This window comes from Vibrio sp. TMPB1044 (genome assembly GCF_030442075.1).
GTDB classification, from domain to species: Bacteria; Pseudomonadota; Gammaproteobacteria; order Enterobacterales; family Vibrionaceae; genus Vibrio; species Vibrio satsumensis.
The window spans coordinates 1-115,343 of sequence record NZ_JAUJED010000009.1 but is presented as its reverse complement, the minus strand read 5'-3'; the positions used below and the strand labels follow the sequence as shown (position 1 = coordinate 115,343).

Below are 115,343 nucleotides of genomic sequence, written 5' to 3'. Positions count from 1 at the left end.
GCCGAAGTAAGAAGTTGTTAGAACTTCTTTTAGCTCAGTGATTAGAGGGTAACGTGGGTTAGCACCTGTACACTGGTCATCGAACGCTTCAACAGCTAGCTCGTCTAGTTTAGCGATGAAGTCAGACTCGTTAACACCCGCAGCTTGGATAGATAGTGGGATGTCTAGGTCTTTCTTAAGCTCTTCTAACCAAGTCAGTAGACGTTCAATCTTCTGAGCAGTACGGTCGCCAGCTTGGCTTAGGCCTAGGTGGTCAGCAACTTCAGCGTAACGACGGCGTGCTTGTGGGCGGTCGTACTGAGAGAATGCAGTCTGCTTAGTTGGGTTATCGTTCGCGTTGTAACGTACAACGTTTGAGATAAGTAGTGCGTTAGCAAGACCGTGTGGTAGGTGGAACTCAGCACCAATTTTGTGAGCCATTGAGTGACACACACCTAGGAATGCGTTCGCAAATGCTACACCAGCGATAGTTGCTGCGTTGTGTACTTTCTCACGAGCGATTGGGTCAGCCGCACCATTTTTGTAGCTTGATGGTAGGTATTCTTTAAGCATCTTAAGTGCTTGAAGAGCTTGACCGTCTGAGTATTCGTTCGCTAGAACAGATACGTAAGCTTCAAGAGCGTGAGTTACTGCATCGTAACCACCGAACGCTGTTAGAGACTTAGGCATGTTCATTACAAGGTTCGCATCAACGATAGCCATGTTTGGCGTGATTTCGTAGTCAGCTAGTGGGTATTTAGCACCAGTCTTGTCGTCTGTAACAACAGCGAATGGAGTAACCTCTGAACCCGTACCTGAAGTAGTAGTAATACATACTAGCTCAGCTTTTTGACCCATTTTAGGGAACTTGTAGATACGTTTACGGATATCCATAAAGCGCATTGCTAGTTCTTCAAAGTGAGTTTCTGGGTGCTCGTACATAACCCACATGATCTTAGCAGCATCCATTGGAGAACCGCCACCTAGAGCAAGGATTACGTCAGGTTGGAAGCTCTTCATTGCTTCAGCGCCTTTCTCAACAACAGATAGCGTTGGATCCGCTTCTACGTCGAAGAAAGTTTGAACTTCGATGCCTTGTGCTTTAAGCAGGCTAACTACGTCATCAGCGTAACCGTTGTTGAATAGGAAACGGTCAGTTACTAGGAATGCGCGTTTCTTACCTTCTAGGTCGCTCATTGCGATTGGAAGGCTACCACGACGGAAGTAGATAGACTTAGGTAGTTTGTGCCACAACATGTTTTCAGCTCGCTTCGCTACAGTTTTCTTGTTGATAAGGTGCTTAGGACCTACGTTCTCAGAGATAGAGTTACCACCCCATGAACCACAACCTAGAGTTAGAGAAGGTGCAACGTTGAAGTTGTACAGGTCACCGATACCACCGTGAGTAGTAGGGATGTTGATTAGAATACGAGCAGTCTTCATCTTGTCACCGAAGTAACGGATGCGGTCTGCGTTAGTATCTTGGTTAGTGTAAAGACCAGATGTATGACCAATACCACCGATTTCAACCATAGTTACCGCTTGAGCAACAGCGTCTTCGAAGTCGTCCGCACGGAATAGACCTAGAGTTGGAGATAGTTTCTCGTGAGCGAATTCGTCATCGTAAGAAACTTTACCAAGACCTTCACCTACAAGTACTTTTGTATCAGCAGGAACTTTAACACCAGCCATTTCAGCGATTGCTGGAGCAGGCTGACCTACGATTTTAGCGTTTAGGTTGCCGTCGATAAGCAGTACTTTGCGTACTTTATCAGCGTCAGCTTTAGATAGAACGTGAGCTTTGTGCGAAGCGAAACGCTCTTTAACTTCGTCATAGACTTCGCTAACTACAATAGCTGCTTGCTCAGAAGCACATACAACGCCGTTATCGAATGTTTTAGACATAAGGATAGAAGCTACAGCACGTTTGATGTCAGCAGTTTCGTCGATAACTACTGGAACGTTACCAGCACCAACACCGATAGCAGGCTTACCAGAAGAGTACGCTGCTTTAACCATGCCTGGACCACCAGTAGCAAGGATAAGTGCGATACCGTCGTGCTTCATAAGCGCGTTAGAAAGCTCTACAGATGGTTGGTCGATCCAACCGATGATGTCTTTTGGAGCACCCGCTGCAACAGCTGCGTCTAGAACTAGTTTCGCTGCGTCGTTAGTTGAGTTCTTTGCACGTGGGTGTGGCGAGAAGATGATGCCGTTACGTGTCTTAAGAGAAATTAGAGATTTGAAGATTGCTGTAGAAGTTGGGTTCGTTGTTGGAACGATACCACAAATGATACCTACAGGCTCAGCGATAGTCATTGTGCCTAGGTTGTCATCTTCTTCTAAGATGCCACATGTTTTTTCGTCTTTGTATTTGTTGTAGATAAATTCAGATGCAAAGTGGTTTTTGATAACCTTATCTTCAACAATACCCATTCCAGATTCAGCAACTGCTTGTTGTGCTAGTGGAATACGAGCGTGGTTAGCAGCAAGAGAAGCTGCACGGAAGATTGCGTCTACTTTCTCTTGAGAGAATGTTGCAAACTCTTCTTGTGCTGCTTTAACGCGAGCTACTAGAGCATCAAGTTCCGCTAAGTTAGTTACAGGCATGGTGGATCTCCTAAAATAATAAATATTAAAAACTTTTTATTAATTTCGCTGCTTGCTTTTAACCTCAAACAACAACGTTCTTAGTAAATTGCTTTCAGGACTGAGTATATTATTTCACTGTATGAAAAAAATTGACCCAGATCAGTTACCCAAAAAGAATTAACCAAAAAGTAGTAAGGCAATCGCAAAAATAAACTTAAGATACTGATTTAAATAGATTAAAATCACACTTTCCGTTAGCACAAAAAACAAGCAAACAGTCAACTTTTTTCTACATAGCGTCATAAACTGTAAAAAAGTTTCATTTTTAGTCCGTTAAATTACATGTATACAGCTATATTCGTGCTACTGAGAGTATATCCATACCGTTACACGGGCTAGATTCTGACATAATTTTTATTAATTCCGTGCGGCAGTTAACAGTTACTCAATAAAAAGTTACGAAATGAAACAACACTGACAAGCTTGCAACAAGGAAGATACAAAAGTGAGATTCAATTAGTTTTTCTACAAAAAAACACCCGTTTCAAGTTAGTTTTTTTCATTCGTGTAAATTGAGTTTGTCCCTTACATTACGCGCCTAGACTATTCACAGATCAAACCTTCAACCTTAAGTACGCTAACTGGAGATCGCTCTCATGCAAGGCTTAGAACTCGCAATTTTTATGCAATTCTTCCTTGGGCTTGTTGCTGCCGTAAACCCAATCGGCATCATGCCTGTTTTTGTTTCTCTTACTGCTCATATGCCGCCAGAAGAGAGGAACAGGACAGCCTTACAAGCAAACATTGCTGTTGCCGTGATCCTCATTGTCTCTCTTGTTGCGGGGCAAATGCTACTTGATATGTTTAGTATCTCACTGGACTCATTTCGTGTTGCAGGTGGTTTACTATTACTGAGCATCGCATTTTCGATGATGAGCGGTAAGCTCGGTGAAGATAAGCAGAACAAACAAGAAAAATCTGAATACATCAGCAAAGAGCAGATCGGTGTTGTTCCACTTGCTATGCCGCTAATGGCAGGTCCGGGTGCAATCAGCTCGACCATTGTTTACGGGTCTCGCTACCCTGCTGCTATTGATACGGTAGGAATCGGCATTAGCATCATCGCATTCGCAACATGCTCTTGGCTTTTGTTCCGTTCAGCGCCAGTTATCGTTCGTTTCCTAGGTCAAACGGGTATCAACGTGATCACTCGTATCATGGGTTTAATTCTTGGCGCATTGGGCATCGAGTTCATCGCCAATGGCTTACGTAATTTGTTCCCAGGTTTGGCATAACGTTTAACAGCATTTCGGTTGCTCTATAAAGGGCAACAATATTGAAATATAGATGAGGCGAGTAAAGCAATTGGGCTTTCACTCGCCTCGTTATTATGAAGCTAGTATAATGACTGTTAATGCATTTAACAGAAGATGAATCTCTCCTTATGTCACGCAAGCCACTCAAGCATCATTTGTACGTCATTATCTTTGGTACTCACACGCCTGCCGGACGTGCATTTGATATCTCTCTGATCGTTGCAATCTTGGCTTCGCTGTTAGTTCTAATCTTAGAGTCCATTCCTAATGTAATGAGTGAATGGTCACAACAGCTGCGTTATATCGAATACACCTTTACTGCACTCTTCACTCTTGAGTATTTGTTGAGGCTTTATTGCTCTCCAAAGCCAAAATCTTACGCTACTAGCTTTTATGGTGTCGTTGACCTATTAGCGATTCTTCCAACCTATTTAGCGATCATCTTCCCTGGCGCTTCGTTTATGGGTGTGGTGAGGCTGCTTCGTGTGATGCGTATCTTCCGAATCCTAAAACTGGTTCGCTACCTGCAAGATTCCAATATTCTGTTGCGCTCACTGTTAATGGCAAGACGAAAGATACTGATCTTCTTCAGCACCGTTGGGATTTTAGTCGTTATCTTTGGTGCTCTGATCTTTGTTATTGAAGGACCAGAAAATGGCTTCACTAGTATTCCTCACAGCATCTATTGGGCAATAGTGACCATCACGACAGTGGGATATGGTGACATGGTGCCGCAGACCGCGCTTGGCAAAGCCATAGCATCACTGACCATGCTATTGGGTTACTCAATTTTGGCGGTGCCGACAGGGATTATTACTGCAGAACTCAGTAATGAAATGAACTCACACAAAGAGTTGGTTAAGTGTCCTAACTGCAACCGAGCGGGTCATGATTCTGACGCCATGTATTGCAAACACTGTGCAAGCGAATTGGCAGATCCAGACAAGCGTGTCATCACCGACAAGATCGAATAAAACCAAAAAAGAGCTCCTAAGAGCTCTTTTTGTTTTCTTAACTATCTAACAGCCATCCGTGAAAACTTCCACTTGGTAGTCATCATTTGCTTCCATCGCAGCCGTGTATTTCACATAGCATTGGGTCTTCTCGATAGCGGTATTGAAGTCATTGGGAAGAACGTCCGACAAATATTCCGATCGGGTAATCAGCCACAAATCAGGGTCGCCAACAGACCCATTATTATGTGCAGCCCAAGTCCACTCTTTCGTTAAATCATGGTACCCAGAATCAATCGCCAAAAAGTTTTCCATTCCCCCTTTTTCAACAGCAGGGTAGCCAAACTGTACGCTTCCGTAGTTTGGTACGAGGTAACGTTCTTGGTCTTCCATTCCTGCCACAGCTGCTTTTTCGAATGCTAAATCCACTGCGGTATGGACTGATGCCCCTAACCCTTCCATAACCGAAACCCTAGCATCATGTTGTATGTTTAAAAACCTAGGTGCTGCAACAACCGCTAAAACACCAATAATGACGATAACAACAATCAACTCGATAAGAGTAAAACCTTTAAGGTTTGCTTTCATTTTCTAGCTCCAACTTTAAGACGCACGAAAGGTAAGGTTTTAAAGTCAGGCTTCTGTCATCAGAAACAAAAAAAGCGCCCTAAGGCGCTTCTTCGTTAATTATTCTCAAAAATGAGGCAGTTACGCTTTCTCAGCAAGGATAATGCGCAGAGTACGACGTAGTGGTTCTGCAGCACCCCAAAGCAGTTGGTCACCAACCGTGAATGCGTTTAGGAAGTCGTTGCCCATCGACATCTTGCGCAGACGACCGACTGGCACAGACATAGTGCCTGTTACTTTCGCTGGTGTTAGCTCCTGTGCTGTGATGTCGCGGTCATTAGGAATCACTTTAACCCAATCATTGTGCGTCGCGATGATCTCTTCGATCTCGTCCATTGGCACGTCTTGCTTGAGCTTAATCGTTAGCGCTTGAGCGTGACAACGCATTGCACCGATACGTACACAGGTACCATCGATAGGAATCGGTTGACCGTCTAGACCAAGAATCTTGTTCGCTTCCACACCCGCTTTCCACTCTTCTTTGCTCTGACCGTTTTCACGCTTCACATCGATCCAAGGAATCAGTGAGCCCGCAAGTGGAGCACCAAATTGGTCTGTTGGGAATGAAGATGAACGAATCGTATCAGCCACTTTCTTATCGATATCAAGAATTGAACTTGAAGGGTTCGCTAACTCAGAACTTACGCTGTCGTTGATCACACCCATTTGTGAGATCAGCTCACGCATGTTCTTAGCACCCGCACCAGAAGCTGCTTGGTAAGTCATGGCACTCATCCACTCAACCATGCCTTTCTCGTACAGGCCACCTAGAGCCATAAGCATTAAGCTCACAGTACAGTTACCGCCAACGAAAGTGTTGGTGCCACTGTGAATGCCTTGCTGAATTTGAGCCAAGTTAACAGGATCAAGAGTGATGATTGAATCAGCGTCCATACGCAGAGTAGAAGCTGCATCAATCCAGTAACCTTTCCAACCTGCTTGACGCAGTGCTGGGTATACTTTTGATGTGTAATCGCCGCCTTGACAAGTAATCACAGCATCAAGCTGTTTTAGGCTATCAATATCAAAAGCGTCTTGAAGTAGACCCGCATCTTTACCACCTAGAACAGGGGCAGGAATACCAATCTGAGATGTGCTGTAATAAACAGGCTCAATCAAGTCGAAGTCTTTCTCTTCAACCATACGTTGCATCAGTACAGAACCCACCATACCGCGCCAACCAACTAGACCTACTCTCATCGCTCACTCTCCATGTATAAATTAAAAATTGCTCTCCCCCATCTATAAGTTTTTCAGAAACAGAACTCAAGTGCTTTTTGTCAAAAAGTGTAACTTTTTCGTTTCTTTTAAGTGAACGTAATGAATCGTGCAGTTATCTCTGTATCGACATTCCATCTCCACCTCATTGATTAAGCGTCCATTATCGTCAAATTCAAACATTTACATCGCCAAAATCGATTCAATCGACGCTCATCACAAACAGTAAATCCCTCTTTCAAACCAAGGTTAATCAGAATTTTATTTTACAAAACGAAAACAACGTGCGACAAATCTCAACATGTAACAATCATGAATTTAACAAAATTTTAGATTATGAAACCACAATTGATTGAGTTAACAGTCAAATATCACAACTTGGACGTATTTTTTCGATATAATAAACTAATTACTGTAGTGTCCGTTTTGCACCACACACTATAACGAAGCACTATAAATGCTCGAAATCACAAGAGGCTTTTATGAAGCAGAGTAAAACTCGCCTACCGAACCTATTGCAGGTATTCATCGCGTTAGGACTATTTCTATCCCTTGCTTTTTCCTTTACAGCAAAGCTTGACCTTCCAATTCAACTTGCCTTGTATATTGGCTGGTTCATTATCATGGTTCTTGGTATTCGTCTTGGACACCAATACAAAGACTTAGAAAAAGCAGCACTCAAAGGAATATCCAATGGCTTAGGCGCGGTTTTAATACTTTTAGCCGTTGGCGCTCTTGTTGGTACTTGGATCTCAGGCGGGATCGTACCTACTATCATTTACTATGGTCTGAAAGCTATCCACCCTTCTATCTTCCTTTTAGCGACCATGATCATCTGTTCTCTAACCGCATTGGCAACTGGTACTTCTTGGGGCGCTGCGGGTACAGCAGGTATCGCGATGATGGGTATCGGCCAAGGTCTCGGTGTTCCAGCGCCGATTACTGCAGGTGCAGTGCTGTCAGGCTGTTACTTCGGTGACAAGATGTCTCCGCTTTCTGATTCAGTGATTCTGGCTTCTTCAATGTCTGGTGTTGAAGTGGTTGAACACATCAAGGGCATGTTGCCAGTTGCGTTAATCAGCTACGTGATTACAGGCATCATGTTTACTGCGTTTGGTTTCCACTACGCGGGCAACGTTGACATGAGCCAAGTAGACTCTGTAATCAAAGCGATGGAAGTTCAGTTCTACATCACCCCTTATTCATTCGTTCCAGTACTTATCGTGCTTGGTCTGTTGGCTTTCCGTATGCCTTCATTCCCGGTCATCAGCTTTGGTTCTCTGCTGGGTATTATCTGGGCAGTCATGATCCAAGATATCGACTTCCTAACGGCATTCAACACTGCTTGGGCACCGTTCTCAATCTCATCTGGCGTAGAGTTTATTGATTCGATTCTTAACCGTGGCGGCATGTCTTCCATGCTTGGTTCGGTTGCGGTTATCGTATTTGGTCTAGGTTTCGGTGGCTTACTGGATAAAGTGGGCGTACTAGAGACAATCGCTAAAGTGTTTGAGCGCCGCGTAAACAGCGCAGGCTCACTAGCGACTAGCACCATTGGCACGGCTTTCATGGGTAACGTATTCGGTTCTGCAATGTACGTATCGTTAATCCTTACGCCAAAAATCTGTGCGAAAAACTACGACCGTTTAGGCTACAAACGTAAGAACCTATCGCGTAATGCTGAGTTTGGTGGCACGTTAACGTCGGGTATGGTTCCGTGGAGTGATAACGGCATCTACATGGCGAGTATTCTTGGCGTTGCGACGCTATCTTACGCGCCGTTCATGTGGTTAAGCTTCATCTGTATCATTGTAACTATCGTGACGTCTTATATGGGTTGGTTCGTTGATAAGTGTGAACCAACAGCACCAGCGTTTGAAGCTGAAGAAGCGACAGAGCTAAGCAAGCAACAAGCTTAAGTTCATGGGCTAACACTTTCGAACGTAACTCAAAACGTTAATGGTAGAAATGCAAAAAGAGCGCCATAGAGCGCTCTTTTTTATCGGTTTTTTACTTGTTTGCGGTTCGCTTACCCAACCAGTAACCGATGCCTAACGGTGCGAAGAACACCACCAAGATAAACAGAATAAAGTAAATAATCACACCCTTGATTAGCTCCATCAGCTTATCAATCGCAAGCACAACCACTTCTTGAGAGACACGGTCTAAATCTTGAGTGAACAGCTCTCTTTCTGATGTCACAATACCTGCAATCTCGAGACGCTCTTTCTCAATCATCTGAACTAACGCTTCTCTCTCACGCGTAACCATCTTTTCCAGAGCGACACGTTCATCGCTCAGCATCGCCAATTTTTGGTCTGTTTTATCGCTGAGGTCGTTGAGCAATGGCTGCATTTCTGCCGACATAATAGAGGCTAGTGTTTGCATGTATTCAGGGTTATTTTCAATAAAGTCCTGCATGCTAGCTGAGGTTTGGCGAAGGCTTTCTAGTGTCATCGACAAATCTTCACCCGTGAGTGAGCTATTCATCGCCACCAATTCGGCTTTCCAAGACATCAGTTTTGGCGTTTGGTCCGCCATTAGGCTTAAGCGGTCTGATGCATCGCTCATGGCTTCTGGCATGGTACCTAGGCTCTGAACGATCTGTGATTCATCTTTACCAAGGTAAGCTAGCCATTCTCGATAAGCAGGCGTACTTCTGAAGGTAAGATCTTTAAAAGGATTGTTCGCGGCAAACTCTGCAACGAATGCTTTGCTCTTTTTGAAATCACTTGAGCTCAATACGCCCTTTGCTAGCTTTTCAGCTTCTTGGTCAAGAAAACGAGCTGTTTCTACAGCATCATCGGTCACGAACAAATCAGCACCGTCACCTTGTGCGTAAAACTGATTCATTTGAGCAGTGAACACCCATGAGTCAATTAAAGCTGACATAGGAGAAGTTTGATAAGCCGCTTGCTGTAAGCCTTGCTCTGCGTGGATCTTCCAAAGCAACACATAAGATTGATGTAAGGTGTCATCAGCCGGGTAAGATTGCGCGATTACGTCCGCCGAGTCTTCTACTCTTGTAAAAAACATCTTGGCGTATTCACGCGTCATGAGGCGAGCATTCAGCTCTTGTTGAGTGAGAGGCGTCGTCTGACTATCTAACTTAACTTCTAAGAGAGAACAACCACTTAGCACAATGCTAAGCACCAACACCATCCAACTTCGACTCGAAACTCGTAACATATAAACCTCTGACAAAGACTAAGGGCGCGGATTGTATGAGCACTTCGTCAGAGTATTGTCAAAATTCCCACAAAAGTTAACGTTGATTATCTAAATATGCATGAGCTGAATCTACCGAGGCTTTTATTGCCTGCTCAAGCTCTGTTAAATCATGCTCACTGATGGCTCTTGATTGCTTCATTGTCATTTCAATACTTGCGGCAATAATCGCTAATCGAGACGCTTTAATGCTACCAGCTACGCCTTTTAAACTATGTACAATGCGAGCTGCGGAGGTTTCATCTTTGATCAGCAAAGACTTAAATTTCTTATAGTCACCTGCGTGATCTTGTACAAAGACGCCAAGCAACAATTCGACAGACTCAGCATCACCATCGAGCGTCTCCAACATGTCTTCAATATCAATCGCAGGCTTAGAGTCCGTCACACTGGCTATGTGTTTCTCCGACATTGGCTCGCCTATCGTACCAGGTTGACTTGCAGGGCTCATATTTTGTTGAGGTTGATATTCTGGTTGCTGATTCAATACGGTTTCAGGTACCTCAGGCTCTTTCTCAAACTGGTTAGTTGCCGAGGGAGTCGAATCAACGCTACTTTCTGAAAACAATTCATCTTCCTTATCGGAAAGATTAACAACCTTTTCTTTGCTTAGTTCAGGGGCTATACCCTGTTCTGCTTTGGGCTGCAGAGCCGCTTTTCTCACACTAACACTCCACACAACCAAAGCGCTCATCGCCACTAAGCTCAAGCCTAACATCACAAGTAAAAGGTTAAACTGACGCTCATGAAACTCAGCTTCAAGTTTAATGATCTGCTCATTCACTGAGTTTTTCTTAATCTTATCGACCAAATAATTGAGCTGGGCGTAATCACTCAACAATGCTGAAGCATCAGCCAATAGCTGTTGAAGTGCATCTTGCTCTTTGGTTTTTAATGAATAAGATTTTTCTAGAATAGAATCGAAGGCACGATAAGTGGCAGACGAACTTTGACTGTCAGAATACATCGCTTCAAAGACCACTACGCCGAATTCGTTTAGGAGTGGTTTTAACTTAGGGGAAAGCTCTTTATCCGCACGCAACATCTTAATGTTATCAACGATGTCTTGAACTTGGCTTTCGATCGGGATGAACTCATCGAACTTTTCTAGGAACTGATCGGCTACGTACAACAGTTGGTTCACATCAGGGCGAAACAAAGCGTGTTGAAAATCAGATTCAATCTGCAGTCGGATTGAATAAACCAACTGAGCATCGAGTGCTAGATCATTGATACGAGAGACTCGAAGCGGTTCTGAGAAATAAAGTGATTGCCTCAACTCGTTGACTCGAATACCGAGCTCTTCGATTTGAGCAAGAGAATTGGTGTAGGAACGGCTTAAATTAAGAAGAGCCAATGAAGGAAGTAGCCACAGAGCCAAGAGCACAACCAAGAAGGTGGCTGGTTTTTTAAAGCGTTTGGGCTTTGCTACTGATTGTTCCATCTATATTCCTTGTGCATGTTAACTTGAAGCCATGACAGTAGCTAAAAGATTAAGCACAAAATAAGCGACAACATCCTGCTGCCGCTTTTATCCGTTAACTTCCGACTATGACTTATTGCGAGTCAATTGGTCACGTAAGTTCGGTGGTGTGCCTTTAATCGTTAGCGTGTCTGTCTCCGGATCGTAAAAGATACGTTCGCCTAGAAGCAGACTATCAAAACTAACATTCAAACCGCCACCAGCACCAACAAATTTTGTTAGTTTACGCATAGTTGCACGATCGGCTGGAAAGCTGTCTTCTAACTCGTAACCTTGCTCACTAGTATAGTCAAAGAAACTTGTGCCATCTGTGCTTGCTGGTAACTCTCCAGAAAGTTCACGAACTTGCACTTCATCGCCAGCTTTAAGCTGCTCGTTACAGTAATCCGCAACCTGCTTTTTGTAGCTGATCGCTTCTTCTTTCTCTAATTTAGAGTCAGAAACGAAATCTTCTACCGCTTGCATCAGTACTTGGTTTTGCTGTTTCGCATCCAGACCCACTTCAGCTTGTAAGAAATCTAAGAAGAAATCGGCGACTTTACGGCCAACACGTCCTTTAATGTAAGTTAAATAACGGTTTGACTCTTTATCAGTCTCATAAGTAGAAAGGTCTAGGCGAGCCGCAATATCCATTTTTGAGATATCAAGGTAATCCGTCGCACTAATATCTAGCCCTTCAGTTACCTTTAGGCTTTGGTTTGAAGGCAGCAAACCAATGAATAGATAATCTGTTGCAAGTGACTGATATTCAGCCATTACCAAGATACCTTCGTCAGCAAATGGGTATTTTGAAAGCTCATCTTTTAGACGTTGCGCACTCTTTTGAGAAAAATCGTAAAAATTTGTCTCACCAGCACGAAGTTGGTGCAACCACTGCTGAAATTCGCTGTCAGATTTGAAAGAACCAAACCCTTTGCCTGCTTTTGAGTTAAAAACACGGTGAAGTTCAGCAACCAGACTTTCAGATGAAGCATCGTTTTCTAGAGATTCAGCACGATAGTTAACAATCAGTTCATCCTGATCGTTCTTGCTCAGCTGGTGTAAAATTACGTTGGAAAGGTGAAGGCTCATAGTGAAAATATTACCGTTCAGGTTTCAGTTGTCGTGCATAGTAGGTTATCATAAGCCGCTTTTACTATCATTATTAGAGTCCTTATGCCGATTATATCTAAATACACAGATGATCAAGTTGAAAAAATCCTAGCTGAAGTAGGTGCTGTACTATCTAAGCACAAAGCTTCACCAGAACTTTCACTGATGATCGCTGGAAATATCGCAACCAATGTCTTAAATCAGAATGTTGCTGCTTCACAACGCAAAGGAATTGCTGAAAAATTTGCCGAGGCTTTAATTTCTTCTCTTGAAGATAAAAAGTCTCACTAAATTTGATTGACGGATAAAAGAATTATAAATGGTAGACAGCGCAAACTCATATAGCGATCGTGTATCTCGACTGGTTGGTTGGGGTCACTGGTTTGCATTTTTCAACATCATTGCTGCGATGTTGATTGGTACTCGTTATATTACTCAATCTGCTTGGCCAGAAACCTTGCTAGGTCAATTCTATTTGGCTGCATCGTGGGTTGGTCATTTTGGCTTTTTAGTGTTCGCGCTCTATCTATTAGTGCTGTTCCCGCTCACTTTTATTCTTCCGTCGAGGAAGTTATTACGTTTGGTTGCGGTTTGTTTTGCGACCATAGGTTTAACTGTCCTACTGATTGATACCCAAACGTATCAAAATATAAACCTCCACCTGACGCCTGTTGTGTGGGAGGTTTTATTCAGTGGAGAGGAATCTGCATTCACGTCTGATTTGCAGCACCTCTTCATTGTTATGCCGCTCATCTTCTTGCTACAGCTTGGCTTATCTGAATGGGTTTGGCGTAAGCAGCGTAAACTGTCTCATAAACACATTGGCCGTCCAATTACTGCCGTATTCTTCTTGTGTTTCATCAGCAGCCACCTGACCTACATGTGGGCTGATGCGTATTTCTATAACCCAATTACTAGCCAGAAAGCGAACTTCCCACTGTCTTATCCAATGACAGCGAAAAGCTTTATGGAAAAACATGGTCTATTAGACCGTGAAGAATATCTAGAACGTTTGGAAGCGAACAAAGGCAATGTAAACCTCGTTAGCTACCCACTAGAAGAAATTCAGTACAACCGTCGTAGTGATGATCTGAACATCCTGATGGTGAGTGTGAACAACCTTCGCTCTGACGCACTGAACGAAACATCAATGCCTAGCAGCTATGCATTCGCACAACAGTCGATCAACTTCACCAACCACTACAGTTCTAGTAACGACATGTTTGGTATTTTCGGTTTGTTCTATGGTCTTCCGAGCAGCTACGCGAGCAGCATCGAAGCCCAAGGCTCTAGCGCGGTATTACTCGATGTTTTAGATAATCACAAGTACAAGTTTGCTGCGTTCAGTGGCGACAACTTTAGCGATGCTCTTTACTCGGATATCATCTTCCGAGGCCGTGATGTGATGCCAGAACAGGCAACGTATGATGACCAGAGTGCAATACAAGCTTGGTCTGACTGGATTCAATCACCGCAAGCGAAGCGCCCTTGGTTTAACTTTATTGAACTGACCACACTGGATAACTTCGCCAGCTACGATTCAAGCTCTGAATCAAACTCAACGTTAACCACAGCGGAACGGTTTACTGCAGACTATCAAAAATCAGCTCAAGCCGCCGATGCTCAGCTAGCAACAATCTATGCGGAGCTAGAGCGCTTAGATCTAGCCGACAACACGGTTGTAATCATTACCTCTAACCACGGTACTGAGTTTAACGAAACCAAAACGAATAGCTGGGGTGCAAACTCCAACTACAGTCGTTATCAGTTACAAGTACCACTGTTTATCAGCTGGCCTGGTAAGTCTGCTTCTGAGTACACTCACCGTTCTAGTCATCTAGACGTATCAGTAACTCTGATGCAAGAGCTATTGGGTGTATCTTCAAGCCCGACTGATTTCAGTAGTGGTCGCAGCCTGTTTAATGAGCGTAAGAGAAAGTGGATTCTCGCGGGTGACTCTCGTGAACTTGCTCTGATTACTGACAAGCAAACTACTGTGTTAGATAAATTTGGTAACTACAAACTGTACGATCAGAATTACAAGCGCCTGAAAAACGTAAGCCCTCGCTTACCGGTGTTGATGCAAGGCCTCACTGAGCTACAGCGTTTCTACACAAAAAATGATTAAATGATCACCAAAAATAAAAGGGAAGCCAGTGGCTTCCCTTTTTTATTGCCGTTAATGACTAGAAAACAAGCAACAGAACAAAATTATGAAAATTAGGGGTTTACAAGGTCCTCTGCCCCTTATATTATTCACGCCACTGGAGGGATGGCTGAGTGGTCGAAAGCACCGGTCTTGAAAACCGGCAACCGTTAATAGCGGTTCTAGGGTTCAAATCCCTATCCCTCCACCACATTAAAGAAAGCCGCTGAGAAATCAGCGGCTTTTTTGTATCTGGAGAAAACCCGAGTTTGTCACGTCAAACATTCACTTCTAGTGCCGCTTTCAATAATTGCATGTGAATAGGAACCAGATCTTCATGCTGTGTTCGATAGCCACCACCAACAACACATGCCATCGGGATAGATTCTGATTTCGCTAAGTCGATCATCAAGCAGTCGCGTTCAAATATCCCTTGTGTAGACACATTCAAATAGCCTAGTTCATCGTCTTGATGGATATCGATACCCGCATCATAAATAATGAGATCAGGTTGATGGTGAGCAATCGCCAGCTTGGTGACTTGCTCAAAACAACGCAGAAACTCTTTATCTTCTGTTTCACGACTTAACGGCACATCTAAATCAGATAGCGGTTTTCGTGCAGGGAAGTTTTTATCGCAGTGGAACGACAAAGTAATGATGTCGTCATTCTCTTGGCAAAGAGTCGCAGTGCCATCACCATGATGAACATCGCTGTCGACGATAAGCACTTTATCGATATGTTCAAAGGTCAGCGCATGTTTTGCCGCTAAAACCAGATCGTTCAACAAACAAAATCCGCTACCAAAATCATGGTGTGCGTGATGATAACCACCACTCAAATGAATCGCTAAACCACTCTCTATGGCCATTTCAGCCGCTAAACAAGTTCCTCCACTTGAGTAGAGTGTCCTTTCGATCAGTTGCTCACTCCACGGGAACCCGATGCGTCTCATTTTGGCCGCTGGCAAATTACCAGACACAAGTAAATCGACATAGTCACTATCGTGTACCTGTTTTACTTGCTCAACCGAAACCGGCGTTGGTTGAAACACTTCAAACTTGCTCTTCCATCGAGGTTCGCTATCCATTCGTTTCTCAACAGCACTATATAACAACTGATATTTGTTGATTGGGTAACGGTGACCTTCTGGTAAAGGTAACTGCGAATAGATTGGGTGGTAAATTAAAGGAATCATAATCAGGTTAATTGCGTATCTTTCTCAAAATCATAACAGTCTCAGCCTAGGCGACAACCTTAATTAATGATAATGGTTATCATTATATTAAGTTTCAAAAAGAGACAGCAATGAGAAACCTAATACTCATCTTTGGGGTGTTCTGCGGCTCAGTAACAGCAGTAATGATTTTTGTAGGAATGTTAATGGCCAGTTGGTGGAGCGTTGATTTTCTCGTGTTAAGCCATCAAACTTAACTAATTGAACTGAAAAGGAATCACCATGAGCGTAATTTTTATTACTGGAGCGAACCGCGGCATTGGCTTAAGCCTGACTCAGCAGTACTTGAAAGGTAACCACAAGGTATACGCGACTTATCGTGAAGCCAATTCAGCAAAAGAACTGCTCTCACTCGCAAAGCACAACAGCAACCTAACCTGCATTCAATTAGAGATAACCGATTACCAAGCAGTAGGCCAACTCCCCTCGCAAATGGAACCGATTGATATCTTGCTCAACAACGCTGGCTACTATGGTCCTAAAGGTTATGGGCTGGGTAATACCGATGTCGAAGAGTGGCGTCGTGTTTTTGAAGTCAACACTATTGCTCCGCTGAAACTTGTCGAAACGCTATTGCCTTTATTAGAAGACAGCGATATCAAAAAGGTCGCTTGTTTATCCTCTAGAGTCGGCAGTATGACTGAGAACACCTCAGGCGGCGGTTATATCTATCGCTCCTCTAAAGCCGCTCTAAACTCCGTGGTGAAGAGCCTAAGCAACGACTTAACCGAGAATGGCTTTACAGTGTTAGCACTGCACCCAGGTTGGGTACAGACTAAAATGGGCGGGCCGAATGCTCTGATCGACACCGACACTTCAGCATCCGGCCTTATTAAAGTCATCGAGTCAGCGAATACCGAAGTGAGTGGTCACTTCTTCAATTTCGATGGCAGCGAAATAGACTGGTGATCCACAGATGAATGCAGGGCCTCTCTCAAACCTAGTTAAGCACTCAACACTGTTTTGTCTGACAGTGATGCTAGCTGGCTGTTTCAGTGATGGCCCCGGCGACTTGTTCGACGACTATCAAACTAAGGTCGCCAGAGTACAAGATGCAAAAGAACTCAATGATGACTGGGAGTTTGAAAACCTACCGAGAAAGCGAGAGCTGTTTCTTGACGTGCCCTCACTTTCTATCGGTCTCATCGACAGTTATCAACTTCGACAATGTGGGTTATTCAATCTGATTGCAGAAAGAAATTCCGTACTTGGAAAAGTCGCCGACGAGTTCCGGAATTACGATTATCAAGTCGCTCTACTGGAAGGTGTTGGTAAGTGTTTATCTAATAATGAATTAGATCCAGAGATCATAAAATTACTCAGAGAAATCGAGCAACAGAAACTCGCACAATTTCCACTACACCAATGGAATCTAATCTATGCCAGTGAAGCGATGCAGTCGCAAATGCGTGGTAGTCAGTGGTTACGTGCTGATATCGGCGATCAGGTAAGACAAACCGGTGATGCCTTAGAACATATCAATCAAGCGTTAAACGTTCCGCTCGTTTCAGGCAAGACTACTGAGGTTCAAGAAGTATTAGAGAAGAGCTCTACGCTCGGGGATTTATACTACTCGCTCGCCCGTGCCTCAGCTGAGCTTGATACCATCACCAAGCAACTCACTACTTTTGATGCCAACATCATCTGCGGGAAGCAGCGAGACACCACTAAGTTTCGTTATCTCAACAATGTATTCGAGCAGCAATACATAGGTAAGGTTCAGCCTTACATGGCGCAGCTGGATGGCTTTTACCAGCAGTTAGCCCCGCAACTAGGGATGTTTGACGCGCAACCTGACCTGCACAGTTATTACTTTCCCATCCAAGATGCGCATCAAGCCTTTCGATCATCCACTCGCCGCCATGTTGATTATTGGCAACAGCTGTTTAAGCGCTGCGGACGCAAAGTCGGTCGTTAATTCCAGTATCGCCAATAAACAGCTGTTTGCTCTCAGTTCCTAGCTTTTAGTGCCTTTTTTAGCATAGGTACCTTTCTTGGCATAAGCTTTCTTCGCACCACCGCCTTTACGGCGTTTAAAAGCGGGTCTCTCAACTTTAGGAAGATGGCGCAGAGATTCAGGAACTTCGCCCGTTTTTACCTTGCCCATCAAACCATCAATCTTGCTTTCTAACGCTTGCATGAAAGGTTGATACGCTTGATTTCGTTCTGCCATGCCTTGCAACTGGTGCTCCCAATGTGCCGTCATGTCTGGAAAGGTCGAATCCTCAGGTAAGGCATGGATCAAGCCTCTACCAGCAGGGCTACTATGAATACTCTTACCTTGGCGCGTTAGCAGTTGCCTTTTGAATAGCGTATCCAGAATGCCCGCACGAGTCGCTTCAGTGCCAAGGCCATCAGTCTCTTTCAAAATGGCTTTGAGGTCTTTGTTCGCAACAAAACGCGCGATACCTGTCATAGCTTGTAGCAAGGTCGCTTCAGTAAAATGTTTTGGTGGCTCGGTTTTCTTATCACCAATCACGCCTTCACGACACGTCAACACCGTACCTTTATCCAATGGAGGAACCGTATCCGTGCCATCACCTTTCTCTTCGGTGTCCGTTTTCCCCATCAACACTTTCCAACCTGGGTTGATAAGCTGACGTCCTTTCGCAATGAACACACCACCAGCGATATCAAACACTAACTTAGCATCCGCAAACACAGCCGGTGGGTAGAACTGCATCAGATATTGGCGAGCGATTTGCTGATAGATTTTCATCTCATTGGCAGACAAACCATTCACCGATGATTTCTTCGGTGTTGGGATTATTGCGTGGTGAGCATCGACCTTACTGTCGTTCCATGCTTTTGATTTCAGTGAAAGATCTGCGCCTTGCGCACCACTTTGCAACTCTTTCGCATTGTTAGCGATAGCATCCACTACCGACTCTCTTTGTGAGTAGTGATCTTTAGGTAAATAACGACTATCAGAGCGAGGGTAAGTGATGAGCTTGTGCTTCTCATATAATGACTGGCACGTGTCCAACACCTGCTGAGCACTCATGCCAAAACGCTTAGACGCATCAATCTGCAGTGCTGACAACGAGTAAGGCAGTGGCGCAGCTTGTTTACTTTGCTTTTGCTCTGATTCCGTTACCACCGCGGGTTGATTCGCAATTCGGTTAGCCACGTTCTCAACCAACTTGCGATTAAGCACTCGACCTTCTTCATCTTGCCATGGTTTGCATGCTTCGCTTGGTTTCCAACCCGCGCGAATATCAAAGCTTTGCCCGTTATTTTGATAAGGGATCAAAGCGTGCAGAGTGAAGTAATCTTTAGGAATAAAATTCTCAATTTCTTCATCACGTCTTACAACCAAACCAAGTACTGGAGTCTGCACTCGCCCTACCGACAACACGCCTTGGTAGCCAGCCTTTTGACCAAGCAAGGTATAAGCGCGAGTCATGTTCATGCCATACAGCCAATCGGCTCTAGAGCGTGCTAAAGCGGAAATAGACAGAGGGATAAAGTCGCGGTTGCTACGCATTTGAGAAAGTGCACGCTTTACAGCAGGTAAGTTCAAGTCGCTGATCAGTAGCCTGTCCATCGACTCTTTCTTGGCCTTAGAGACCTTGCAGTAATCGATCACTTCATCAACCAGCAACTGTCCTTCTCTATCCGGGTCTCCGGCGTGAACAATTTGAGTGGCGTCCTTCAATAGCTTTCGGATCACCGTGAGCTGTTTACTTGAAGTCTTGCGCGGTCTTAACTGCCATTGCTCTGGCACTATAGGGAGATCGGCTAGGTTCCACTTCTTATAACGGTCGTCATAAGCGTCTGGCTCAACCTGTTCCAATAAGTGTCCAATACACCAAGTCACTACATCCCCATTACCACATTTGATAAACCCTTGGTCTTTCTTCTGTGGATTAGGCAGTGCAGCAGCGATCGCGCGGCCGAGGCTTGGTTTTTCAGCAATAATAAGGCGAGACATGTTTTTCCAGATGCTACAAACAATTAGGGCCACATTATCTAATGTGACCCCTAGAAATCAAGAAAAACTGGTTGTTTATACAGTTAGCATTCCACTATTCAAGCTTCAACGCTCTTTACAAGAACTCAACAAACTTAGCGAAGTCGCGCTCTGGCACTTTCATTGGTGTACAGCCTGGAGTGCCAAGGTATAGGAAACCAACAATTTCGTCGTCGCCTTCTAGGCCAAATGCTTGGTGTACTTCTGGGTGGAACATCCATTTACCTGAGCGCCAAAAGCCTTGGAAGCCTTGCGCGACAGCAGCCATTTGCATGGCTTGTGCAGCGCAACCCGCAGAAAGGTGTTGTTCGAACGCGGGCACTTTTTCGTGCTCGGTAACTTTTGCAATAACGGTAATCACCATTGGAGCTCGGAACGGCGCTTTTTTTACTTTCTCGATAACCGCTTCTTCGCTTGCATCCGCTTCAGCGGCACGCACCAATATGTCTGAAAGCTTCTGTAGACCTGAACCCTGCGCGATAACAAAGCGCCAAGGTGTTAGTGCGCCGTGATCTGGAGCCCGTAAGCCCGCTTTGATGATATTTTCTAACGCTACACCTTCAGGTGCCGGATCAGAGAGTTTTGCGATTGAGCGCCTGTTGAGCAATAGATCCAAAGCATCCATTTGAAGTCCTTACTATTTCTTTATTATTTGTATACTTGAACTTTAGCACAGAATACAAACGATAATAAATCTCAACGACTAGCCATTTGGCCTAGATTAGAAACAATAAAGGCTCCTAAATCTATGACTTAGGAGCCTTGTTCAAAATCTAGCTCAGCAAACTAAGTAACAATATCTACCGATAAGATTACAGTTTGATAGATGATTCTATAACTTAATAGCTAGCTCAACACCTTGACGGATAGCACGTACTGCATCTAGCTCACCGGCATAATCGGCACCGCCTATCACGTGCAGTTTGCCACCAAACTCTTGCCACATATCTTCGAATGGTCGAACTGACACCTGGCCCGCACATACGATAACGGAATCGGCATCGAGGACCTGTTCTTTCTTGCCAATACTGATATGCAGACCTTGGTCATCAATCTTGTTGTAGCTCACGCCACCCAGTAGGTTCACGCCGCGCTTTTCTAGCGTACGTTTATGAATCCAACCTGTGGTTTTGCCCGGGCCTTTACCAACACGACCCGCTTTACGCTGCATTACCCAGACTGTCTTATCGCTGAATGAATCCGGGTAAGGATACAAACCACCTGGGTGTTCCATATTCTTATCGATGCCCCACTCATGCAGCCAGTCATCTAAACTGTGAGAAGTAGGCTCGGTTAGCATGGTTGCCACATCGACACCAATACCACCAGCACCAACAATCGCGACTTTTTCGCCTACTGGTGTCTTTTCGCGAATCAAGGTTTGGTAATCGACTACGTTTTCTTGGTCGATGCCCTCAATATCGAGCTTTCTCGGTTCAACTCCTGCCGCCATCACCACTTCATCGTACTTCAGCAACATCTCAAACGTTGCTTCGGTATCCAGTTTCAGGTTCACACCTGATGCATCGATTTGGTTAGCAAAGTAACGAATCGTTTCTCTGAACTCTTCTTTGCCCGGAATCTGCATTGCCAGTCTGAATTGTCCACCGATACGGTCATTCTTCTCTATCAAGTCAACCTTGTGTCCACGTTGCGCTAATGTCGTCGCACAAGCCAAGCCTGCGGGGCCTGCACCGACAACCGCAATGGTCTTAGTGGCTTGAGCAGGTTGAACAACAATTTCAGTCTCGTAACAAGCTCGTGGGTTAACCAAACAGCTCGCACGTTTACCTTTAAACACGTTATCTAAACAAGCTTGGTTACAGCCGATACAGGTATTGATGAACTGAGCTTGGTCTTGAGCGGCTTTATTAACAAAGTCAGGGTCAGCCAAAAATGGACGCGCCATTGATACCATGTCGGCCTGTCCTGAACTAAGGATACGCTCGGCCTCTTCTGGTGTGTTGATTCGGTTACAAGTCACCACTGGGATCGACACGTATGGTTTCACTTTTTCCGTCACCCAAGAGAAAGCACCTCGTGGTACTTGTGTCGCGATAGTCGGAACACGAGCTTCATGCCAACCAATGCCAGTATTGATGATAGTCACGCCCGCTTCTTCTAGCTTCTGAGCCAAAAGAACAACATCTTCAAACGTGCTGCCTTGCTCAACCAAATCAAGCATCGACAAACGGAAAATAATAATGAAATCTTTACCCACCGCTTCGCGAATCGATTTAACGATCTCTAAAGGGAAACGCATACGCTTCTCGTAAGAACCGCCCCACTCGTCGTAACGCATGTTGGTACGCTTACAGATGAACTGGTTAATCAAGTAACCTTCCGATCCCATGATCTCAATGCCGTCGTAACCTGCCACTTGAGCGAGCTCGGCACTATTGGCAAAGGCACCAATGGTCTTTTTGATCTGACGAGGGCTCATCTCGCTAGGTGCGAACTTAGCAATTGGCGCTTTAATACCAGAAGCACTTTGCGCGAATGGGTGCATTGCATAGCGGCCAGCATGCAGCAACTGAAGGGCAATTTTACCGCCATGCTTGTGCACGGCTTCAGTAACAACTTGGTGAGCTTTTGCGTGCTTCACTTTACTGAATTCAGCACTAAATGGGGTCAATCTGCCACGTAAATTAGGAGAAAAACCACCGGTAACAATAAGGCCAACGCCTCCTTTTGCTCGCTCTTCATAAAACGCGGCGAGTTTATGCAGGCCTTCTTTATTTTCTTCTAAACCTGTGTGCATTGATCCCATCAATACACGGTTACGTAATTGAGTAAAACCAAGATCGAGTGGTTCAAGTAAATGTGGGTACATGGCAGACATCACTTCTATTATTATATCCTTGTGGTCAGACCACAATATAACTCAATTACCAAAAGTTCAAACAGCCGTTTACATTTTTGTAACACCGATCATAATGCAGGATGTATTAATCGTTCAAAAGTTCTTAATCTAACTACACTTAATGAGAATATATATCGATTAACAATTCTTGGTATAGTTTGAGCTTGGGAATTATCGTAGGATACTAAGCAGTTCATATTATTGAGATTAATGGTACTACGGCTTGTTAAAGCGACGTGATCTCACTGCGGAGACAGAATGAAAAAAATATTCAAATTTATAGGCATGATCTTTAAAGGGATTTGGAAGCTCATCACGTTTGTGCGTCTTGCGCTGGTAAACCTTTTCTTTTTACTCAGTATCGCCATCATCTACTTTGTGTACTTCCATTCAGATACGGCCCAGCCGACTGTTCCACAAGAATCAGCGTTAGTACTTAACCTGTCTGGCCCTATCGTAGAGCAAAGCCGCTATATTAACCCGATGGATTCGGTCACGGGTTCGCTGCTGGGCAAAGACCTTCCAAAAGAAAACATCCTGTTTGATATCGTTGAAACGATTCGCTACGCAAAAGACGACGATAATGTAACGGGTATTGTTTTAGCACTTAAAGAGCTGCCAGAGACCAATCTAACTAAACTGCGTTACATTGCTAAAGCCTTAAATGAGTTTAAAGCGTCGGGTAAGCCGATTTATGCGGTAGGTGACTTCTACAACCAGAGCCAATACTACCTGGCAAGTTACGCCACTAAGGTGTACATGTCCCCTGACGGTGGTGTGCTTCTCAAAGGTTACAGCGCCTATTCGCTTTACTACAAAACCTTATTAGAGAAGCTAGACGTAAATACGCACGTGTTCCGTGTTGGTACCTATAAATCAGCTATCGAGCCCTTCATTCGTGACGACATGTCAGATGCAGCGAAAGAGTCCGCTTCTCGTTGGTTAAGCCAACTGTGGGGTGCGTACGTTGATGACGTCAGCAACAACCGTCAGATCGATGCTAAAACACTGAACCCAAGCATGGAAACGTTCTTGAAAGAACTTGAGTCTGTGGACGGTGACATTGCAAAACTGGCTGAGAAACTTGGCTTAGTGGATGAGCTAGCGACACGCCAACAAGTTCGACTAGAGCTTGCCGATGTTTTCGGCAGTGACGGTCAAGACAGCTACAACGCGTTTGGTTACTACGAATACCGTGCAACCATGCTTCCAGACATGACCAGTGAGTCACACGATGTCGCCGTGATTGTTGCTAGCGGCGCAATTATGGATGGTAAACAGCCGCGTGGTACGGTTGGTGGTGATACTACTGCAGCCCTACTTCGCCAAGCGCGTAATGACGATAAAGTGAAAGCCGTTGTACTTCGTGTAGATAGCCCAGGTGGTAGCGCATTTGCTTCAGAAGTGATCCGCAATGAAATAGAAGCGATCAAGCAAGCAGGTAAACCGGTTGTTGTGTCGATGTCGAGCCTTGCAGCTTCAGGTGGTTACTGGATCTCGATGGGTGCGGATAAGATCCTAGCGCAACCAACCACGCTCACCGGTTCGATTGGTATCTTCAGTGTTATCACGACCTTCGAAAAAGGATTAAACGATATTGGTGTTTACACTGACGGCGTTGGTACGTCACCTTTCTCAGGTATCGGTATTACGACAGGACTTAGCGATGGCGCGAAAGACGCTTTTCAAATGGGCATTGAAAACGGTTACCGCCGATTCATCAGCCTAGTTGGAGAAAATCGCGTCATGGAAGTCGATGCTGTAGACAAGATCGCTCAAGGCCGAGTATGGACAGGTCAAGATGCAATCCAGAAAGGCTTAGTCGATGAGATTGGCGATTTTGATGATGCGGTTGCAGCTGCGGCTTCACTTGCAGAACTTGAAAGCTACAACATCTACTGGGTAGAAGAGCCACTTTCGGCCACTGAACAATTTATTCAAGAATTTATGAATCAAGTTCAGATGTCGATAGGCCTTGATATTAAATCGATGATACCAAGCAGTTTACAGCCTGTTACTCAACAGTTAGCTCAAGATAGCCAGCTGTTAGGCAACTTTAACGACCCACAAGGCCGCTACGCTTTCTGCTTAAATTGCCAAGTTCAATAAGATAAGTTCAACGCTTTATTATCAAGAGGCGCCTCTGTGTTAGGTGCCTCTTTTTATTGCATGATAATTCGCTATAATCGCCCCCCTGTTCCCTATATCACACTAAGTATTATTCGCCATGGAAAGAAAACACATCTATATCGCGTACACCGGCGGCACAATTGGCATGCAGAAGTCTATTGACCACGGCTATGTTCCAGTCGCAGGTTTCATGGATAAGCAGCTAGCTGGCATGCCTGAATTCCATCGCCCAGAGATGCCTGAGTACACCATTCACGAATACTCTCCATTAATGGACTCTTCAGATATGACGCCACTTGATTGGCAGACTATCGCTGATGACATCCGCGCGAACTACGATAAGTACGATGGTTTCGTTATCCTGCATGGTACAGATACTATGGCATACACCGCCTCTGCACTGTCTTTCATGCTTGAAAACCTCGGCAAACCTGTGATTGTAACGGGCTCTCAGATCCCATTAGCAGAGCTTCGTTCAGACGGACAAGCAAACCTACTGAATGCGCTACACATTGCTGCAAACTACCCAATAAACGAAGTGACGCTGTTCTTTAACAACAAGTTGATGCGTGGTAACCGCAGCACAAAATCACACGCTGATGGCTTCAATGCGTTTACTTCTCCAAATCTGAACCCATTGCTAGAAGCGGGTATCAATATCCAAATCAGCAATAACGTAAAGGTAAACGAGCAGCCTGAAGGTGCTTTCAAGGTTCATAATATTACTCCGCAACCTATCGGCGTAATCACTATGTACCCTGGCATATCACATGAAGTGATCCGCAACACACTATTACAGCCTGTTAACGCAATGATTCTGCTTACTTTTGGTGTGGGTAACGCACCACAAAACCCAGAACTACTTCAGCACCTAAAAGACGCATCAGAGCGTGGAGTTATCGTGGTAAACCTAACTCAATGTTTAGCAGGTAAAGTGAACATGGGTGGCTATGCGACGGGCTGTGCTTTAGCAGAAGCTGGGGTTGTCAGTGGTTATGATATGACTCCGGAAGCGGCACTAGCGAAACTTCACTACCTATTAAGCCAAAATCTAAGCTACGAAGAAGTGAAAACTCAAATGCAACAAGTGTTGCGTGGCGAGATGAGCTTATAAGTCTGTTAGCCAATTAACGTGAACTAAATCGTTTTATTGCTTATAAATAAACGGCTTAAAGTAAAAGGGGTGGCACATTGCCACCCCTTTGTTGTAATTTAAGCCTAATGATTAGGGTTAACCCTAACAATATCGTCTTGATCTGATTTAAACTGTTTCTTTAGTTCAGACTTAGATTTAAAGCTAATCTCACCACCAGCTGCAATTGTCATATGTTGAGCTTCAGAGTTATGTTTAGATTGATATAACATAACCGCTTGCATACACGAGTCGCGCTGCTCTTTTGAGAGCGCCGTACCTTCTGGCCATTTACCCGTTTCAACTGCATAAGTTAAACGTTCGTAGACCTCGGGTGTCATTGCGCTAAGAAGTTGTTCTGCATCCATGGTAAAGCCTTAGTTTTAACAATTTTCACCAGAAAATAACCCGTAACAGAATTGAGTCAAGAACCTGACCGATAATAAGTGCATTTGATCACAAGTGAAGGAATATGAAAATTATGAAATGGTTGGCGATTAGCCTATTGCCTTTCACTCTGGTTGGGTGTCTTGAAGGAAACAAAAATACCGATCAACTGTGCCAAAGCAACCCGGGCCTTCAGTGTGAACAATTGAACATGAACGATGGGCAATGTCGTGTCGCACGTACCGATCTTATCTGGCATCGATTTGAAGTTCAGAAACACCCCTCCGAAATCAATAAGATTAAAGAGTTCGAATTAGTCACTGCTTACAAAAAGTGCCTAGAGCTCGCAGCTCAGATCGAAACTATTGACCAATCTAAACTGCAAGAGCGCCGCTTTACCTCTTTAATGCACAGTATTGAAGAGTCTGAGCGCATTGTTGGTGAGCTATCGCAATCTGATACACCGGAAACGCTTTACTTCTTGTGGTCGCAAACTGGAGACACCAACGCAAGACGCAGTTTCCTACAACTGGAAGGCACAGAAGCGTTAAACACGGCAGAGATGCAATATGCCTTAGCAACCTTCTATACCACCAGAGATCATGCTAAAACACTTAAGCTGCTTAATAATGCCTTAACGTTGTCGAGCAACTCTGCCGTCAATACAGAGATCTTTAAGTCAATGGCCAGCATCAATCACAGCTTGGGCCATATGGAAAAGGCGTATGTCTGGGCGATGGTTGCCAAAGAGTTTGATGTACCAATTGCATCAGAAGCGGAACTGGCCGTTCTCTATCGTTTTGAAGATTCAAAATACAAACAGTTAAATAAAGACGCAGACAAAATTGTCGAAGCTATTGAGGATGGGGTCTACAGCCCTTCAATCGTCCCGAGTTACTGATCGCTTCATTTATAGTGTTCTAACTTAAGCTTCTTATTCACCTGCTTTAAAAAAACAGCTACCTTTTTGGTAGCTGTTTTTATTTGTACTAGAGTTAAATCTGAAATCTTGGGCGTTTCAGCATTCCTAAATCGACAAATGCGACCTGTAAGGATTAGACAATAGTTACAAGTTATTTCGTACTTTCGTCATTTTTGTTGAAAATTAACGACACTGAATTAACACAGAACCGTTCACCAGTGGTCTTCGGACCATCAGGAAAAACGTGACCTAAATGGCTATCACAAGCGGTACAACGGATCTCTACACGCTTCATTCCGTGACTTAGATCTTCTATATAGCGTACTGCTTCATCATTTACTGGGGCATCAAAGCTTGGCCAACCACACCCAGAGTCATATTTGTTATCCGACAGAAACAAAGGGCTTTCACAGCATGTACAGCTATAGACGCCAGTCTTATGGTTGTGCAGTAACTTACCGCTATATGGGGCTTCAGTACCACGTTCACGACACACCGCAAATTCGTCGTCCGTTAGGCGTTCACGCCAGTATTCATCAGGCTTTATCATATTTCCTCCCTTTTGAATCACGTTAATATCTCTCCACATTATCAGTTATTATATTTACTTTTTTCTATAAAGGCTTGCATATCAGTCGTTTTGTAGCACATACTTTCTCACCAGGAAACATTGTACATATACACTCATAAGTGAATCATCATTTAGGGGTATTTTACCCAACTGGAAGGGTACAGAGCCACTTGCAATGGTCAATTTTCAACCACTTACACCCAATTGTTAAGAAAAGCGTCGCTTTTTTTTGACATTAAACAAGTTAAGTCGGATTATCTATTGCAGATGTATACTGGATTCTGTAATTTTACTACCAGTTATCTTTAATCAGAAATTAAGTTGTGGAGCAACTACAATGACTATCAAAGTAGGTATTAACGGTTTTGGCCGTATCGGCCGTTTCGTATTCCGCGCAGCTCAAGAGCGTGCAGACATCGAAGTAGTAGGTATTAACGATCTAATCGACGTAGAGTACATGGCATACATGCTTAAGTACGACTCAACTCACGGCCGTTTCAACGGTACTGTTGAAGTTGAAGGCGGTAACCTAATCGTTAACGGTAAAACTGTACGTGTTACAGCTGAACGTAACCCAGAAGACCTTAAGTGGGATGCTATCGACGTAGACGTAGTTGCTGAAGCAACTGGTCTTTTCCTAACTGACGAGACTGCACGTAAGCACATCACTGCTGGCGCTAAGAAAGTAGTTCTTACTGGTCCTTCTAAAGATGCAACTCCAATGTTCGTAATGGGCGTTAACCAAGCATCTTACGCTGGTCAAGACATCGTTTCTAACGCTTCTTGTACTACTAACTGTCTTGCACCTATCGCTAAAGTACTTAACGATAAGTGGGGCATTGAGTCTGGTCTTATGACTACAGTTCACGCTACTACAGCAACTCAAAAAACTGTAGATGGCCCTTCTGCTAAAGACTGGCGCGGTGGCCGTGGTGCTTCTCAAAACATCATCCCATCTTCAACTGGTGCAGCTAAAGCTGTAGGCGTTGTTCTTCCAGAACTAAACGGCCTTCTAACTGGTATGGCTTTCCGTGTACCAACTGCTAACGTATCTGTAGTTGACCTAACTGTTAACCTAAAAGAAGCTGCATCTTACGAAGAAATTTGTGCTGCAATGAAAGAAGCTTCTGAAGGCGAAATGGCTGGCGTTCTTGGTTACACTGAAGACCAAGTAGTATCACAAGATTTCATCGGTGAAGTTCAAACTTCAGTATTCGATGCTAAAGCTGGTGTTGCTCTAACTGACAAATTCGTTAAAGTTGTATCTTGGTACGACAACGAAATCGGTTACTCAAACAAAGTTCTAGACCTAATCGCTCACATCTCTAAGTAATTTCTTTTTAGAAATAGCTTTAGATAAGCATTAGCGAAGACTGTTTTGAGCAGACTTTGAAAAAGGCGACCTTAGTGTCGCCTTTTTAATACCTGCTATCTTTTAGACCGCGTCTATCTCAGTTGATCAAGGTAACGCAAAATTTAATTCCAATACTGACTCTGCTTGTTACTCGTGAAAACACAAGCACCACTCTAGTCTGCATTTGAATTCAATTTCCTTAGAAGGATCATGTAATGGATTTATCTACTCTACCTGCACTGACTGTACTTTCTGATAACGTGACTATCGTTGAGCACGAAGGTGTAAAACTGGTTCGTGTTATCCACGATAAAGCAAACGCAGCTATTTCACTGTTTGGCGGCCATGTCGTGTCATTCCAACCGCAAGGCCAAGAAGACCTAATTTGGATGAGCCAACAAGCTAAATTCGACGGCAAAACAGCTCTGCGTGGCGGCATTCCAGTATGTTGGCCTTGGTTTGGTCGCATTGCAGTACCTGCGCACGGTTTTGCACGTTCAAGTGAATGGCAATTGGTTGAGCACCGTGAAAGCGAAGCTGGCGTGATTGTTAGCTTAGGTCTGAAGCCAAACGAAGAGACGCTAGCGGTATGGCCTCATCAATTCGATGCACGTTTGAATGTTGAGATCGGCGAGCAGCTAAAAGTGACCTTAGATGTGAAGAACACTGATTCTCAGCCATGGACTTTCTCTGGAGCACTGCACACTTACTTAAATATTGGCGATATTCACAGCACAACCACAACAGGTATGGGTGCTGAGTACATTGATAGCCTGCAAGACGGCAAAATCTGCCAAGGTGGTTCTGAACTGGTACTGACCGACACGATTGACCGCGTTTACACGCAACCAGAAGCGCAAATCTTAGTTGCTGACAAAAAGCAGGATCGCACACTAACGGTTGAAAACCACGGTCATAATTCTGCAGTACTGTGGAACCCGTGGGCCGAAGGTGCTGCTGGTATGGGTGATATGCAAAACGACGGTTACCTAACCATGTTATGTGTTGAATCAACGCTGCACGCATCAAGCCTAGAAGCAGGCAAAACATTACAGCCTGGCGAAAGCCACCAGCTTATTACAGTGATCTCTTCACACTAAGCCTATCGCAAATTTAATTTAAGAAAATGCAGCTCATTGAGCTGCATTTTTTATTGGCTTTAGCCTCACTCGCACCATCCAGTGAACAACGACCTAATGCAAACTTGTTCCCTCTCCGTTTAAATCCACGCCACATTTATTCTCATTACCCCAATTTATAAATATAACTGTCAATTCATTAATTATTATCAATTACTGCTGATAAATAAATTCCTATGATAGAACGCTCAATAACAAACTTAATGAAAACTACTTAACAACACCTCAATGAAGACAGGATAGTGAATTCATGCTCGAGAAATACAAAAATCAAAGTGTTGGCTTCCAACTTAAGTTGGTCATTTTGCTGTGCTTGCTTATCGCCTTTAGTTCCATTGCAACACTCGTGTACCGCAATGCCTCACAGGTATTATTAGACAACACGTTAAGGGAACACCAATCAAAAGTCGAAGCGATGGCCAAAACTATCTCTGGTCAGTTCGACGCCTACCTGCACACCGCCAAAGTTTTAGAATCCACTTTTCGTAACGGTTACCTAGCAGGTGTTTATGTTGAAAATTATGACGTTGAATTCAACGGCCATTCAATTCCCAACATGACTCAATATGGTGAGAGCCTAATCAACGACACTAAACTGGTCGATAGCTTTACCCGCGACACTGGCGCCGTAGCGACCCTATTTGCCCCATTTGGCGATGACTTTATTCGTGTGTCAACTTCTCTCAAGAAACCTTCAGGTGAACGAGTTGTTGCGACTACACTAGGGAAAGACCATCCGGGCTATAACAAGCTCAAAAGTGGCCAACCTTATTACTCTCAAGTTAAACTCTTCGGCCAACGTTACATTACCTACTATGCGCCTTTGATCAACACTCAAGGCAAAGTAAACGGTGTTTCTTTCATTGGTTTGCCAGTAGAAGACGCGACTCAAAGTCTGTTTGAATCTTTACGCTCGGTTTCTTGGGGTGATACGGGCTATACCATTATTGTCGATAACGAGAAAGAGCATCAAGGTCAGTACTTACTGCACCCCACGAACGTTGGTGGTGGTAAATCGATTGTTGATGTTGCTGACTACGACGGTAACAAACCTTTCTATCAAATCTTTGAACAGCCATCGGGGCTGATTCTATACCCATATCAGTATCAAGAAACGGTTGGTGAGAAGTACCTGGTATACACCGAAGTTCCGGGTTGGGATTGGAAACTGCTTGGCGGTACATTCATTAAAGAAGTGACCAAAGGCAGTGACGATTTACTGAAGCTCATCGCCATTATTGCTACCCTAATTGCTGCGGCTACCATCATCGCGTTAACCTTCGTGTTAAACCGCACACTGACGCCGCTAACCACGTTAAACGAGTACATGCTGCGTTTAGGAAAAGGCGAAGTAAGCCTACATATTCCAAACAATGGTCAGCAGACTAAGAACGAAATCAGCAACCTAAATACCGGCGTTGCCAACATGGCAGCCCAGTTGAATACACTCGTGGGCGAGATTCGTGCGACCAGTGACCAAGTACAGAACAGCTCGAGCAGTGTGTCACAAGATGCCAGTCACAATCTGAGTCAATCTGACCGCCAGCAAGCACAGGTTGAGCAAGTCGTTACTGCTATAGAAGAGATGGCCACCTCTGCTGAATCAGTGGCACAGCAAGTGAACAGCATTGCTGAAAATGTTCGCCTTGCCAATGAAGACAGCCAGAAAGGTTTAGAAGTCGTTGAAGGTGTGTGTATTGATGTCGCCCAGCTGAATGATCAATTAGACAAATCCGCATCGGCCATCGAGCAAGTAAGCTCTGATAGCGAAAGTATTCAAACTGTTACTAAGATGATTGATGACATCGCAGAGCAAACCAACTTACTTGCGTTGAACGCTGCAATAGAAGCGGCACGTGCGGGTGAACAAGGCCGTGGCTTTGCAGTGGTAGCCGACGAAGTAAGAACATTGGCTCATCGAACTCAAACATCAGTCCAAGACGTGGTAAGCATCATCGAGAAGCTGAAATCGTCGACCCACAATGCCGTAAACCTGATGACGCAAAGCCAATCGAATGCCAACCAAGTACTCGACAAAGCGCAAGAAGCAGGCACTGCGCTAGAGTCGATTGCCTCTCAAGTTGAATCGATCGCTTCTCAAGCTGAAACGATTGCTGCTACATCAGAGGAACAAGCTCAGGTTTCTCAAGAAATTGCGGCAAACGCGCATGCGATAAGCGACCTCAACCAACAGAGCCGTGAAACCAGCGCGCAGACATCTCGAAGTGCTGATGAGCTTCAAAAGCAAGCGGAGTCATTGAAAAATCAAGTGAACTTCTTTAGCTAATTATTAATAGACCTTCTATTAAGCAATTCAGTAAGTATCAATAGAGCCAGCCATCGTTGGCTCTATCTCTTCATGAATTATCACTAGCTAAGACAACTGCGTTTATTCTAGCGCCCCACTATGCTTCCTGTTAAAATTTTGGACTTGAAATTTCTACCTCGAGTTCGCAATGACTTACCAATGCCCTTTGTGTCACCAACCTTTATCTCAACACGATCGTACGTTTAAGTGTGAAAAGAACCATCAGTTCGATTTAGCAAAAGAAGGCTACGTCAACTTGATGCCAGCACACCATAAACGTTCAAAAGATCCAGGTGACAACAAAGAGATGATGCAGGCACGTCGTCGCTTCCTTGAAGGCAACCATTACGATCCAATGCGCCAAGCGGTTGTCGGCTTATGTTCTAGCTACCTGCCAGACACAGATCCTAGCCTATTGGATATTGGCTGTGGCGAAGGGTATTACACCAACGAAATTGCGTTGAATCTTCAAGATAAAAACGGTGCTATTTTTGGTCTAGACATTTCTAAGATTGCTATCAAATACGCCGCTAAACGCTACCCAGCAGTCGACTTCTCTGTTGCCTCTAGCCATCGTCTACCCTTTGCAGAAAACAGCTTAGACGGCATTCTACGCATTTATGCACCATGTAAGGCAGAAGAGCTCCAACGTACAATTAAAGACAATAGTGTCGTGATTACAGTAACACCGGCAAGCCGACACCTATATCAGTTGCGTGACGCCATTTATGATGGTGTGCGTTTACACGATGAAGATCCTGAATTGATCGAAGGTTTTACTCTTGAACACCAAGAGCATCTAAACTATATGATGGAACTATCGGGGTCAGATGCATTCGACCTACTACAGATGACGCCGTTTGCTTGGAAAGCGACTGAAGAGTTTAAACAACAACTCACCAACGCAGAGCAATTCAACTGTGAAGCTGACTTTATGCTAAGAGTGTATCGCAAACAGGTTTAATTGATATTGATTATCGTTTGCATTGAAATCTCATCTTGCCTCCTTTAGTATGCGTGTTCTTCAAGGAGGCATTTCATGCGACGTATTATTCTTACCGGATTAGCCACTCTTCTCACAGCTTGTGCTAATCAACCCTCAGAAAACACTTCTCAAAAAGTGGTTCAACCGGAAACCGTTTCCACCTACTACGATTACCAGTTTGCCTCACCACAAGGCGAAGCACTCTCACTTAACGCTTTACCTCAAGAGTTGCTAGACGCTGACGTCATTCTTATTGGCGAATGGCATACTCACTCCGCCATCCACCGCTTTCAAACTGATTTCTTAAAAGCGCGCCGCAATGCAACATCAAACATTACACTTTCAATGGAACAGTTCACTCGAGAGCACCAAACCACACTCGACCAATACTTAAACGGTGAAATTGGCGAACAAATTCTCATGTCTCAAGCAGCGGCGTGGCCAAATTACGAAAGTGATTACCGCGCGTTAGTTGAGTTCTCAAAAGCCAACGACGTCGATGTTATTGCGGCAAATGCACCAAAGCCATTCGTTCAGTGCATTGGCCGTAAAGGATTGCCTTACCTAGACCAATTATCGACCGAGCAACGCCTATGGATTGCTGCAGAAGTGGATACTGGCGATAGCCCATACAAAGAAAAGTTCATGGCTTCTATGCATCACGGCACGCCAGAGCAAACAGAAAAGCAGTTTGCCGCTCAAGTAACCTGGGATGAAACCATGGCTGAATCAATTGTGGATTACCTAGCGTCGAATCCGAATAAACAAGTGATTCATGTAGCAGGCATGTTCCACACCGAGGGTGGTTTAGGGACGGCGGCATCAATTCTACGCCGTAACCCTGATTTGAAAATCGCCATCATCAGCCCAGTTGAAGAGATCACATCGGATAACAGCGATTATCAGCTTGAAGTTCTCTCGCCACCGGCTCGCTTTGTTAAGAAAGAGAACCGAATGAAGGCATACAAGCACCTGTCAAAACGCAGTGCTAGCCTAGAATGTGACTAAACCATTCTTCTAAGCTAAAGAGTCGATGGGCTAATCCTAGATAATCAGTCCATCGTCAGAACTAGATCACGTTCCCGTCATTCATCCTAACTCTATCTAAAATCAAACATTCTTATCGGCACAGGACTTGCTTAGTAAAAAGACAATTTAACCAAGCAGAAGAAAATGTAATGTGCGAATAAAAAACATCACTATCGATGATTAATTGCACAAGTTTTTCACACCTCTGCCGATACTATATTTAAGGATAAGTAAGGAGGGCGATATGACGCCAGTAGGAACGAGTAATACTCAGCTGTATTCACCTTCGCAAATGAATGCACAAGCTAAAAGCACTGAAGCTGAACAGCCTGCACCTCTTAAGGTTGAACAAAATACCGTCAAGCTTTCTGATGAAGGCAAAGCTCTATTATCTGCACTTAAAGAAATCGATAAAGAAGCCAAAAAAGTCGAAGATGAAAACGCGACCGTTACCGATAAGGTAGAGTCATTTGCTCATGGCGCTTTAGGTATGGATCATCCAGATAAGATTGAAGAAGAGGACGATGGTTCTTATTCAGCAGGGCAATACTTATCCGCAGCGGCAACCGTTGGTGGCATCCTACTCGCTTTAATCTAACTTTACTCTCCTGTTACCGCAGATTTCCCTCTGTATTAAAGCGATTTGTCGTCACGACAACAGACCCGATTTGGTCTAAAAAACGAGTTCATTCCATAATTCCGCTCTCATTTTAATGGAATAATACTCGTGAAAAACACTTTTGAGCTTATTGACAAGCCTACCTTCTTTGGTGCGATTGCACTCCTACTCACGATAGTTTTCCCGCTAATTTTGTTCCCAGCACAGGGCGCAGACTGGATTGCGGTTGCGAAAACATTCATGACTGACCAACTTGGATTTCTATATCTTGCGCTAGGCCTCGCTGCCTGTGCATTTATGGTTTACGTTGTGTTCAGTGATATGGGACAAATTAAACTGGGCGAAGCTGATGAAGAGCCTGAATTCAAAACAGCATCATGGGCTGCAATGTTATTTTGTGGCGGTATCGGTGCAAGTATCTTGTACTGGGGCTGCATTGAGTGGGCTTACTACTACCAATCACCGCCTTTCCAACTAGAACCTGGTAGTGAAGAAGCGGTTCGTTGGGCTGCAACTTACGGTTTGTTCCACTGGGGACCAATCGCTTGGTCTATCTACCTGATCCCGGCGATTCCTATCGCTTACTTCTTCTATGTACGTAAACAGCCAGTTCTAAAGATCTCTAGTGCGTTAATGCCTGTTCTTGGTGAACACCGCAGTAAAGGCGTACCTGGAAAAATCGTCGATATCCTTTTCATTTTCGGTCTATTAGGCGGCGCTGCAACAACGCTAGGTTTAGCTGCACCTCTAATCACTGAAGGTCTGAATCACCTATTTGGTCTACCTAAAAATAACCTAACGCAAGTGATGGTTCTTTTAGTGTGTACTGCGATTTTTGCTTACTCATCTTATGCTGGATTGGAAAAAGGCATCAAGATCCTAAGTAACATCAACTTCTGGGGTGCGATGGGTCTACTGGCTTTCGTTCTGATTGCAGGTCCAACAATCTTCATGCTAGAAACAGGTTTAGACTCAATTGGTCGTCTACTATCTAACTTCTTCGTGATGGCAACTTGGGCTGAACCATTTGGTGGTTACGGTACCTTTGAAAATACTCACTTCCCACAAGACTGGACAATTTTCTACTGGGCATGGTGGCTAGTATTTGCACCAAGTATGGGTCTGTTTGTTGCGCGTATTTCTCGCGGCAGAACCATCAAACAAATGGTGTCAGGTTCGATCTTCTTTGGTTCTCTAGGTTGTTTCTTATTCTTCATGATTTTAGGTAACTACGGCTTATCACTGCAACTTTCTGGTGAGCTAGATGTCGTTGCTATTTTGAATGCTGAAGGCGCAACCAAAGCTATCTTCTCGATGCTTGCCCAACTGCCAATGAGCACACTAGTTATCGCGGTATTTACACTACTGTGTATCATTTTTACTGCGACAACCTTTGACTCAATCTCATACATCCTAGCGTCTGTTGTACAAAACAACGTGACAGAAGAACCAATGCGTTGGAACCGTATGTTCTGGGCATTTACTCTATCGTTCCTACCAACGATTCTAATGTTCTTGGGCGGTCTAAGTACGCTACAAACGGCGGCGATTGTTGGTGGCCTGCCGCTGCTTGCTATCTCTGTCATGTTGATGATTTCAGCGGTTCGTGCGACAAACCTAGACCTGCGCCATCAAGATGCGTACATCGAGCCAACGATCAACATCGAAGAACTGCCAGACATGGACCCTTGGTCTGCAGAAGGTATGGCGCTGGCTCAATTTGAGAAAGAAAAAGATGCTGCGCAAGAAGCCGCAGAACTTGAGCGTATTGCTTACACAGAACTTGCCGCAGTGAAGAAAGAAATTCGCGCTTATGTGTTAGAACAAGGTTCACAAATGGAAACTCACGAGTTACCAGAGAATCTACAACAAGCACTTGAGTTGGCCGAGAGTAATCTTAGTGCCGCACAAGCGAAAAAGATCGAGTTATCTGAGCAAGCTCAGAATGCTCGTATCACGTTCAACCAGGTGGTTGCAGACTTACCGCTTGCTTGACATTAGCCATGACGCAGTCCATTGATTTGGACCCTCCTAAATACGACCAAGGCTCACAGAAATGTGAGCCTTTTTTTATGCTTTTCTAAAAACTTGAGTTATTGCTCAATTTCATATTGATGAAATAAATATGAAACGACTTTGACACAAATCGGTGTTCTAATCATCCCGCTTATATAAAAAGGGATAACTAATGAAGCACTTTATGAAACCAATTGTTACCGCAGTGGTAACCTCTACACTCTCATTCAACGTACTTTCAGCAGAAATCAAAAATGTCATTCTGATGATCGGCGACGGTATGGGACCTCAGCAAGTTGGCTTATTGGAAACCTACGCAAACCAAGCGCCAAATTCAATCTATAAAGGGAACAAAACGGCCATTTATCAACTTGCTCAAGAAGGGGTTATTGGTTCATCCCTAACGCATCCGGAAGACGCAATCGTAGTGGATTCAGCTTGCTCTGCGACCATGCTTGCAACGGGTATCTACAGCGGTTCAGAGGTGATCGGTATCGATTCTCAGGGTAACCATGTTGAGACAGTACTTGAGAAAGCGAAAAAAGCAGGCAAAGCGACCGGCTTAGTTTCCGACACGCGCTTAACTCACGCGACCCCTGCTTCTTTCGCCGCTCACCAACCTCACCGTTCTTTAGAGAATCAAATTGCATCTGATATGCTAGCAACCGGCGCTGATGTGATGCTCTCTGGAGGACTGCGTCATTGGATCCCTAAATCGACCAACGATAAAGGTGAAACCTATAAGCAACTTGAAAAACTAACTCAAGGTGATGTTTATCTCAAATCGAAGCGTAAAGACGACCGTAACCTGCTGACTGAAGCAGAGAAAGACGGCTACCAACTGGCGTTTAATCGCAACATGCTAGACGACGCTAAGGGCGATAAACTACTTGGCCTGTTCGCCTACTCAGGCATGGATGATGGCATCGCTTACAGCAACAAGAAAAAGAGTGGCGAACGAACTCAGCCAAGCCTGAAAGAGATGACACAAAAAGCGCTCAACATCCTATCCAAAGATGAAGATGGCTTTTTCCTAATGGTCGAAGGCGGCCAAATAGATTGGGCGGGACACAGTAACGATGCAGGCACTATGCTGCATGAACTGCTCAAATTTGATGAAGCGATCCACACAGTGTATGAATGGGCAAAAGATCGTGAAGACACGATCGTGATTGTAACTGCAGACCATGAAACAGGATCTTTTGGCTTCAGCTACTCTTCTAACGACCTACCAAAACCACAGAAACGTTCTGGTGAAGCCTTCGCCGACCGCGACTATGCACCTAACTTTAACTTTGGTGCATTCGATATTCTCGATGGTTTATATAATCAGAAGCAAAGCTACTACGGCATGATCAGCGAATTTCAGAAGCTGGATAAAGCGCAGCAAACACCTGAAAAGCTCGCTGAGATCGTCAACAAAAGCAGTGAGTTCCCTATTACAGCTGAACAAGCGAAAAATGTATTAGCAAGTAAGCCGAACCCATACCGATTGGCTCAGCACAAATATTTGTCGGCAGAAGAAGTGCCTGCTATCAACGATTTCGATGCATTCTTCCCATATAACGACCGTGGCAACCTACTTGCTCGAGAACAAGCAACAGGTCAAAACATCGTTTGGGGTACAGGTACACACACTCACACACCAGTGAACGTGTTTGCTTGGGGTCCTGCTGAAAAGATACTGCCAGTTTCGAAAATCATGCACCACTCAGAACTAGGTGAGTACATTAAACAACAAGTAAACTAGCCTGAATCTTTTTTGCTCGTTTAACTTTAGCGCCCTTCGGGGCGTTTTTTGTTTTAAACCTTTAAGCCTTTAAGCCTTTAAACTAAGTAAGTTTCAAATTTAGGTGACGCCAAATAGCAAAACAGCCGCTATTGAGCGACTGTTTTTCTTTAATCATTAACGATTTGGGTGGTTCAAGATGTGGTCTTCCCAATCAACAACATCAATTTCGTAAACCACTTTATTACGAACACTTTCACCAGCTGCATGCATCTCTGATTTAGAACCCGTGATCAATGGGTGCCATTCAGGGATCGGCTTAGATTCAGATAGAAGACGATAGGCACAAGTATCTGGCAACCAATGGAATTCATCGATCTTGTCACGAGTCAGCTTCAAACACTCTTCACCTGAAGTGAAGCGGTTCGGGTAATCTTTACATGAACATGTTTTGTCGTTTAACCAGCTACACGCTACATTGGTGTAGTACACTTCATCGCTATCTTCATCCATTAGCTTATGTAGACAACACTTACCACAACCGTCACACAGTGATTCCCACTCATTCTCGGTCATTTGTTCTAGTGTCTTTTCTTGCCAAAATGGATTCGTCATAGGATTACTTCTTACTCTTTTACTGGGGTGCGTGTTATACCGCTAGCCCATAAAAAGTTCAAGGATAATAATTGTTCATTCTTTGATTCAATCAACAGCTGTCACTCTCATCATTTTTTGCTACTATCGCGCACCCTGTTATTTAGTGAGTTTAATTTGATGGAATGTCGCCTAGGTTGTGGAGCTACCCTTTTCAATTAAACTTAGAACTACTACCTTTATCTAATAATTTAGAAAAGGTGCCAATAACATGGTGGTGGAAATCCTAGTAAATGTTCCGGTCAGACTTGGAACTGTATCCCCTCTAAAATCCCCTCGCGACAAAATATGTATGGCCGGGCACTTCAAAGAAGTGACCATGCCAGTGCTAATTGGAAGCAAAAACCAAATCGTTTACTTGTCTAACTTATTTCTCATTAATGAAGTCTCGGAAGGCAAAGTAGATTCGCTACCAGCAGCTAAGGCGCTAAGAACTTGGCTCAACTGGCTACTCCTAAACAAAATAGATGCATTGCTCACTACAAAAATTAAACTCAACAGTCCCACTCATGGATTTCGATACTATCTACTGGATCGTGTTCAAGGAAAGGAAGACTTAAGTCGGAGTACCGCCAATGCATACATCCAAGTAATCAAAAGATTGTATGACTGGCTAGACATAGAAGGCCTAATCGACAAACGTAATTTTTATAATCACAAGCTCAGTATTATTGATGGGTTTAGGAAAATACAATCTTCCGATCTGGCAATTCAAGTCCAAAAGTCACCTGAACAATCATTATCTCCACTGACAGAACAAGTTCAAAACCAGTTCCTACAATTAATCGAGCTTGAAACTATAGAGTTTCAATTAGTTATAAAACTAATGATGTTTTGTGGACTCAGAAAGCAAGAGGCGTTGAGCTTTCCTAAAGGCCTGATCAAAGAAGAGCATATAACAGAAGAAGATAGCCAAATTATAAAAGGTATTTATATTGGCCCCCATAATGGAGTTAAGACAAAGTTCTCATCTTATCGTGAGCTTTTCATAACCAGAACTCTAGTCGAAGACATACTAGATTATTCGATTTCTCCCCGATACAGAAAGCGCCAGAAGAAAAGTAAAGGACAATATAAGAAGTACCCTCCACTACTCAATTACTCTGAAGATGCATTTTACAGCGCATGGTATAGACTTAAAAAAAAGTATCGTGGGGTTTATAACTCTACGTTCAATCATAAACCTCATGATCTCAGGGCTACATTCGCAACAAACCTTATGAAGTCGGCACTTAAGGTTACGAATAAAAATACCCAAATAGCACTCGATATTACTCGTTACTACATGGGACATAAACGGGAAGAAACAACATTAATGTACTTAAAGTTCATTAGCAGAAATGATGTTTCTAACCAGGTAGCTACGATCATGGATCAATTCGTATCTGACGCTATTGCAGGACGTTAATATGAACAATGCCGACTATGATGTAGATCTAGTTATTAATGTAAGCCGTATAAGTGATGGCCGTCAGTTTATTGATCTTAATATGGTGTCACTTAAAGGTTTTTTCGGAACCCCTTCAAGCCTTGGCAGAAGTGCTAACGGTATCAATAAAGAATTTTTCAAAGAACATAAAGCCAGCTACTCACAAAATCTGCATGATGAGGCAGTACTAATTGCAAAATGTATCCGAGGGTATGCTCCAGCAGGTAGGAAAACAATATTCTTCGCTTTAAAAGCATTTTTTGATTTTCAAACGAACCACAAACGTCGATTGAGAGATTCATCTGGCCTTCGCGACTACTGTATCTACCTCCAATCTAAAGTGATGTCACGAGAAATAACCAAACAGCATGCGACCTCTAGATTTAACCAAGCTAACTTTTATCTCGTGATGACCGGTGAGATAAACGCTTACTACAAGTACCGTTTCACAGGGCAAAAATATAGAGGCTCGAACACCCCTTACACTAATAGCGAGCTCAAATTAATCATAATCCCTATCGTCCAAGTCTATAAAACTTGCTCTGAGATGATTAAGAATCATATAGAGAAACAGAATGTAAACAAAAGAGACTTTCAGCTTCGTGACTGTATAGAAATATTCGAAATTAAGTTCAAAAAACACGATGTCGTTTTCGAATACATGCAAAGAAACCCTTTGCAGTGGTTTATGCAGAGTGCATACATACTGTTTGTACTCTACACATGGAGCAATGAAAAACAGCTTTGTGAGCTCGATGCTAACGACATAACAAAAAGCGTGGATGGCGTGGAAAGCAACTACCTTTATAAAGGACGAGCAAAAAAATTCATTAGACTGAATATCGGTGTTTCTGGGCTAGAAGCGGATATCAACGGAATTAAATTTTTTGAGGACTATATATCAACACGACAACTGATTCTTAAGTATCTGTCCGATTCAGGTTTCGTAAGCAGCCACAACGCCCTGTTATTCTCACCTCAAAGACAAACAAGCGAAATCACACGTTTCACCCCCCATACCACAATGTTCTCAGCTCACCCTATTGTCATATCGGCTTCACATAGAGATATTGAAATCCCGTGTATTTCGAGTCGTCGCATAAGAAAAACAGTAGAACAAATGACCGATAATGAGATAAACGATCCATTTGTCATTCTGGAAAAAGCTCAACATAACTGGGGTACTTACCGAAAATACTATGCGCATGGGAATATTCTTGAAGCAAGAAGCGCCATAAGTACCGCCTTGAAGCAATTAACTGATTTATGCATTCAACAAGAAGAGTTTGAATCAAGGCAGGAAATTGCAAAGCAATATGATATTAATTTGATTGAGAAACAAGCAAATGATTATCAACTGAATGGGCTTGTTTGCTTAGACAAGCCAAACACTGGAGAGAATGCCAAAGGTTTCATTCGTAAGCAAAATCACCTTGGTAGAAACCCTAAAGTGTGTGCTGACTTTGCGAACTGCGTAAACTGCCCTAAGTGTGCTGTAGTAGATGATGAACAAGCCGTTTACCACCTACTGAGTTTCCAACATATGATTGAGTTTAATAAATCCACATTTATCGGTTCAAATACTGCCAAAAATAAATACATGCATTTGGTAGATAAGATAAACCTAATGTTGCGATTCATCAGCCCTAAAACTCTTGCTAGAGCTAAGAATCAACTTCAAAACAATGGAGTAGCTGACATATGGAGAACTTAAGATCTACTCAGGAAAATATTTCATTTGTTGACAGTCATGTTGAATCCAATCTCAACAAAAGCCTCCCCTCAGTAAGCGAGATCAGCGACGCTTTAACCACAAAGGATTATCGCAAACTTTCTAGCATGACGGTCATCCCTGGAAAGAAGAAACTTCCAGGTATCAAATTTTCTGATGACAGCTGGACAAACCAACATCTTATAAATGAAGACGAAACTTACAGGAAAGCCAATTTCAATGGCATTACCGAAAAACTCAAGGTTGAAGTAAAGATAGTGGGCATATACCTCTTATGGTTTAGCCCCAAAAAGGCAAAACTATCATCAGTAATCAGAATTATAGAGAACTTGATATTGGTGGCAAAAGTACTCATGAAATCGAATATCTCTTCACTCTTCAGCCTTGATAGAGCCCCTATAAGACAACAATTTATGAGTGATATTAACAAGGGGAGATCGAGTGGAACGATCGATAACTACTATAAATCACTCTCTAGAATTGCGGAAATGAAGCATTCGGTATTTGGCAAACATAACTTCTACCTCAAAACAAATTTTCTCTTCCTTTCCCCAGGCCGCACAAATAATCAAACCTATTGTATGCCAATGAATATACTCAACGCATATTGGTCCTCATACATAAACCACTTCAACAACTTTTCTGTCAATAACGACAATTGGAGTTATTTGTGCAATTTACTCCCCCGATACAGTGACTATCTGACAAAAAACAACCTTAAAAAACATAATAATAACTGGTTGTACTTTATCGACGAATTCTGCCAGGAAGAGTTGCAACAGATAGCGAATGACAATCGATGCGCTACCCAAAAGGTTGTAATAGTCCGTTCAGACGAATCCATCGATGACTACAACAACAAGTGTTATACGTATAAGTCATTGAGTGACGGGGAATTAGTTGATATTCAGCTAAAAACGTACAACCGAAGATACCCCAAATACCTAGTTGATATAGAGGATATCTATAACTTTTTCAACCAATTAGCCTTACTAGCAACAGAGGCAATTCAAGCAATGACTGGCATCAGAAAATCAGAAATGGTTTCACTGAAATTTGGCTCTCTCATCGAAGAACAAGACTGGGTTGGAATAAATACGACATTGCACAAGCATGCTGATGAAGGTGGAGTCGAGCAGATTTGGGCAGGAGCACCTTTCATCAAAACTATTTTCGATAAGATTAGGCCAATTGCCCAAGTTATCTTCAAAGTAAGCAACCAAGAGTTAAACTCTTTATACATAAAAACTGATGCAAGGCACTTCTATTCGACCAATCAGTTTCGGCTAATGAAGACTCAAAGAAACTCGGAAAATTTACTAGACTGGACATCAAAACACGAAATAGCCTTAACAAGAGAGGATATAGAGGAGTTTTGGAGCCTAAACCCTAACTTATCTGATCGCCTTAAAGTAGAGAAAGAAATCTACATCGGTGGTAAGTGGCCAATCACATCTCACCAATACCGAAGAAGTATCGCCGTCCACGTTAGAAGGTTAGAACTAGTTACATCAAACCAATTGCTCGTTCAGCTAAAGCATATCGCCAAATCTGTTACTGAGTGGTATTCAGATGGGTTTATATCGAACTCTAAGACAATAGCCAAGCTTGCAGATAGTTTTGCGAAAGAGCTCGAAAATGCCGACCTTGAAAGGTCTGCAACTATTGCAATGCAGTTCCAAAATGGGAGCAATTTATTTGGTAAAGGTGGAAGAAATATAGAAAACCAGAAAAATAAACCCATTAAATCAAAAACATACAAATCATTCGAGCACGCTAAATCACTTGCTAAACGGAAAAAATCGAAAGTTATGTCGTTAGGTAATGGCATGTACTGTATGAACGGATTAGATTGCGAATACAAAAGCATAACCCAAGCAGCAAACTGCAACCCTGATTGTGAAAACATGATAGCAGATAAAAATTCTATCCCCATATGGCTAAAACGATATGAAAAATATAGAGCTTTATTAAAACAAGCAAAGGACAGCAACCAACCAACCAACCGCAAGTATCGAGTTTTTGCGTTTGGAATTAGAAACATATAAGCAAGCATTAGACTTTTATGAGGTAGATTATGAGTAAGGTATCTCAATCGGCTGAGGCGGCACAATTAGCTTTAACCCAGCTAATAGCGAGTGGAAAAAAAGTTAACCAATATGCTGTTGAAAAAAAAGCGGGCTTAGCGAATGGAGCACTGAATTATAAGCACCCAAAGTATGAAGAAATCAAACAACGAATACACGACGCAAAATGCTCATTGAATCAAGAAAGCACAGTATCGAATGACAACTTAAGACAAGTTTGTAACCATGAAAGACACTTGAAAAAAGTGTATTGGGAAAAGCTGAAATTAGCTAACAACAGATTAAAAGCACTGGAAGGAGAAAAGTTAGAGCTACAATATCAATTGTTTCATATGCAAAAGTACTTAGCTGAACTAGAAAAGCTTGGCGTTGCCGATAGCAATATACTAGAATTCCGCCTCCCCGATTTGGACTAACGTTCTAGCATATACAGGTGAACCAATGACAACTTATTCTATCGATGTATCTGACTGGTCACCTTGCATTTCGGATTCCCTAAAGAAGGGTTGTGGTGCTTGCTGTATTGCACCTTCGATTACCTCCCCTATTCCAGGTATGCCTAAAGGCAAACCGGCTGGTACACGATGCATCCAACTGAATGAACACAATCTGTGTAGCCTATTTGGCCAGCCAGAAAGGCCGAAAGTCTGTCACGACTTTACCAGCGATGACTGGATCTGTAGTAAAGGTCCTGAATACGCTCTGCAAACCTTATCAGAACTAGAAACCCTCACTTAAGAAAGTCTAGATTAACTCGATATAACTCAATCAATGTTGGGTAACAAATCGCACACATCACACTCAAGTGCCAAAGCGAGCTCATAAACTTTCTCAAGAGTAATATTTACTTCTCCTCTCTCGATACGACCAACATAACTTCGATCAATATCAGCAATTAGTGCAAGTCTGTCTTGTGATATCTGTTTATTTTTACGTATTACCCTTAGTTGTTTACCAAAAGCTGCAGCTAAGTCTTTCATTTGTCTTCACCTAAAGACTAAGACTATCCTCAGTTGCTGCATACATATCCACGGACTATAATCCTCATTTAAGTGTTATTTAATCGCGGTGCTGCTCCAAAATGACTACCTTACCTGTAAAGTTAAATACTTCTCTTCATAAAATTTTAGTCATAACTCAGCTAGACAACTTTTCAGTTATCGAGCTTAGAGATCAATTTTTATCAATGAGTACATTAAGTCGAAGCAAGGATGATGCAAGACGATATGTGTACAGAAATATACTTAGATTAGAGAAACTTAAACTATTAAGACGCACATACCTTCCTACTTCAAAAAAAGCCATCTACAAAAAAGAACGCGCATTTTTCGAAGTAACGTGGAAAGTCACTAATGAACAAAAAGGGGATAAAAACAGATTAACTAACCACCCAAAAACCCATGACAGGATTTGTAGCCTTTTAGAAGAACGGTTAGACGACTGTCAAAGCAGATACCTGTCATATCAAAATGAGTATGAGACTTACAAAAGCTTAACTAATGACTTCCCGATACTAGCTATGACCCTTTCCGAACCACAAAAAGATACTGCTATCAAAACACTCAAACTAGATGGTGAGATTAGAGCAATTGAAATAGCACTGACACTTTCGCGATCGTAACCCCGAACTCTCCTCAGCTCTGCGTAACATATGTACACTTATAACCCCTCCTCATCGTCGATTTGTAGAGTTATCCATTTTTTAGCACTAATAGCTGAATTACCCCGTGTTCTACCACGGGTTAATTGTTCACATTATCAATAATCACTTGCATAATTTTATTTATGTTACGAACTTCAGAATCACTTCTTTGCCAATCAGACTAATAGCGGTATGATTTTAAAACTAATAATAATCAATAAGTCATCACATGATCACCGACGTCAAAGGTAAGGTTAAGAACCTCAAGTTGTCACCCGCAGAGAGATTAATCCCTGTGCTCGAGGCTGTTGTAAACTCTATTCAAGCTTGTTCGGGAAATAAGGCTCGATTAGAGCTCGAAATTCTTAGACAAACAACTCAAACGACACTAGATGCAGATTCAGATAAATATCAAGAAATTGAATCTTTTCGTGTCATAGATCAGGGCGTTGGATTTACTGATGAAAACCTTACGTCATTCAGAACTGCAGACTCCACTTATAAGGCGCAACTAGGGTGTAAAGGTGTTGGACGTTTTACTTGGTTGAAAGTGTTCGAGTCAGTTTCTGTTGATAGCGTCTATAAAAAAGATAATGAGTTCTATGATATCAAATTCGATTTTTCCATCGACAATTCCGATATTGACACTGTTAAAGCAAACCCAAGTGATAGAAATAAGATACAAACAGTTGTCACTCTAACCAACATAAAGTCTCCATATCAAAAAAAACTTCCTACTGATATTAGTGAAATTGCTGATGAAATACTTGAACACTGTTTAATGTATTTTTTAGAAGATAAAATCGAATCTTTTATCTTGAAGTCAAATACAAATGAATCTATTAATTTAATTGATTACTTCAATGCAAACTTTGACTCTGATGTAAAAAAAACCAAATTCAAGTCTGGTTCTCAAAACTTTAAAGCATACTATTTCCGTAATTATGGACGCCAACGCATTCATAAAATTAATTTTTGTGCTAACTCACGTACAGTCTCAACTTATAAGCCTACTGACTTTTTACCGAATATCCCCGCTTACTTTCAAGACGACCAAGGCAAGCGATTTAGGTACTCTATTTTCGTATCTTCTCCTTATTTTGATGAAAATGTCACACAAGAAAGAACTAATCTTGCGATCGCTAAAGCAGATGAATTATTGGATGATGAACATCCATCTATTGATGCAATCATAGGTGAGTTGATCATAGATTGTGATGGCGTCTTCAATGAATATTTTCAGCCAATGCTAGTTCAACACAGAGAACGAGTGCAAGAATTTGTTGATACTAAAGGATATGAGTATCGTCATGTTTTAAAGCATAGACCTGAGTGGATCGATCTAATAAAAATAGGCTTAGCCGAAGAGCAACTCGATATTGAACTACATAAATTATCTCGTGATTTTGAGACTGATCTTAAAACAGAAGCGATTCAAATAAAAAAATCATTAAAAGAAAGTAAGTCAATCTCATCAGAAGAGTACAAAGAGGCATACAAAAGATATACATCCGAAATTAATGATATTGGAAAATCCAATTTAGCTAAGTACATTGTCCATCGTAAAAGCATTATTGATATTTTTGAACTTAATCTTGAGTTACAAAATACAGAAAAGAAAAAGTATCACTTAGAAAACACAATACATGATGTGATTTTACCACTATCGAGCACAAGTGATGATATAACCAACCTCTCACAAAATCTTTGGTTAATTGACGAAAGAATGTCTTATCATGCCCTTCTATCGTCTGACAAATCTTTTGAATCAGTTACGGATATCGATTCAAGGGAGCGTCCAGATGTTATGTTGTTTAACAATCCTATTGCTTTTTGCGATGATAAAGACGAGCCAAGAACAGCAACCATCATAGAGTTTAAACGCCCAATGAGAGATGACTATGATGATAACGAAAATCCTGTAAAACAAACTTTAGGCTATGCAAAAAAACTACGTGATCGAGATTATGTGAATGCCAAAGGTCGTAACCTATACCTCGCTAAAGGTGTCCCTATCTACTGCTACATAATTTGTGATCTAACTAAGAGCATTCGTGAGTATTGTGCTGATAACAATTACACTCCAACTACCGATAACAACGGCTATATTTGGTACCATCGCGACTACAATATCTATTTTGAGATACTATCTTTCAAGAAAGTACTGTTAGATGCCAAAAAGCGAAACACTTCATTATTCAGAATGCTAAATTTACAGTAACAGATTTTCTCCTTAACCAAAAAGCCGAACTCAATGAGTCCGGCTTTTTGGTTTCTAAAACTATACATTACCTACAGATTACTTTCAAAATGATCTATTGCCTTAGTCATACGTTCAAATAAAGGGTGAAATCCATCGAAATTAATAGTGTCTTTATTTGGCTTAACAACTTCAGTAGCAAAAATATTTTTTCCATAAAAGTTAGACTTTGGTGTTCTCTTTTCCGTCGGATCAAAAGTACGACCATGTACCTGTTGGTTCCATAATGACGTCTCAAAGAGGTTTTCTATCATTGTGTCATTTGTACCATCCAAAGGCGTAACAATTATGTACAAATTATGCAGAACATGAACAAAGTCAGCCTTTTTGATATCAATTTTAATATCACCTGTTGAGCTTGCTTCTGGAAAGGATACGCAAGTTTTAATCTTTGCTAAAGCTTTTGTAACATCGCCCAAGCCGCTATCGTTATCAAGAACAATAATCACTGGTTGTTCAGGTTTAGGGGCAGTGTACTTTGAGTAATGTTGGGAATAGCTACCTATAAATCCAGCAAGGTATGAAGTCCCACCAAATAACTCTAATAAAAATCGAGTTCTTTTACTGTAATTAAAATAGTTTACAAGGCTTTCATAAGGCGTTGTGATAGCTAATTTAGGATATGTTGCCGACAAGCGTTTGATAGCAGACGCTAAGTATATGTTATCTGTTTTGCCTTCACACAAGATCGTTGGTTTCTTAGGTGCATAGAACCATTTATAGAACAAGAACTGGCTAAATGTTTTCTCTCTTCCCGAGAGAAGATTTCTAGTTTTAAAACCGTAGTTACGATGAGTATAGTGTATGCTTAATTTCTCTGGGTAAGTAATACGGTTATACAAGTCGATTGAATCGATAAAGTTCAAGCGCCCTTCTAGCTCATTGATTGTCCCTGGTACCTCTTGATCGTTGCTCAATTTAGTATAACTACCATGATGGAATAAACGGTTACACATCGACTTAGTTATTCGACGATACTCCTTTTTCACACCAATTTTTTTGTTAACAACCAGCCCAGTAACGTCTTGTCGAGAGTCCTTATATTGAATGCGCGTCTTTTTGTGATTGATTTGGAATCCCGACCTTGTAATCTCATGCAGTAGCCTCTTACTAGGTGTATAAGCACCATTACTTTCTTCCATAATTTCAACTGGAAATACCAACTTTCTTGTTGAGAACGTTATATCATCTGCATATCGAGAGTAAGTGCAGGAATTCCTATTAGCTAATTTTAGCAACTGAATATCTAGGGAATGTGTTATTAGATTAGTGATTACAGGCGAACATGGACTACCTTGAGGCAGTTCGTCATTAAAACACGCTATTTGAGCGATTGTTGTGGCAACCTCGTCACTGAGCATAAAATTACGATTCTTTTGAAAAAAACCTCGGACACGCCCAAAGTTGAAAGAACCAAAAAAGTTGTCAAGGTCAATATTGAGTACATTTTTAGTGTTCTTATGCATTTCAGCATTAGTAATTATTGAGCGTTCTCGAACAAAGCCATGGGCTAATCCACCTTTTACATTCTTAGCTTTATTAATATCGTCAACACAGTCTAAGAGTAACTCTGACAAATTCTTTTGAAGACTTTTTAGCTTAGCCGAAGGTGCATTTATAGTCCTCACTCCACCGCTTTTTTTGGGTGTTGTAAATGAGGTATAATTCGACGCAGGTGGTGTTTTGTATAAGATATATGTCAAAATTGACGGTTTGAATTTTAGCAGCAGCGCTAAGTCCACTCGTGAATTACACGCCTTAAGTTTGGTAATCGCATTCATAAGTATCAGCTTTATTTGAGGGATAATAGCTTACGGGCACTCCTTTGCTCTGTCAGGGATATTAAGAGAAACTGTAACATCACGCAAAAGGCAAGTCTCTAGGACATTTTTTCCACTGATTGCAGATACGCAACCCAAAAATCTGCCCGTAAGCTGTACATAATCTATCACACATTATTCCGTATGGCCTACTACTAGTTAGAATAATAAAAACATAATGTTACGAGCATCACATAAAAGCTCTAACGCAATAAGTCCGGCTTTTTCTCATTATACCCTAAAGTGACACTCTGAAATTTTACCTATTTTAATAGCTTTCCCCAACGATTTGATAACATTTCCATTTCACATGTTTAATTTGCGTAGAGAAACAATTGAAAATGAATAAATTCACATTAAAAATAATTGGCATATTAAATGACCTTAAAGAACCATATCAAACTCTCGAGCCACGTTTCTCTGAGAGATCCATCGCTTACACCATTGGAGATATCGGTAAAATAATAAAAGCTCCCACAGTTTTTTCTTTAACAGCGAGCTTACTATCTCTCATTACACCCGACTCTATCGATGTCATTTTGTTTGCTGGGATCGGTGAAAACTTTCAAAATATAGGCGGGACTCTGGCTTTATATTTTACTATATTTCTGTACGGTATAATTTTATTGACCCACAACCTAACGAAATCTCTTTACGGATTGCTCCTCGTTTGTATTGATTGCACTTCAAAATTAGGGTACCTCATCGTAAGCGTCACGATAGGTATTGGATTAGGCTTACTACCACTTATAATTGTTGAGACAGCAGATATGGCTTTAATCAAAGACATGATATTCGACATACTTGCCCTCCTGATATTAGCTGTAGTATTTCAACGCGCTAGCTACCTCTCGAGAAAGAAGAGTCTTAATTCGATTTATAGCCAATTAGTTGAAAACCAAAACCATGCTTGGCCTATCGTACAAGCTACAAACATGCTGATACTAGAGAATCAAGCTTTGCTAAAGTACCTACTATCAATTAGCTTAATTGTGGTTGCCTTAGTGTCAGGCTTTACATACAACTTTGATCTAAAAGATAGTTAACGTAATTTAAAAACTATTAGAAAATAACAGTCTTCATCAGGCCGTACTTTTGCGCGCACGCTATCATATTTAGAAAAGTCTAATAGCTTAATTTCAATAAGATAGGGCTTTTCTAAACTCCTTTAACAAAGGTACGGTTTATGCTGTGTCGCTCCAAGTATTACATCTGCTATTCCTGGAATGCCAAATGGCAAGCCTGCTGGCGTGCGTTGCATTCAATTAAATGAGCAAAATCTCTGTAAGCTATTTGGTCAGTCTTCACGCCCCAAGGTGTGTCACCAATTTAAAGCTTGTCCTATCATCTGTGGAAAAACAGATCAAGAAGCACTTGATAACCTTATTGAGCTCGAAGCAATAACCTAACAATACTTTTCTTTTTATATATGCCCAAGATTTCACAACTTTGATAAATTTAAACTATCTTATTGATACTGGTAAAGATTAATAAGGATAGTTATGAATAGGTATATCGCAGAAATGTTCGGTACATTTTGGTTGGTATTAGGTGGTTGTGGTAGCGCCGTGTTGGCCGCTGCTTTTCCCGATGTAGGTATCGGCTTACTCGGGGTCTCCCTCGCCTTTGGTTTAACCGTACTCACCATGGCCTTTGCTATTGGGCATATATCAGGTTGTCACCTCAACCCAGCTGTCACCATCGGTCTATGGAGTGGTGGTCGCTTTGATGGCAAAGATGTTGCGCCTTATATTATTGCCCAAGTGATTGGCGGTATTATCGCGGGTGGCGTGCTATTTGTTATAGCTTCCGGCCAAGCTGGCTTTGATGCCGCGGCGTCTGGCTTTGCTTCCAATGGTTATGGTGAACACTCACCGGGCGGCTACTCGCTTACAGCAGCACTAGTCTGTGAAGTAGTTATGACCATGGTGTTCCTATTCGTGATTATGGGCGCGACGGATTCAAAAGCACCGGCTGGATTCGCACCTATCGCTATCGGTCTATGTTTAACCCTAATTCACCTTATCAGCATTCCTGTAACCAACACCTCAGTGAACCCCGCTCGAAGTACTGGCGTAGCTGTGTTTGTCGGTGATTGGGCTGTGTCGCAATTATGGATATTCTGGGTTGCACCGATTATTGGTGCCGTGATTGGCGCAATGATCTACAAAGCAGTGAGAGGTTTTTATTAAGTCCTATAACTCAATAAAAACCTACGTTAAATAAATGCAAGGCCGTTAAATTAGCGGCTTTGTGTTTTATGTCGTTTAGTTACTTATAAAGCTCTACCTGTATCTTCCTATCACATCGGTCACCTCTAGCTTGATAACTTTTGGTTAACAGGGCTATTCCATTGAATCATTAGCCGCAGTTGTCAGTGCTGCGCATAATGCACCCCATTCCCTATACCGATGGACATAACAATGAAAAAAACACTACTTGTACTAGCTCTTTCTTCTTTAACGGCAACAACAGCTTTCGCTAACGAATCGGCACCAACCCCTGAATTAATGCCAGAACCAATTAAAACCGAGTTTTTTGTTGGTGGTGGTTTGGGTTACCACTCAGCTAAAGCTCAAATCTCTGGACCTGGCTTTAAAGAAAGTAAAACAGCCAAAGGCGCTGCTTTCCATATTCGTGGCGGTGCTTACATTCAAGAAAACCACAGAATTACTGGTACGATTAACTTTACTGGTGACAATGAACTATGGCATAGCCGTGGGGATCAGGACGAAATTAATCTAGATTTAGCTCAGACAGAGTTCCTTTTATCTTATGACTATATTCACGCCATTAACTCTCAGTTCTCCGTATTTGGTGGCGCGACGGTTGGTATGACACAAAACACTTTTAAAGGCGAGTATATTGATCTAATTGACTCTTCAGAGAATGGTTCAGCTAAATCTAAAGAAACTGACTTTGTGTACGGTTTACAAGCCGGTGTTCAATACAAGATCATGAAAAACGTTTCTGCCGATTTCCAATACCGTCATATGTTCGAATCATATTCTGAAGGCAATTTAATTGAACTATCTGTACCAAACAACAGCGAGTTTACTGTGTCTGTCGATTACCGCTTCTAATTAGATAGTGATATTCAGCTAAAGTGAATATAGGGAAGATATTCAGACTGCCTTAATAAAGAAAAAGCCGCTCAGTGATAATTCACCAAGCGGCTTTTTTAGATCTTATGACGACCGAGTAAGGAGTGCGAAAGCGTGGTGCCATCCACCAGCTCTAGCTCACCACCAACGGGAACACCATGAGCGATACGGCTTGCGTTCACTTCATGGGCATTACATAGCTCAGCAATGTAGTGCGCTGTCGCTTCCCCTTCAACTGTCGGGTTGGTCGCTAGGATTACTTCAGAGATATCACCACGTCGTAAGCGGTAGTCCAGCACATCGAGACCGATATCACTTGGACCAATACCATCAAGTGGTGAAAGGTGACCCATAAGAACAAAGTAACGACCAGAGTATTGGCCAGTTGCTTCGATAGCTGCAATGTCTGCAGGGCTCTCTACTACACAGATTTGACCATTTTCCTGACGTTTAGGATTGGTACAAATGTGGCAAGTATCTTCTTCAGTAAAAGTACGGCACTCATTACAGTGACCAATTTCGGTCATTGCTTGGCTAAGAGCTTCAGCCAACTGTAGGCCGCCTTTTCTATCGCGCTGTAACAAATGAAAGGCCATACGCTGCGCCGACTTGGGGCCAACCCCAGGTAGACAACGTAAGGCCTCCATCAAATGCTCCAGCATATGACTGGTACGCATAGTTAACCGTTCTAATTTTCAAGTAACGGTTTACTCAAGATAAACCGCAGCTTGAATAAACCTTTAGAAATAGTTTCTTAGAAAGGCATCTTCATACCTGGTGGAAGTTGCATTCCGCCAGTTACGCTAGCCATTTTCTCTTTTTGAGTTTCTTCAACGCGACGAGCCGCATCGTTGAAAGCAGCAGCGATAAGATCTTCAAGCATCTCTTTATCGTCTTCCATTAGGCTTTCATCGATATCAACACGGCGAACGCTGTGGCTACCAGTGATCGTTACTTTTACAAGGCCAGCACCTGACTCACCTGTAACTTCCATATTTGCGATTTCTTCTTGAAGCTTTTGCATGCGCTCTTGCATTTGCTGGGCTTGCTTCATCATGTTGCCCATACCGCCTTTACCAAACATGTTAATACTCTCTGGTCTAATTGGTTTATTAAAATTAATTAAGCTATACGTGCTTAAATGGGGGTTAAGCCAGTGTGATTCAACCCCTCGATGTTCAGTTCTCAGATTTGCTTATCTGGGATGATATGCCGGTCACTAAACGAGAAAGTGTTCTAGATAGGACGAACGCTGTCTCTGTCGAGTTCTGCAGCAAAACGTCTTTCGATAAACTGTACGTTGGCATCGTTTTCCAAACTGGTAAACGCGTCTTTCAACTTGCCTTGGTACAACCTTTCTCGTAATTCTAGTGGCGTTTCTCCACCATCACCGATTTCAACACTCAAATGACACTCTTCTCCGAGCACAGTATTGAGCGACTGTAATAGTTCGCTCTGCGCGCGGTCCGTATTCAAGTGAGCTTGGCTCGCTCTTAACGTTAAAGTGATTGATGTGTCGTTTTTAGCAAACACTGAGTTCAATGCTAACTGTTCAACAAGCTTGGCTGTCTCTAGCTTTTGAATCGTGGCGGACCATTCATCTTGAGCAATCGACTCTTGAAGCAATTTATCGACCATTTCTGGTGTCTTAATATGCTCTAACGCACGCTTGATCTGAGTAGGTGTAAGCTCTTTGCTCACCTCTTTCACTACAGGTTTAGACGGTTTCCAGCGATAAGGTTCATTATCATTGGTTACCTTTTCTGCAGAGGAGGCAGATAAAGAAGCTGGCGACACCCGCTCAGAGCCACCGTGTTGCTGAGCAACTCGGTCAAGAACTGAAGTTTTAGCTGGTGTCGCTTTAGCCTTTTTTGGCGCTGAACCTTTGTTGTCCGGTGTTGTACTACCCCTGCGTTGAGAACGCAATTGGTGGCGTAAACCACTGACAGGTGAAGCCGGACGTTCTGATTGTCCTTGCGGAGCAGCAGAAGCAGGTGGCGCTGAAGGTGCAGCGTTTTGCGGCTGAGCTGGCGCTTGATTCTGATAATTCGATTGTTGAGGCTGCTCTGCACCGTAGCTAGGACGTTCGTCATAAGCCGGTGGCGCATCGTACTGACTATGCGGGTAACCCTGTTCTGGATAACATTGGTTGCCTGCGTGATCAGCGTAACCTTGCGAATCTGAATACTGTGCCGGATTCTGCTGTGGAGCCTGTTGTACCGATTGTTGCTGCATAGCTTGCTGTTGAGGCGCCTGTTGTTGCATCTGAGGCTGTCTCGGAGCTGCCATTGGCGCAGGTTGGCTCACAGATTGAGCAATGCTCTGAGCTTGAGCTGCTGGTGCAGTGCTTGTCGACTGAGTCGAGATTGCTGTTGCAACCGTTTGTTCAGCAGGTCTAAAGGCCAACATGCGTAAAACTACCATCTCAATACCAACACGAGCGGTTGGCGACAACGGTAAGTCTTCACGACCTTTCAACACGATCTGGTAGTAAAGCTGAATGTCTTGAGGGCTTAGTGCCTTACTCAACAGTTCTAGCTTCTCAGCATCCGGTTGGACTTTGTCTAATGTTGACGGCAAAGCTTGGAACATCGCCAAACGATGGAGTTGAGTCGCAAGCTGATTCAGCAAACCATCCCACTCTACGCCGTTCTCAGCAAGGTTTTGGATACAAGCCATCGCCTCTTGAGGCTGCTTACTGCTGATCGCTTCAAGCAGGTGAATTGCTTGGTCGGTGTCTAGCGTACCGAGCATGTGAGCCACGGTGTCTGTCACGACATTACCGTTGCCTAATGCGATAGCTTGATCCGTTAAACTCAGAGCATCACGCATACTGCCGTCAGCAGCATGAGCAATCATCCCTAGCGCACGAGGTTCAGACGTCACACTCTCTTGTTCAAGAATGTGGTCAAGCTGTTCGTGAATATTATCAACGCTGATCGGCTTAAGATGAAACTGCAGACAACGCGACAAAATCGTCACAGGAAGCTTTTGCGGATCAGTCGTTGCGAGCAAGAATTTCACATACTCAGGCGGCTCTTCTAACGTCTTTAGAAGCGCGTTAAAACTGTGCCTAGAAAGCATGTGTACTTCATCGATAAGGTAAACCTTAAAGCGACCACGCGCTGGCTTGTACTGAACATTGTCCAGAAGCTCACGGGTATCTTCTACCTTGGTACGTGATGCCGCATCGATCTCTAGCAGGTCAACAAAGCGACCTTCATCGATCTCTTTACAAGTTGCACATTCACCACAAGGGGTTGAAGTAATGCCTGTTTCACAGTTAAGTCCCTTAGCAAACAAGCGGCCGATGGTCGTTTTACCGACACCGCGTGTTCCGCTAAATAGGTACGCGTGGTGCAACCTATTTTGGCTAAGGGCATTCTCTAATGCTGTTAAAACATGGGCTTGACCAACCACTTCTTTGAATCTGGTTGGTCGCCATTTTCGCGCTAACGCAAGATAGCTCATGAATAATTCCGAAAAGGATTAGTGGCCGTCGAATTCGCAGATGCTAAACACTTCTAGACCTAAGCCCTGTAAGCGCTTGTCACCACCGATTTCTGGAAGGTTAATAACAAATGCAGCGTGTTCTACCACACCACCTAGCTGACGAATCAACTTTGTTGTTGCTTCAATCGTACCGCCCGTTGCTAGCAAATCATCAACCATCAACACTTTATCGCCTTCAACGATAGCGTCAGTATGGATTTCTAGCGTATCTGTGCCGTACTCAAGCTCATAAGATTGTGCCACAGTTTCACGAGGCAGTTTGCCCGGTTTACGAACAGGAATGAAGCCAACACCTAGCTCTAGTGCCAAAGGCGCACCAAATAAGAAACCACGAGCTTCAGTACCAACGATCTTAGTAAAGCCCATGTCCTTGTATGTTTCCGCTAGCAGGTCGATTGTCGCTTTGTAAGCCGCTGGGTCTTCCATCAAGCTTGTTACGTCACGGAATAAAATACCCGCTTTAGGGTAATCAGGAATGCTTTTGATGCTTGCTTTGATCAGAGAGATTTTTTCTGTGTTCATAATCTTATGCACTTCATTAGGCCGCTTTCCAAACTCTCGTCAACGAATCAAACATCAACGCTTGGAATTAAGGAAAGGTACGATTGGTATTCATTGCAACGAGAGTCATAACTCTGATTGCTGAAATAATAAACGCCCGCTATACAAGCAGGCACACTGGCTTAATGGTAGTGATTTTCTTTGCTGTCAGCAACCAACTCATGAGTTGGAAGTCGCATAAACCATGTGAGAAGAATAACAAGTACACAAATTAGGAAGGCCTTGACCCACATGATAGGGGCAAAGTAGATGGATAACGCAAAACTCAACAAGATAAAGAATACGCCGCGCGTTTTAACTTGTTTGGTTACGGCACCGTGTTGGTACCAATTGTTCAGTAAAGGACCCAGCGTTTTGTGCTCGTGCATCCATTTATGAACTTTCGGATTACTTCGCATGAAGCATGCGCTAGCAAGAAGGAGAAAAGGTGTGGTTGGCAGAACAGGTAAAACTATCCCTAGAACTGCGAGAAATATGCAAAGGCCACCAGCAATATTGAGACTTAAAACTCGAACGCTAATTGTGGCCTCCTTGAGTTAGCTATCGTTAATCAGCGACGACAGCTTAACTAGAATGTTGCGTAACCATTGAATACACGGATCAACGTAAGTGTTGCAGGTAGCAATGGGATCATTAAAAATGCGGCTAGAAAGCCTAAAAAATAGAATACATTAAACGGGTCTTGAAAGTCTTTGTTATCTGCCATGATTGCTTCTTGTTTTTGTTAGTAAAGGTAAGTATCTGGCGAACCAAACCCGCTTTGCTAAATCGACATTTAACAAAAAAGGCATAGCCGCACCATTTGCGCAACTATACCTTAATCAATTATTCACAAAAACCGAGGAAATATAGGGTTAATCGGTAGACCCTTGGTGTATGTCTAAACTAAAACTTGCCGCTCCAAGTAGGCTTAACGAAAGTTGGCAGCCCTGTTCGATCGGAAGGTCCCGCGTTATAAAGTTCTTCTTGCAGTTCTCGCCCAAGCGCTCACCTGCTGCAATATGTTGATTCAATTCACCATTCGACCATTGCCCATCTAAGCCCGCAGGTAAAATGGAGATGGTTCCCTCGGCAAGGTCGGCAACACCAAACAAGGCATTCACTGGGGTAGAACATTTAGAGCAACGAATCCCCTTCTCTAAGATCTCAGCAATATCTTTGAGATCAACATTAAAATCTTTTCTGTTTCTTATGTAATCGTGGAACAGCGCTCTCACCAACAATGTTGTTGCTGAGCCGCCATTATCAGAAGACGATGAATCGACGAGGTAAAAAGCAAATTGCCCGTTCATCATCCACGCATAATCAAACACAAGTGGCATCATCTCTGTTGATTGCAGTAAACGGTAACTGCAACGCCATGAGCCTTGTCGCGTATCTTTCTCTGGAAGCAGCGCATGCAGTAAATCTTTTGCTGCGCTTGGATTATCTTGAAGGTAATTCAGGTGCCAATGCAGTTCTTGGTCTTCAGGGATCTCTCCCCCGTCATCCACACAGAACCACTGGCTCGAAAAATCTCGTTGGTCTGAAATGTTATCGAACGAATCTGTCAATGTATTCGCAATCGCACTTCCTAGATGACCGTGATCCTCTAACGGTTTCGCTAAAAAGTCTTTAATACCAAATCGCAAGGCTTTCGCCACATCAGACATATCATCAGTGCCGGACACCACGATCATAGGCAGTGACGGGTACTCTAAACTGAGCTCTTCCACAAGCTCTATGCCATCAAGTATTGGCATTGATAAGTCACACACAATTAAATCTGGCGCTGAGTCTCTAAGCTTTTGCAGAGCGTCCAGTCCATTTTCAGCCTCAACCACTTTATAACCGACCTTGTCTAGGTACGCGCTGGTTATACGGCGAAAAATAGGATCATCATCAACCAACATCACGCATTTTTGGTTAATTACTTCCTGAGCCGAGGTCATTACTGGCTGACTGTGAGTTTTGTACATAATCTATAACCTCACAAAACTAAGTCGAATTATTATTGTTATCTGTTCTAAGAACTAATATAAAACTTAGTAATAAAATGCTAAATACACAAATTTGCACTCTTTGCTGGTAATTCGTGACCAGGGTTGGAATACTTGTAAATAGTGCAACGAGTTGACGTAACGCAAACATTGATCTCACTGTTACGTATAAATTAGATGAGATTGTAAACAAATGTGTCTGGATTTATGAAATTAGATGATTTAAACCTCTTTCGACTCGTCGTTGAAAATGGGAGCTACACCGCAACATCGCGCAAGACTATGATTCCGGTTGCGACCATCACACGACGCATCCAAGCCTTGGAAGATTCTTTGAACCTTAGGCTTCTCAATAGACACGCGCGTAAACTTTCTTTAACAGAGGCAGGCGAACGTTTCTTCAATGAATGCTCTCCGCTGTTGCAACGTCTCTCTTCTACCGCAGAAGAGTTAGCTGACGTGTGCAAAGGCGCTTCCGGTAAGATTCGTATTACGGCCCCCTCAAATCTGACCAAGCGCATGATGATGCCAATGTTCAGTGAATTCATGACTCAATACCCTGATATCAATATTGAGCTGATGATGAACAACCAAGCAGATCAGCTGGATCCAACTGAGTGGGACGTAATTTTCCGTGTCGGCCCGCAGCGTGATTCAAGCCTAATCGCTCGCAAAATCAGTGAAGTCAAAGATATTCTTATCGCGAGCCCTGAGTACTTAGCGAAGAACCCAGCTCCAAGCCATGCTGAAGAGCTAGCGAACCATTCGCTACTCAAAGGCTACCCGCTGATTAAGTGGCAGCTGAGTAATTCGAATGAAGAGACGGTGGTAAATAGCGAGAAAGGCCGTTTCAACGCCAATGCGCTTAATGTCGTGAGACAAGCTTGCTCAGAAGGCCTAGGTATTACCCTGATGCCTGACGTGATGATTCGTGAATACATTGAAGATGGCAGCTTAGTACAAGTCTTAGAAGACTGGAGCGCTAACCCTCGTGATATTTATATGCTTTACAACCACAAAGACCATCTACCAGAGAAAGTTAGATTGTTTATTGATTTTGTGATCGCGTACCACATTCATTAAGATCAATCCCCTTCTCCACAAACAAAAAAACCAGAGCCGATGCTCTGGTTTTTTATTTTCTGTATCGCTAGCAATATTGAATCATTGCTAGCAAAAACTCTTTATTACTGACGAAACGCTAATTAAGCACCTTCATTGTGTAACTCTAAGTTCGCAAGATCTTGTTGAATCTCACGTTGAACCTTTGAGTCGTCATTACGCAAAGAGTCTAGGAAATCTAGGTACGCTTGGTCGATATCGCCCGTTACATACTCACCGTTGAATACTGATGTATCGAAGCGTGCGATGTCTTGATTGCCCATGCCTACTGCAGAAATCAAATCTGGTAGTGTTTGGAAAATCAGAGCATCTGCGCCAATCTGCTTACAAATCGTTTCGTTATCACGACCATGAGCAATCAGCTCTGTCGCGCTCGGCATATCAATGCCGTAAACGTTAGGGAAGCGAACCTCTGGAGCCGCTGATACCATGAAAACCTTGTTTGCGCCAGAATCACGAGCCATCTCGATGATTTGCTCTGATGTCGTACCACGAACGATAGAATCGTCAACTAGAAGAACGTTCTTACCTTTAAACTCAGAGCGGATTGCGTTGAGCTTACGGCGAACCGACTTCTTACGTTGTTGCTGACCAGGCATAATGAACGTGCGGCCAACATAGCGGTTTTTCACGAAACCTTGACGGTATGGCTTATTGATCGCTTGAGCAATTCGTAGCGCGATATCATTTGATGTTTCAGGAATTGGGATAACCACATCAATATCTAAGTCTGCATACTCTTCTTTAATACGCTTACCAAGCATCTCACCCATCTCAACGCGTGCGCTGTAAACCGAAATTTTGTCGATAAATGAATCTGGGCGTGCAAAGTATACAAACTCAAAGATACATGGGTTTAGTTGTGGGTTGTCTGCGCATTGCTTAGTGAAAAGCTCACCGTCAAACGTTGCGTAGATAGCTTCACCTGGTGCTACGTCGCGCATGAAGTCAAAACCAACAGCATCGAGTGCTACCGATTCAGACGCTACCATGTACTCTGTTTTACCTTGAACTTCACGCTTACCAAGGCACAGTGGACGAATACCATGTGGGTCACGGAATGCAATCATACCGTGGCCGATGATCATCGCAGTTACAGCATAAGCACCACGAATTGTACGGTGCACATTTGCAACAGCGCGGAAAACGTCATCTGAAGTCACGTTACCTTTAACGGTATCGATCTCATGAGCTAATACGTTCAGTAGGACTTCAGAGTCAGAGGTTGTATTTACATGACGACGGTCTTTTTCGAACAACTTTTCACGCACTTCATTTGCGTTCGTCAGGTTACCGTTGTGTGCCAACGTAATGCCAAAAGGAGAGTTTACGTAAAAAGGCTGAGCTTCAGACGCACTTGAACTACCCGCTGTAGGATAACGAACATGGCCAATACCAACTTCACCTTGTAGGCGCTGCATGTGTTTTGCTTCAAAAACATCTTTTACTAAACCGTTCGCCTTACGCAGACGGAAACGATTGCTTTCTATGGTACAAATACCAGCGGCATCTTGGCCACGATGCTGCAATACCGTTAAAGCGTCATAAATAGACTGGTTTACAGGTGTTGAACCCACGATTCCAACAATACCACACATGTCCTAATCCTCGATTTTTCGACATTAACTGGCGCTAGAGCGCGCCAGATAAGAAACTAGATGTTGCTTGTAAATGCTCGAAGAACGGCGCAATGATTCGACTAAATTCCGGAACCAATTGCGAATTCTTCCACCACTCAGAACTTGGGAATGCAGTAAACGCATCCATGAAAAACAACACTGCAGAAACAATCAAAACACCACGTAAGCCACCAAAGACGACACCGAGGATTCTATCTGTACCTGACAGGCCTGTTTTCTGAACTAGCTGACCGATGACATAGTTAACTAAGGCACCCACAACTAACGTTGCAACAAACAATGCTGCTATCGCAGTTCCGTTTCGAAACATCTCATCTTCGATATTGGTGAAGTACATCGCTAATTTAGCGTAGTACTGGCTAGCAATAAAAAATGCTCCAAACCAAATTACGAGTGACAAGGCTTCTTTAGCGAAACCACGAACTAAACTGATCACGGCAGAGAAGCCGATCACGCCTAAAATGACAAAATCTAACCAATTCATGAATTCTTCATCTTAAGTTGGCGCGCATTTTAACAGAAAAAATGCTGACGCAAACGTTTTCTTATGGATTTAACGGTTTAAATTTGAGCAACTGGCCTTTTGAACCCGTAATTTTTTCTAATTCCTTAATTTGTCGCTCAAGTTTGGATTTAGAGACATCCGGGCCAATAATTACTCGCGTAAAAGTTTTTTCTTGCTTGGTGTGAGCCTGATAACCGCGCTTTTGCAGATCCTTAACAACATTTTTTGCGTTGTCAGCATTCTTCAAAGCCATCAATTGAATAATCCAAGCACTGTCTTGGTATTCATTTTTTTCCGGTACTGGCTTAACCACGACCGCCACTTTGTCTGCTTCTTTATTATTGGAAGAAGACGCGGTTTGCGTGTTTGAATTGTCAGTACGACCACTTTCAACCACTTGCTCAACCGGAGAATCCGGTAGCGCTATCTGATCTTCAACGGGATCGAGTACTTCAAACACTTCAACATTACTATCAAGCTCAGGCTTAATCGGAATGCTTGCAAACTCTTCTTTATAGTGGAGCTTCTTACCATCTAGCACATCGGGCAATACAATCACGCCAATGGCCACTAAAATGATGGTGCCGACTAATCGGCTTTGGAATTTACTTGCCATTTAGTTTCCTTTTTTCTGCCAATGCTCCAACACTTCACCCACGGTATGGAAAGAACCGACAACCAACACAACATCGTCACCTTTAGCAGCAGCTAAAGCCGCTTCAAACGCTGCGACAGGGTTTGAATGCTGCTCTACGCTGTCAGGTAGGCTTTGACACAATTCAGCGGCTGTCGCTGCGCGTGGCCCTTGTAATGAAGCTGGATACCAATGAGTTGCGATTGGCGCTAATACTTCCAATGTCGCTGGGATATCTTTGTCATGAAGCATGGCGACTACAACGTGTAAATTTTTACCTGCATACTTCTTCGTAACTTGCTGCGCAAAATATTCAGCAGAATGAGGGTTGTGCGCCACATCAAGCACAATCACGGGTTGTTCGCTAATTTGCTGCATACGCCCTGGAAGCTGCGCATTCTTCATACCGTTAACAACGTTCACGTCACTAATACTAAGCTCTGATGTGCCCAATGCCATCAACGCAGTTGCAGCATTAGGTAACGGTAGGCTTGGAATAGGTAGCGATTCCAGTTGAAATGCGCCACTGCGCCAGTTCCACGTATCACCGTCAACATCATAGGTGTATTGGATACCAACTTGGTAGAACTCAGCCTTAATGTCATCAGCGTGTGCCGCAACCGTTGCCGGTGGTTTAGGTTGACCACAAATAGCTGGTTTACCGCTACGATAAATGCCCGCTTTCTCAAAGCCAATTACATTGATGTCATCACCAAGCCAGTCAACATGGTCGACAGCCAAACTAGTAATCACAGAAACATCATGCTCAACGATATTGGTAGCGTCTAAACGTCCGCCTAAACCAACTTCTAATAGCACAACATCAACCGCTTCAGTTTGAAACGCACGTAACGCAGCTAAAGTGCCATATTCGAAAAAGCTCAGGCTAATTTCGCCACGCTCTTTTTCAATGAAATCGAAAGACTGAACCATCTTTTCATCAGATAGATCTTGGCCGTTGATACGAACACGCTCGTTATAGCGAATTAAGTGGGGAGAGCTATAGACACCAACTGAGTAACCAGCGTCCAATAGAATCGCTTCCATCAGTGCACATGTAGAGCCTTTGCCATTGGTTCCGGCAACAGTAATAACATGTTGAGCAGGTTTGGTAAGGTTTGCCTTAGAGGCGACGGCCTGAACTCGGTCTAATCCAAGATCAATAGCGGTTGTGTGGATGTTTGATAAATAATCAAGCCACATCTCCAAAGAGGATGTGGCTTGAGGAATAGGTTGTTGACTCATCTAACTCATAACCATAATTAAGTTGGTTTGTTAGAAGGTACTTTACCCTTTTTCTGGCGCTTCTGGTACTTCATAAGTAGCTTCATTCGGTGAATCGTTCACAGAAACTACTAATGGTGAAGGCTGGTTGGTCATTTTAGCAACAAGGCTTGCAACGCGCTGACGCATCTCACGACGGTCAACGATCATGTCGATAGCACCGTGGTCTAGAAGAAACTCACTACGTTGGAAACCTTCAGGAAGGTCTTCACGTACCGTTTGTTCGATTACACGACGTCCAGCAAAACCAATCAGTGCTTTTGGTTCACCAATGTTGATATCGCCAAGCATTGCCAAACTTGCAGAAACACCGCCCATTGTTGGATCAGTCATTACTGAAACAAACGGTAGGCCTTTCGCAGATAAGCGCTCTAGAGCTGCACTGGTTTTCGCCATTTGCATTAGAGACATCAATGCCTCTTGCATACGAGCACCACCACTTGCAGAGAAACAAACTAAACCACAGTTGTTCTCAATAGCAGCATCTACCGCTTTCACAAAGCGAGCACCAACAACAGAACCCATTGAGCCGCCCATGAATGAGAATTCAAAAGCACACGCTACAATAGGTAAACCAAGCAGTTCGCCTTTCATTGCAACTAATGCGTCTGTCTCACCACTGTTCTTTTGAGCAGCAGAGATACGTTCTTTGTAACGCTTTGAGTCTTTAAACTTCAGCTTGTCTTGTGGCTCAAGATCAGCACCGAGTTCAACACGCTCACCTTTGTCTAGGAAGGTATCCAGACGACGACGTGCTTTCATGCGCATGTGATGGTCACATTTTGGACATACTTCTAGGTTACGCTCTAGTTCTGCATGGTACAGAACCTGCTCACAAGAAGTACATTTAGTCCAAACACCCTCAGGGATAGACGCTTTACGAGATGTTACGATGTTGCTTTTTTCTAAAATCTTTTCAAGCCAACTCATGGAAGACCTTTTTGTTTCGATTCTTCCGCTTGATTGCGAAAGAAATAAATTTGGGAATTATGCGTGGGAATTAAAGCACATAAAACAGCGACTGTAGATAAAAAACTGGTTGTACCTATTTTCTGGCACTATCTTACGCACTAAACCGTAATATTTTTTGAACCTAAGTCTCACATTTAGTTCAAATTGTCCGGCAAAAATAGAGGACCAATTGGCTCTCGTGGTAGCTCAAAATGTTCAGGATAATCAACATCCACAAGATACAAACCTTCCGCTTTTGCAGTTGCGCCGGCTACTTTTCGATCTTTAGCTTCTAAAAGCCACTGGATCCACTCTGGTTTCTGCTCACCTTTACCTACGGCAATAAGGCTACCAGTAATATTCCTCACCATGTGGTGAACAAACGCATTCGCTTTAATATCAATCACAATGTAGTGTCCATGACGAGTCACGTTCAAGTGAATCATGTTTCTCCATGGGCTACGGGATTGACAATGTGTTGCCCTGAACGAAGTGAAATCATTCTCACCAAGTAAGTACTGACCCGCTTCGTGCATTTTTTTCTCATCAAGATGGCCATGATAATGGCTCACGCCTGAATTCAAAATGCCAGGGCGAAGTGCATGGTTAAAGATAATGTAGCGATAACGGCGGGCAGTTGCTGAGAAGCGAGCATGAAAATCCTCATTCACTTCTGTCGCCCAACGAACCGCAATATCTTTTGGCATGTTGGCATTCGCGCCCATTGTCCATGCCACCATTTTACGATCGACATTAGTTTCAAAGTGAACGACTTGTCCCGTACCGTGAACACCGGCATCTGTACGACCTGCGCACATAACTTCTACAGGGTGATTCGCGACAACTGAAAGAGCCTTTTCCAATTCTTCTTGGACACTTTTCACGTCTCGTTGGCGCTGCCAACCAAAGTAGTGGGTACCGTTATATTCAATACCTAAAGCAATTTTCATGTTCTTGTTCTCTTTGAAAATGGGCGAGAAGTATATACGGAAATCAGTGCTAGCCCAAATAGGATGGGGCTAAAACTTCAATAAACAATCAGCATCGACCTAGGCGGTGCTTTTGGGAAAGCAAATCAAACAATAGAGCTCTGTATCATCTAAAAATAAAGGGTAGCCAACGCTACCCTTTATGATTTGTTAATTTATCGACCGTTTAACGAATCGATAAGATTTTTTGCCTCTCGACGAATATCATCGCTGCCGTCAACGATTGCCTCTTCTAGAAGCTTAATTGCCCCATGCGAGTCACTCATCTCGATGTAGATTTTAGCCAAATCAAGCTTACCCGCAGCTTCTGCATTACTGTCGACATCATAATTGCCAATATCACCGATAACATCAGGGAATTCGTTGAGACCAACATCCAGTTTAAGCTCTTCATCGTCTGGATTAGTGACTTCTTCACCTTCTCGCTCGACTTGAGCCATCAGTTCATCAATCGTCATGTATTGCTTATCACGACTGCTGCCTGATTCGGTTAGGTTGTCTTGTTGAGCCCAATTCTCTTCTTTGATCTTCGGTTCAGCTTGCTGTTCAGCCGACGCCCAAATCTCTTGTTGGTCGTCAGGCACATCATGATGCATGCTCGATTGTTGCTCTGGCGCTAGGTTAAAGCCTTTCCAGTCTTCGCCACCAACTTCAAGCATGGCATCAATATCTAGCCCTGCACTGTCAATCGATGTTGCATCCAATGGCTTATTAAACATGTTGTCGACAGAGTCTTGAACATCTTCAGAAAGCAGCTCAGCTAATGCTGTCTCATCAAAGTCATCAAAGCCTTCTAGTGGTTCGTCTTGAACCGCTGTAGGCGTTGAGTTTAGCTCAGAAGCTGTGCTCAGTGATTCTTCTGGCTGTGTAAAACCAGCCAACTCAGAGTCTTGTGGATTCGAGAAATCTTCAGCCTGACTGAAGCTTTGTGGGTTCGCGAACAAATCATGCAACGCATCTTGCTCTTCGCCTTGTGGGCTGAAAGAAGTCAGTGGTGTTGGTTTCTCTGCAAACGCGTCTGAGATGGCTTCATCTTCACCGTATTCTGGTAAATCAAGCTCATCGAACTCTACGTCTTCATCTTCTGCTACTGGCTCAGCACTGCTTTGCTCAATATCATCTAAAACAGAGTCCGCTTTTGCGCTTTCTTCATCGTACTCTGGAAGATCAAGGTCATTGAACTCGAACTTCTCTGTACCATCAGATAGGTCTTGTTCTAATTGAGCTTCATCCGGCTCACTCACCACTTCAGCTAATGCATCTTCTTCACCGAATTCTGGCAACTCAAAATCATCAAACGAGAACTCTTCTTCACTTTCTGGTTTAGCAGTTTCAGCCTTTGGTGCAGCATCTAGTTGAGGCTCAGCGGTTGGTTGTGATTCAACACTTGGTTGAGAATCAATAGCAGGCGTTATTGGTTCTGGTGTTGATTCAGCATCAGCTTCTGCTAGTGCGTCTTCTTCACCGAACTCTGGTAGCTCAAAGTCATCAAACGAGAACTCTTCGTCGTCTTGACCCTGAGCGTCAGTTCGAGGTTCAACATCTAATTGAGGCTCAACAGCAGGCATTACTGGTTCTGGTGTTGATTCAGCATCAGCTTCCGCTAGTGCGTCTTCTTCACTAAACTCTGGCAACTCAAAGTCATCGAACGAGAACTCATCTACGCTTTCTTGTTTCGCTATTTCTGATTGTGGCGCAGCATCAGCTTCCGCCAGTGCGTCTTCTTCACCAAACTCTGGAAGTTCGAAGTCATCAAACGAGAATTCTTCTTCGCTTTCTTGTTCTGCCACTTCCGCTTGTGGTGTAGCTTCAACTTGCGGTTCAGCGTCTAACTGAGGTTCAACAACAGGTGTTACATCAGTTTCTGCTAATACTGCTGGTGCAGACGTATCGTCTTCAATCAGCCAATCATCGTCTTGCGGCACACCAAATTCATTCGGAATGATCTCTGGCATATTTGCAGCACGAGCTGGCTCTGGCTCTGGCTCTGGCTCTGGCTCTGGCTCTGGCTCTGGCTCTGGCTCTGGCAAGGATTCAACAACATCTTCAAATTGTTCACTACCTTGGATTTTCGGTTCAAAGTCAAAATCAGAAGCTACGTCCGCAGGCGACTCTACATCGTCGATCGCTTCAGCTAACCAGTCTTCAACCGTCTCTTCTTCATATTCAGAGATATCATTTAAAGATGATGGTGAAGCTTGCTCTTCAAAACTAGCAGCAATGTCTTCGCGCTGCTCTTGTACGTCGGCTTCTTTCGGTTCTGATTCTAGTGACGCAGTTTCTTCTTGAACTCGCTCTTCAAAAGCTGGTTTGTCAAAATCAGAATTCTCAGATAACAGCGAGTCGATATCCAGTTCGTCATCTTCAACCGATGATGCAATTTCGTCCGCTGATGCTTGGTTGCTATCTGAAAGAGACGCTTGCTCTAGTTCAACCGTATTTTCAATTGAGGGCTCAACAGGCTCTTCTGTCGCTTGCAGCGAATCATTGTCATCAGAAGTCATTAACTCATCAATCAACGCTTCGTCTGTTGTTTCTAGCGAGTCATCAAGCAAAGCATCCGTTGCCGGTGCGACACCGAACAAGTCATCGATAAAGTCATCACGATTGAAGTTTTCATCATTTTCTGGCTTAACGTCAGCACTTTCTTGGATCAGTTCCGAATCTAGCGATTCATCACGAACGATTTCAGGTTGTGTTATTTCACTAATGTCCGACGCTTGCTCAGGCTCAACGTCAGATGTTTCTGAGGTTAACGGAGTAAGAGCAACGTCTGAGTCCTTTTCCGGCTCCTCGTTGACGTTGTTACAACCAAAGGCTGCATCAAGCTCTTTATCAAACGCCTTCTCTTCAGACTCAAGCTCATCTTCAATGCCACTTGTCAGTAAGTCATCAAACGGGTCTAAAGATTCTGATTCTTGTACATCCGCTGAAAGCTCATCACCTGACAATTCACTATCAAGAAAATCATCCAGTAAGTCGGTACTTTCGGCATCAAGTTCGAAATCATCATCGTCAGAATCGCCTATCAATTCATCCAAGGTTTCCGTGCTGTCTTCTGCGATGTTTAGATCATCATCCGTCGATAAACCAGAAAGCTCTTCAAGTTCAGATAGGGAGTCAAAACCTAAAGGCTCACTTTCAGACTCTACACCCGATTCGTCTTCCAACATTTCATCAAGGAGGTCTGTCGAGTTACTTAGATCAACGTCATCCCCTGCCAATTGCTCATCAAGCAGGTCAACGCTATCTTGAGGTTCTTCATCTACGATTGGCTTATCGAACTGAGATAGAATGTTCTCGATATCATCATCAGACGCCAAACCACTGTTTAAGTTAGTGGCAATCTCATCGTCGCTATCGAGGTTAAAAGGATCATTCGCTTGATCGTTCTGAGCGGCAACCTGAGCAAAGATATCGTCAATATCATCTTCTACGCTAGAAGCCGAAGGTTGAGGGGATTGCTGTTCCGAGATAAGAGCTTCGATATCAAATTCGTCGTTGCTTACATTCTCAGGAGCAGTATCAGTCTGTTGCTCTGAGATAAGCGCATCAATGTCAAAATCATCACTTGCTGGTGTTTCAGTGTTAGACGGCGAATCACTTTGCTCTTCAGAAATCAACGCATCAATGTCGAAGCTGTCGTCATCTTCATCATCAAGAGCAAACAGATCATCTAACAGAGACTGGTCTAGCTCGTTGGAACCTAGATCTTCAGTTTCACCCTCTTGAGATAACAAGGCTTCAATGTCATCAGCAGACATTGCGTTATCATCAGAAAGGTCAAAGTCAACATCATCACTATCGAGTGCGCTTTCCGCTGTTTTGTCTAGCGCGCGCTCCATCTCTTCAAGACCAAGCGCTTTGTCTTCGCTATTAACACTGATACCGTTGCTGCTGTCTAAATCTAGATCGTCGAAGTTAGTATCTAAATCACCATTTTCACCAATGCTGGCAAACGGGTCATCGTCTTCACCATCCAGATTGAAATCAAGATCAGATTCATCTAAACCAGCAAATACATCGTCTTCTTCAACCAGTGCTTGGTCGTCAAACAACTTGTTGGCATCATCTTCTGAGCCAAACAAGTCATCGTCTAAAGAGAGTTCGTTCAGGTCGTCCATTTCATCGCCCAATGCAATAGGCGCAACGCTGCTTGGTTGTGGCTGAATAGGTTGATCTTGAGTGATTTGCTGTTGCTCAGCATTTTTAGAGCGACGGCCTAACAGCATCACAATGATCAAACCAAGTAGCAACCCTGGAATAATCGCAAGAGCCGCCACTAACCAACCATTCGATAACAGTTCGTCCAGTGCACTTGGTGCCATTTTTTCAATTTCGGCGTTCTTTCTGCGCTCTTCATCAAGCAGCTTTTCCACTTCGCTACGAATGCGGTCTTCATCACTGAGCTCTGTTTTTAACTCATCGACTTCCGATTGAACATTCGACAACATCAAACGAAGCTGATGGTTCTTCTCTTCAAGTGACAGTAGTTCAGTTTCTGAAAGCTCTAGCTGCTTCTCAAGCTTATTCATCTCTTTCGCTGGAGATGATGGAACAAGCGAGGCAGGTTTCTTAACGTCTTCAGTTGAGCTGGCTTGTTTTGTAGGCGTGGTAATTTTTGAGCCAGTATTCGATTGATTTGAGGTTTGAACTGCTTTTGGCTTTGAAGCTGCAGGCTTGGTCACTGGCGCATCAAGCTTAGCAAGATGTGAGTTCATGATGTTGATAGCTTGCTGCGTCGAACTTGCACGAGTTTGATCTAAAGAAGGCACACGTAAATTACTGGCAGGCAGCAGGCTATGGATATTCTGGTTTTCAAACGCTTGTGGGTTTAAGCGATAAATAGCCAACAGGGTTTGTTGGACTGACACGGAGTTATCAGGGCGTAACTTTGAAGCAATAGACCACAATGTTTCTGAGCCGCGAGTTGGACCATAGAAACGTGAAGGCTCAGCGCTATTCGATTGCGCTCTTTGAAGAGGTTCTGAAAACGTAGGCGCTGATTGTATCTGACCATTAGGTCCTACAACTCGAATGGAATCTGCACGAACAACGGAAATCTGAGTCGCAATGATAAAGGCAAAAGGCATTAACCACGGCTTGAAAATTTGAAACATAAAAGGCTCAGCTAGGTGCTTAAATTCGGAAAAGTGATGATCTATTAAATATATCGGATAAATGACGTAAAACTATAGAGATGAAAACAAAAAATGTGTTGCAGCAACAATATTCGCAGCAATTTCACACAATTTGACTAACAATATTTTTAATCGATTAAAAAAGCCCCACTAAAGAGTGAGGCTTGTTTATCAAAGCAATAAAGCTTAGAAGTAATCGCGAATCAGAACTTCAGCGATTTGAACTGCGTTTGTTGCTGCGCCTTTACGAACGTTATCAGCTACAACCCACATGTTCACGCCGCTGTGATGGCTGATGTCGTTACGAATACGACCAACCATTACGTGGTCTTTACCACCTGCATCACGAACTTGAGTTGGGAAGTCTAGCGCTTGGAATACTTCAACACCTTCTGTGTTCTCTAGAAGCTGAACCACTTGTTCTGCACCGATTGGCGCGCGAGTTTCAATGTGCAGAGATTCTGCGTGACCATAGAATACTGGTACGCGAACACAAGTCGGGTTCACTGTGATTGAAGAGTCAGCAAAGATTTTTTGAGTTTCCCAAACCATCTTCATCTCTTCACGCGTGTAGCCGTTCTCTGTAAATTCATCGATTTGAGGAATACAGTTAAACGCGATCTGCTGTGAGAACGCTGAATTTTCAGCTGGCATACCATTAAGAAGCTTAGCCGTTTGACCCGCTAGCTCATCGATACCAGGCTTACCTGCACCAGACACAGATTGGTAAGTTGAAACGTTAATACGCTCAAGGCCCACTTCATCGTGAATTGGTTTCAGAGCGACTACCATTTGAATAGTCGAGCAGTTAGGGTTCGCGATGATGTTACGGTTACGGAACTCAGCAATTGCTTCAGGGTTCACCTCAGGCACAACCAGAGGAACATCGTATTCGTAACGGAAACGTGATGTATTATCGATAACAACAACACCTTCATCAGCTGCAATTGGAGCCCAGCGCTCCGAAAGCTCGCTACCTGCAGAGAAAAACGCAATATGTACTTGAGACCAATCGAACTCTTCTACGTTTTGTACTTGTATTGTTTTGCCGTTAAAACGGGAAGTTTTGCCTTCACTACGTTCACTTGCTAGTAAGTGCATTTCACCGACAGGGAATTTACGCTCTTTAAGTACTTCAAGAATGGTTTCACCAACCGCACCAGTCGCACCTAAAATAGCAATATTAAATTCTTGGCTCATTGTTTCTCTCTTTTATAAAGTTGGCTTTACCATAAAACCGAGTTTAGATAACGGCGTTAAATTACAAGATTCGTCGCCCGTTAACTCGACTGCACTGTACTCTCTACGGTCCCAATATTCTTTACGCATCTTGTCAAAAGAACCCGGCGTAGCGATATTGCGACGGAATAAGGCGTCGTCTTTGCGCACATCATAGATCAACTGAGTCAAATTGTGCAGTGTTGCTTCATCCCAAGCTCTATCTAATTTCATTTGAGGCACGGGTGCCGTCGGCAGAAGATCGCTTGCATAAGCACGCTGTTCCTTACCTAAAAACTCACAATAGCTGTTGAAGATCATCGTCGTACCGCGCGCTTTGCCCTCTAAACCGTAGCCCGCTACGTGAGGCGTTGCAAAAGCGAGTAGCGGAAGCAACTCAAAATCGACTTCAGGTTCAAATTCAAATACATCAAGAACCGCAGTAAAACCGTCGGCTTTTAGCAAGCGAGCTTTTAGCGCCTGGTTATCAACCACAGGACCACGAGCTGCATTAACCAAGATTTGATCAGCACGTAAGTTGCTTAGCACTTGCTCATTGATCAAATGATGGGTTGGGAACTCACCCGTCTTAGTGATTGGTGTATGCAGCGTGATAACGTCAGATTGCTCAAGTAGAATCTCAAGTTCCGTAAATTCGCGAGTATCACCTTCTTGCTGTTTTAGAGGATCGTTCAGCAGAACTTTAATACCGATACCTTCTAGGCATTTCGCTAGGTAGCTGCCCACTTGACCACAACCGATAATACCGACCGTTTTGTCAAAAACCGAGAAGCCTTGTTGCTGCGCAAGCACCATCATTGAACTGAACACATACTCAGCTACACCTACCTTGTTACAGCCTGGTGCCGCGGTAAAGAAAACCCCACGCTCTTTCATCAACTCTTGGTCGACGTGATCCATACCAGCCGTCGCAGTACCAACAAACTTCAGTTTATTAGCTTTGCTGATCAACGACTCGTTCACCTTGGTGACTGAGCGAATCATTAATGCGTCTACGTCAACTAGGTCGTCAGCAGTGAGTGTGCGACCAGACTTCATTGTCACTTCCCCTAGCTGGCTAAAAAGCGCTTCAGCATAAGGCATATTTTCGTCGATTAAGATTTTCATTTGGCGAGTACTTTTGTTGGGGTCTATCGACCTAAATGTGAATTGAAATGATTGTGCAAAATTCCACACACGGTGTCGAGTAGCAAATGGAATACATTATGAATAAAGGGCTGAATCGCCGAGTCTGCGCAAACAACAGACATAAGAGTCCACGCAAAAAAATCAAAAGGCTAAAACGAAAAATGCCCGATTGAATAAACAATCGGGCAAACATCCAGAACAAAAGGATCCTATCTCGCTCTCCAGGAGACAGAGTCTTGCGTCTGTTCAACCAGTACTAACCAAGGTCAGCACTGGTCAAGCTCTGGAAACCTTTCAATTTCTAAAACCAGATTTAAAAACTATGTTTAAAAAACACGTTTACAAACCTACGTCTAAAAACTTTGTTCTGATGGTCATTATTACTGGGTGACCTGTGCGTGTTGAATTGGCACTAGCGCAACCCTTTAACGATTAACCTTGTCTCTCTAACTCAAGCCTAAGTTAAGCTTGGTATTTTTTGATTACTAGCGTTGCGTTCGTACCGCCAAAACCAAAGCTGTTAGACATAACCGTTGTTAGCTCTTGCTCACGAGCTTCAGTTACGATGTCTAAGCCAGCAGCAGCTTCGTCTAGGTTAGAAACGTTAATGCTTGGAGCAATAAAGCCATTGTCTAGCATTAGCGTTGAGTAAATTGCTTCGTGTACACCAGCAGCACCTAGAGCGTGACCTGTCATCGCTTTCGTTGCGGAAATTGCTGGGCTGTTACCACCAAAAACTTCTTGGATTGCGCCAAGTTCTTTAACGTCGCCAACTGGAGTTGAAGTACCGTGAGTGTTCACGTAGTCAACACCATCAACGTTTTGCATTGCCATCTTCATACAACGAACCGCACCTTCACCAGAAGGAGCAACCATGTCGTAGCCATCTGAAGTTGCTCCGTAACCTACGATCTCGCCGTAAATTTTCGCGCCACGAGCAACAGCGTGCTCAAGCTCTTCGATAACTAGCATGCCGCCGCCACCAGAGATAACGAAACCATCACGGTCTGCATCGTAGGTACGAGAAGCCAGTTCTGGTGTGTCGTTGTACTTAGTAGAAAGTGCGCCCATTGCGTCGAACATCATAGTCAGAGACCAATCCAGTTCTTCACCGCCACCAGCGAATACAACGTCTTGCTTACCAAGTTGGATAAGCTCCATTGCGTGACCAATACAGTGTGCAGATGTCGCACATGCAGAGCTCATAGAGTAGTTCACACCACGGATTTTGAAAGGAGTTGCTAGACAAGCAGAAACAGTAGAAGCCATTGTACGTGGCACCATATATGGACCAACGCGCTTCACGCCTTTCTCACGAATGATGTCTACCGCGTTTACTTGGTTTAGAGATGAAGCACCACCAGAACCCGCAACGATACCCGTGCGGTCATTAGATACTTGATCTTCAGTTAAACCAGAATCAGCAATTGCTTGCTCCATTGAAAGATAAGCGAATGCCGCTGCATCACCCATAAAGCGCATTTTTTTGCGGTCGATATGGTCAGCAGGGTTCATTTTTAGGTTACCCCATACTTGAGAGCGCAAGCCATTTTCCTTGAACTGCTCTGAAGCGGTAATACCAGATTTACCCTCTTTCAGTGATGCTAAAACTTCTTCGACGTTGTTACCGATACTTGAAACAATACCCATACCGGTGATTACGACTCGTTTCATGTGACATTCCTATAATTCTAAATTCAGCTAGATGATAACTAAGAAGCCTAACAAAAGTGGTCAGCTTTCCTAGAAATTCGTACAATCCCTACCAACATATCGCTTCAAATCACAAAATGATAGATTTTATGACTTCAATTACTAATGCAGAACTGGAATGGAATGAGTCTGGTACACCAGTTTCAGACCAATTTGACGACGTTTACTTCTCTAATGTTAACGGTTTAGAAGAAACTCGCTACGTTTTTTTAAAGCAAAACCACCTTCCAGAGCGTTGGCTTGAACATGAACAACGCCGTTTTGTGATTGCCGAAACCGGCTTTGGCACAGGTTTGAACTTTCTTGCAGTTTGGCAATGGTTCGATGCTTTTATTAAAGATAACCCACAAGCGATGACCAAAGAGTTACATTTCATCAGTTTTGAAAAATATCCTTTAAATAAAGAGGATCTCATCAAAGCACATCAATCATGGCCAGAATTGGCAGAGTATGCGACGCAACTCCAAGAACACTACCCTATAGCCCTACCTGAATGTCACCGTATTGTGCTGGGTGATGGCGCGATCACGCTTGATTTATGGTTTGGTGATATTAAATATTGTATGCCAAATGTGCCTACCCCACGTGAAGGTTTAGTTGATGCTTGGTTCTTAGACGGTTTTGCTCCAAGCAAGAACCCAGAGATGTGGAATCAAAACCTATTCAACGGCATGGCCAAGCTGGCTAAACAAGATTGTAGTTGCGCCACTTTCACCGCCGCGGGCTTTGTGCGTCGCGGTTTGATTGAAGCTGGCTTTGAGATGAAGAAGGTTAAAGGCTTTGGTACTAAGCGCGAAATGATTGCAGGCCGACTTGGCGAGAAGCACCCTCATACCAACATCAAACCTTGGTATGGCCTCGCTCAACACAGAGAATCACAGGACATTGCGATTATTGGTGGTGGCGTAGCCAGTGCTGCATTAGCCAAAACGCTAAGCCGTCGTGGTAAAAACATCACCCTTTATTGTGAACACCCACAAGCTGCGGGCAATGCCTCAGGTAACAACCAAGGTGCGATTTACCCGTTGTTAAGTGAAGCAACCTCGAACGTATCTCGCATATTTGGCCCAGGGTTACTGTTTGCTCGTCAATTTATTAATCAAGCGGCGCAGTCTGTCCAATTTGATCACAGCTGGTGCGGCGTAAACATTTTGATGTGGGACGAAGGCTCCACTAAAAAGCTCAACCGCATGTTGGAAGGCAACTTTCACACAGACCTGATTCAGCGTTTAACGCCAGACCAAGCCAACGAAGAGATTGGCTTACCGGTCGATAAAGAGAGTGTTTACTTTCCACTGGGGGGCTGGTTGAGCCCTCTTCAACTTACTCAAGGTTTGATTGGCAAGTTAGAAGAGAGCAACCAAGTGAGCGCACACTATCAACATCAAGTGACTCAACTTGAGTGGCTCGAAGCTGAACAACAATGGTTGTTGACGATTGAAGCACCACAAGGTGAGATTCAAACCAAGCACGACCAAGTAATTGTCGCGAACGGACACAAGTTCACTCAGTTTGAACAAACTCAGCCAGTTCCACTGACTCCGGTTAAAGGCCAAGTAAGCCATATTCCGACCACGGAAAATCTCAGTAAACTCAAAACAGTGTTGTGCTTTGATGGCTACTTAACGCCACAAAACCCAAACAATGGACACCACTGTATTGGCGCCAACTATGACAAAACCAACATCGACCAAGAGTTTGATATTGAGGTTCAGCAGCACAATGGCGAGCGCCTGCATGGGTCGCTACCAGACCAAGCATGGACAAAAGATGTCGACACCAGTGACAACCTAGCGCGCCAAGGGATTCGAAGCGTAAGCCGTGACCACTTACCCTTTGTCGGCAATGTCGGCAATTTCGAATCAATCAAAGAGCAATACCAAGACCTGCACAACTTCAACCCTCAGCGTGACTCGGTTGAGGATGTTGAAACGGTAACAAGCTTCCCTAACCTATACTGTTTTATCGGTTTAGGTTCGCGAGGGCTCAGCTCAGCTCCATTACTGGCAGAGGTTTTAGCGTCACAAATTTGTGGCGATCCACTGCCTTTACCTGTCGATGTACTAGAAGCCATCCACCCAAGCAGAATGTGGGTGCGTAGACTGCGTAAAGGCAAGGCACTAACGGCTGGATGGGTTGCTGACAAGCATTCTAAATCGAATCCGTAGTTTCTAGTTCAGCCATCCTGAACATCTGAAATATCTAAAACTAAAAGCTAAAAAGCCCGAGCGACATTATGTCACTCGGGCTTTTTGTTGTTCGTGTTGCTCTAAACTGATGTTCTAAACGAAGCAGTATTTACAGCTTAGCAACAGCGTCTTTAATCTGTTGGGCGATCTCTTTGTTGCTGATAGACCCAGATTCGAAATCGAAGTTATCGTAGAAACTTGGTACTGAAACTGACGCTTTTACGTTACCGCCAAAGTATGGTGCTGAACCTGTTGCTGCGCCTAGTACAGTTTGTGCGCCGCCTGGCCCAGGTGAAGTCGCTAGGTAAACCGCAGGCTTCTCGCCAAACACAGAGCGATCAATGCGTGTCGCCCAATCAAATAGGTTTTTGTACGCGGCTGGGTAGTGGCCGTTGTGCTCAGCAAAAGAGATAACAAACGCATCCGCTTCGGCTAGATCACGCAAGAATGCTTGCGCACCTTCTGCTTGGCCGATCTCTTTTTCAGTGTCTTCACTGAACATAGGAACGTTGTAATCGTTGATGTTTAGAACTTTAACTTCAGCACCTTCAATCAAGTTAGCTGCGTAAGTTGCTAGAGTTTTGTTGATAGAGGTAGAGCTTGTGCTTGCGCCAAATGCGATAACTTTCATGATGTGACCTTTTCTGTAATTCCGTTAAGTGGGATTAGAATAACGTAGTCAGAGAATGGAACCATCACAAGGATTGAACGGACTCATTCAAAAATTTCGAATGAGTCTCAAACTATTCACGGCTCAGCAAAATGAAAAGGAAGGGACTGAGCGGATAATGATAAACAACCAGCGATTAAGCTTGGTTTTGCAGTTCAACCCAAAGGTCATTCACGATGGTACGGTCTGCAGGCGTGAGTTCAGAGCGAGCGTCGTCTAGGCTCTTTTCAATGCGAGCTTTTACTTCAGCCACATCTTCAATGCCTTCTTCTTCACATGAAGCCACAGAAAGAGAAATATGACCACGTAAGTAACCACCAGCAAACAGTTCATCGTCTGATGCGTTTTCAATGCGAGCATCAATTACTTCAAGTAGTTTTTCTTCAAATTCGATAATCATAATATTCTCTTATTTCACAATAAATTGGCTAGTGCATAAAGGTTCTACATCGTAGAAGCTGCGTAATGCTTCAGAGAGCATTTTCACGCGAGGCGGAAGACCAGCTTCAAAGATACCCATGACTTCGCTGTGTACTTTATTCATAAAGGCCAAACGATCTGGCTCAAAATCGCCGTGTAGATTGTCACAGCTGACATTAAAAGGAAAGCCCGCACTCATCGCAATGATCCATTCATACGCTTGTGGGCGAATTTCTACTTTTTCAAACTCAGCTTGAACCGCTTCTGTTCGACCATCAGGCTCATACCAATAGCCAAAATCTTCCAACAAACGACGTTCTGGGCCAGCGACACACCAGTGTGCGATTTCGTGAAGTGCAGACGCATAAAAACCGCGAGCAAATACGATACGGTGGTGAGAAACCTGTTCATCGGCTGGCAGGTAAATAGGCTCGTCTGCACCCAGTTCGATCTTGGTATTGTAGCTCTCGAAAAAGGTTTGATTGAAAATATCGATGATGTCTGAGTATTGGTGCGTCATAAAATCAAATTTAAGTAAAAAGAACTGGGGCATTTTGCGTTTTTTTAAGCGTTCGGTAAAGCCCTATAACGGGCAATGGCATTAGGTTGACCCCAATATTTTACCGTGACAATCGATTGCTGATCCCAGATTACACTACTTTGAGGTGAATGATTAGTTTAGCTAATCTGAAATGCCGATTCACGGTACAAATATTCATTCGTCAATCAGTGTTTTTACTACTACACTCGCGCTTCATTTTTATATCCCTAAGGCCTATAAGACTCCAATTTATAGACCTATATTATAGAGCTACAGCAATGCTACTAAGTGTTTTGTATATCATTGGCATCACGGCAGAAGCCATGACCGGCGCTCTCAGTGCTGGCAAACAAAAAATGGATTGGTTTGGTGTAATGTTGGTTGCGAGTGCAACGGCAATTGGCGGTGGCACAGTACGCGATATCTTACTCGGCCATTACCCTTTAGGTTGGGTTGAAAACCCGCAGTATCTGGCAATCACCTGTATCGCGGGTGTTATTACAACGGGGCTGGCTAAGTGGGTAATCAAGCTAAAAGGCTTATTCATTCGTTTAGATGCTCTAGGGCTTATCGTGTTCAGTATCATTGGTACTAAAGTCGCGATGACCATGGGTCTACACCCAATGATCTGCATGGTGTCTGCGCTAGTCACCGGGGTCTTTGGTGGTTTGCTGCGCGACCTTATCTGTCGTCAAACACCATTGGTATTGCATGAAGAGCTGTATGCGTCTGTCGCACTAGTCGCCTCAGGTTTATACCTAGGTTTGCTTGAACTTGGCATTAACGACGTAACCGCGACGATTGTTACGCTTGTGGTTGGTTACTTGCTGCGCATGGCGGCCGTGCGATTCAAGTGGCGTTTACCTTCGTTCCAGCTTGATCCTGAAAGCTCGGTACACTAAGCGCTTACTCTTACGAAAACACGTAATGCACTAACTATAAAAAGGGGCTGTCTCATAACGAGACAGCCCCTTTTAGTATCTATAACTTCAGTATTGAAGAACATATACGTACTAAATAAAGATACACAGAATTAGATTTTTGGCGTTTCAGTTGTCACACCAAAGTTTTGACCACGGTGACGTAGCAAGTGATCAAGCAATACAATCGCCAGCATCGCTTCTGCAATTGGCACCGCACGAATACCAACACATGGATCGTGACGACCTTTCGTGATTAGCTGCGTTGCTTCACCGTCTTTAGTGATCGTGTCACCCGGAACGGTAATGCTTGATGTTGGCTTAAGCGCGATACTTGCCACAATATCTTGGCCCGTAGAAATACCGCCTAAGATACCGCCAGCGTGGTTGCTGCTGAAACCTTCTGGAGTTAATGGGTCACGGTGTTCACTACCGCGTTGATTAACCACATCAAAGCCATCACCAATCTCAACACCTTTCACCGCATTGATGCTCATTAGAGCGTGCGCGATGTCTGCATCTAAACGATCAAAGATTGGCTCACCAAGGCCTACAGGCACTTTAGTCGCAACCACTTGAATCTTCGCACCGATCGAGTTGCCTTCTTTTAGCAAGTCACGGATCAGTTGGTCAAACTCAGGTACTTTGTCGGCATCTGGGCAGAAGAAAGCGTTGTTTTCGATCTCGCTCCAATCCACTTTATCAATTGAGATATCACCCATTTGAGAAAGATAAGCTTGGATTTCAACACCAAATTCTTGCTTAAGGTATTTCTTTGCAATCGCACCTGCCGCAACACGCATTGCAGTTTCACGAGCTGAAGAACGACCACCACCACGGTAATCACGCACACCGTACTTTTGATGATACGTATAGTCAGCGTGGCCTGGGCGGAACTTGTCTTTAATTTCGGAATAGTCTTTAGAGCGTTGGTCTGTATTTTCAATCAATAGACCAATAGAAGTGCCCGTAGTTTGGCCTTCAAATACACCTGATAAGATTTTCACTTCATCCGCTTCACGGCGAGCCGTTGTATAGCGAGAAGTACCAGGGCGACGACGATCCAAATCTCTTTGAAGGTCTGCTTCGGTAATTTCTAATCCTGGTGGGCACCCATCTACGATACATCCTAGTGCGATACCGTGACTTTCTCCGAACGTGGTCACGCGGAAATGTTGTCCGATACTGTTTCCTGCCATTACTTCCTCTAAATCAGCTATTGAGCAGAAGGTTTGATTCTTAAACCAACTGGCTAATAGCTTTACTTGTCTATTCTTCGTGAATTCATAGTGGCTTTATTACCAAATGATGTAAACCCCAAAAAACGAACAATTTTAACTTTCTATTACATGAGCCGAATGAAATGAATAACGTAGGAAAATGAGTGGCGCTTTAAGAAGAGTATTTTTATTATGTTAGGAAAGCAAAAAACCCGACAACTCGGAGAGTTATCGGGTTCCTTTAAATAATGGCACGCCCTGAAGGATTCGAACCTTCGACCACCTCCTTAGAAGGGAGGTGCTCTATCCAGCTGAGCTAAGGGCGCGCTACAGGAACGAATTATACGAATTCGAATCAGTAAAGCAACGGCTTTATGTAACATTCTGATCTAAGTGAGTAAAAAAAGGGCAACAAACATATAAGTGTTGGAAAATAGAACAAAGCAAACGTTTGCTTGATGGTAATCAAAAAGATTTTCTGGAATAATGCGCCAAAAACATCAGCCACTAACTTGAATATCAATACTAAGGAAATTCATGACTGCTCAAAATATTGATGGAAAGCTAATTTCTCAAACGGTTCGCTCTGAAGTTGCTGCACGTGTAAAAGCTCGTACTGAAGCTGGATTACGCGCTCCGGGCCTAGCGGTTGTTTTAGTGGGTGAAGACCCTGCTTCTCAAGTTTACGTTGGAAGTAAGCGTAAAGCGTGTGAAGAAGTTGGCTTCGTATCTAAATCTTACGACTTGCCAGCCACTGCGACAGAAGACGAATTGTTAACACTGGTAGACCAACTGAACGACGATCCAGAGATCGACGGTATTCTTGTTCAACTGCCTCTACCAGCAGGCATTGATAGCACTCACGTTCTTGAGCGTATCACGCCAGAGAAAGACGTTGATGGCTTCCACCCATACAATGTCGGCCGTTTGGCTCAGCGTATGCCTAAGCTTCGCTCTTGCACGCCAAAAGGTATCATCACGCTGCTTGACCGTTACAACATCGACTTACGTGGTAAGCACGCGGTTGTGGTTGGCGCTTCAAACATCGTAGGTCGCCCAATGACCCTAGAACTTCTTCTAGCGGGTTGTACAACGACGACATGTCACCGTTTCACCAAAGACCTTGAAGGCCACGTGCGTCAAGCAGACGTTGTTGTGGTTGCCGTGGGTAAGCCTAACTTCATTCCTGGTGCTTGGATTAAGAAAGGGGCTGTTGTGGTTGATGTTGGCATCAACCGTTTAGAATCTGGCAAGCTAGTGGGTGACGTTGAATACGATGTCGCGAAAGAAAGCGCAAGCTTCATCACTCCTGTACCGGGCGGTGTTGGCCCAATGACAGTGGCAAGCCTAATCGAAAACACGATGATCGCTTGTGAGCAATTTCACTCGAAGTAATCTTTAAGCGCAGTATAAATAAAATTAGAAAGCCGCAGCGTGAAAAGGTTGCGGCTTTTTTGATACTTAGAGATTCGCTTTGAAACAGCCCGGCTCGCTTTTGATGCAGTGCTCGTTGCTACTTATCTGGAGTCTCAACTTTTTCCGTCTGTTCAGAAGGCGGTAATAAACTAATTAGCTCACACTCCGTTGATATGAGTTTTTCCAACTCAGACCCTTGTGTAATTAAACGGAAATCACCGCCAATAATAATCCCAAGAGGAATGGCTTTAGGGTACAGAGCGTTAAACTCTTTTAAATCAAATGCCTCAGTCAAACCTGTACTCTTAATTTGGCTACCCTGAGCCATCAGCGAGTTAAGCTTGGAATAGGTAATCCCTTCAGAAAACAAGCTTCTGTTACCATCGCGGCTCACCTGATGCCTTTCATGTTTATTCTCTGATGACTCAAGTTCAAACACCTTATTCTCACCAAACTCGTCTTGATAGTGCATGCTAACTAACGGGTTGGTTTGACGATAAGGCGACACGATCATGGCACGCCCTATTCCATCCAATTCCAGATTATTTTCCGCGTGGCTTGAGGCTGGATTACCAAAATAAACATTCAAGTTTTCCATGCGAGCTAAACGAATGCTCTCCCAGTTGGTATCGGCAAGCACACTGTTGATATTATGTGTCGCTAGCACTTTGGCAAACTGGCGTGAAAACTGAGTCGCGCCAAAGAAGATAACGCCTTGTGCCTTCTCTTGAGTCACACCTAGCCTTCTCGCCCACCAACTCGCGGTAAGGCTTTGAATCACAACCGTACCAATGATGACCAAGAACACCATTGGCACCAGTAAATCCGCGCCTTCGATTAATTGCTTCTCTTGAAGCTTGATTGCAAACAGAGAAGAAACCGCGGCTGCAACGATCCCGCGCGGTGCCATCCAGCTCAAAAACCATTTATCCGCCGAAGTAAGATCCGTGCCGATCCCGCTGATCCATACACTTAAAGGACGCGCTACCAGCATCACTACCGCTAATAGGCCAACACCACCCCAACCTATCGAGAGAAAAGTACCTGAATCGAGCCTGCTCGCTAACAGAATAAACAACGCAGAAATAAGCAACACGGTTAGGGTTTCTTTAAATTCGATGATGTCTTCGATATCCAAGCCCTTCACGTTGGCAAGCCAGATCCCCATGATGGTCACGGTTAATAAACCGGACTCTTCACTCAGATCATTGGAAAACGAGAACGCCGCCAACATTAACGTCAGCACGGCCACATTACGCAAATAGTGCGGAACCCAATGCCCTTGCAGCATCTTGGCAATCAAATGGCCACCGATGACCCCTAAGCCTAAACCAATGGCTAAGGTTAATCCCAGAGCTGAAAGTACATGTCCTGTAGGGTCGGCTGAAGAGACAATGTATTCGTAAACCAGAACCGCAAACAGAGCCCCTATTGGGTCGATAACGATTCCCTCCCATCGCAAGATACTGCCTAAGGAGGATTTAGGCTGAATACTGCGTAGCATGGGCACAATTACAGTAGGGCCAGTTACCACGACTAATGCACCAAACAGTGCGGCTAACGGCCAACTGAAGTCCACAAAGTAGTATGCCCCCACCACGATACACACCCATGTAATCAACATGCCGAAACTCACGAGGTGAGTCACCATCCGGCCATGGCCTCTGATTTCTTTGAAATTTAGGGTCAATGCCCCTTCAAACAGGATGATGGCAACACCTAACGAAATCATAGGAAACAGCACATCACCGAAAATGGCATCGGGATTTAGAATATTCAGGCCAGGGCCTAACAACAAGCCAACGATAAGGAGAGGAAGAATAGCGGGAAGACGTAAACGCCAGCCGAGCAGCTGACAAGCTAAAGACAAGAGTCCAATTAACGCCAAAGAAGAAGTAATCGACAAATCCATTTGTGCCCCTAAAAGGTTTGCACCACACCCTGTGGTACAAACTATTCAATGAAATAAGAAAGCCTACGTTCTTACACTATAGGCTCTCTTTTTCACGCTAACCGAATATTATTGTGATTAATCAGTTACTTTACTATAGGGGGAGTAAAGTCATGATCAGTTAGCTATAGAGAAAGTACAACGCCAGCAATAGCGGCACTCATTAAGTTAGCAAACACACCTGCACAAATTGCTTTGAAGCCATATTGTGAGATGAAAGAGCGACGCTCTGGAACTAAGCTGCCCAAACCACCGATCAGAATCGCCATGGTAGAGATGTTAGCAAAGCCACATAGAGCGAAAGTTACGATCGCTTGTGAGTGCTCACTTAGTGCCTCTTTAGCGTCCATCAGTTGGATGAAAGCCACGAACTCGTTCACGACAATCTTGTTACCGATCAGCGAGCCTGCAACCACAGCCTCAGACCATGGCACACCGATCAGCCATGCAACGGGTGCAAACACATAACCTAGGATAAGTTCGAAGCTTAGGTTTACGCCAAACCAGCCGCCAACGATACCTAGCAAGCCATTCAGCATTGCAATCACACTGATAAAGGCCAGAAGTGTCGCACCCACTGCAACGGCAATACGCAGTCCAGACATAGCCCCATCTGCCATTGCCTCAACTACGTTTGTTGCTCGTGGAATTTCAACGTCAGACTCAATATTTTCTTGAGCCTCATCTGCATTACCTGGTACCAAAATCTTGGCCATCAATAGACCAGCAGGAGCAGACATGAATGCCGCAGCGATCAGGAAGTTTAGGTCAACGCCAAGCGAGGCATAACCCACTAGCGTGCCACCAGCTACAGAAGCCAAACCACACACCATTACAGCAAACAGTTGTGAATCCGTCATGTGCTTTAGGTAAGGTTTAACAACCAATGGCGCTTCAATCATGCCCACAAAGATGTTTGCAGTCGCAGACAGTGATTCCGCGCGGCCTGTACCCAAGAATTTCTGTAGCGCACCACCAATAAGGTTGATCACCTTTGGCATAAAGCCAATGTGGTACAAACCAGAGATCAATGCAGAGAAAAAGATAATGATGCCAAGAACATTAATCGCGAAAACAAATCCGTTATTCGTTAGGCCACCAAATAGGAAGTTAATCCCCTCTTGACCGTAGTTAATCAAGCTAGATACCGCACCCGTGGCTGCATTCAACGCTTCTTTACCCATTGGTACATACAGAACCAATAGCGCGAATGAGATTTGTAATAAGAAAGCCAAAGAGACTGTTCTTAGTGGAATATTTTTTCTGTCCGTAGATAGTAACCAAGCGGCAACTAAAATAGTGATAATTCCAAGTAGGGAAGCCATGTGCGTCAACCTAAAAGTTGTAGATAGGAAAGGCGACGCATTGTATAGAGGAAATCGTTTGCGGCAAGGTGCGGTTGTTAATGTGATGTTGGGATTATCACTGTCTCATCTATGATTATATTAAAGCATTGAATTTTAATGATTTAACTTGCTCGAAAAGTATACTTTTTCCATATGGAAATTATATTTATAGATTAGGAAACAGTTAACGGTGCAGCTCAACGCAGGTTTTGAGGTTTTCATCCCAATACGTCGGAGACCCGATATGGTTTTTAATGAACTCAATCACTGCTGAAAGCTTCTTCGGCATGTTCTTTCGGCTCGGGTAAACGGCATAAAATGGCATCAGCTGACTGGCTCGCCACTCTGGCAATACTTGAATCAACTTGCCCGTTCTAAACTCTTCTTTCACCAAGTAAGTCGCCAGATAAGCAACGCCCCATCCTGATACTGCCGCGTCTCGTACTGCCTCAGCCAAATCGACCGAGTAATCGCCCGCTACTTTGACACTGAGGTTTTCTTGCCCGTTATCAAACGCCCACGATGTGTAGTCTCGTTCACGGCTGCGATAAATAAGACAGTTATGGTCAATTAGATCGGAAGGCACATGAGGAGTACCCGCTTTAATCAGGTAGTCGGGCGATGCTGCCACCACAAACTGGCTGTCTGCTAATCGCTGTGCAATGTAACCTTCAGGTAAGTCTTCATTATTGGTGATCCAAAGATCCAAGCGTTCTTCAATCATGTCCACCTTATAGTCGAACAAGTGGACCTCGATTCTCAACTGAGGATAAAGCTGTCTGAGTTGATCAATCGCTGGAATGATATGCAGTGTGCCAAATGACTGTGACAATCCAACGCGCAAGATTCCAGAGATATCATCACGTTGGCTGTCCATATCCATTTGAGCCGCTTTTACTGTATTGAACAGCTGCTCACAGTGTTGGTAGAACACGTCTCCTGCTTCGGTTAGCGTTAGGCTACGTGTGGTTCGTTGTACTAGCTTGATGCCAATGGAGTCTTCAAGCAAAGCAACCTGCTTACTGATGTGGGACACCGAAACGTTCAAGCTTTTTGCAGCACTGGTAAAACCTTCGTGTTTGATCAACGCATGGAATATCACCATCTGTGCAGCTCTATCTGTTAGCACAAGACCACCTTCTTAAGTCTCTGAAATATAAAATCAAAAAGGACTCCGAAGAGTCCTTTAGTTCGTTTTGCCTATGGTAGGCCAAATGCTATTCAAAGCGACCTAAATCAATTAACCAAATTAAGTCTACTAATCAAATCAGGCCGATTAATCAAACTTAATTCTGTCGGCTAGATGGCTTACTGCCAAAGCAAAGTAGTAAGAACGATTCCACTTCATTAACACATTGTAGTTGTTGTAAATGAGGTACGAACGTCCGGTTTCATCATCCGGCATTATCAACCACGCTTGGATGTCTTCATCAAGCGTTGGTAGTGGGCGGTCGTCATAACGCTTAATACCGAGTTCAGACCACTCTTTTAGATATTTCGCTTTGTCTTCGTCTCGGCCTTGCATATCAATAGACACAGTTGATGGAACGTGTACCTGACGACCCCAAGTATATTTGTCCTCCCAGCCTGATTGGCTGAGATAGTTAGCCGCCGAAGCAAATACGTCTTCTTCTGTGCCCCAAATGTCTTTCTTACCGTCGCCGTTACCATCAGCGGCATACGCTAAGAATGAGCTCGGCATAAACTGAGGTTGACCCATCGCACCAGCCCAAGAGCCTTTCATCTCTTTTGGCGCAATATGGCCTTGATCAAGAATCTTCAATGCCGCCATCGCTTCGCTACGGAAAAAGGCTTCTCTACGCCCTTCGTAAGCCATGGTTGTTAGAGCATCAATAACACTGTAATTGCCCGTGAACTTACCAAAGTTACTCTCAACGCCCCATAACGCGACAATAAACCTTGGTTGAACACCATACTCATCACCAATTCGCTTTAACGCTGTGTAGTGTTTTTCATAGAGCGACTTAGCCTGCTTCACCTTCCAATCAGGCACTGCTCGTGGAATGTATTCATCCAGAGTCAGTTTCTTTTCAGGCTGGTTTTTGTCGGCTTTGACTGCTCTTGGCTTAAACGTCACACCATCAAAGGCTTGATCAATGATCGCTTCAGAAATGCCTTCTTCTCGGCCTTGTTGCTTTAGTTTTTCCACATATTGTTCGAAGCTCAGCTCTTCAGCTTGTACTGAGCTTATGGTCAGACTATTACCCAATAGTAATGCCGACATAGCCAACATGGTTTTCGAAAATTTACTCAACGATCACTCCTCCCTGAATTGAGGTGACTATCACTCTTCGTCTTGAGATTTTTGTTGGGCTTTACGCTCTTTGTGTAGCTCAAGTTCGTTAACTGGTGGAGGCGGTACCTGCAAAAAGAAACCATCGGTGTTCAGTGATTCTCTCACTTTATCGATGTTCACTTGCGCCAGTTTTCGACCATCCATTTTAATTACCATTACAAAACTAGGTTTACCAAACATTTGCATCAATGCGTCAGGAACTTGTGAAAAATCATCCTTCTTAGGGATATAAAGGTATGTTCCTTCTTTCTTCGAGCTTTTATATATAGAACACAGCATGACAAACCTTTTTTAAATGTTTATGACTACAAAACTCTCACTTGCGAGATCAATAGTTTATGTTAGAGAAATATTGGGAACAAAACGTCCATTTGACAACAAGATTACTTGCTGTGCTTGGTTTGGGAATATAACATGATAAACCTAGTTTCAGGCAATGCCCTTTATTTTATTGATAAAGAAATTGTACCAATCCGCTATTGAGGTCCTGTAGTTTTTCGATGTCTAGTAACCCAGATCTAAAAGGTAGCAGCTTTACGCTATCTGTTTTGCACTTATCCGATGATCAAGTCGAAAATGCAGTGTCTTTTCTTCAAGAGAAAGTAGACCAAGCACCTACGTTTTTCGCTGCCGCGCCTGTTGTTATCAACATCAGTAAAGTCGCGGGCGATATCGATTTTGCGCAACTGAAAAATGGTATATCTCAAGCGGGCATGATCCCGGTTGGTGTGGCTGGCTGTTCTGATAAGCGTATACAAAATCTCGCCAAAGAAGCTGGTTTTGCGGTGATGACAGCAAGTAAGTCGCCATCGCAAGCTCCGGCAAAGATAGCACCGATTAAAGTGGTTCGAACCCCGATTCGTTCTGGTCAGCAAGTTTATGCCAAAGATGGTGATTTGCTGATTCTTAGTCATGTAAGTGCCGGTGCAGAAGTGATTGCCGATGGCAGCATCCATATTCGTGGCACTTTACGTGGCCGTGCTATTGCAGGTGCAAGTGGTCAAACTGAAGCAAAAATAATTTGTAATGATTTACAAGCCGAGCTGGTTTCCATTGCTGGAAATTACTGGCTCAGCGATCAAATTGAAAGCGAGTACTGGCAGAAGAAAACCATGTTCAGTATGGCAAACGATGTATTACACGTTGATGTCCTCGCAATATAAGAGAAATAAAAGGAAAACAGAATGGCACGCATTATCGTTGTAACGTCAGGTAAAGGCGGGGTAGGCAAAACGACCTCCAGTGCAGCTATTGCCTCGGGTCTAGCTTTAAAAGGGAAGAAAACCGCAGTTATCGACTTTGATATCGGTCTGCGTAACCTAGATTTAATCATGGGGTGTGAGCGTCGCGTTGTGTACGACTTCGTTAACGTTATCAATGGCGAAGCGACGCTGAACCAAGCGATGATCAAAGACAAGCGCACAGAGAACCTATTTATCCTTCCTGCTTCTCAAACTCGTGATAAAGACGCACTAACAAAAGATGGTGTTCGTCGTGTATTTGATGAATTGGATGAAATGGGCTTTGATTTCATCATCTGTGATTCTCCTGCAGGTATTGAGCAAGGTGCTCTGATGGCGCTGTACTTCGCTGATGAAGCGATTGTAACCACAAACCCAGAAGTATCTTCAGTACGCGATTCAGACCGCATTCTAGGTATTCTTGACTCTAAATCTCGTCGTTCAGAAGACGGCTTAGAGCCAGTGAAAACACACCTTCTACTGACTCGCTACAACCCGGCTCGCGTAAACCAAGGTGAAATGCTAAGTGTTGAAGACGTTGAAGAAATCCTGCATATCTCTCTACTGGGTGTGATTCCAGAGAGCCAAGCGGTACTCAACGCATCAAACAAGGGTGTGCCAGTTATCTTTGATGAAGCAACCGACGCAGGTATGGCTTACAATGATACTGTAGAGCGACTACTGGGTAGCCAAGTTGACTTCCGCTTCTTAACGGAACAGAAGAAAGGCATCTTCAAACGACTGTTCGGGGGCTAATACGCGATGTCATTATTAGAGTTTTTTAGACCACAGAAAAAGACCACTGCAAACCTAGCCAAAGAGCGTTTGCAGATCATTGTTGCTGAGCGACGCAGCCATGACGACCCTGCACCGTCATACTTGCCGCAACTCAAAGAAGACATCTTGAAGTGTATTGCAAAGTATGTCGAGGTCGATCCATCAATGGTTGATCTGACTTTCGAACACAAAGATGACGACATCTCCGTATTAGAGCTGAACGTTAAGCTTCCAGAAGAAGACAAGTAACACCGACCTCACCAACTACTAGTTATTGATTCACGGCTACTCAACTATCGAATAGCCGTGAGCTTTACTTCCTACCGCTTACAGCTCCCTCTTTGCTGAATTGATAACTCTCGGTTATCGGGCATATAAACAACAATCATTTCTCTCATCAATGTTTCATTTGTATTCTCTTCCTGTACTCACAGTCCAGATAGGAATTAATTTATGTCACTCCTTAACAATAAACTCAAAGCCATGCTCATCTCAGTGGCGCTTTTTATCACAGGATGTAGCTCACCTGCACTGGACACTGAAAATGAGAATGCTGCTAGAAACAGAGGTGCTGTTGGTGGCGCATTGGTAGGAGCAACACTTGGCGCGCTAACTGGCGATGCAAAGCTTGCTGCACAAGGCGCAGCTATAGGCGGAGTAACCGGTGGTGTAGCTGGTTCAATGAAAGACTTGGATGACTCCCGCCAAAGTGAGAATAATCAAGTACTGGCTGATGGAATGTCTCAAGACAATCGCAGCGACGCAGAAAAAAGAGTGGCGGAGTTAGAAGCTGAAATCCGAATTCGCGAATTAGAAAAGCAATTGGCAGACACCCAAGAGCAAGACAAGCAGACCACAGACCAAGACAGCTAATCAATGAAAAAATAGGGTAAGCCAGAATGAGCTTACCCTATTTGATATGTAATCATGGAGTAGAGTAATTCTACTTATCTTTTATCGCTTTACTCAGCTTTTCGCCAATCACATCTAAACGCCAACCTTGCATAACATCAGGCAGCTTCTCAGGGTTACGATCGTGCTTCCACACCCAGCTTAACACTTGGTTAAGTTGCTTCTTAGATGCCAAAAATTCTGTCGCTAAGCCACTGTGTTGTGACGCAGTTTTCACTTCATCTTTCAACACTTTGAACAGTTGCTTGTAACCAGGGAAGTCCATTAGACGTTCTACTGGTGCTGGGTACTCTTCTTCTGGTGTATGTTCAGCCAACTTAACGATTGAGCTGATCTTGGCACCATGGCGACGCACAGAGCGGTAATCAAAACCTTCTTGCTCCATATGCTTAGGATCTTTCATTGCAAATCGCGCCACAGCCCATAAGTCTTGCTCTTTGAAGACAAAGTTCAGCGCTAAATCGCGCTTGATTGCTTCTTTTAGACGCCAAGTTGCTAGAGGTCGTAAGATCGCTAGCTGCTTAGGTTTAAGCTGCCATGCCCCTTTAATATCAAGGTAAGCAGTATCTGGATTTACTTTACGGATGCGCTTGGCAACTTGTAAATCAGACTCTTGTTGAGCCGCTTCCCACCAGCCAGCTTCCATCACTTTTTCTAGAAGCTTGTTGTACATTGGCATAAGGTAATGCACATCTGCCGCAGCGTAGTCCAATTGCTTTTGAGAAAGCGGACGCGCTAGCCAGTCAGTGCGAGATTCACTCTTATCGAGATCAACACCAACAAACTCTGAAACCAGAGCAGCAAAGCCCGTTGATAAACCATGACCTAAGAAAGCCGCCATGATTTGCGTATCCACCATTGGTGTTGGTGTGCAGCCAAATGCGTTCTGGAACACTTCCAAATCTTCACCGCACGCGTGCAGCACTTTCAATACTGATGCGTCTTTCAACAAGGTAACGAACGGTGTCATGTCATCAAGAGCAATAGGGTCAATCAGTGACAGCGTTTCACCATCAAATAACTGAATCAAGCCTAATTGAGGGTAATAGGTTCTAGTACGAACGAACTCCGTATCAAGCATAACGACATCGGCTTCACGTGCTTGTTGGCAAACTCGCTCAAGGTCTTTCAATTGGGTAATGATTTGATAATCCACAAAAACTCTCACTGGTTTCTATTTGATCGCCGGATACAAAAATGCCGACATTAACTGTCGGCATTCTAACACCATTTTTCAGCGCTCGCTTAGATTAAGCGCCTCAATGGTTTTTCGTACTATGGTTTCTCGAGTAGTGGTTACCCATAAACTAGCTGATTATTCGCTCGCGCGTTTAGCCAATTCTGCATCGTTCTCTTCACGAAGCACACGACGTAAGATCTTACCTACGTTGGTCTTTGGAAGATCTTCTCTGAATTCAACCAGTTTAGGGATCTTGTAACCCGTTAGGTGTTCACGACAGTGCGCGATGATGTCTTCTTTGGTTAGGCTAGGGTCGCGCTTCACAACGTAGATCTTAACCAATTCACCTGACATTTCATGAGGTTGACCGATAGCCGCGACTTCAAGCACTTTGCCGTGTAGTGCCACTACATCTTCAATCTCATTCGGGTAAACGTTAAAGCCAGACACAAGAATCATGTCTTTCTTACGGTCAACAATGTGCAGCAGGCCTTCATCATCAAACTTAACGATGTCACCCGTAGATAGCCAACCGTCTTGGTCGATCACTTCTTTGGTCGCTTCTGGACGTTGCCAGTAGCCTTGCATCACTTGAGGGCCACGAACTTGCAGCTCGCCCACTTGGTCATTGGCAACCACTTTGCCTTCATCATCAACAATACGAACTTCTGTTGATGGTACTGGTAGGCCAATAGCGCCTGTGTAATCTTTAAGATCGTATGGGTTACCCGTTACCAGTGGTGAACACTCGGTTAAGCCATAGCCTTCTAACAAGTGAATGCCTGTCGCTTTTTTCCATTGCTCAGCAACAGAGCGTTGAACCGCCATGCCACCGCCAACAGATAGGCGTAGGTTACTGAAATCCAACTCGTGGAAATCTTCATTATTCACAAGTGCATTGAATAGAGTGTTTACGCCAGTAATCGCGGTAAACGGCACCTTTTGCAGCTCTTTAATGAAACCAGGAATATCACGAGGATTAGTGATAAGAAGGTTGCGACCACCCATTTCCACAAACAGCAAGCAGTTCACTGTCAGCGCAAACACGTGATAAAGTGGCAGTGCTGTTACCACCAACTCTCGGCCTTCTTGCAGAACAGGACCATACGCTCCTTTCGCTTGAAGTACGTTCGCAATCATATTGCGGTGCGTTAGGATTGCGCCCTTCGCTACACCCGTTGTGCCACCCGTGTACTGTAGGAACGCGATGTCATCACCCGCCATGAACGGCTTCACATATTGAAGACGACGACCTTTGTGCAGCGCTTTTCTGAATGAGATAGCACCCGGTAGATCATACTTAGGCACCATTCCTTTTACGTATTTCACTACGAAGTCGACAATTGTCCCTTTAGCGCGTGGCAACATTTGCCCAAGGCTAGTTAGAACAACGTGTTTAACCGGAGTGTTATCCACCACTTTCTCTAGCGTGCTCGCAAAGTTAGATACGATAACGATCGCCTTTGCACCAGAATCGTTCAGTTGATGTTCAAGCTCACGAGGTGTGTACAGTGGGTTGACGTTCACTGCAATCATACCGGCACGCAATACACCAAATAGTGCAATTGGGTATTGCAGTAGGTTTGGCATCATTAGCGCGACGCGATCGCCCTTCTTCAGTTTCAAATCATTCTGTAGGTAAGCGGCAAAAGCACGGCTGCGCTCTTCAAGCTTACGGAATGTCATAATCGAGCCCATGTTCTCAAATGCAGGTTGATCCGCGTACTTCTGTACCGACTGTTCAAACATTTCTACAAGAGATGGGTACTGATCTGGGTTGATCGTTTCTGGTACGTCACTTGGATAACGTGAAAGCCAAGGTTTATCCACGATGTTACTCCTCGTTTATCAGCTGACGACTGCTTCGCCGCTTTTTATCATTGCGGTATTACAGCACAGCTTTAGTGCATGAGCACTAAAAGGCTCAAACACTTGTTTAAATTTTGTTAACTACACCAAGAATTAGCTCTGAAACTAGCTCTGGGCTCTCTAAATGACAATGATGTCCGCCAGGAACAGTCTCTATATTCAGAGGACTATGCACTGATTTGTAGCGATTATGCTGCAAATGTCGAAATCCATCATTCCCTAAAATTATTAATTGAGGGCATTCAATAGCCGCCATAATCGCTTCAGCGTGCGCCTGTGACATTCGATATAACGAGTCACATTTTAAGTTAGGGTCGCATCGCCATTGCCAAGAGTTATCGAGCTCGACAATACCTCGCTCTACAATAGGAGCGATTAATTCAGCATTAATTTGGTTGGCGTGAGCTCTCAGCTTAATAGCATCCTCAAGGCTTGCTAGAGGACGTGAAGGCTTTCTTCGCTGTCGAAGACGACTGAGTACCCCATCTCTCAAGCGAGAAACCGTTTCTTGGGGAGCTTCAGAAAGAGGTCCGTGACCTTCAATTTGAATTAACCCTGACACCTTTTCAGGAAAGGCGGCACTATAGCAACTTGCTATCAATGCACCAAGTGAATGTCCTACCAGTACCAGTCTGTTTGGCGATAATTTGGTCACCAACTGATGCAAGTCATCAATATAATCATGAAATGGGTAATAACTTCCCGATTTGTGCGACGAGAAACCATGTCCGAAGAGATCGATAGCAACAAGGTGAGCGCTAGAAGAACACTTGGCTACTTGCTGCATAACCTGATTAAAACTGGCTGAATTATCTAACCACCCATGAATAAAAACGACCGTCGTAACGGTCGTTTCTAGATTGCCCATCTGTTGTGTCGCAAGCGTCCCGCTCGCAAGGGAATATGACTTTTCAATCATCAAACATCTAATTCCATCTGATTGCGAAACCAACGTCTAATAAAGTTAATTACTCTACGTCCTGTATCACTCGGCCTTGTCTTGGCATTGTTTCAAAACTACGACAATGTAAACTTCTGCACGAGTAGTAGGTTGGTGCGAAATCGTTAACAACAACGCGCTCAGTAATGTTCCACAGTCGTTGGTTGTCCACTTTCATCACAGGGAAGGTATAAGGGTATTCCCCTATTTTTCCATCTTCACTCCCGCTTGACTGGCCAACCAAAGTAATCAGACGACCTTCTGCAAAGCTTAGAGGCTCAACATATCCTTCGATATAACCAACAAAACGTCCGCTCGGCTCTGCGTCTAGATCTGGTTTGCCGTTACTAGAGATCGGCATATTAGCGACTTCAATTCGAGTCTTATCTTTCAAGTTGGTCACTTTCGATATTACGCCGCCTAGTCGAACACTTTTCGCATCCGGTAGTTGATCGACCCATTGTTGGTAATCGCTAATAACAGGCTCTGATTTTGCTTCGAGTTCGCTAGGTAATGATGAACACCCTGCAAGCATCAAAATACCAAGAGAAAAGGCAATTAAGCGTATTTTAGAGAGATAATTTGACATGGTTCTGATCCTTAAGCAGGCTTTAATAAGAAGCTCTAGATGTAGATATCGACACCGATAAGCTTTGCAAGTTCTTCTTTCTTCGCCTGGTTCATTACATCCATATACTCTTCCATAGCCCTACGTCCTCGGCCTTCTGGAAGATCATACTGGATTTGAGCCTTGTGTAGTTCAGACTCTTTAACTTGACGAATAGAGTGAGAAACAGCATTAGCCACCTTAGTTGGTTGTCCAACCGCAGTGCTAGCATCAGATTTTTTTGCCTGCTCCTTCTTTTTGATTCGATTAGGCTTAGACGTGCTGCCTATCGAAGAAGGAGGTAAGTTGTTAATTGATACCATGACTAATTATCTGCCCTCTCAAATCTAAATAATACGCATTTAGACCTAATTTGCATCAGAACCTTGTAAGAATTATTCGCGACCTGGCAATTTCTTCCAAGTCACTTTATCACGAAGATAAACAGGCTCAGACTCTTCTGTTGCAACCGCCTTGCCTTCTGCATAAGCGTATTGAGCAAGGAAAGCCATATCTTGAGCTTCTGGGAATAGCACTTCACATGCTTTGGTGTTGATCGCTAGCGTATCCATGTGTTCTGCGTACGCTTCCCAACCTGTACCTACTTTTGCCCATGTTTCAGAGTCCGCTTCAAGCTGCGTAGCCAATTCACTTGGTGGTGTAACACACTCTGCATCAACAGCAGTCCAGCGGCCATCTTGTTCGCGGCTGTAGCGAGCCCAGTACACTTCACTCATACGCGCATCAATCGCTGTCGCAACATGAGTTTCACCAAATTTACGGTAGCTGCCTTGCGCCATCGCAGCCAGTGTAGAGACACCGATCATCGGTAAATCTGCACCAAAAGCCAAGCCTTGAGCAATACCAATACCAATACGTACACCCGTGAAACTGCCTGGGCCTTGGCCAAACGCGATAGCATCAATATCGGTTAAAGCGACATTCGCTTCTTTCAGTACTTCATCAACCATAGGTAGAATTTTTTTCGTATGGTCTCGAGGAGCCTCTTCGCTACGTGCGAACACCTGGTCACCAATTACTAGTGCAACTGAACAGTTTTCAGTTGCGGTATCTACTGCAAGAATTTTTGCGCTCATTTGTGTCTCAAATATCTGTTATCTAATCTAAAAATAATGGCTAAGCTCAACAATGCCAATTACTCAGCAGAGATTGAATGGTCTTTAGCTAAGAATTCTTTAATGACCCCTAAGTCGCGGGTACGTGGGATAGGCGGTAAACTCGCCAAAAATATGCCACCGTAATCACGAGTCACCAATCGGTTATCGCAAATAATCAAAGCGCCATTATCGCGCTTGTCACGTATCAATCGGCCGACGCCTTGTTTCAAGGTAATCACGGCGTCTGGCAACTGTACCTGTGCAAAAGGATCACCCCCTTTTAACTTACAGTCCTCGATTCGAGCCTTAAGTAAAGGGTCATCAGGAGCGGTAAAGGGCAATTTATCGATGATAACACAGCTTAATGCGTCGCCCCTAACATCTATCCCCTCCCAGAAAGCGCCAGTAGCCACCAGCAATGCGTTACCTAATTCCATGAATTCGGCTAAAGTTTTTTGCTTACTTGTCTCACCTTGCAGCAGCACTGGAACCGAGAGTGTTTCACGGAATCGCTCCCCCAACTCTTTCATCATGCTGTGTGAAGTACACAAAAAGAAACAGCGGCCTTGGTTTTGCTCAATCACGGGAGTCAGCATTCTTACTAGCTTATCCGCGAGGCCTGGGCTATTCGGTTCAGGAAGATAACGAGGTACACACAAGCGCGCCTGATTTGGGTAATCAAACGGGCTTGGCAATGAAAACTGTGCCGACGGTTTTAACCCGAGTCGAGAGGTAAAGTGATCGAAATCGTCCGACACCGCTAAGGTTGCTGAGGTAAATACCCAAGCGCCCGGCTTCAGCTCAATCTGCTCGTGAAATTTATCCGCAACCGACAGTGGTGTGATGTGCAAAGCGAATTGCCTTGGTGTTGTGTCATACCAGTAAGAGTATCCCGTAATCGACACATCGCACACACGTTCAATGCGCGACTTAATCATGTTTGCACGTTCGAAAGCGGTATCTAACAGCTGACTTCGTCCGAGTGCTAATTTCAATACATCAACGGCCAATTGCAATGCATCTTGCAAACGAACTAACTCTCTTGCAATCGATTCAGATTTTAAGGCCTCACGCCAGTTACCACGAAAGCCTGTATCACCCAATACAATACGTAAATCGGCTGAAGATTGAACGAGCCTGTCCCCTACCTTTTGTAACTGACGCATATCTTTTGCTTCAGTTCGGTAGGCGATTTCGATGTCTTTAGCGAGCTCATTTATCTGTCGGCTCGAAACAGATTGACCAAAGTATTGGCTAGCAATATCGGGAAGCTGATGCGCTTCATCGAAGATAAACACATCTGCTTCAGGAATCAGTTCACCAAATCCGGTTTCTTTAATCGCTAGATCCGCTAAGAACAAGTGATGGTTCACTACAACAACATCAGAGTCCATCGCTTTTTTACGTGCTTTAAGTACGAAACAATCGGTGTAGCTTGGGCACTCTTTGCCCAAGCAGTTGTCATTGGTCGAGGTAATAGTTGGGATAACCGGGCTGTCTTCAGCGATATCATCACAATCGCCCAAATCACCTGTTTGTGTTGATGATGACCAACTACGAACTTTCACTAACTGAGCCAGCAGTGTTGGATCGGTATGAGCGCCATGACTCTCGATCATTTGACGGCTCAGTCTGTCCAAACACAAATAGTTTGAACGCCCTTTGAGTAACGCAACCTGACCATAAAAGCCAAGCGCATCGACCATCAAGGGTAAATCTCGATGAAACAGCTGTTCTTGAAGGTTTTTAGACCCCGTACTAATGATGGTTTTCTTGCCACTAAGCAGCGCTGGCACTAAGTAAGCAAAGGTCTTACCGGTACCCGTTCCCGCTTCAACAACTAATTGACTCTGTTGCTCAATAGCTTGTGAAACCGCTTCAGCCATGTCTAGCTGAGCTTGTCGTGGTTGAAACCCTGGGATAGCTTTACCCAGAGCACCATCAGCAGAAAACGTTTTAGATATCATAGAGTACGAAGTTTAGAAAAATAGAAGACGAATTATGGCAGGTTTAGTGAGCCGGCGCGAATCAAGAATGACTGCGCACTGGAGGTGTTTGGTTTGGTTTGACGTGACTTGAGTTACCTTAAAGGTAAGAACTGAAGAAGTAAGAATCAGAGAATCGTTTTTATTTTCGACTTAGATAACGTGACAACCAAGAGGCACCTTCAAAATGGTTATCACAAGGTTGCATGGCCTTCACAGCATCGGTTGGCGAGGTCTTGCTTTCCCACATTTCATCTAGAACATTACCATCTAACTCAGTGCCACCCGCCAATGAATTCACTCGCTTGCAGTACAGTTTTTTGGCTAATAACTCTTTATCCATAAGTATCACCTCTATTTTTGGCCAAGGCGTAAATGCCTCGGTTGAAGTTCAAATGCGTACTACGGTCAAAACTTTAAAAAATGAAGCTTCTGCCTGTTTTTCTATCTAAAAACTGATATTTCTATATCAAACAATTTATCAAAGCGATAAATCAGCAGCAGAATTTGTTGAAACCAAATTGATAATAGATTAATTATAACGGTGATATTGCGGCTCAGTTCACCGTTCGACAGCCTGCATTAAATTTGAAGAATCCCGATTTCATATAACAAGTGCAACATTTCATGGAAGTAAGATGCAGATGGAAAGAAAAACTTTATTAACACATTGTACTGACGCCCCAGGCCTCATCTCAAAGATCACCAACATTTGTTACAAGCACCAACTCAATATTATTCACAACAATGAGTTCGTTGATAACACTAGTGGCCACTTCTTTATGCGTACCGAGCTAGAGGGTTACTTCAATGACGAAACCTTGCTTGCCGATTTAGATCAAGCGCTGCCAGAGAATGCAAAACGTAAGCTCATTGGTTCTTCTCGCAAACGTGTAGTGATTTTAGTCACCAAAGAAGCGCACTGCCTTGGCGATATTCTGATGAAGAACTTCGATGGCAGTTTGGATGTAGAAATTGCGGCTGTTGTTGGCAACTACGATACTTTGCAAAGCTTAACCGAGCGTTTTGATATTCCTTATCATCATGTTTCTCACGAAGGACTAAACCGTGAAGAACATGAGAAGAAGATGCTTGAAGTGATCGATCAGTATGAGGCGGACTATCTGGTGCTTGCTAAATACATGCGAGTGCTGACTCCAGGGTTTGTTGAAAAGTACAACCACAAGATCATCAATATCCACCACAGCTTTTTGCCAGCTTTCATTGGCGCGAAGCCATATCAACAAGCGTATGAGCGCGGCGTAAAGATCATTGGTGCTACAGCGCACTTTGTGACTAATGATTTGGATGAAGGCCCAATCATCAAACAAGATGTTATCCCAGTGGATCACAACTTCAGCGCGAAAGACATGGCGCAAGCGGGTCGTGACGTTGAGAAGAATGTACTCAGCAAAGCACTAAACAAAGTGATTAACGATCACGTATTTGTTTATGGTAACAAGACTGTGATTCTGTAAGTCGGATATTCGATTTCCGGTAAGACCTCCAGTTAGAACCCAATAAAAAACGCGCAATAGGGTTTACCCATCGCGCGTTTTTTGTATCTGATGATCAGACCAGCTTTAAGAGATTCCCGTCATTCCGACGAGCCTAAGCGAGCTCAGGAATCTCATCTAAGAACTTACCCAAGTCAAATTAAGCTTGTTCAGATTCAACAACCTTCTTCAAAGAGTGTGGATGTAGCTTAATACAAATACCTTGATGTTTAAAAGCCACCGTTGGGTTATTCAAACGTTCACCCTCGCCTTTCGGGCTAGAGAGTTTTATCTTAATACCTTGCTCTGCCAAAGTTTCAAACTTAGCAGCGAACTGCGGGTAAGTCTCTTTAAGATCCGCTAGATACTGATCGGCTGTTTGCGCGTGAGAAGGAATCACAAACTCGACATGTTCCCAATCTTGGCTTGGATAAATTTTACCTTCTGCTGGATATGGCAACTCTAAGCACTCAATCTTCCAACCAAGGCTTTGCAATGGCTCATCGAAAGCCAACACCACAATTGGACGACCGTTAACCATCGCTTCTGAAATCGTAGAGCCGTACTCAGACCATGCTTGATGCGCAGATTTCGCTAGTTCAGTTTCATTGATTCGCAGCGCAATATGATCCGCTTGAGCAAAGCTTAAATCCAAACCTAATGTATTTCCTAGGTTCTCGATTTTTGCCATAAATGTGTCAAGGCGCGCGATCATTTGTTGTGGTTCTAGTTCAGCTTGCTTCAGGCTCATCGTCATTGTCTGTGTTCTCCAAATAATGGCTGCATGGTATCAGTTTTACTTTCAGCAACAAGTGTTACTTTTATAAAAAAACGTTCAAAAAGTACGGTGTCTTACTTTCCTAAATAGACAAACTTGGCTTGGTCAAAGTCGATTGTCAAAAACCCCTCAGGAAATGTTAATTTTCTATCAATTCGACCTATAAGAAACCCCACAAAATTGGTATGATTAACGCCATTTTTGTGAACTTAAACAGAGTCTGTTGTTCATTTCGGCATTAAATCGTTAACTCGAAGCATAATTAACCAAATTTAATACCCACGAAATAACGGCCACTCTTATTCATCCTTGAATTGAAGGAAACGCGTGTGAATATCCAAGCACTGATTAATGACAAAGTATCTCAGGCTCTAGAAGCCGCTGGCGCACCTGCAGGCTCTCCTGCGGCTGTTCGCCAATCTGCAAAACCACAATTTGGTGACTACCAAGCAAACGGCGTTATGGGTGTTGCTAAACGACTAGGCACTAACCCACGAGAATTTGCTCAAAAAGTATTGGACGTTCTAAACCTAGACGGTATCGCTTCTAAAGTTGAAATCGCAGGTCCAGGTTTCCTAAACATCTTCCTAGATGAAGCATTCCTAGCACAACAAGCAGACGCAGCACTGGCTGACTCTCGTCTTGGTGTTGCAGCAGCTGAAGCACAAACAATTGTTGCTGACTACTCTGCACCAAACGTTGCAAAAGAAATGCACGTTGGTCACCTACGTTCAACGATCATCGGTGATGCTGTTGTTCGTACACTTGAGTTCTTAGGTCACAAAGTTATCCGTGCTAACCACATTGGTGACTGGGGTACTCAATTCGGTATGCTTATCGCAAACCTTGAGCGCGTTCAAGCTGAGTCTGGCGAAGTTTCAATGGAACTTGCTGATCTTGAGGGCTTCTACCGTGAATCAAAAAAGCTTTACGACGAAGACGAAGAGTTTGCACTTAAAGCACGTGGCTACGTTGTTAAACTACAAAGCGGCGACGAGTTCTGCGCAGAGATGTGGAAGAAACTTGTTGACGTAACAATGATTCAGAACCAACGCAACTACGATCGTCTAAACGTATCTCTAACACGTGATGACGTAATGGGCGAAAGCATGTACAACCACATGCTTCCAACTATCGTTGCTGACCTAAAAGAGCAAGGTCTTGCTAAAGAAGATGACGGCGCACAGGTTGTATTCCTAGACGAATACAAAAACAAAGATGGCGACCCAATGGGCGTTATCATTCAGAAACGTGACGGCGGCTTCCTTTACACAACCACTGATATCGCTTGTGCAAAATACCGTTTTGAAGAACTAGGCGCAGACCGCGTACTTTACTTCATCGACTCACGTCAGCACCAACACCTAATGCAAGCTTGGACTATCGTTCGTAAAGCAGGTTACATCCCAGAATCTGTTTCTCTTGAGCACCACGCGTTCGGCATGATGCTTGGTAAAGATGGTAAACCATTCAAGACTCGTGCAGGCGGTACTGTTCGTCTTGCTGATCTTCTTGATGAAGCAGAAGTTCGTGCAGCGCAGCTAATCGAATCTAAGAACCCAGAACTAGCAGAAGACGAGAAGAAAGCGATCGCTAATACAGTTGCTATGGCAGCGGTTAAGTACGCAGACCTTTCTAAGCACCGTACAACTGACTACGTGTTCGATTGGGACAACATGCTTGCATTCGAAGGTAACACTGCACCGTACATGCAGTACGCATACACTCGTGTTGCTTCTGTATTTGCTAAAGCTGGTATTTCTATGGACTCTCTTGCAGGTGAAATCAAAATCACGGAAGAGAAAGAGAAAGCGCTTATCGCGAAACTTCTACAGTTTGAAGAAGCGGTACAGTCTGTTGCTCGTGAAGGTCAACCACACATCATGTGTAGCTACCTGTTCGAACTTGCTGGTCAATTCTCTAGCTTCTACGAAGCATGCCCAATCCTAGTTGCTGAAGACGAAGCTGTTAAGCAGAGCCGCCTGAAGCTTGCTGCACTCACAGCGAAGACTATCAAGCAAGGTCTATCGCTTCTAGGTATCGACACTCTAGAACGCATGTAAGCGATTCGAGATTCGAGATTCGAGATTCGAGATTCGAGATAATTAGAAAGGTTGGCGTGAAAGCGTCAACCTTTTGTTTTATTTGGAGGTTATATTTACTTAGCTATCGAGCTGCCCACAGACTTCCGTCGCAGAGATCTCCTACTCCGCTCCTTCGTCGCTATAGGAGATGACGAAACCTATTTCCCCACCCGTCATCCTCTACAATGAGGAACGAACGTGATATGGAATCTGCTTATTGAGATCGTAAGCGCTAGCCACATTCCTATTCCAACCTTATACTCAACTAAAACAATTAATTGGAAAGATCATGGGCTTCGAACTTCACCCGCAACTTGCAAAAGACACTACCGTTATTGGCGAATTCCCGCTTAGCCTTGCACTACTACACAAAGACAACGCTGTACCTTGGGTTATCTTGGTACCAAAACGTGCCAACCTGAAAGAGTTGCACCACTTACCAATGAAAGAACAACAGCAGTTCTTACACGAATCTCAAGCAGTAAGCCAAGCATTAGAAGCGACGTTCCAGCCAGATAAGCTCAACCTAGGCGCACTAGGTAACATGGTTCCACAACTGCATATCCACCACATAGCACGCTTCAAAGATGATATTGCGTGGCCTGGCCCGGTGTGGGGAAACACTAAAGGTGAACAACGCAGTGAAGAAGATCAAACAGCTATCCTGACTCGTATTCAGAATGTGCTGTCACTAAGCTCTATCTTTAAAAAAGCTTAATGTTGTGAGTAAGGTAATGCCTAACCTCTAGGCATTACCATTATTACCAATATGTAATAATAATTCACAAAAACACACCATTATCACAACAAAGACTCCCGAGTATACTCTCTTGCACACAACATAGAGAGAGCATCATGAAACAAACCTTCAACTTATTTCGTCATATCAGCTGGATCGCCATCATCTGTTCTATGCTTGCTTCACTGCTTTTGTTTTTTATGGGAGCAACCAAAACCTACTCTGCTTTTGCGATCTTTATGCTCAACCAGGTACCGCCAGAATCACTGGCACATCTGGACACCACAGACATCGCGATCTCATACTTAATTAAGTCCCTAGATACGTTTCTGATTGCTTTTGTACTCTTCATCTTTTCTCACGGTGTGTTCACTTTATTCATCTCAGACAAAAGTGACGCGGCAAAAAATGATGAACAGATCAAAAAGAACAAAGTGCTTAACTGGATAAAAACACCCAACATTGGCCATCTGAAAAACATTTTGGCTGAAGTGATTATCATCATTCTATTCGTGAAGTTTTTGGAGCTCGTACTCGTCAACTTCGACAGTATCGGATGGGACATACTTGTCCTGCCTGTATCAATACTGTTACTTAGTATCGGTCTTAAAGTTCTCGGCCTAGGCGGAACCAAAGAGTCCTAAGTAGATAAGCACAAACAAAAAACCGCAGCTAAAGAGCTGCGGTTTTTTATTCAAGCTATCTGAACTACATCATCACATTCAGCGATAAACCATCTTGTTTACTAATGGTGTAGCGAACACGCGTCGTATGACCATGTTTATTGGTGTCGACCAAACGGGATATTTTCCCTTTCTTGACCCACACACTCAGCATCGCATCCACACCATCTTCACTCATACCAAACTTCGTGGCGATCTCTTTACGAGCCGCTACACCTTGATTGTCAATGTACTGATGGAGTTCAGTTAAAATCATGCGACTTGCACCTCTAATGCTTTTTGCTTACTGCCGACTTTCTTGAACACGCGATAGGTGATCACAAAGCCACCTGCAATCGCTACCATCCATACTGCACTAGTCACAGGATGGGCTGCAAAGTTTGCAGCTTGATAGTAGAAGGTCGCGCCAAAGTAGCCAAGCGCCATCGTCCAAACCGCAATGAATCGCGCAAACATTTGACCAAATTCACGAACGTAAGCACCCATCGCAGCCACGCAAGGCGTGTAAAGCAGGATAAGGATTAAGTAAGCAAATGCAGCATGACCAGAAACGAATTTGTCTTTTAGGTTACCAAAGATAGATGAGTCAACCTCTTGCTCTTCGGCAACAGCACCTGAATCGCTTAAGTCACCAACCTCAATACCTAGAGGATCCGAGTAGCTTAGACCGGCTAGATTCTCAGGGATCGTCATCACCGCTTCTTCTAAGCTCGCCGCTAAATCAAACTCAGCAGCTTCTTCATCAGAAGGCGTTGTGTATAGGCTGTTCAGCGTACCGACTACCGCTTCTTTCGCGAAGATACCAGTAATGATACCTACCGTTGCTGGCCAGTTTTCTTCTGTAATACCAATAGGTTGGAATACAGGAGTCACAACTTGCGCTGCCTTAGAAAGTACTGAGTTTTCACTGTCTTCGTTACCGAAACTGCCGTCCATACCCAGAGAATTCAAGAAGCTTAAGATTGCTACCACAACCACAATCGTTTTACCTGCACCAAGCACGAAACGCTTCAGTTTTTGCCACGTTTTCAGCATCACGTTTTGTACAGTTGGCAGCTCGTAGTCTGGCATTTCCATTACTAAGCTGTCGCTGCTCCCTGGGTAGATAGTGTTTTTAAGGAACAAACCGGTAAATACAGAAGCAAGGATACCCATGATGTACAAAGCAAATACCACGTTTTGACCAGCACCAGGGAAGAACGCCGCAGCAAACAGTGCGTATACAGGTAGACGAGCACCACATGACATAAATGGCGCCATAGATGCAGCTAGCTTACGCTCACGCTCTTGGTCAAGTGTACGAGTTGCCATAATTGACGGTACGTTACAGCCAAAGCCAAGAACTAACGGTACAAACGCCTTACCCGGCAGACCAATCTTTTGCATCACTTTATCAAGTACAAACGCAGCACGCGCCATGTAGCCCGAGCTTTCCAGCACCGCTAAGAACAAGTAAAGCGCCGCGATAACTGGAATAAAGGTGGCAACAGTTTGAATACCGCCACCGATACCATCTGCAAGAATAGTAACCAGCCAAACTGGTAGGTGCCCGTCTAATAAATGGTGCCCACCATCAACCAATATTGCACCAACACCAATATCAAAGAAGTCGATAAACGCACTACCGATATTGATAGAGAACATGAACATTAGGTACATGATGACAAAGAAGAAAGGGATACCGACCCATTTGTTCAGAATGAATTGGTCAGCTTTCTCTGTGAAATTACGGCTGAGTTTGCCTTCACTACGGCGAACACGTTTACACAGGTCGTGTAAGAAGGTGTATTTGGCGTCTGCTACCGCAAGGTCGATATCAAACTCTGCACCAAGACGCACATTGTCAATTTGAGTACGTGTTTGCGGAGCTAAACCGTTTAACACCAAGTAATCATTTTCTAGAGCACGAATCGCAAGCGCGCGGTGAGAAACATCAGCATCATCAAAGTGTGATTCAACAGAAGGAATAAGTGCTTCTAATGCTTCGTCATAGTTAATAGAGATAGGATCAAGGCTAACACCTTGAACAAGAAGCTTATGCAGGCGCTCTTTGAAACGAGCCACTTGACCTTTATCGTTCGCAGACAAGCTAAGAACCGGGCAACCTAGCTCTTTCTCTAGCGCTTTCAGGTTAATCACCTGACGCTCACGCTTTAATACATCCATTTTGTTCAATACAACGATCATTGGACGACCCAACTCTCGCAATTGCAATGTCATGTATAAGCTTCGCTCTAAGCAACTTGCATCAACAACATTAATGATCACGTCAGCAGGGTGAGTCAGAACAGCTCGCGACGCGATAGACTCATCAATACTATTTGCATCATTACCACTATCTAGTGCGTAGATACCAGGCAAGTCAGTTAGCTGAAATTGGTCACCTGCGTGTGAGTACAAACCCGTTTTCTTTTCTACGGTTACACCAACCCAGTTACCAACATGCTGCTTGGCACCAGTCAGTGCATTGAACAGTGTTGTTTTGCCACTATTCGGGTTACCAACGGTAAGAACTTGATAATCCATTTAGATAACCTCGATTTGTTCTGCAATGCTTTCACGAATGGCGATAGAAACACCTCTCACTTCAACTTGAAGCGGATCACCCATCGGCGCACGGCGGATAAGCGTCACCTCAGTTTTTGGCAACATACCCATGACCATAAGTTTTTTTCTTACGTCAGGTGTTAAACCTGTTAGTGCAACAATAGAAGCCTGCTTTCCTTGCTCTAGTTGTGAGAGTTTCATAAGTACCCAATTCGTGATTGATAATGAGAAAGATTGTTATTAACGCTATGATACACATACATGCCCACAATTCTATTGTGTGAAATCAATGTTTTCGAAAATACACACTCGTAAATTTCGTTAAAAACGTTTACGTCAAAAACGTTACTTTCAACAACCTACGAGAACTACCTCACTAGTACAAAACCACCCAGCCAACAACAAATTATTATTTATCAATCACTTAAGATAATGTCGGTTTTCTCATAGGCATCTGTCGTTAATTTTATAAGTAAAATAAGTACCTAGACGTATAGTTACTCCATCGAAGAGAAATTCCTTCTCTTTAATTTTATTCCAGAGGTGATGTGGCTCGCCATATCACTCCGGCAGCAAGCGAAGGTGTCATTGGCACCCGTGGTATAGTCCCCCCGGCTATGCCACGATATTTTTTTTCTTCCTTTTGTTTTACCCTACAAACTTTTTTAAACTCCTCCTACTATCTCGTAGAAGCATAAAAAAGCCCCGACACGAATGTCGAGGCTAAAGTATATTTATCTATGTTCTAGCAGAATATCTGCTGCGCGCTACTCTTCGTTGTTTTCAGCAAACTTGGATGGAGACATGCCAAAGTGGTGTTTAAACCTTTGACTGAAGTAAGACGGGTCATTGAAGCCCGAGTCAAACGCGACATCTGAGATCTTCTCCCCAGCAAGTAATCGTTCGCAAGCATGCTCTAGGCGCACTTCATTCAAATGCTCTTTAAAGGTCTTGTTATAAGCCAATTTAAAGCGCCTCTGAAGACTTCTCTCCGACATGAACAAGCACTTAGCAACTGATGCAGTACTAAACTCTGCATCAGCGTAGTGTTCACTCACAAGCTGCGACACCTTATTTTTCCACTCTTGTTCAGCACTAAGCCTTTGTTGCTCTTGCGTCGAGCTAGCAAGCTTAATGGTTTCAATCTGCTCGATTGTGCAGGCTTCAAGATTATCGAACACTTGATATTCAATTGGCCACGAAAGCTGAACCTTATTTTGAGAGTCAGAAACAAAGGCGTTCAACTCCCCACCGCTCTGATTCATCAATAGAGGTAATTTCTCGATGTTTAGATCAGTCGATTTACCAGTGTTGTCGCTCATACTTGAAACTAATTTAGGAAAAGGCATCCCATGATCTCGAATCGTAACTACAAGGTGTTCTTTCACTTCTTCAACCAGAACCACCATACTTTGTGACTTAAAGTTTCTCTTGATGATGCTCGCGATTAAACTGTTAAAAATAATATCGAGATTAAAATACGGCAAGCTTACATATCGTTGTTTTGTTTCGACTTTAATATCCAGTTCAATGCCAGCTTTGGCTAAATCATCCTGCCAAGCTTTGAGTACCGCTTCTAAGATTAAAATTATATCGTAATAAACCGGCCCCTCTCCTTGAGGGCTATTACTCAATTGAGCCAAACCATTTTTCAACGTTAAGATTGGAGACTTCCCTTGTTCATCATTCCAATTGGGGAGCATCGCAGCAATATGATTAACTTCAGAAGAAAGTTCATTTGCAGTGTGAGACACAAGTGCATTCTTAACCGATAGCTGCTTTTTAAGCTGTTGATTGGTCGCAAGTAGTATCCGGCTTTGGTGCCTCAACTGGTCCGTCTTCAATGCAACTTGCGCTTTTAAGTGCCTGTTGGCAAAAGTGACATAACGCGAACGCCAAAAGACCAAGATAGTCACGACACCAATCAGTAGTATCAGAGAACTTGCTGCAGCCCAGTTAGTGAGATACCAAGGCTCCGCAATCGAAAAGCTTTGGCTCGTTGACACGAAGCGATAATGGGAGTCTTTAACCGGCTTAACCTCAAGCGTGTAATCCCCTGGAAGCAAGTGATCGAGTGTTAATAGACCCCCTTCAAACTCACTCCAATGCTCATTGTCGTTCAGCCGGTACTCCATCGCAGGCGCGAACGTCGCTGGTAAGATGCCCAGCTTAAATCCTATCGATGAACCATAAGGAATCTCACTCAAATCTGCCGTTTTCCCACCAAGTGATACAGTATGTTGATCGACACTTATCTTACTCAGCAAAGCACGACTATGAGGTGTTGTTGATACCAGTAACTCGTTAGACAACGCACTGACTACACCATACTTTGAGCCGAAAATAAGCCTCGAAGATTGGCTCTCTTCATTGTAAAACAGAGCACATGCACCTGCCGCAAGTTCATTGGTAATCAAGCCAAATGGTGAACCTATATGTTTATGCAGCTGCCCATCCAATCCGTAATAACTGATACCTTTTGAGGAACCTAACCACACACCATTGTCATCACTTACCAGGCAGTTCGGGCTGATATTGTCTTCAACAAGCGGGATCTCTTGAATCGCGGAGCCGTCAAAAGGGATTCGATACACACCATAACTACTCGCAAACCATTGAGATCCATCTTTCGCTTTTTCAATATCGACGACTTTACCAAAACGTTCGCTTGAGCGACTAAAACTAATTCGCTTATCAATAAACGAATAGAAACCGTGGTCTGTTCCTATGTAAATACGACCTTGTAAGCCTATATTGAGAGCCGTGATTTTTGCTGGCAAAAACTTATCAACTAACCAGTCAGTACCGTACCCCGTCAGCTTCATGGTTTCGATAGATAACGAATAGAGGCTCTGCCCTGAGGTCATCCAAAGAACGTTATCAGCCTGAAGCGCAAAATTCTCAACATGCACCCCCTCAATCGGTCTAGGTAAGTCGAGAATTTCAGGTTCTAACGTATTAGTATTAAAACTAATAATGCCTTCTTCAGTAGCCAACCAAATTGAAGTGCCAAAGATCTCAAAATCCTTAACAGGGTTGGAGTAAACGCGGATTGGGTTATCTTCACTTTGAGAGTCAACTAAATAGAGACCCATTGAGGATGCAACCCAAGATAACTGTTCATTGACAGGCTGTACTTTGTTGATCACCACACTACTCGAATGCATGCCCATCCCCGTTAATGGCGTTCTCGAGAAAGTCTTGCTGAACAGTGAGAAATATCGGATACCGTTGTTTGTCGCGATCCACATCCCACCAGCATGGTCGTTGATCAACGAGTATATTTTCTCTCCCGGTAACGAGAAGTCTTGATTAGAGGCTTGTTCAAATCGAGTAATTTGGCCCGTAATAAAGTTGTAGCTAATAAGACCATGCTCTGTGCCGATCCAATACTGATCCGAAGTTTCGGTAAGCGAAAGAACATGTGACCCTCTGACGATAGTCTCTTTATCTGGATTCGCGAGATCGACAATCACAGCGCCATTTAAAGTGCCAATAACTAACTCACGTCGAGCCTTCGAAAAATAAACGGTCTCTATATGATTTTTGTCTGATGCACTGACATGAGTAAATTCTTGATTATCTGAAAGATAAACGCCTGAACTGGTCGCCAATACCCACTTTGACAAAACCCACTCAGCGTCATTTATCGCAATGTCACTGCTATTGTTGTAACGGTACAGTTTGAGTAAAGAGTAGGTGTTGAACTCTAAAGATTGAGTATTATAGGTATAAAAATTACTGCCATCGGTCACCCAAATATAATCACCGGATGCGCCAATATTCGCAATCTCAGCACCGGGACTTAAACTAAACGCCAATTCGTTGCCAATACCAGGGTTATGTCGGTACACCTCATTATCGAAAAAGGTCCAAAACTCATCGTTAAGAAATGCGACGCTTTCAGAAGAAAATTGCAGCAAGCTACCCTTGCGAGGGAATAGAGTTCGGCCATCGTAAAAGAGTATTTTTCCATGGACATCATGAACCCATAACCCTCCTCCTGCACCTAGGTACAAATTTTTAGCCGCAAGAAAACTCCCTTGCGCTTGAACGGGCAAAGGATAGAAAACGGAAGGTGATGTATTTACCGCGATAGCGCTAAATGAAATGCTCATTAACATGAACATTCGGAAGACAATTCGATACAACTTCTGATCCTGAACAGCAACAACGAATGAAGTTTTGGTAGTCACAACATTTTATCATTGCTCAACCATAAACTGAGTTTTTTTGTGCTTATTATTATCTTTCCATTTTAGCGGAAATTAACCAAGGAGAAAGAAGGTTTGCCATTTGTTGAAAGGTTTTATCTTAGCGGTCACGAAAATGCCGCAAAAAGCGGCACTATTCATACAATATCGAGAGCAAAGTGCAGTAAAAAATACTTTCTACGAATTACTTTGCGTTTAAGCAGCTTGTGTAACTATCGGTAAGTTGCTGAAGAAAATCGAAATAACTTCCGGTCTTCACTTCAACATCAGAACCAACAGGGTCTAGCTGACCTTGCTTAGCGTTGCTTCCACGAGTCACAGATTCAATCACTGCAGGCGTAAACTGAGGCTCAGAAAACACACACTGAACATTTTCTTGTACGATCGTTTTCTTAATCGCAATCAGGCTTTTTGCTCCCGGTTTACGGTCTGGACTTACTGTGAAATGACCCAAATTATTCAGACCAAATTCTTCTTCGTAATAACCATATGCATCATGGAAAACGTAGTAACCTTTGTCTTTTATTGGCGCCAGTTGTTCGCGAATAGACTGCTTCTTCTCATCCAATGCAATCAAGAATGAATCTAGGTTCTCTTGATAAGCCATTGCGTTGCCTGGGTCAGTTTCAATTAACTTATCTGAAATGTATTTCGCAGCAACTTCGACCTGATCGATACCCAACCAAAAATGTGGATCGTGGCTGCCATGGTGGTGACCTTCATGCGCGTCATGGTCATGCTCTTCGTGTCCATAAGCGCGTAAGTTGATACCCGGAATAGAGCTGATCTCAATAACATTTTCATTCGAGCTCACGACCTTAGTTAAAAAGGCTTCTAAGTCGGGGCCAAACCAAACGACCATATCTGCACTATGAACTTTTTTGACATCTGATGGTTTGAGCGCATAATCGTGCGGCGAAGCATTACTGTTCATCAACACATCCGGTTCACTAACACCTTGCGTTAGCTCTGTCACAATCATTTGAATTGGTTTGAAACTTGTTAGAATAGTATTAGCACTTGCAACACTTGGCGCTAAAAGCAAAGTAGCAAGTATAAAAGATGAACGTGACATAATTCCTCGATAATAGAAAAGTAGCTTAGGCTTGAGGTAAATGTTACATTATAACATTAGCGAATTGCAAATGAGTTCTATTCATGGATAACTTAATCCAACTAGATTCTGTGAGCGTCGAATTTGACGGTCGAAAAGTTCTAGACAACATCTCTCTAAATTTAGAGCGCGGCAGGATCACCACCCTGATTGGGCCAAACGGTGCAGGAAAGTCGACATTAGTAAAAGTAGTACTGGGTTTACAAACCAAATTTTCAGGCACAATAACAAAAGCTAAAAAACTGAAAATTGGCTATGTTCCACAAAAATTAAAGCTCAACGATTCACTACCGCTCAATGTAGATCGTTTTCTAAAGCTCACTGGCAAGTTCAGTCAGCAAGAGATCCTTGAAGCATTGAAGCTCGTGGGTGCTGAACATCTGCAAAAGAGCAACATGCACCAGCTGTCTGGTGGTGAAAACCAACGCGTACTAATTGCCCGTTCATTACTAAGAAGACCAGACCTACTGGTTCTTGATGAACCGGCTCAAGGCGTTGACGTGCAAGGGCAAATAGACCTTTATGATCTCATTGACACCATTCGTCACCGCTTTGGTTGTGCGGTGTTTATGGTTTCACATGATCTGCATCTGGTGATGGCCAAAACAGACGATGTTATCTGTTTACATCATCATATCTGTTGCTCAGGTGCACCTGCAGACATCAAACATCATCCCTCGTATATTGCACTCTTCGGTACCGCGACTCAAGAGACACTAGCGTTTTATCATCACCAACATGAACATCACCATCATGATCTTGCAGGCCAACCAGTAAAAGGTGGTGCTCATGAGTGTTCAAATCATAAACACGGACATCACTAATGCTTGAGTTTCTTCTTCCCTCTATTTTAGCTGGCTTGGGCATTGCTCTTATCGCGGGGCCATTAGGCTCTTTTGTAGTTTGGCGCAAGATGGCCTACTTTGGCGATACGCTTGCTCATGCCTCTTTGATGGGCTTAGCGCTTGGCTTTCTGTTTAACATCAACTTGTATTTCGCACTGCTGATTTGTTGTTTGATGCTGGCCGTGTTACTCGTGACATTGCAAAAACAAAAGCTAGTCGCGACCGATACCCTACTCGGTATTTTGGCACACAGTGCACTGTCTTTGGGTCTTGTAGCCGTTAGCTTCTTGGACAATGTTCGTGTCGACCTAATGAGCTATTTATTTGGCGACTTACTTGCAGTATCACCGACTGATTTGGTATTCATCTATGCGGGTGCGGCTGTGATTGGATTAGTGCTTGCTATCTTTTGGCGACCGCTACTTTCAACGACGGTTAATGAAGATCTAGCAGCGGTTGACGGCATCAACATTGATTTAATGCGTCTGATTTTGATGCTGCTTGTCGGTATCGTGATTGCTGTCGGTATGAAATTTGTGGGTGCGTTAATCATGACATCGCTACTGATTATTCCTGCAGCAACGGCAAGGAAGTTCTCGAGCACACCTGAGCAGATGGCCTTCCTTGCATCAGTTATTGGCTCTATTGCAGTATTCGGTGGATTAAGCTTATCTTGGTTCTATGACACACCTGCTGGCCCTTCTGTGGTTATCAGTGCCGCTGCGATGTTTATGCTATCTCAAATGCTGAAGACCCGAGCGTGATGTGACCCCATAAAAGTAGACACTTAATACAGAGCATTGAGTGTAATGAAAGTAAAATCACAAAGACAATATACAGACGAATTTAAACGAGAAGCTGTTCAGCGATCTCTCGATTCTTCTGACACCGTTAAGTCAGTAGCACTATCCTTAGGAATATCGCCGGTGCTACTTTCTAAATGGAGATGCCAAATGACGTCGAAGAAGACTAACTCCCTCCCAATACCTAACCACGGTCCCGAAACATCCGTTACACAACTGGAGAAAGAGATCCGTCAATTGAAAAAGAAGCTTGAGATGGCAGAGCT

At 43.7% G+C, this 115,343-nt stretch carries 98 protein-coding genes, 2 tRNA genes and 1 pseudogene (1 of these 101 running past the window's edge); 45 read left to right on the top strand and 56 right to left on the bottom strand.

Going from position 1 to position 115,343, the window contains the following annotated elements:
* Nucleotides 1-2,589, bottom strand: partial view of a bifunctional acetaldehyde-CoA/alcohol dehydrogenase gene (gene adhE / locus QQ041_RS04315; RefSeq protein WP_123304746.1) — the 5' portion only. 117 nt of this gene lie to the left of the window's left edge; 2,589 of the gene's 2,706 nt are visible here — the first part of the coding sequence; it begins with the start codon at nt 2,587-2,589; the stop codon falls past the left edge of the window.
* Nucleotides 2,590-3,227: 638 nt separating this feature from the next.
* Here adhE and QQ041_RS04310 point away from each other — a divergent pair.
* Nucleotides 3,228-3,866 (top strand): YchE family NAAT transporter, encoded by a 639-nt coding sequence (locus tag QQ041_RS04310; protein ID WP_004734056.1) that lies wholly within the window; start codon nt 3,228-3,230, stop codon nt 3,864-3,866.
* A gap of 149 nt (nt 3,867-4,015) precedes the next feature.
* The gene (locus tag QQ041_RS04305) at nt 4,016-4,861 is read left to right on the top strand and encodes an ion transporter (RefSeq protein ID WP_285953274.1); all 846 of its coding nucleotides are present in this window, start codon (nt 4,016-4,018) and stop codon (nt 4,859-4,861) included.
* A gap of 45 nt (nt 4,862-4,906) precedes the next feature.
* Here QQ041_RS04305 and QQ041_RS04300 read toward each other — a convergent pair whose 3' ends face one another.
* On the bottom strand, nt 4,907-5,428 hold the full coding sequence (locus QQ041_RS04300) for a prepilin-type N-terminal cleavage/methylation domain-containing protein (protein WP_285953192.1): 522 nt from the start codon (nt 5,426-5,428) through the stop codon (nt 4,907-4,909).
* A 120-nt stretch (nt 5,429-5,548) separates the two neighbouring features.
* Entirely contained in the window at nt 5,549-6,667 is a 1,119-nt protein-coding gene (gene asd / locus QQ041_RS04295) for an aspartate-semialdehyde dehydrogenase (protein WP_017629874.1), read from the bottom strand.
* 500 nt (nt 6,668-7,167) lie between these two features.
* Between asd and nhaC the strand changes: the two genes are divergently transcribed.
* Nucleotides 7,168-8,604: a Na+/H+ antiporter NhaC gene (gene nhaC / locus QQ041_RS04290; RefSeq protein ID WP_017063453.1), complete on the top strand. Its 1,437-nt coding sequence runs from the start codon at nt 7,168-7,170 to the stop codon at nt 8,602-8,604.
* A 91-nt stretch (nt 8,605-8,695) separates the two neighbouring features.
* Here nhaC and QQ041_RS04285 read toward each other — a convergent pair whose 3' ends face one another.
* The 3 genes from QQ041_RS04285 to yejK all read right to left on the bottom strand — a co-directional run bounded on the left by QQ041_RS04285 (nt 8,696) and on the right by yejK (nt 12,467).
* A complete protein-coding gene (locus tag QQ041_RS04285) occupies nt 8,696-9,874 on the bottom strand; it encodes a chemotaxis protein (RefSeq protein ID WP_146492458.1) in 1,179 nt (392 codons plus the stop codon).
* Nucleotides 9,875-9,950: 76 nt separating this feature from the next.
* The gene (locus QQ041_RS04280) at nt 9,951-11,357 is read right to left on the bottom strand and encodes an Hpt domain-containing protein (RefSeq protein WP_285953191.1); all 1,407 of its coding nucleotides are present in this window, start codon (nt 11,355-11,357) and stop codon (nt 9,951-9,953) included.
* A gap of 105 nt (nt 11,358-11,462) precedes the next feature.
* Complete coding sequence (yejK, locus tag QQ041_RS04275) at nt 11,463-12,467, bottom strand: nucleoid-associated protein YejK (RefSeq protein ID WP_017061190.1); 1,005 nt, start codon at nt 12,465-12,467, stop codon at nt 11,463-11,465.
* An 84-nt stretch (nt 12,468-12,551) separates the two neighbouring features.
* On the opposite strand from yejK, the gene QQ041_RS04270 reads away from it, so the two are divergent.
* The 3 genes from QQ041_RS04270 (at nt 12,552) to QQ041_RS04260 (ending at nt 14,845) form a co-directional block, all read left to right on the top strand.
* On the top strand, nt 12,552-12,779 hold the full coding sequence (locus QQ041_RS04270; protein WP_017068253.1) for a YejL family protein: 228 nt from the start codon (nt 12,552-12,554) through the stop codon (nt 12,777-12,779).
* Between the two features lie 28 nt (nt 12,780-12,807).
* Nucleotides 12,808-14,616: a DUF3413 domain-containing protein gene (locus tag QQ041_RS04265; protein WP_285953190.1), complete on the top strand. Its 1,809-nt coding sequence runs from the start codon at nt 12,808-12,810 to the stop codon at nt 14,614-14,616.
* 138 nt (nt 14,617-14,754) lie between these two features.
* Nucleotides 14,755-14,845: transfer RNA gene (locus QQ041_RS04260), tRNA-Ser, on the top strand.
* Between the two features lie 66 nt (nt 14,846-14,911).
* Here QQ041_RS04260 and QQ041_RS04255 read toward each other — a convergent pair.
* Nucleotides 14,912-15,832: a histone deacetylase gene (locus QQ041_RS04255; RefSeq protein ID WP_146492265.1), complete on the bottom strand. Its 921-nt coding sequence runs from the start codon at nt 15,830-15,832 to the stop codon at nt 14,912-14,914.
* A 261-nt stretch (nt 15,833-16,093) separates the two neighbouring features.
* Between QQ041_RS04255 and QQ041_RS04250 the strand changes: the two genes are divergently transcribed.
* Both QQ041_RS04250 and QQ041_RS04245 read left to right on the top strand, forming a co-directional pair.
* Nucleotides 16,094-16,780, top strand: coding sequence for an SDR family oxidoreductase (locus QQ041_RS04250; RefSeq protein ID WP_285953189.1), 687 nt, complete (start codon nt 16,094-16,096; stop codon nt 16,778-16,780).
* Between the two features lie 7 nt (nt 16,781-16,787).
* A complete protein-coding gene (locus tag QQ041_RS04245) occupies nt 16,788-17,789 on the top strand; it encodes a DUF3080 domain-containing protein (protein ID WP_285953188.1) in 1,002 nt (333 codons plus the stop codon).
* Nucleotides 17,790-17,828: 39 nt separating this feature from the next.
* Here the strand turns inward: QQ041_RS04245 and QQ041_RS04240 are convergent, their stop codons facing one another.
* The 3 genes from QQ041_RS04240 to QQ041_RS04230 form a co-directional block, all read right to left on the bottom strand.
* Nucleotides 17,829-19,805: a DNA topoisomerase III gene (locus QQ041_RS04240; RefSeq protein ID WP_285953187.1), complete on the bottom strand. Its 1,977-nt coding sequence runs from the start codon at nt 19,803-19,805 to the stop codon at nt 17,829-17,831.
* 115 nt (nt 19,806-19,920) lie between these two features.
* The gene (locus QQ041_RS04235) at nt 19,921-20,469 is read right to left on the bottom strand and encodes an NAD(P)H nitroreductase (protein ID WP_146492270.1); all 549 of its coding nucleotides are present in this window, start codon (nt 20,467-20,469) and stop codon (nt 19,921-19,923) included.
* Between the two features lie 207 nt (nt 20,470-20,676).
* Nucleotides 20,677-22,686 (bottom strand): NADPH-dependent 2,4-dienoyl-CoA reductase, encoded by a 2,010-nt coding sequence (locus QQ041_RS04230; protein WP_048660802.1) that lies wholly within the window; start codon nt 22,684-22,686, stop codon nt 20,677-20,679.
* Between the two features lie 279 nt (nt 22,687-22,965).
* Here QQ041_RS04230 and sppA point away from each other — a divergent pair, with 279 nt between their 5' ends.
* Nucleotides 22,966-24,816 carry a signal peptide peptidase SppA gene (gene sppA, locus QQ041_RS04225; protein WP_285953186.1) on the top strand — a complete coding sequence of 617 codons (1,851 nt, stop codon included), beginning with the start codon at nt 22,966-22,968 and terminating at the stop codon, nt 24,814-24,816.
* 118 nt (nt 24,817-24,934) lie between these two features.
* Entirely contained in the window at nt 24,935-25,951 is a 1,017-nt protein-coding gene (gene ansA, locus QQ041_RS04220) for an asparaginase (RefSeq protein ID WP_060982262.1), read from the top strand.
* 104 nt (nt 25,952-26,055) lie between these two features.
* Here the strand turns inward: ansA and QQ041_RS04215 are convergent, their stop codons facing one another.
* A complete protein-coding gene (locus QQ041_RS04215) occupies nt 26,056-26,337 on the bottom strand; it encodes a YeaC family protein (RefSeq protein ID WP_146492272.1) in 282 nt (93 codons plus the stop codon).
* Nucleotides 26,338-26,450: 113 nt separating this feature from the next.
* Here QQ041_RS04215 and QQ041_RS04210 point away from each other — a divergent pair, with 113 nt between their 5' ends.
* Nucleotides 26,451-27,257, top strand: coding sequence for a DUF2989 domain-containing protein (locus QQ041_RS04210; RefSeq protein WP_146492304.1), 807 nt, complete (start codon nt 26,451-26,453; stop codon nt 27,255-27,257).
* Between the two features lie 172 nt (nt 27,258-27,429).
* Here the strand turns inward: QQ041_RS04210 and msrB are convergent, their stop codons facing one another.
* Nucleotides 27,430-27,867, bottom strand: a complete 438-nt coding sequence (msrB, locus tag QQ041_RS04205) for a peptide-methionine (R)-S-oxide reductase MsrB (protein WP_019823761.1) — start codon at nt 27,865-27,867, stop codon at nt 27,430-27,432.
* A 319-nt stretch (nt 27,868-28,186) separates the two neighbouring features.
* Between msrB and gap the strand changes: the two genes are divergently transcribed.
* The 8 genes from gap to QQ041_RS04165 all read left to right on the top strand — a co-directional run bounded on the left by gap (nt 28,187) and on the right by QQ041_RS04165 (nt 39,049).
* Complete coding sequence (gap, locus tag QQ041_RS04200; protein ID WP_017059382.1) at nt 28,187-29,182, top strand: type I glyceraldehyde-3-phosphate dehydrogenase; 996 nt, start codon at nt 28,187-28,189, stop codon at nt 29,180-29,182.
* Nucleotides 29,183-29,418: 236 nt separating this feature from the next.
* Nucleotides 29,419-30,303: a D-hexose-6-phosphate mutarotase gene (locus QQ041_RS04195; protein ID WP_285953185.1), complete on the top strand. Its 885-nt coding sequence runs from the start codon at nt 29,419-29,421 to the stop codon at nt 30,301-30,303.
* A 289-nt stretch (nt 30,304-30,592) separates the two neighbouring features.
* On the top strand, nt 30,593-32,629 hold the full coding sequence (locus QQ041_RS04190; RefSeq protein ID WP_285953184.1) for a methyl-accepting chemotaxis protein: 2,037 nt from the start codon (nt 30,593-30,595) through the stop codon (nt 32,627-32,629).
* 169 nt (nt 32,630-32,798) lie between these two features.
* Nucleotides 32,799-33,614, top strand: coding sequence for a 23S rRNA (guanine(745)-N(1))-methyltransferase (gene rlmA, locus QQ041_RS04185; protein ID WP_285953183.1), 816 nt, complete (start codon nt 32,799-32,801; stop codon nt 33,612-33,614).
* 75 nt (nt 33,615-33,689) lie between these two features.
* On the top strand, nt 33,690-34,643 hold the full coding sequence (locus tag QQ041_RS04180) for a ChaN family lipoprotein (protein ID WP_285953182.1): 954 nt from the start codon (nt 33,690-33,692) through the stop codon (nt 34,641-34,643).
* Nucleotides 34,644-34,908: 265 nt separating this feature from the next.
* Complete coding sequence (locus tag QQ041_RS04175) at nt 34,909-35,262, top strand: hypothetical protein (RefSeq protein ID WP_285953181.1); 354 nt, start codon at nt 34,909-34,911, stop codon at nt 35,260-35,262.
* Between the two features lie 129 nt (nt 35,263-35,391).
* Entirely contained in the window at nt 35,392-37,278 is a 1,887-nt protein-coding gene (locus QQ041_RS04170; RefSeq protein WP_285953180.1) for a BCCT family transporter, read from the top strand.
* A 193-nt stretch (nt 37,279-37,471) separates the two neighbouring features.
* The gene (locus tag QQ041_RS04165; protein WP_146492278.1) at nt 37,472-39,049 is read left to right on the top strand and encodes an alkaline phosphatase; all 1,578 of its coding nucleotides are present in this window, start codon (nt 37,472-37,474) and stop codon (nt 39,047-39,049) included.
* A 156-nt stretch (nt 39,050-39,205) separates the two neighbouring features.
* Here the strand turns inward: QQ041_RS04165 and QQ041_RS04160 are convergent, their stop codons facing one another.
* Complete coding sequence (locus tag QQ041_RS04160; RefSeq protein WP_285953179.1) at nt 39,206-39,643, bottom strand: YcgN family cysteine cluster protein; 438 nt, start codon at nt 39,641-39,643, stop codon at nt 39,206-39,208.
* Between the two features lie 250 nt (nt 39,644-39,893).
* Between QQ041_RS04160 and QQ041_RS04155 the strand changes: the two genes are divergently transcribed.
* From QQ041_RS04155 to QQ041_RS04135, 5 genes are read left to right on the top strand one after another with little or no spacing between them, the layout of a single operon-like run.
* A complete protein-coding gene (locus QQ041_RS04155) occupies nt 39,894-41,090 on the top strand; it encodes a site-specific integrase (protein ID WP_285953178.1) in 1,197 nt (398 codons plus the stop codon).
* Between the two features lies 1 nt (nt 41,091).
* Nucleotides 41,092-42,825 carry a hypothetical protein gene (locus QQ041_RS04150; RefSeq protein ID WP_210454643.1) on the top strand — a complete coding sequence of 578 codons (1,734 nt, stop codon included), beginning with the start codon at nt 41,092-41,094 and terminating at the stop codon, nt 42,823-42,825.
* Nucleotides 42,813-44,891 carry a hypothetical protein gene (locus tag QQ041_RS04145; protein WP_285953177.1) on the top strand — a complete coding sequence of 693 codons (2,079 nt, stop codon included), beginning with the start codon at nt 42,813-42,815 and terminating at the stop codon, nt 44,889-44,891. The genes QQ041_RS04150 and QQ041_RS04145 overlap by 13 nt, the downstream gene beginning before the upstream one ends.
* Before the next feature lie 29 nt (nt 44,892-44,920).
* The gene (locus QQ041_RS04140) at nt 44,921-45,346 is read left to right on the top strand and encodes a hypothetical protein (protein ID WP_285953176.1); all 426 of its coding nucleotides are present in this window, start codon (nt 44,921-44,923) and stop codon (nt 45,344-45,346) included.
* 25 nt (nt 45,347-45,371) lie between these two features.
* Nucleotides 45,372-45,668 (top strand): YkgJ family cysteine cluster protein, encoded by a 297-nt coding sequence (locus QQ041_RS04135; protein WP_285953175.1) that lies wholly within the window; start codon nt 45,372-45,374, stop codon nt 45,666-45,668.
* Nucleotides 45,669-45,694: 26 nt separating this feature from the next.
* On the opposite strand, the gene QQ041_RS04130 is transcribed toward QQ041_RS04135, so the two are convergent.
* Entirely contained in the window at nt 45,695-45,910 is a 216-nt protein-coding gene (locus QQ041_RS04130) for a helix-turn-helix domain-containing protein (RefSeq protein WP_285953174.1), read from the bottom strand.
* Nucleotides 45,911-46,011: 101 nt separating this feature from the next.
* Here QQ041_RS04130 and QQ041_RS04125 point away from each other — a divergent pair, with 101 nt between their 5' ends.
* Together QQ041_RS04125 and QQ041_RS04120 are read left to right on the top strand one after the other, a co-directional pair.
* Nucleotides 46,012-46,551, top strand: a complete 540-nt coding sequence (locus QQ041_RS04125) for a hypothetical protein (RefSeq protein ID WP_285953173.1) — start codon at nt 46,012-46,014, stop codon at nt 46,549-46,551.
* Between the two features lie 250 nt (nt 46,552-46,801).
* On the top strand, nt 46,802-48,793 hold the full coding sequence (locus QQ041_RS04120) for a hypothetical protein (RefSeq protein WP_285953172.1): 1,992 nt from the start codon (nt 46,802-46,804) through the stop codon (nt 48,791-48,793).
* Between the two features lie 71 nt (nt 48,794-48,864).
* Here the strand turns inward: QQ041_RS04120 and QQ041_RS04115 are convergent, their stop codons facing one another.
* A complete protein-coding gene (locus QQ041_RS04115) occupies nt 48,865-50,613 on the bottom strand; it encodes a retron Ec67 family RNA-directed DNA polymerase/endonuclease (protein ID WP_285953171.1) in 1,749 nt (582 codons plus the stop codon).
* 380 nt (nt 50,614-50,993) lie between these two features.
* Here QQ041_RS04115 and QQ041_RS04110 point away from each other — a divergent pair, with 380 nt between their 5' ends.
* The 4 genes and pseudogenes from QQ041_RS04110 to QQ041_RS04095 all read left to right on the top strand — a co-directional run bounded on the left by QQ041_RS04110 (nt 50,994) and on the right by QQ041_RS04095 (nt 53,735).
* Nucleotides 50,994-51,698 carry a hypothetical protein gene (locus QQ041_RS04110; RefSeq protein ID WP_285953170.1) on the top strand — a complete coding sequence of 235 codons (705 nt, stop codon included), beginning with the start codon at nt 50,994-50,996 and terminating at the stop codon, nt 51,696-51,698.
* Nucleotides 51,699-51,839: 141 nt separating this feature from the next.
* A pseudogene (locus tag QQ041_RS04105) lies at nt 51,840-52,061 on the top strand (YkgJ family cysteine cluster protein); the annotation flags it as partial.
* Nucleotides 52,062-52,154: 93 nt separating this feature from the next.
* Nucleotides 52,155-52,844, top strand: coding sequence for an aquaporin Z (gene aqpZ, locus QQ041_RS04100; protein ID WP_285953169.1), 690 nt, complete (start codon nt 52,155-52,157; stop codon nt 52,842-52,844).
* A 231-nt stretch (nt 52,845-53,075) separates the two neighbouring features.
* Complete coding sequence (locus QQ041_RS04095) at nt 53,076-53,735, top strand: porin family protein (RefSeq protein ID WP_048662027.1); 660 nt, start codon at nt 53,076-53,078, stop codon at nt 53,733-53,735.
* A 98-nt stretch (nt 53,736-53,833) separates the two neighbouring features.
* On the opposite strand, the gene recR is transcribed toward QQ041_RS04095, so the two are convergent.
* The 7 genes from recR to QQ041_RS04060 form a co-directional block, all read right to left on the bottom strand.
* Entirely contained in the window at nt 53,834-54,433 is a 600-nt protein-coding gene (gene recR / locus QQ041_RS04090) for a recombination mediator RecR (RefSeq protein ID WP_019823189.1), read from the bottom strand.
* Nucleotides 54,434-54,510: 77 nt separating this feature from the next.
* Nucleotides 54,511-54,840, bottom strand: coding sequence for a YbaB/EbfC family nucleoid-associated protein (locus tag QQ041_RS04085; RefSeq protein WP_017062338.1), 330 nt, complete (start codon nt 54,838-54,840; stop codon nt 54,511-54,513).
* Nucleotides 54,841-54,992: 152 nt separating this feature from the next.
* Nucleotides 54,993-57,227: a DNA polymerase III subunit gamma/tau gene (dnaX, locus tag QQ041_RS04080; protein WP_285953168.1), complete on the bottom strand. Its 2,235-nt coding sequence runs from the start codon at nt 57,225-57,227 to the stop codon at nt 54,993-54,995.
* Between the two features lie 18 nt (nt 57,228-57,245).
* Complete coding sequence (gene apt / locus QQ041_RS04075; RefSeq protein WP_019823185.1) at nt 57,246-57,791, bottom strand: adenine phosphoribosyltransferase; 546 nt, start codon at nt 57,789-57,791, stop codon at nt 57,246-57,248.
* A gap of 161 nt (nt 57,792-57,952) precedes the next feature.
* A complete protein-coding gene (locus QQ041_RS04070) occupies nt 57,953-58,324 on the bottom strand; it encodes a YbaN family protein (protein WP_146492282.1) in 372 nt (123 codons plus the stop codon).
* 74 nt (nt 58,325-58,398) lie between these two features.
* Entirely contained in the window at nt 58,399-58,536 is a 138-nt protein-coding gene (locus QQ041_RS04065; protein WP_017067606.1) for a hypothetical protein, read from the bottom strand.
* Nucleotides 58,537-58,684: 148 nt separating this feature from the next.
* A complete protein-coding gene (locus QQ041_RS04060; protein ID WP_048669227.1) occupies nt 58,685-59,788 on the bottom strand; it encodes a response regulator in 1,104 nt (367 codons plus the stop codon).
* 228 nt (nt 59,789-60,016) lie between these two features.
* Between QQ041_RS04060 and QQ041_RS04055 the strand changes: the two genes are divergently transcribed.
* Nucleotides 60,017-60,892, top strand: coding sequence for a LysR family transcriptional regulator (locus QQ041_RS04055; RefSeq protein ID WP_285953167.1), 876 nt, complete (start codon nt 60,017-60,019; stop codon nt 60,890-60,892).
* A gap of 122 nt (nt 60,893-61,014) precedes the next feature.
* Here the strand turns inward: QQ041_RS04055 and purF are convergent, their stop codons facing one another.
* The 10 genes from purF to fabB all read right to left on the bottom strand — a co-directional run bounded on the left by purF (nt 61,015) and on the right by fabB (nt 76,116).
* Nucleotides 61,015-62,529, bottom strand: coding sequence for an amidophosphoribosyltransferase (purF, locus tag QQ041_RS04050; RefSeq protein ID WP_060982247.1), 1,515 nt, complete (start codon nt 62,527-62,529; stop codon nt 61,015-61,017).
* 34 nt (nt 62,530-62,563) lie between these two features.
* Entirely contained in the window at nt 62,564-63,055 is a 492-nt protein-coding gene (locus tag QQ041_RS04045) for a CvpA family protein (protein WP_009848678.1), read from the bottom strand.
* A gap of 61 nt (nt 63,056-63,116) precedes the next feature.
* Entirely contained in the window at nt 63,117-63,692 is a 576-nt protein-coding gene (locus tag QQ041_RS04040) for an SPOR domain-containing protein (RefSeq protein ID WP_052878957.1), read from the bottom strand.
* On the bottom strand, nt 63,693-64,955 hold the full coding sequence (gene folC, locus QQ041_RS04035) for a bifunctional tetrahydrofolate synthase/dihydrofolate synthase (RefSeq protein ID WP_146492283.1): 1,263 nt from the start codon (nt 64,953-64,955) through the stop codon (nt 63,693-63,695). It lies immediately after the preceding gene.
* A 42-nt stretch (nt 64,956-64,997) separates the two neighbouring features.
* Nucleotides 64,998-65,924 (bottom strand): acetyl-CoA carboxylase, carboxyltransferase subunit beta, encoded by a 927-nt coding sequence (gene accD, locus QQ041_RS04030; RefSeq protein ID WP_017062348.1) that lies wholly within the window; start codon nt 65,922-65,924, stop codon nt 64,998-65,000.
* Nucleotides 65,925-66,100: 176 nt separating this feature from the next.
* Nucleotides 66,101-66,895 (bottom strand): tRNA pseudouridine(38-40) synthase TruA, encoded by a 795-nt coding sequence (truA, locus tag QQ041_RS04025; protein WP_004734161.1) that lies wholly within the window; start codon nt 66,893-66,895, stop codon nt 66,101-66,103.
* A 194-nt stretch (nt 66,896-67,089) separates the two neighbouring features.
* Nucleotides 67,090-72,054, bottom strand: a complete 4,965-nt coding sequence (locus QQ041_RS04020) for a FimV/HubP family polar landmark protein (RefSeq protein WP_285953166.1) — start codon at nt 72,052-72,054, stop codon at nt 67,090-67,092.
* A gap of 207 nt (nt 72,055-72,261) precedes the next feature.
* Entirely contained in the window at nt 72,262-73,275 is a 1,014-nt protein-coding gene (locus QQ041_RS04015; protein ID WP_285953165.1) for an aspartate-semialdehyde dehydrogenase, read from the bottom strand.
* Between the two features lie 12 nt (nt 73,276-73,287).
* Nucleotides 73,288-74,421, bottom strand: coding sequence for a 4-phosphoerythronate dehydrogenase (locus tag QQ041_RS04010; protein ID WP_146537727.1), 1,134 nt, complete (start codon nt 74,419-74,421; stop codon nt 73,288-73,290).
* A gap of 483 nt (nt 74,422-74,904) precedes the next feature.
* Nucleotides 74,905-76,116, bottom strand: a complete 1,212-nt coding sequence (fabB, locus tag QQ041_RS04005; RefSeq protein WP_048660829.1) for a beta-ketoacyl-ACP synthase I — start codon at nt 76,114-76,116, stop codon at nt 74,905-74,907.
* A gap of 128 nt (nt 76,117-76,244) precedes the next feature.
* Here fabB and mnmC point away from each other — a divergent pair, with 128 nt between their 5' ends.
* A complete protein-coding gene (gene mnmC, locus QQ041_RS04000; protein WP_285953164.1) occupies nt 76,245-78,323 on the top strand; it encodes a bifunctional tRNA (5-methylaminomethyl-2-thiouridine)(34)-methyltransferase MnmD/FAD-dependent 5-carboxymethylaminomethyl-2-thiouridine(34) oxidoreductase MnmC in 2,079 nt (692 codons plus the stop codon).
* A gap of 130 nt (nt 78,324-78,453) precedes the next feature.
* Here the strand turns inward: mnmC and QQ041_RS03995 are convergent, their stop codons facing one another.
* From QQ041_RS03995 to QQ041_RS03985, 3 genes are all read right to left on the bottom strand, one after another.
* Complete coding sequence (locus tag QQ041_RS03995) at nt 78,454-78,975, bottom strand: NADPH-dependent FMN reductase (RefSeq protein ID WP_285953163.1); 522 nt, start codon at nt 78,973-78,975, stop codon at nt 78,454-78,456.
* A 175-nt stretch (nt 78,976-79,150) separates the two neighbouring features.
* Nucleotides 79,151-79,414, bottom strand: a complete 264-nt coding sequence (locus QQ041_RS03990; protein WP_017632537.1) for a YfcL family protein — start codon at nt 79,412-79,414, stop codon at nt 79,151-79,153.
* A gap of 9 nt (nt 79,415-79,423) precedes the next feature.
* Entirely contained in the window at nt 79,424-79,954 is a 531-nt protein-coding gene (locus QQ041_RS03985) for an elongation factor P hydroxylase (RefSeq protein ID WP_146492289.1), read from the bottom strand.
* A gap of 299 nt (nt 79,955-80,253) precedes the next feature.
* On the opposite strand from QQ041_RS03985, the gene QQ041_RS03980 reads away from it, so the two are divergent.
* Nucleotides 80,254-80,877, top strand: coding sequence for a trimeric intracellular cation channel family protein (locus tag QQ041_RS03980; protein ID WP_004734183.1), 624 nt, complete (start codon nt 80,254-80,256; stop codon nt 80,875-80,877).
* Nucleotides 80,878-81,008: 131 nt separating this feature from the next.
* Here QQ041_RS03980 and aroC read toward each other — a convergent pair whose 3' ends face one another.
* Both aroC and QQ041_RS03970 read right to left on the bottom strand, forming a co-directional pair.
* Nucleotides 81,009-82,094 carry a chorismate synthase gene (gene aroC / locus QQ041_RS03975; protein ID WP_060982239.1) on the bottom strand — a complete coding sequence of 362 codons (1,086 nt, stop codon included), beginning with the start codon at nt 82,092-82,094 and terminating at the stop codon, nt 81,009-81,011.
* 270 nt (nt 82,095-82,364) lie between these two features.
* A tRNA-Arg gene (locus tag QQ041_RS03970) sits at nt 82,365-82,441 on the bottom strand.
* 211 nt (nt 82,442-82,652) lie between these two features.
* On the opposite strand from QQ041_RS03970, the gene folD reads away from it, so the two are divergent.
* Complete coding sequence (folD, locus tag QQ041_RS03965; RefSeq protein WP_017062367.1) at nt 82,653-83,510, top strand: bifunctional methylenetetrahydrofolate dehydrogenase/methenyltetrahydrofolate cyclohydrolase FolD; 858 nt, start codon at nt 82,653-82,655, stop codon at nt 83,508-83,510.
* 118 nt (nt 83,511-83,628) lie between these two features.
* Here the strand turns inward: folD and QQ041_RS03960 are convergent, their stop codons facing one another.
* The 5 genes from QQ041_RS03960 to QQ041_RS03940 form a co-directional block, all read right to left on the bottom strand.
* Nucleotides 83,629-85,443, bottom strand: a complete 1,815-nt coding sequence (locus QQ041_RS03960) for a sodium:proton antiporter (protein WP_285953162.1) — start codon at nt 85,441-85,443, stop codon at nt 83,629-83,631.
* A 164-nt stretch (nt 85,444-85,607) separates the two neighbouring features.
* A complete protein-coding gene (locus QQ041_RS03955) occupies nt 85,608-86,807 on the bottom strand; it encodes a NupC/NupG family nucleoside CNT transporter (protein WP_285953161.1) in 1,200 nt (399 codons plus the stop codon).
* Nucleotides 86,808-87,012: 205 nt separating this feature from the next.
* Nucleotides 87,013-87,933: a LysR family transcriptional regulator gene (locus QQ041_RS03950; RefSeq protein ID WP_285953272.1), complete on the bottom strand. Its 921-nt coding sequence runs from the start codon at nt 87,931-87,933 to the stop codon at nt 87,013-87,015.
* Between the two features lie 171 nt (nt 87,934-88,104).
* Nucleotides 88,105-89,103 (bottom strand): lytic transglycosylase domain-containing protein, encoded by a 999-nt coding sequence (locus tag QQ041_RS03945; protein WP_285953160.1) that lies wholly within the window; start codon nt 89,101-89,103, stop codon nt 88,105-88,107.
* 30 nt (nt 89,104-89,133) lie between these two features.
* A complete protein-coding gene (locus tag QQ041_RS03940; RefSeq protein WP_060982235.1) occupies nt 89,134-89,424 on the bottom strand; it encodes a YcgL domain-containing protein in 291 nt (96 codons plus the stop codon).
* 221 nt (nt 89,425-89,645) lie between these two features.
* Between QQ041_RS03940 and minC the strand changes: the two genes are divergently transcribed.
* The 4 genes from minC (at nt 89,646) to QQ041_RS03920 (ending at nt 92,036) form a co-directional block, all read left to right on the top strand.
* On the top strand, nt 89,646-90,308 hold the full coding sequence (gene minC, locus QQ041_RS03935; protein WP_285953159.1) for a septum site-determining protein MinC: 663 nt from the start codon (nt 89,646-89,648) through the stop codon (nt 90,306-90,308).
* Between the two features lie 21 nt (nt 90,309-90,329).
* The gene (minD, locus tag QQ041_RS03930) at nt 90,330-91,142 is read left to right on the top strand and encodes a septum site-determining protein MinD (protein ID WP_008221225.1); all 813 of its coding nucleotides are present in this window, start codon (nt 90,330-90,332) and stop codon (nt 91,140-91,142) included.
* 6 nt (nt 91,143-91,148) lie between these two features.
* Complete coding sequence (minE, locus tag QQ041_RS03925) at nt 91,149-91,412, top strand: cell division topological specificity factor MinE (RefSeq protein ID WP_060982233.1); 264 nt, start codon at nt 91,149-91,151, stop codon at nt 91,410-91,412.
* Between the two features lie 204 nt (nt 91,413-91,616).
* The gene (locus QQ041_RS03920; protein WP_285953158.1) at nt 91,617-92,036 is read left to right on the top strand and encodes a glycine zipper domain-containing protein; all 420 of its coding nucleotides are present in this window, start codon (nt 91,617-91,619) and stop codon (nt 92,034-92,036) included.
* 70 nt (nt 92,037-92,106) lie between these two features.
* Here QQ041_RS03920 and rnd read toward each other — a convergent pair whose 3' ends face one another.
* The 8 genes from rnd to QQ041_RS03880 form a co-directional block, all read right to left on the bottom strand.
* A complete protein-coding gene (rnd, locus tag QQ041_RS03915) occupies nt 92,107-93,231 on the bottom strand; it encodes a ribonuclease D (RefSeq protein ID WP_285953157.1) in 1,125 nt (374 codons plus the stop codon).
* A gap of 159 nt (nt 93,232-93,390) precedes the next feature.
* On the bottom strand, nt 93,391-95,085 hold the full coding sequence (gene fadD / locus QQ041_RS03910) for a long-chain-fatty-acid--CoA ligase FadD (protein ID WP_285953156.1): 1,695 nt from the start codon (nt 95,083-95,085) through the stop codon (nt 93,391-93,393).
* A gap of 106 nt (nt 95,086-95,191) precedes the next feature.
* The gene (locus QQ041_RS03905; protein WP_285953155.1) at nt 95,192-96,043 is read right to left on the bottom strand and encodes an alpha/beta hydrolase; all 852 of its coding nucleotides are present in this window, start codon (nt 96,041-96,043) and stop codon (nt 95,192-95,194) included.
* 49 nt (nt 96,044-96,092) lie between these two features.
* Entirely contained in the window at nt 96,093-96,653 is a 561-nt protein-coding gene (locus QQ041_RS03900; RefSeq protein ID WP_285953154.1) for a Slp family lipoprotein, read from the bottom strand.
* Nucleotides 96,654-96,688: 35 nt separating this feature from the next.
* Entirely contained in the window at nt 96,689-96,994 is a 306-nt protein-coding gene (locus QQ041_RS03895) for a chromosome partitioning protein ParA (RefSeq protein WP_086715388.1), read from the bottom strand.
* Nucleotides 96,995-97,066: 72 nt separating this feature from the next.
* The gene (gene tsaB / locus QQ041_RS03890; RefSeq protein WP_285953153.1) at nt 97,067-97,768 is read right to left on the bottom strand and encodes a tRNA (adenosine(37)-N6)-threonylcarbamoyltransferase complex dimerization subunit type 1 TsaB; all 702 of its coding nucleotides are present in this window, start codon (nt 97,766-97,768) and stop codon (nt 97,067-97,069) included.
* A 59-nt stretch (nt 97,769-97,827) separates the two neighbouring features.
* Nucleotides 97,828-99,756, bottom strand: a complete 1,929-nt coding sequence (locus QQ041_RS03885) for an ATP-dependent DNA helicase (RefSeq protein WP_285953152.1) — start codon at nt 99,754-99,756, stop codon at nt 97,828-97,830.
* Nucleotides 99,757-99,916: 160 nt separating this feature from the next.
* A complete protein-coding gene (locus tag QQ041_RS03880) occupies nt 99,917-100,117 on the bottom strand; it encodes a hypothetical protein (RefSeq protein ID WP_146492298.1) in 201 nt (66 codons plus the stop codon).
* Between the two features lie 301 nt (nt 100,118-100,418).
* Between QQ041_RS03880 and purU the strand changes: the two genes are divergently transcribed.
* The gene (gene purU, locus QQ041_RS03875) at nt 100,419-101,252 is read left to right on the top strand and encodes a formyltetrahydrofolate deformylase (protein WP_065205162.1); all 834 of its coding nucleotides are present in this window, start codon (nt 100,419-100,421) and stop codon (nt 101,250-101,252) included.
* Nucleotides 101,253-101,430: 178 nt separating this feature from the next.
* Here the strand turns inward: purU and QQ041_RS03870 are convergent, their stop codons facing one another.
* On the bottom strand, nt 101,431-102,027 hold the full coding sequence (locus tag QQ041_RS03870; RefSeq protein WP_285953151.1) for a VOC family protein: 597 nt from the start codon (nt 102,025-102,027) through the stop codon (nt 101,431-101,433).
* Nucleotides 102,028-102,377: 350 nt separating this feature from the next.
* Between QQ041_RS03870 and argS the strand changes: the two genes are divergently transcribed.
* The 3 genes from argS to QQ041_RS03855 all read left to right on the top strand — a co-directional run bounded on the left by argS (nt 102,378) and on the right by QQ041_RS03855 (nt 105,515).
* On the top strand, nt 102,378-104,111 hold the full coding sequence (gene argS, locus QQ041_RS03865; protein ID WP_146492300.1) for an arginine--tRNA ligase: 1,734 nt from the start codon (nt 102,378-102,380) through the stop codon (nt 104,109-104,111).
* Between the two features lie 310 nt (nt 104,112-104,421).
* Complete coding sequence (locus tag QQ041_RS03860) at nt 104,422-104,850, top strand: HIT domain-containing protein (RefSeq protein WP_285953150.1); 429 nt, start codon at nt 104,422-104,424, stop codon at nt 104,848-104,850.
* A 137-nt stretch (nt 104,851-104,987) separates the two neighbouring features.
* The gene (locus QQ041_RS03855) at nt 104,988-105,515 is read left to right on the top strand and encodes a YqhA family protein (protein ID WP_146492302.1); all 528 of its coding nucleotides are present in this window, start codon (nt 104,988-104,990) and stop codon (nt 105,513-105,515) included.
* A gap of 64 nt (nt 105,516-105,579) precedes the next feature.
* On the opposite strand, the gene QQ041_RS03850 is transcribed toward QQ041_RS03855, so the two are convergent.
* The 5 genes from QQ041_RS03850 to znuA all read right to left on the bottom strand — a co-directional run bounded on the left by QQ041_RS03850 (nt 105,580) and on the right by znuA (nt 113,390).
* Nucleotides 105,580-105,810 carry a FeoC-like transcriptional regulator gene (locus QQ041_RS03850; protein WP_146492303.1) on the bottom strand — a complete coding sequence of 77 codons (231 nt, stop codon included), beginning with the start codon at nt 105,808-105,810 and terminating at the stop codon, nt 105,580-105,582.
* Nucleotides 105,807-108,080, bottom strand: a complete 2,274-nt coding sequence (gene feoB, locus QQ041_RS03845; RefSeq protein WP_285953149.1) for a Fe(2+) transporter permease subunit FeoB — start codon at nt 108,078-108,080, stop codon at nt 105,807-105,809. Before feoB ends, QQ041_RS03850 begins: the two co-directional genes overlap by 4 nt.
* The gene (locus QQ041_RS03840; protein WP_060982221.1) at nt 108,081-108,302 is read right to left on the bottom strand and encodes a FeoA family protein; all 222 of its coding nucleotides are present in this window, start codon (nt 108,300-108,302) and stop codon (nt 108,081-108,083) included.
* 566 nt (nt 108,303-108,868) lie between these two features.
* Complete coding sequence (locus tag QQ041_RS03835; RefSeq protein WP_285953271.1) at nt 108,869-112,231, bottom strand: helix-turn-helix domain-containing protein; 3,363 nt, start codon at nt 112,229-112,231, stop codon at nt 108,869-108,871.
* Between the two features lie 268 nt (nt 112,232-112,499).
* Entirely contained in the window at nt 112,500-113,390 is an 891-nt protein-coding gene (gene znuA / locus QQ041_RS03830; RefSeq protein WP_146490005.1) for a zinc ABC transporter substrate-binding protein ZnuA, read from the bottom strand.
* Nucleotides 113,391-113,473: 83 nt separating this feature from the next.
* On the opposite strand from znuA, the gene znuC reads away from it, so the two are divergent.
* The 3 genes from znuC to QQ041_RS03815 form a co-directional block, all read left to right on the top strand.
* A complete protein-coding gene (gene znuC, locus QQ041_RS03825) occupies nt 113,474-114,253 on the top strand; it encodes a zinc ABC transporter ATP-binding protein ZnuC (RefSeq protein WP_146490004.1) in 780 nt (259 codons plus the stop codon).
* Entirely contained in the window at nt 114,253-115,038 is a 786-nt protein-coding gene (znuB, locus tag QQ041_RS03820) for a zinc ABC transporter permease subunit ZnuB (RefSeq protein WP_146490003.1), read from the top strand. The genes znuC and znuB overlap by 1 nt, the downstream gene beginning before the upstream one ends.
* Before the next feature lie 45 nt (nt 115,039-115,083).
* Nucleotides 115,084-115,343 (top strand): transposase (locus QQ041_RS03815; protein ID WP_285953148.1); only part of this gene is annotated, 260 nt, incomplete at its 3' end.

Bases quoted from the DNA above. Each gene is read 5' to 3' on its own strand.
- QQ041_RS04310 (WP_004734056.1), top strand. From the start codon at position 3,228: ATGCAAGGCTTAGAACTCGCAATTTTTATGCAATTCTTCCTTGGGCTT.
- QQ041_RS04305 (WP_285953274.1), top strand. From the start codon at position 4,016: ATGTCACGCAAGCCACTCAAGCATCATTTGTACGTCATTATCTTTGGT.
- QQ041_RS04300 (WP_285953192.1), bottom strand. From the start codon at position 5,428: ATGAAAGCAAACCTTAAAGGTTTTACTCTTATCGAGTTGATTGTTGTT.
- asd (WP_017629874.1), bottom strand. From the start codon at position 6,667: ATGAGAGTAGGTCTAGTTGGTTGGCGCGGTATGGTGGGTTCTGTACTG.
- nhaC (WP_017063453.1), top strand. From the start codon at position 7,168: ATGAAGCAGAGTAAAACTCGCCTACCGAACCTATTGCAGGTATTCATC.
- QQ041_RS04285 (WP_146492458.1), bottom strand. From the start codon at position 9,874: ATGTTACGAGTTTCGAGTCGAAGTTGGATGGTGTTGGTGCTTAGCATT.
- QQ041_RS04280 (WP_285953191.1), bottom strand. From the start codon at position 11,357: ATGGAACAATCAGTAGCAAAGCCCAAACGCTTTAAAAAACCAGCCACC.
- yejK (WP_017061190.1), bottom strand. From the start codon at position 12,467: ATGAGCCTTCACCTTTCCAACGTAATTTTACACCAGCTGAGCAAGAAC.
- QQ041_RS04270 (WP_017068253.1), top strand. From the start codon at position 12,552: ATGCCGATTATATCTAAATACACAGATGATCAAGTTGAAAAAATCCTA.
- QQ041_RS04265 (WP_285953190.1), top strand. From the start codon at position 12,808: ATGGTAGACAGCGCAAACTCATATAGCGATCGTGTATCTCGACTGGTT.
- QQ041_RS04255 (WP_146492265.1), bottom strand. From the start codon at position 15,832: ATGATTCCTTTAATTTACCACCCAATCTATTCGCAGTTACCTTTACCA.
- QQ041_RS04250 (WP_285953189.1), top strand. From the start codon at position 16,094: ATGAGCGTAATTTTTATTACTGGAGCGAACCGCGGCATTGGCTTAAGC.
- QQ041_RS04245 (WP_285953188.1), top strand. From the start codon at position 16,788: ATGAATGCAGGGCCTCTCTCAAACCTAGTTAAGCACTCAACACTGTTT.
- QQ041_RS04240 (WP_285953187.1), bottom strand. From the start codon at position 19,805: ATGTCTCGCCTTATTATTGCTGAAAAACCAAGCCTCGGCCGCGCGATC.
- QQ041_RS04235 (WP_146492270.1), bottom strand. From the start codon at position 20,469: ATGGATGCTTTGGATCTATTGCTCAACAGGCGCTCAATCGCAAAACTC.
- QQ041_RS04230 (WP_048660802.1), bottom strand. From the start codon at position 22,686: ATGTCTGCCATGTACCCACATTTACTTGAACCACTCGATCTTGGTTTT.
- sppA (WP_285953186.1), top strand. From the start codon at position 22,966: ATGAAAAAAATATTCAAATTTATAGGCATGATCTTTAAAGGGATTTGG.
- ansA (WP_060982262.1), top strand. From the start codon at position 24,935: ATGGAAAGAAAACACATCTATATCGCGTACACCGGCGGCACAATTGGC.
- QQ041_RS04215 (WP_146492272.1), bottom strand. From the start codon at position 26,337: ATGGATGCAGAACAACTTCTTAGCGCAATGACACCCGAGGTCTACGAA.
- QQ041_RS04210 (WP_146492304.1), top strand. From the start codon at position 26,451: ATGAAATGGTTGGCGATTAGCCTATTGCCTTTCACTCTGGTTGGGTGT.
- msrB (WP_019823761.1), bottom strand. From the start codon at position 27,867: ATGTGGAGAGATATTAACGTGATTCAAAAGGGAGGAAATATGATAAAG.
- gap (WP_017059382.1), top strand. From the start codon at position 28,187: ATGACTATCAAAGTAGGTATTAACGGTTTTGGCCGTATCGGCCGTTTC.
- QQ041_RS04195 (WP_285953185.1), top strand. From the start codon at position 29,419: ATGGATTTATCTACTCTACCTGCACTGACTGTACTTTCTGATAACGTG.
- QQ041_RS04190 (WP_285953184.1), top strand. From the start codon at position 30,593: ATGCTCGAGAAATACAAAAATCAAAGTGTTGGCTTCCAACTTAAGTTG.
- rlmA (WP_285953183.1), top strand. From the start codon at position 32,799: ATGACTTACCAATGCCCTTTGTGTCACCAACCTTTATCTCAACACGAT.
- QQ041_RS04180 (WP_285953182.1), top strand. From the start codon at position 33,690: ATGCGACGTATTATTCTTACCGGATTAGCCACTCTTCTCACAGCTTGT.
- QQ041_RS04175 (WP_285953181.1), top strand. From the start codon at position 34,909: ATGACGCCAGTAGGAACGAGTAATACTCAGCTGTATTCACCTTCGCAA.
- QQ041_RS04165 (WP_146492278.1), top strand. From the start codon at position 37,472: ATGAAGCACTTTATGAAACCAATTGTTACCGCAGTGGTAACCTCTACA.
- QQ041_RS04160 (WP_285953179.1), bottom strand. From the start codon at position 39,643: ATGACGAATCCATTTTGGCAAGAAAAGACACTAGAACAAATGACCGAG.
- QQ041_RS04155 (WP_285953178.1), top strand. From the start codon at position 39,894: ATGGTGGTGGAAATCCTAGTAAATGTTCCGGTCAGACTTGGAACTGTA.
- QQ041_RS04150 (WP_210454643.1), top strand. From the start codon at position 41,092: ATGAACAATGCCGACTATGATGTAGATCTAGTTATTAATGTAAGCCGT.
- QQ041_RS04145 (WP_285953177.1), top strand. From the start codon at position 42,813: ATGGAGAACTTAAGATCTACTCAGGAAAATATTTCATTTGTTGACAGT.
- QQ041_RS04140 (WP_285953176.1), top strand. From the start codon at position 44,921: ATGAGTAAGGTATCTCAATCGGCTGAGGCGGCACAATTAGCTTTAACC.
- QQ041_RS04135 (WP_285953175.1), top strand. From the start codon at position 45,372: ATGACAACTTATTCTATCGATGTATCTGACTGGTCACCTTGCATTTCG.
- QQ041_RS04130 (WP_285953174.1), bottom strand. From the start codon at position 45,910: ATGAAAGACTTAGCTGCAGCTTTTGGTAAACAACTAAGGGTAATACGT.
- QQ041_RS04125 (WP_285953173.1), top strand. From the start codon at position 46,012: ATGACTACCTTACCTGTAAAGTTAAATACTTCTCTTCATAAAATTTTA.
- QQ041_RS04120 (WP_285953172.1), top strand. From the start codon at position 46,802: ATGATCACCGACGTCAAAGGTAAGGTTAAGAACCTCAAGTTGTCACCC.
- QQ041_RS04115 (WP_285953171.1), bottom strand. From the start codon at position 50,613: ATGAATGCGATTACCAAACTTAAGGCGTGTAATTCACGAGTGGACTTA.
- QQ041_RS04110 (WP_285953170.1), top strand. From the start codon at position 50,994: ATGAATAAATTCACATTAAAAATAATTGGCATATTAAATGACCTTAAA.
- aqpZ (WP_285953169.1), top strand. From the start codon at position 52,155: ATGAATAGGTATATCGCAGAAATGTTCGGTACATTTTGGTTGGTATTA.
- QQ041_RS04095 (WP_048662027.1), top strand. From the start codon at position 53,076: ATGAAAAAAACACTACTTGTACTAGCTCTTTCTTCTTTAACGGCAACA.
- recR (WP_019823189.1), bottom strand. From the start codon at position 54,433: ATGCGTACCAGTCATATGCTGGAGCATTTGATGGAGGCCTTACGTTGT.
- QQ041_RS04085 (WP_017062338.1), bottom strand. From the start codon at position 54,840: ATGTTTGGTAAAGGCGGTATGGGCAACATGATGAAGCAAGCCCAGCAA.
- dnaX (WP_285953168.1), bottom strand. From the start codon at position 57,227: ATGAGCTATCTTGCGTTAGCGCGAAAATGGCGACCAACCAGATTCAAA.
- apt (WP_019823185.1), bottom strand. From the start codon at position 57,791: ATGAACACAGAAAAAATCTCTCTGATCAAAGCAAGCATCAAAAGCATT.
- QQ041_RS04065 (WP_017067606.1), bottom strand. From the start codon at position 58,536: ATGGCAGATAACAAAGACTTTCAAGACCCGTTTAATGTATTCTATTTT.
- QQ041_RS04060 (WP_048669227.1), bottom strand. From the start codon at position 59,788: ATGTACAAAACTCACAGTCAGCCAGTAATGACCTCGGCTCAGGAAGTA.
- QQ041_RS04055 (WP_285953167.1), top strand. From the start codon at position 60,017: ATGAAATTAGATGATTTAAACCTCTTTCGACTCGTCGTTGAAAATGGG.
- purF (WP_060982247.1), bottom strand. From the start codon at position 62,529: ATGTGTGGTATTGTTGGAATCGTGGGTTCAACACCTGTAAACCAGTCT.
- QQ041_RS04045 (WP_009848678.1), bottom strand. From the start codon at position 63,055: ATGAATTGGTTAGATTTTGTCATTTTAGGCGTGATCGGCTTCTCTGCC.
- QQ041_RS04040 (WP_052878957.1), bottom strand. From the start codon at position 63,692: ATGGCAAGTAAATTCCAAAGCCGATTAGTCGGCACCATCATTTTAGTG.
- folC (WP_146492283.1), bottom strand. From the start codon at position 64,955: ATGAGTCAACAACCTATTCCTCAAGCCACATCCTCTTTGGAGATGTGG.
- accD (WP_017062348.1), bottom strand. From the start codon at position 65,924: ATGAGTTGGCTTGAAAAGATTTTAGAAAAAAGCAACATCGTAACATCT.
- truA (WP_004734161.1), bottom strand. From the start codon at position 66,895: ATGAAAATTGCTTTAGGTATTGAATATAACGGTACCCACTACTTTGGT.
- QQ041_RS04020 (WP_285953166.1), bottom strand. From the start codon at position 72,054: ATGTTTCAAATTTTCAAGCCGTGGTTAATGCCTTTTGCCTTTATCATT.
- QQ041_RS04015 (WP_285953165.1), bottom strand. From the start codon at position 73,275: ATGAGCCAAGAATTTAATATTGCTATTTTAGGTGCGACTGGTGCGGTT.
- QQ041_RS04010 (WP_146537727.1), bottom strand. From the start codon at position 74,421: ATGAAAATCTTAATCGACGAAAATATGCCTTATGCTGAAGCGCTTTTT.
- fabB (WP_048660829.1), bottom strand. From the start codon at position 76,116: ATGAAACGAGTCGTAATCACCGGTATGGGTATTGTTTCAAGTATCGGT.
- mnmC (WP_285953164.1), top strand. From the start codon at position 76,245: ATGACTTCAATTACTAATGCAGAACTGGAATGGAATGAGTCTGGTACA.
- QQ041_RS03995 (WP_285953163.1), bottom strand. From the start codon at position 78,975: ATGAAAGTTATCGCATTTGGCGCAAGCACAAGCTCTACCTCTATCAAC.
- QQ041_RS03990 (WP_017632537.1), bottom strand. From the start codon at position 79,414: ATGATTATCGAATTTGAAGAAAAACTACTTGAAGTAATTGATGCTCGC.
- QQ041_RS03985 (WP_146492289.1), bottom strand. From the start codon at position 79,954: ATGACGCACCAATACTCAGACATCATCGATATTTTCAATCAAACCTTT.
- QQ041_RS03980 (WP_004734183.1), top strand. From the start codon at position 80,254: ATGCTACTAAGTGTTTTGTATATCATTGGCATCACGGCAGAAGCCATG.
- aroC (WP_060982239.1), bottom strand. From the start codon at position 82,094: ATGGCAGGAAACAGTATCGGACAACATTTCCGCGTGACCACGTTCGGA.
- folD (WP_017062367.1), top strand. From the start codon at position 82,653: ATGACTGCTCAAAATATTGATGGAAAGCTAATTTCTCAAACGGTTCGC.
- QQ041_RS03960 (WP_285953162.1), bottom strand. From the start codon at position 85,443: ATGGATTTGTCGATTACTTCTTCTTTGGCGTTAATTGGACTCTTGTCT.
- QQ041_RS03955 (WP_285953161.1), bottom strand. From the start codon at position 86,807: ATGGCTTCCCTACTTGGAATTATCACTATTTTAGTTGCCGCTTGGTTA.
- QQ041_RS03950 (WP_285953272.1), bottom strand. From the start codon at position 87,933: ATGGTGATATTCCATGCGTTGATCAAACACGAAGGTTTTACCAGTGCT.
- QQ041_RS03940 (WP_060982235.1), bottom strand. From the start codon at position 89,424: ATGCTGTGTTCTATATATAAAAGCTCGAAGAAAGAAGGAACATACCTT.
- minC (WP_285953159.1), top strand. From the start codon at position 89,646: ATGTCTAGTAACCCAGATCTAAAAGGTAGCAGCTTTACGCTATCTGTT.
- minD (WP_008221225.1), top strand. From the start codon at position 90,330: ATGGCACGCATTATCGTTGTAACGTCAGGTAAAGGCGGGGTAGGCAAA.
- minE (WP_060982233.1), top strand. From the start codon at position 91,149: ATGTCATTATTAGAGTTTTTTAGACCACAGAAAAAGACCACTGCAAAC.
- QQ041_RS03920 (WP_285953158.1), top strand. From the start codon at position 91,617: ATGTCACTCCTTAACAATAAACTCAAAGCCATGCTCATCTCAGTGGCG.
- QQ041_RS03905 (WP_285953155.1), bottom strand. From the start codon at position 96,043: ATGATTGAAAAGTCATATTCCCTTGCGAGCGGGACGCTTGCGACACAA.
- QQ041_RS03900 (WP_285953154.1), bottom strand. From the start codon at position 96,653: ATGTCAAATTATCTCTCTAAAATACGCTTAATTGCCTTTTCTCTTGGT.
- QQ041_RS03895 (WP_086715388.1), bottom strand. From the start codon at position 96,994: ATGGTATCAATTAACAACTTACCTCCTTCTTCGATAGGCAGCACGTCT.
- tsaB (WP_285953153.1), bottom strand. From the start codon at position 97,768: ATGAGCGCAAAAATTCTTGCAGTAGATACCGCAACTGAAAACTGTTCA.
- QQ041_RS03885 (WP_285953152.1), bottom strand. From the start codon at position 99,756: ATGATATCTAAAACGTTTTCTGCTGATGGTGCTCTGGGTAAAGCTATC.
- QQ041_RS03880 (WP_146492298.1), bottom strand. From the start codon at position 100,117: ATGGATAAAGAGTTATTAGCCAAAAAACTGTACTGCAAGCGAGTGAAT.
- purU (WP_065205162.1), top strand. From the start codon at position 100,419: ATGGAAAGAAAAACTTTATTAACACATTGTACTGACGCCCCAGGCCTC.
- QQ041_RS03870 (WP_285953151.1), bottom strand. From the start codon at position 102,027: ATGACGATGAGCCTGAAGCAAGCTGAACTAGAACCACAACAAATGATC.
- QQ041_RS03860 (WP_285953150.1), top strand. From the start codon at position 104,422: ATGGGCTTCGAACTTCACCCGCAACTTGCAAAAGACACTACCGTTATT.
- QQ041_RS03855 (WP_146492302.1), top strand. From the start codon at position 104,988: ATGAAACAAACCTTCAACTTATTTCGTCATATCAGCTGGATCGCCATC.
- QQ041_RS03850 (WP_146492303.1), bottom strand. From the start codon at position 105,810: ATGATTTTAACTGAACTCCATCAGTACATTGACAATCAAGGTGTAGCG.
- feoB (WP_285953149.1), bottom strand. From the start codon at position 108,080: ATGGATTATCAAGTTCTTACCGTTGGTAACCCGAATAGTGGCAAAACA.
- QQ041_RS03840 (WP_060982221.1), bottom strand. From the start codon at position 108,302: ATGAAACTCTCACAACTAGAGCAAGGAAAGCAGGCTTCTATTGTTGCA.
- QQ041_RS03835 (WP_285953271.1), bottom strand. From the start codon at position 112,231: ATGTTCATGTTAATGAGCATTTCATTTAGCGCTATCGCGGTAAATACA.
- znuA (WP_146490005.1), bottom strand. From the start codon at position 113,390: ATGTCACGTTCATCTTTTATACTTGCTACTTTGCTTTTAGCGCCAAGT.
- znuC (WP_146490004.1), top strand. From the start codon at position 113,474: ATGGATAACTTAATCCAACTAGATTCTGTGAGCGTCGAATTTGACGGT.
- znuB (WP_146490003.1), top strand. From the start codon at position 114,253: ATGCTTGAGTTTCTTCTTCCCTCTATTTTAGCTGGCTTGGGCATTGCT.